The sequence below is a fragment of the uncultured Bacteroides sp. genome, assembly GCF_905207245.1.
Lineage (GTDB): Bacteria > Bacteroidota > Bacteroidia > Bacteroidales > Bacteroidaceae > Bacteroides.
Genome location: NZ_CAJLKP010000001.1, coordinates 115,343 through 230,685, shown reverse-complemented (window position 1 = coordinate 230,685; position 115,343 = coordinate 115,343). Strand labels below are relative to the sequence as shown.

Annotated in this window: 81 protein-coding genes, 1 tRNA gene, 2 pseudogenes and 1 riboswitch (2 of these 85 running past the window's edge); of the genes and pseudogenes, 48 read left to right on the top strand and 36 right to left on the bottom strand. The window is 43.4% G+C overall.

Features of this window, described 5'->3' with window-relative positions:
• Window positions 1–3,178, bottom strand: the 5' portion of a protein-coding gene (locus QZ135_RS00860) for a hybrid sensor histidine kinase/response regulator transcription factor (protein ID WP_294604966.1). Its footprint begins 875 nt before the window's first position; 3,178 of the gene's 4,053 nt are visible here — the first part of the coding sequence; it begins with the start codon at window positions 3,176–3,178; its stop codon lies off the left edge, out of view.
• A 505-nt stretch (window positions 3,179–3,683) separates the two neighbouring features.
• Here QZ135_RS00860 and QZ135_RS00855 point away from each other — a divergent pair.
• Both QZ135_RS00855 and QZ135_RS00850 read left to right on the top strand, forming a co-directional pair.
• Window positions 3,684–5,894, top strand: a complete 2,211-nt coding sequence (locus tag QZ135_RS00855; RefSeq protein ID WP_294604964.1) for a DNA topoisomerase 3 — start codon at window positions 3,684–3,686, stop codon at window positions 5,892–5,894.
• Between the two features lie 73 nt (window positions 5,895–5,967).
• On the top strand, window positions 5,968–7,971 hold the full coding sequence (locus QZ135_RS00850; RefSeq protein WP_294604962.1) for an OmpA family protein: 2,004 nt from the start codon (window positions 5,968–5,970) through the stop codon (window positions 7,969–7,971).
• A gap of 92 nt (window positions 7,972–8,063) precedes the next feature.
• Here QZ135_RS00850 and QZ135_RS00845 read toward each other — a convergent pair whose 3' ends face one another.
• Both QZ135_RS00845 and aroC read right to left on the bottom strand, forming a co-directional pair.
• The gene (locus QZ135_RS00845; RefSeq protein WP_294604961.1) at window positions 8,064–9,422 is read right to left on the bottom strand and encodes a dipeptidase; all 1,359 of its coding nucleotides are present in this window, start codon (window positions 9,420–9,422) and stop codon (window positions 8,064–8,066) included.
• Window positions 9,423–9,539: 117 nt separating this feature from the next.
• Entirely contained in the window at window positions 9,540–10,616 is a 1,077-nt protein-coding gene (gene aroC, locus QZ135_RS00840; protein WP_294604959.1) for a chorismate synthase, read from the bottom strand.
• Between the two features lie 381 nt (window positions 10,617–10,997).
• On the opposite strand from aroC, the gene QZ135_RS00835 reads away from it, so the two are divergent.
• Both QZ135_RS00835 and QZ135_RS00830 read left to right on the top strand, forming a co-directional pair.
• Window positions 10,998–11,960 carry a DUF4925 domain-containing protein gene (locus QZ135_RS00835; protein WP_294604957.1) on the top strand — a complete coding sequence of 321 codons (963 nt, stop codon included), beginning with the start codon at window positions 10,998–11,000 and terminating at the stop codon, window positions 11,958–11,960.
• A gap of 312 nt (window positions 11,961–12,272) precedes the next feature.
• Window positions 12,273–13,796 carry a PCMD domain-containing protein gene (locus tag QZ135_RS00830; protein ID WP_294604956.1) on the top strand — a complete coding sequence of 508 codons (1,524 nt, stop codon included), beginning with the start codon at window positions 12,273–12,275 and terminating at the stop codon, window positions 13,794–13,796.
• 93 nt (window positions 13,797–13,889) lie between these two features.
• Here the strand turns inward: QZ135_RS00830 and QZ135_RS00825 are convergent, their stop codons facing one another.
• The gene (locus QZ135_RS00825; RefSeq protein WP_294604954.1) at window positions 13,890–14,678 is read right to left on the bottom strand and encodes a porin family protein; all 789 of its coding nucleotides are present in this window, start codon (window positions 14,676–14,678) and stop codon (window positions 13,890–13,892) included.
• Window positions 14,679–14,689: 11 nt separating this feature from the next.
• Window positions 14,690–15,823 carry a PCMD domain-containing protein gene (locus QZ135_RS00820; RefSeq protein ID WP_294604952.1) on the bottom strand — a complete coding sequence of 378 codons (1,134 nt, stop codon included), beginning with the start codon at window positions 15,821–15,823 and terminating at the stop codon, window positions 14,690–14,692.
• A gap of 132 nt (window positions 15,824–15,955) precedes the next feature.
• Between QZ135_RS00820 and QZ135_RS00815 the strand changes: the two genes are divergently transcribed.
• A complete protein-coding gene (locus QZ135_RS00815; protein ID WP_294604951.1) occupies window positions 15,956–17,242 on the top strand; it encodes an L-serine ammonia-lyase, iron-sulfur-dependent, subunit alpha in 1,287 nt (428 codons plus the stop codon).
• A 94-nt stretch (window positions 17,243–17,336) separates the two neighbouring features.
• On the opposite strand, the gene QZ135_RS00810 is transcribed toward QZ135_RS00815, so the two are convergent.
• Entirely contained in the window at window positions 17,337–17,915 is a 579-nt protein-coding gene (locus QZ135_RS00810) for an FKBP-type peptidyl-prolyl cis-trans isomerase (protein ID WP_294604949.1), read from the bottom strand.
• Between the two features lie 511 nt (window positions 17,916–18,426).
• Here QZ135_RS00810 and QZ135_RS00805 point away from each other — a divergent pair.
• The 16 genes and pseudogenes from QZ135_RS00805 (at window position 18,427) to QZ135_RS00730 (ending at window position 46,153) form a co-directional block, all read left to right on the top strand.
• Window positions 18,427–21,684: a TonB-dependent receptor gene (locus QZ135_RS00805; RefSeq protein WP_294604948.1), complete on the top strand. Its 3,258-nt coding sequence runs from the start codon at window positions 18,427–18,429 to the stop codon at window positions 21,682–21,684.
• A gap of 21 nt (window positions 21,685–21,705) precedes the next feature.
• A complete protein-coding gene (locus QZ135_RS00800; protein WP_294604946.1) occupies window positions 21,706–23,694 on the top strand; it encodes a RagB/SusD family nutrient uptake outer membrane protein in 1,989 nt (662 codons plus the stop codon).
• 23 nt (window positions 23,695–23,717) lie between these two features.
• Window positions 23,718–24,881, top strand: a complete 1,164-nt coding sequence (locus QZ135_RS00795) for an Ig-like domain-containing protein (RefSeq protein ID WP_294604944.1) — start codon at window positions 23,718–23,720, stop codon at window positions 24,879–24,881.
• Window positions 24,882–24,969: 88 nt separating this feature from the next.
• The gene (locus QZ135_RS00790) at window positions 24,970–26,196 is read left to right on the top strand and encodes a DUF2264 domain-containing protein (RefSeq protein WP_294604942.1); all 1,227 of its coding nucleotides are present in this window, start codon (window positions 24,970–24,972) and stop codon (window positions 26,194–26,196) included.
• Between the two features lie 232 nt (window positions 26,197–26,428).
• Window positions 26,429–26,667 (top strand): annotated as a pseudogene (locus QZ135_RS00785) (alpha-L-fucosidase); the annotation flags it as partial.
• 199 nt (window positions 26,668–26,866) lie between these two features.
• Window positions 26,867–30,895 carry a hybrid sensor histidine kinase/response regulator transcription factor gene (locus tag QZ135_RS00780; RefSeq protein ID WP_294604940.1) on the top strand — a complete coding sequence of 1,343 codons (4,029 nt, stop codon included), beginning with the start codon at window positions 26,867–26,869 and terminating at the stop codon, window positions 30,893–30,895.
• Window positions 30,896–30,989: 94 nt separating this feature from the next.
• Window positions 30,990–32,429, top strand: coding sequence for an alpha-L-fucosidase (locus QZ135_RS00775; protein ID WP_294604938.1), 1,440 nt, complete (start codon window positions 30,990–30,992; stop codon window positions 32,427–32,429).
• A 76-nt stretch (window positions 32,430–32,505) separates the two neighbouring features.
• Complete coding sequence (locus QZ135_RS00770; RefSeq protein ID WP_294604936.1) at window positions 32,506–33,630, top strand: glycoside hydrolase family 88 protein; 1,125 nt, start codon at window positions 32,506–32,508, stop codon at window positions 33,628–33,630.
• On the top strand, window positions 33,620–35,734 hold the full coding sequence (locus QZ135_RS00765; RefSeq protein WP_294604934.1) for a glycoside hydrolase family 2 TIM barrel-domain containing protein: 2,115 nt from the start codon (window positions 33,620–33,622) through the stop codon (window positions 35,732–35,734). The genes QZ135_RS00770 and QZ135_RS00765 overlap by 11 nt, the downstream gene beginning before the upstream one ends.
• 54 nt (window positions 35,735–35,788) lie before the next feature.
• Window positions 35,789–37,333, top strand: a complete 1,545-nt coding sequence (locus QZ135_RS00760) for a Gfo/Idh/MocA family oxidoreductase (protein ID WP_294604933.1) — start codon at window positions 35,789–35,791, stop codon at window positions 37,331–37,333.
• 397 nt (window positions 37,334–37,730) lie between these two features.
• Window positions 37,731–39,530: a dihydroxy-acid dehydratase gene (gene ilvD / locus QZ135_RS00755; RefSeq protein ID WP_294604931.1), complete on the top strand. Its 1,800-nt coding sequence runs from the start codon at window positions 37,731–37,733 to the stop codon at window positions 39,528–39,530.
• Between the two features lie 35 nt (window positions 39,531–39,565).
• The gene (ilvB, locus tag QZ135_RS00750; RefSeq protein ID WP_294604930.1) at window positions 39,566–41,260 is read left to right on the top strand and encodes a biosynthetic-type acetolactate synthase large subunit; all 1,695 of its coding nucleotides are present in this window, start codon (window positions 39,566–39,568) and stop codon (window positions 41,258–41,260) included.
• Window positions 41,261–41,294: 34 nt separating this feature from the next.
• Window positions 41,295–41,864 carry an acetolactate synthase small subunit gene (ilvN, locus tag QZ135_RS00745; RefSeq protein WP_294604927.1) on the top strand — a complete coding sequence of 190 codons (570 nt, stop codon included), beginning with the start codon at window positions 41,295–41,297 and terminating at the stop codon, window positions 41,862–41,864.
• Window positions 41,857–42,606 (top strand): acyl-ACP thioesterase domain-containing protein, encoded by a 750-nt coding sequence (locus QZ135_RS00740; protein WP_294604924.1) that lies wholly within the window; start codon window positions 41,857–41,859, stop codon window positions 42,604–42,606. Before ilvN ends, QZ135_RS00740 begins: the two co-directional genes overlap by 8 nt.
• 52 nt (window positions 42,607–42,658) lie before the next feature.
• Window positions 42,659–43,702, top strand: coding sequence for a ketol-acid reductoisomerase (gene ilvC / locus QZ135_RS00735; RefSeq protein WP_294604921.1), 1,044 nt, complete (start codon window positions 42,659–42,661; stop codon window positions 43,700–43,702).
• A gap of 600 nt (window positions 43,703–44,302) precedes the next feature.
• Window positions 44,303–46,153: an LruC domain-containing protein gene (locus tag QZ135_RS00730; RefSeq protein WP_294605001.1), complete on the top strand. Its 1,851-nt coding sequence runs from the start codon at window positions 44,303–44,305 to the stop codon at window positions 46,151–46,153.
• 89 nt (window positions 46,154–46,242) lie between these two features.
• Here QZ135_RS00730 and QZ135_RS00725 read toward each other — a convergent pair whose 3' ends face one another.
• Entirely contained in the window at window positions 46,243–48,132 is a 1,890-nt protein-coding gene (locus tag QZ135_RS00725) for an AAA domain-containing protein (RefSeq protein ID WP_294604918.1), read from the bottom strand.
• A gap of 307 nt (window positions 48,133–48,439) precedes the next feature.
• On the opposite strand from QZ135_RS00725, the gene QZ135_RS00720 reads away from it, so the two are divergent.
• From QZ135_RS00720 to QZ135_RS00695, 6 genes are all read left to right on the top strand, one after another.
• Window positions 48,440–50,683: an aconitate hydratase gene (locus QZ135_RS00720; RefSeq protein ID WP_294604917.1), complete on the top strand. Its 2,244-nt coding sequence runs from the start codon at window positions 48,440–48,442 to the stop codon at window positions 50,681–50,683.
• A 3-nt stretch (window positions 50,684–50,686) separates the two neighbouring features.
• Window positions 50,687–51,835 (top strand): NADP-dependent isocitrate dehydrogenase, encoded by a 1,149-nt coding sequence (icd, locus tag QZ135_RS00715; RefSeq protein ID WP_294604915.1) that lies wholly within the window; start codon window positions 50,687–50,689, stop codon window positions 51,833–51,835.
• Window positions 51,836–51,860: 25 nt separating this feature from the next.
• Entirely contained in the window at window positions 51,861–53,204 is a 1,344-nt protein-coding gene (locus tag QZ135_RS00710) for a citrate/2-methylcitrate synthase (RefSeq protein ID WP_294604911.1), read from the top strand.
• 82 nt (window positions 53,205–53,286) lie between these two features.
• A complete protein-coding gene (locus QZ135_RS00705; RefSeq protein WP_294604908.1) occupies window positions 53,287–54,048 on the top strand; it encodes a DUF1295 domain-containing protein in 762 nt (253 codons plus the stop codon).
• 31 nt (window positions 54,049–54,079) lie between these two features.
• Window positions 54,080–55,297 (top strand): NADH:flavin oxidoreductase, encoded by a 1,218-nt coding sequence (locus QZ135_RS00700; RefSeq protein WP_294604905.1) that lies wholly within the window; start codon window positions 54,080–54,082, stop codon window positions 55,295–55,297.
• Complete coding sequence (locus QZ135_RS00695; RefSeq protein ID WP_294604903.1) at window positions 55,294–56,139, top strand: SDR family NAD(P)-dependent oxidoreductase; 846 nt, start codon at window positions 55,294–55,296, stop codon at window positions 56,137–56,139. The genes QZ135_RS00700 and QZ135_RS00695 overlap by 4 nt, the downstream gene beginning before the upstream one ends.
• 62 nt (window positions 56,140–56,201) lie before the next feature.
• Here the strand turns inward: QZ135_RS00695 and pfkA are convergent, their stop codons facing one another.
• The 4 genes from pfkA to porQ form a co-directional block, all read right to left on the bottom strand.
• Entirely contained in the window at window positions 56,202–57,182 is a 981-nt protein-coding gene (pfkA, locus tag QZ135_RS00690) for a 6-phosphofructokinase (protein ID WP_294604900.1), read from the bottom strand.
• Window positions 57,183–57,282: 100 nt separating this feature from the next.
• On the bottom strand, window positions 57,283–58,155 hold the full coding sequence (locus QZ135_RS00685) for a 4-hydroxy-3-methylbut-2-enyl diphosphate reductase (protein ID WP_294604896.1): 873 nt from the start codon (window positions 58,153–58,155) through the stop codon (window positions 57,283–57,285).
• A 128-nt stretch (window positions 58,156–58,283) separates the two neighbouring features.
• Window positions 58,284–58,973 carry a (d)CMP kinase gene (gene cmk, locus QZ135_RS00680; protein WP_294604894.1) on the bottom strand — a complete coding sequence of 230 codons (690 nt, stop codon included), beginning with the start codon at window positions 58,971–58,973 and terminating at the stop codon, window positions 58,284–58,286.
• Between the two features lie 21 nt (window positions 58,974–58,994).
• The gene (gene porQ / locus QZ135_RS00675; RefSeq protein WP_294604891.1) at window positions 58,995–59,960 is read right to left on the bottom strand and encodes a type IX secretion system protein PorQ; all 966 of its coding nucleotides are present in this window, start codon (window positions 59,958–59,960) and stop codon (window positions 58,995–58,997) included.
• A gap of 206 nt (window positions 59,961–60,166) precedes the next feature.
• Between porQ and QZ135_RS00670 the strand changes: the two genes are divergently transcribed.
• From QZ135_RS00670 to QZ135_RS00630, 9 genes are all read left to right on the top strand, one after another.
• Window positions 60,167–60,853 carry an energy transducer TonB gene (locus QZ135_RS00670; protein ID WP_007659882.1) on the top strand — a complete coding sequence of 229 codons (687 nt, stop codon included), beginning with the start codon at window positions 60,167–60,169 and terminating at the stop codon, window positions 60,851–60,853.
• A gap of 80 nt (window positions 60,854–60,933) precedes the next feature.
• Window positions 60,934–61,908, top strand: coding sequence for a polyprenyl synthetase family protein (locus tag QZ135_RS00665; RefSeq protein WP_294604887.1), 975 nt, complete (start codon window positions 60,934–60,936; stop codon window positions 61,906–61,908).
• 17 nt (window positions 61,909–61,925) lie between these two features.
• Window positions 61,926–62,639, top strand: coding sequence for a hypothetical protein (locus tag QZ135_RS00660; protein WP_294604885.1), 714 nt, complete (start codon window positions 61,926–61,928; stop codon window positions 62,637–62,639).
• Entirely contained in the window at window positions 62,636–63,415 is a 780-nt protein-coding gene (locus QZ135_RS00655; RefSeq protein WP_294604882.1) for a TatD family hydrolase, read from the top strand. The genes QZ135_RS00660 and QZ135_RS00655 overlap by 4 nt, the downstream gene beginning before the upstream one ends.
• Before the next feature lie 162 nt (window positions 63,416–63,577).
• Window positions 63,578–63,665, top strand: a tRNA-Ser gene (locus QZ135_RS00650).
• A gap of 80 nt (window positions 63,666–63,745) precedes the next feature.
• Window positions 63,746–64,549 (top strand): MotA/TolQ/ExbB proton channel family protein, encoded by an 804-nt coding sequence (locus tag QZ135_RS00645; RefSeq protein WP_007659875.1) that lies wholly within the window; start codon window positions 63,746–63,748, stop codon window positions 64,547–64,549.
• Window positions 64,550–64,554: 5 nt separating this feature from the next.
• The gene (locus QZ135_RS00640) at window positions 64,555–65,040 is read left to right on the top strand and encodes a hypothetical protein (protein ID WP_118463983.1); all 486 of its coding nucleotides are present in this window, start codon (window positions 64,555–64,557) and stop codon (window positions 65,038–65,040) included.
• A 36-nt stretch (window positions 65,041–65,076) separates the two neighbouring features.
• A complete protein-coding gene (locus tag QZ135_RS00635; RefSeq protein WP_294604876.1) occupies window positions 65,077–65,670 on the top strand; it encodes a biopolymer transporter ExbD in 594 nt (197 codons plus the stop codon).
• Entirely contained in the window at window positions 65,670–66,134 is a 465-nt protein-coding gene (locus tag QZ135_RS00630; RefSeq protein WP_007210400.1) for a biopolymer transporter ExbD, read from the top strand. The genes QZ135_RS00635 and QZ135_RS00630 overlap by 1 nt, the downstream gene beginning before the upstream one ends.
• Window positions 66,135–66,193: 59 nt before the next feature.
• On the opposite strand, the gene QZ135_RS00625 is transcribed toward QZ135_RS00630, so the two are convergent.
• Both QZ135_RS00625 and QZ135_RS00620 read right to left on the bottom strand, forming a co-directional pair.
• A complete protein-coding gene (locus QZ135_RS00625) occupies window positions 66,194–66,730 on the bottom strand; it encodes a GNAT family N-acetyltransferase (RefSeq protein ID WP_294604873.1) in 537 nt (178 codons plus the stop codon).
• Window positions 66,731–66,760: 30 nt separating this feature from the next.
• Complete coding sequence (locus QZ135_RS00620; protein WP_294604868.1) at window positions 66,761–68,038, bottom strand: IgA Peptidase M64; 1,278 nt, start codon at window positions 68,036–68,038, stop codon at window positions 66,761–66,763.
• 210 nt (window positions 68,039–68,248) lie between these two features.
• On the opposite strand from QZ135_RS00620, the gene QZ135_RS00615 reads away from it, so the two are divergent.
• Window positions 68,249–68,725, top strand: coding sequence for an Lrp/AsnC ligand binding domain-containing protein (locus QZ135_RS00615; RefSeq protein ID WP_009130727.1), 477 nt, complete (start codon window positions 68,249–68,251; stop codon window positions 68,723–68,725).
• Window positions 68,726–68,728: 3 nt separating this feature from the next.
• Here the strand turns inward: QZ135_RS00615 and QZ135_RS00610 are convergent, their stop codons facing one another.
• The 6 genes from QZ135_RS00610 to QZ135_RS00585 all read right to left on the bottom strand — a co-directional run bounded on the left by QZ135_RS00610 (window position 68,729) and on the right by QZ135_RS00585 (window position 73,073).
• Window positions 68,729–69,217: a dihydrofolate reductase gene (locus QZ135_RS00610; protein WP_294604864.1), complete on the bottom strand. Its 489-nt coding sequence runs from the start codon at window positions 69,215–69,217 to the stop codon at window positions 68,729–68,731.
• A gap of 63 nt (window positions 69,218–69,280) precedes the next feature.
• Window positions 69,281–70,075: a thymidylate synthase gene (locus QZ135_RS00605; protein ID WP_294604861.1), complete on the bottom strand. Its 795-nt coding sequence runs from the start codon at window positions 70,073–70,075 to the stop codon at window positions 69,281–69,283.
• Between the two features lie 99 nt (window positions 70,076–70,174).
• A complete protein-coding gene (cls, locus tag QZ135_RS00600) occupies window positions 70,175–71,359 on the bottom strand; it encodes a cardiolipin synthase (RefSeq protein WP_294604998.1) in 1,185 nt (394 codons plus the stop codon).
• Window positions 71,360–71,582: 223 nt separating this feature from the next.
• Window positions 71,583–71,912 (bottom strand): DUF5056 domain-containing protein, encoded by a 330-nt coding sequence (locus QZ135_RS00595; RefSeq protein ID WP_294604858.1) that lies wholly within the window; start codon window positions 71,910–71,912, stop codon window positions 71,583–71,585.
• Window positions 71,896–72,444 carry a sigma-70 family RNA polymerase sigma factor gene (locus QZ135_RS00590; RefSeq protein ID WP_294604855.1) on the bottom strand — a complete coding sequence of 183 codons (549 nt, stop codon included), beginning with the start codon at window positions 72,442–72,444 and terminating at the stop codon, window positions 71,896–71,898. The genes QZ135_RS00595 and QZ135_RS00590 overlap by 17 nt, the downstream gene beginning before the upstream one ends.
• Complete coding sequence (locus QZ135_RS00585) at window positions 72,441–73,073, bottom strand: DUF6249 domain-containing protein (protein ID WP_294604852.1); 633 nt, start codon at window positions 73,071–73,073, stop codon at window positions 72,441–72,443. Before QZ135_RS00585 ends, QZ135_RS00590 begins: the two co-directional genes overlap by 4 nt.
• An 823-nt stretch (window positions 73,074–73,896) precedes the next feature.
• On the opposite strand from QZ135_RS00585, the gene QZ135_RS00580 reads away from it, so the two are divergent.
• The 3 genes from QZ135_RS00580 (at window position 73,897) to QZ135_RS00570 (ending at window position 78,245) form a co-directional block, all read left to right on the top strand.
• Window positions 73,897–74,229: a hypothetical protein gene (locus QZ135_RS00580; RefSeq protein ID WP_294604849.1), complete on the top strand. Its 333-nt coding sequence runs from the start codon at window positions 73,897–73,899 to the stop codon at window positions 74,227–74,229.
• 74 nt (window positions 74,230–74,303) lie between these two features.
• Window positions 74,304–76,727 (top strand): TonB-dependent receptor, encoded by a 2,424-nt coding sequence (locus tag QZ135_RS00575; RefSeq protein WP_294604847.1) that lies wholly within the window; start codon window positions 74,304–74,306, stop codon window positions 76,725–76,727.
• An 84-nt stretch (window positions 76,728–76,811) separates the two neighbouring features.
• Complete coding sequence (locus QZ135_RS00570) at window positions 76,812–78,245, top strand: rRNA cytosine-C5-methyltransferase (RefSeq protein WP_294604844.1); 1,434 nt, start codon at window positions 76,812–76,814, stop codon at window positions 78,243–78,245.
• A gap of 79 nt (window positions 78,246–78,324) precedes the next feature.
• Here the strand turns inward: QZ135_RS00570 and QZ135_RS00565 are convergent, their stop codons facing one another.
• The 5 genes from QZ135_RS00565 to QZ135_RS00545 are packed head-to-tail and all read right to left on the bottom strand — an operon-like array spanning window position 78,325 to window position 84,714.
• The gene (locus QZ135_RS00565) at window positions 78,325–79,326 is read right to left on the bottom strand and encodes an ABC transporter ATP-binding protein (protein WP_294604841.1); all 1,002 of its coding nucleotides are present in this window, start codon (window positions 79,324–79,326) and stop codon (window positions 78,325–78,327) included.
• Complete coding sequence (locus QZ135_RS00560; protein WP_294604839.1) at window positions 79,326–80,357, bottom strand: iron ABC transporter permease; 1,032 nt, start codon at window positions 80,355–80,357, stop codon at window positions 79,326–79,328. The genes QZ135_RS00565 and QZ135_RS00560 overlap by 1 nt, the downstream gene beginning before the upstream one ends.
• Before the next feature lie 11 nt (window positions 80,358–80,368).
• Window positions 80,369–81,511 carry an ABC transporter substrate-binding protein gene (locus tag QZ135_RS00555; protein WP_294604835.1) on the bottom strand — a complete coding sequence of 381 codons (1,143 nt, stop codon included), beginning with the start codon at window positions 81,509–81,511 and terminating at the stop codon, window positions 80,369–80,371.
• An 8-nt stretch (window positions 81,512–81,519) separates the two neighbouring features.
• Entirely contained in the window at window positions 81,520–82,647 is a 1,128-nt protein-coding gene (locus tag QZ135_RS00550; RefSeq protein WP_294604833.1) for a DUF5074 domain-containing protein, read from the bottom strand.
• Between the two features lie 21 nt (window positions 82,648–82,668).
• Window positions 82,669–84,714, bottom strand: a complete 2,046-nt coding sequence (locus QZ135_RS00545) for a TonB-dependent receptor plug domain-containing protein (protein WP_294604830.1) — start codon at window positions 84,712–84,714, stop codon at window positions 82,669–82,671.
• Between the two features lie 47 nt (window positions 84,715–84,761).
• Window positions 84,762–84,965: riboswitch (cobalamin riboswitch) on the bottom strand.
• Between the two features lie 99 nt (window positions 84,966–85,064).
• Here QZ135_RS00545 and QZ135_RS00540 point away from each other — a divergent pair.
• The gene (locus tag QZ135_RS00540) at window positions 85,065–86,306 is read left to right on the top strand and encodes a serpin family protein (RefSeq protein ID WP_294604827.1); all 1,242 of its coding nucleotides are present in this window, start codon (window positions 85,065–85,067) and stop codon (window positions 86,304–86,306) included.
• A gap of 238 nt (window positions 86,307–86,544) precedes the next feature.
• On the opposite strand, the gene QZ135_RS00535 is transcribed toward QZ135_RS00540, so the two are convergent.
• The 7 genes and pseudogenes from QZ135_RS00535 to QZ135_RS00505 form a co-directional block, all read right to left on the bottom strand.
• Complete coding sequence (locus QZ135_RS00535) at window positions 86,545–87,360, bottom strand: hypothetical protein (protein WP_294604825.1); 816 nt, start codon at window positions 87,358–87,360, stop codon at window positions 86,545–86,547.
• Window positions 87,361–87,575: 215 nt separating this feature from the next.
• Window positions 87,576–88,712, bottom strand: coding sequence for a TolC family protein (locus QZ135_RS00530; RefSeq protein ID WP_294604995.1), 1,137 nt, complete (start codon window positions 88,710–88,712; stop codon window positions 87,576–87,578).
• Window positions 88,713–88,793: 81 nt separating this feature from the next.
• On the bottom strand, window positions 88,794–91,895 hold the full coding sequence (locus tag QZ135_RS00525; protein WP_294604822.1) for an efflux RND transporter permease subunit: 3,102 nt from the start codon (window positions 91,893–91,895) through the stop codon (window positions 88,794–88,796).
• A gap of 122 nt (window positions 91,896–92,017) precedes the next feature.
• Window positions 92,018–93,259, bottom strand: a complete 1,242-nt coding sequence (locus tag QZ135_RS00520) for an efflux RND transporter periplasmic adaptor subunit (protein ID WP_294604819.1) — start codon at window positions 93,257–93,259, stop codon at window positions 92,018–92,020.
• 78 nt (window positions 93,260–93,337) lie between these two features.
• Window positions 93,338–93,745, bottom strand: coding sequence for a DUF6769 family protein (locus tag QZ135_RS00515; RefSeq protein ID WP_294604816.1), 408 nt, complete (start codon window positions 93,743–93,745; stop codon window positions 93,338–93,340).
• A 61-nt stretch (window positions 93,746–93,806) separates the two neighbouring features.
• Window positions 93,807–95,195 (bottom strand): FAD-dependent oxidoreductase, encoded by a 1,389-nt coding sequence (locus tag QZ135_RS00510; protein WP_294604813.1) that lies wholly within the window; start codon window positions 95,193–95,195, stop codon window positions 93,807–93,809.
• Window positions 95,196–95,273: 78 nt separating this feature from the next.
• A pseudogene (locus QZ135_RS00505) lies at window positions 95,274–96,908 on the bottom strand (ABC-F family ATP-binding cassette domain-containing protein).
• 235 nt (window positions 96,909–97,143) lie between these two features.
• Here QZ135_RS00505 and QZ135_RS00500 point away from each other — a divergent pair.
• Window positions 97,144–97,545 carry a response regulator gene (locus tag QZ135_RS00500; protein ID WP_025832131.1) on the top strand — a complete coding sequence of 134 codons (402 nt, stop codon included), beginning with the start codon at window positions 97,144–97,146 and terminating at the stop codon, window positions 97,543–97,545.
• A 475-nt stretch (window positions 97,546–98,020) separates the two neighbouring features.
• Here QZ135_RS00500 and QZ135_RS00495 read toward each other — a convergent pair whose 3' ends face one another.
• Complete coding sequence (locus QZ135_RS00495; protein ID WP_294604809.1) at window positions 98,021–98,848, bottom strand: hypothetical protein; 828 nt, start codon at window positions 98,846–98,848, stop codon at window positions 98,021–98,023.
• Between the two features lie 253 nt (window positions 98,849–99,101).
• Between QZ135_RS00495 and QZ135_RS00490 the strand changes: the two genes are divergently transcribed.
• Window positions 99,102–100,553 carry an HD domain-containing protein gene (locus QZ135_RS00490; protein WP_294604806.1) on the top strand — a complete coding sequence of 484 codons (1,452 nt, stop codon included), beginning with the start codon at window positions 99,102–99,104 and terminating at the stop codon, window positions 100,551–100,553.
• A 60-nt stretch (window positions 100,554–100,613) separates the two neighbouring features.
• On the opposite strand, the gene QZ135_RS00485 is transcribed toward QZ135_RS00490, so the two are convergent.
• Both QZ135_RS00485 and QZ135_RS00480 read right to left on the bottom strand, forming a co-directional pair.
• Window positions 100,614–102,863 carry an inorganic phosphate transporter gene (locus tag QZ135_RS00485; protein ID WP_294604804.1) on the bottom strand — a complete coding sequence of 750 codons (2,250 nt, stop codon included), beginning with the start codon at window positions 102,861–102,863 and terminating at the stop codon, window positions 100,614–100,616.
• A 219-nt stretch (window positions 102,864–103,082) separates the two neighbouring features.
• Complete coding sequence (locus QZ135_RS00480) at window positions 103,083–105,233, bottom strand: RNA degradosome polyphosphate kinase (protein ID WP_294604801.1); 2,151 nt, start codon at window positions 105,231–105,233, stop codon at window positions 103,083–103,085.
• A gap of 57 nt (window positions 105,234–105,290) precedes the next feature.
• Between QZ135_RS00480 and QZ135_RS00475 the strand changes: the two genes are divergently transcribed.
• From QZ135_RS00475 to rfbB, 3 genes are all read left to right on the top strand, one after another.
• A complete protein-coding gene (locus QZ135_RS00475; RefSeq protein WP_294604799.1) occupies window positions 105,291–105,782 on the top strand; it encodes a metallophosphoesterase family protein in 492 nt (163 codons plus the stop codon).
• A gap of 165 nt (window positions 105,783–105,947) precedes the next feature.
• Complete coding sequence (gene rfbA, locus QZ135_RS00470) at window positions 105,948–106,820, top strand: glucose-1-phosphate thymidylyltransferase RfbA (RefSeq protein ID WP_294604797.1); 873 nt, start codon at window positions 105,948–105,950, stop codon at window positions 106,818–106,820.
• A 37-nt stretch (window positions 106,821–106,857) separates the two neighbouring features.
• Complete coding sequence (gene rfbB, locus QZ135_RS00465) at window positions 106,858–107,994, top strand: dTDP-glucose 4,6-dehydratase (RefSeq protein ID WP_294604793.1); 1,137 nt, start codon at window positions 106,858–106,860, stop codon at window positions 107,992–107,994.
• A 47-nt stretch (window positions 107,995–108,041) separates the two neighbouring features.
• Here rfbB and menA read toward each other — a convergent pair whose 3' ends face one another.
• On the bottom strand, window positions 108,042–108,947 hold the full coding sequence (gene menA / locus QZ135_RS00460; RefSeq protein WP_294604790.1) for a 1,4-dihydroxy-2-naphthoate octaprenyltransferase: 906 nt from the start codon (window positions 108,945–108,947) through the stop codon (window positions 108,042–108,044).
• A gap of 213 nt (window positions 108,948–109,160) precedes the next feature.
• Between menA and QZ135_RS00455 the strand changes: the two genes are divergently transcribed.
• Window positions 109,161–110,072, top strand: a complete 912-nt coding sequence (locus tag QZ135_RS00455; protein WP_294604991.1) for a metallophosphoesterase — start codon at window positions 109,161–109,163, stop codon at window positions 110,070–110,072.
• A gap of 14 nt (window positions 110,073–110,086) precedes the next feature.
• Here the strand turns inward: QZ135_RS00455 and QZ135_RS00450 are convergent, their stop codons facing one another.
• Window positions 110,087–113,056, bottom strand: a complete 2,970-nt coding sequence (locus tag QZ135_RS00450) for a PEP/pyruvate-binding domain-containing protein (RefSeq protein ID WP_294604787.1) — start codon at window positions 113,054–113,056, stop codon at window positions 110,087–110,089.
• A 122-nt stretch (window positions 113,057–113,178) separates the two neighbouring features.
• On the opposite strand from QZ135_RS00450, the gene QZ135_RS00445 reads away from it, so the two are divergent.
• A protein-coding gene (locus tag QZ135_RS00445; RefSeq protein WP_294604784.1) for an ATP-binding protein crosses the window boundary here: on the top strand, window positions 113,179–115,343 show its 5' portion. 1,747 nt of this gene lie beyond the right edge of the window; the window shows 2,165 of its 3,912 coding nt (coding positions 1–2,165); it begins with the start codon at window positions 113,179–113,181; the stop codon falls past the right edge of the window.

Below are 115,343 nucleotides of genomic sequence, written 5' to 3'. Positions count from 1 at the left end.
CGTTTTCAGTATCTGCTTCGGTGGCAAACTCTTCAGGTTTATATGCCTCCTCACGGTTGGGCAGGTAAATGGTGAAAGTGCTTCCTATCTCTTCAGAGCTATCCAACTTGATTTCTCCATGATGTAGTTCTACCAAGCGATGCACTAAAGAAAGTCCGATTCCTGTACCGATGTGTTCATTATCCACTTTATAGAAACGCTCGAAAATTTTGCTTTGCTTGCTTAGGGGAATACCTTGACCTGTATCTTTTACTTGCAACATCAATTTGTTGTTTTCTTCTTTTAAGATAATTGTGATGGCTTGCCCCTCATCGGTGTATTTAAAAGCGTTAGAAATCAAATTATTGATGATAAGTTCCAGATAGTTGGGATCGCACAACACTTTCTGGTCTTCTATTTCCGAATGGAAATTGTAAGTGATATTTTTGCGCTGGGCCACTCGTTCATAAAGTAGAAAGTTCTTCTTTATGACCAGATGGATTACGTTACGTCTGACTTTGAGATGGAACACTCCCAGTTCGGCCCGGCGGTAGTCCATCAGTTGATTTACCAGATGCAGTAAGCGGTTGGTATTCTTCTGGACATGTTCCAACTGCTTATGTATCCAGCGGTCGTTTACTTTATCAAGCACATCTTGCAAGGGAGCCAATATCATGGTAAGTGGTGTTCGCAATTCGTGCGATATATTAATGAAAAATTGGAGCTTCATCTCGTTCATCTGCTTTTGCCGTTCTTTGTCGGCAAGTTCCATCTGTATCTGCGCTTTCATGCTTTTGCGCATCCAGAAGTAGTAGAAAATGAAAACGGTGGCGGCAAGAAAGAGTACGATAAATAACAGTACAGCCCACCACGTTTTATACCAGACAGGAAGAACCTTCACTTCCAATTCGGTTGGTTGCTCATTCCACTTCCCGTCGCTGTTAGCGGCTTTCACCAGGAAATGGTAAGTGCCTTGTGGCAGATTTGAATAGGAAACGATACGGGAATTGTGGGTGTAATACCATTCTTTGTCATACCCTTTCAGCATATAAGCAAATGTATTATGATTGCCGGAAATGTAATTGGATACAACAAAATCCAGTGAAAACATAGATTGTTTGGCAGTTAGTGTAATGCTGCTGGTTTCACTGATATTCTTCTCTAATATACCGGTACCATCTCCCGGGCTAACTGTCTTATTGAACAGTTTTAGTCGCGTGATGACAACGGATGGTATATAGGGATTGTCCGGTAATTGTTCCGGTTGGAAAGTAGTAATGCCATTGATTCCTCCAAAGTACATCAATCCATTTTTCGTGTGGCAATATGCGTTGTTAGAGAATTGATTACTTTGCAAACCGTCATTACTTGTATAATTTCTGAATTTCTCTGTTTGCGGCTGGAAGCGGCTCAGTCCTTTGTCCGTACTGAGCCAAAGATAGCCGTAAGAATCTTCCATAATTCCATGTACTACGTTGTTGGGCAATCCGTGAGTAGTGGTATATTGTTTGATTTCTTTTGTCTTTTCGTCGAAGCGATAAATTCCGTTGCGCGTGCCTATCCAGAAAATTCCGTTTAACTTGGATTCGCATATACAATTCGTCATCTTGTAGGTGAAGGGTGATTGTTCCGGCAGTATGGAGCAATATTGCAGTTGTCCATCTTTCTCTGTATATACTCTTAAGCCTTTTTCACTGATTAGCCAAAGCCGGTGTTTACTGTCACGAACAATATCCGTAATCCGGTTATGTAGAAACGGTTTTCCATCTGCTTGCTTGGTTATGACAGTAAATGTCATGTTTGTAGGATTAAAGCGCAGTAATTCGTCGAGCCCACTGATCCAGAATTCTCCATTTTTTGTAGGCTCAAAAGTATAGATGTTGTTTGTCCTGTTATCACAAATCGTTCTGATATGTCCCGATTTACGGTTTAGAATACTGAGTCCACCTGTGTGTGTACCTATATAAACTAAGTCGTTCTTTTCATCTATATAGATAACTTTTACATCGTTCGCACCTAAACCTTCTTTCTGTGTATAGTGTTTAAAAGTGCGTGTATGTGGATTGTAACAGTTTACACCACCACTGTTTGTTCCTATCCAAAGGTTGTTTTGAGAATCTTCCCTAATACATCCCACGATATTGCAGTTTAGTGAATTTTCTTTGTCCGTGGATTGTATATTAGAGAAACGATCTTTGAAAGGATGGTAGTAATTCAATCCTCCGAAATAGGTTCCCAGCCACATTCCACCTTGTGAATCCATAAAGATATCACGAACAGATGTTTGCGAGAGCTTGCCGCTTTCTAATTGATCGCTGGTATAAATATTGAAATTATCATCTTTTTCATTATATATGTTCAGTGAATTAAGAGTTCCTATCCATAGGGTATTTTGTGAGTCGAGGCAAAGTGAACGGATGTAATTGGAACTGATTGAATGTTCTATTTTAGAGTTATGGGTATAATTGGTCACTTCTTTTGTCAGAAGATTAATAGAAAATAATCCTCTTCCTTCGGTTCCTACCCATAGTTGTCTGGGAGATTGCTTCAGTATAGTGTATATTTCTATTTCTTTCAGTATTTCAGGTGCAATGTTTTCCAATGTATTTGTGTGAATGGAATAAACGAATAATCCTTGCATGCTGCCTATGTAAATATGGTCGTCCTGTCGGTAGATAGCAGTCGGTGAAATGGAGGAAAGAGTAGGGATTGGCAGGTCCTTCAGATATTGCTTTGTTTCGATATCGAATAATATTAATTTCTTTTTCCTGGAAAATAGTAAAAGCTTATTGTTAACTTCTACTATTCCGTTAATGGATATTTGTTCTCCATTTTCTTGATAGTTGAAGTTCTCAAACCGATCCATATTGATATCATAGAGAGATAGCCCTTCATCGGTTCCTATCCAAATTCTGCCTTGTTTGTCCGTGATACAGGTGCGGATAATATCGTCGCATATGCTGTGTGGATCTTGTTCATTATGTTGATAAACGGTAAAGTCATAACCGTCGAATTTGTTAAGTCCGTTGTGAGTGGCGAACCACATATTGCCCTTTTGATCCTGGGTGATATCCACTACTGTACTTTGTGAAAGTCCGTCGTTCAGTCCGATATGTACAAAGCCAATAGGTGCTGGCTCTTGTGCAGAGAGTGGGAATATCAGCAGATTAGTCAAGAGGCATAAAAGGTATTTTGTCATTTTCTGTGGTATATAAGGTTATAGTACAAAGGTATAATAAAAATCTTTTTTCGGTGGCTAAATTAGTCTTTTTATACGTAGGCGGCTTTCTTATCTGTCTTTTGAATCTGTAGTTCCGTTTGTGTAGCTTTCGGATTTGTACAATCGACTTTCATTTTTGTTTAAAAATTGAATAGTATTGGCAAATAGCCTACTTTTATCTATAAATCAGGAGTGTAAAATAAAAAAAGGTTGAACTTTTCTTTTTTGGGGGGAGTTCAACCTTATTGGAAAGTGTTAAGCTGAATAATCTTCTTTACCTATTTATTGTTGCTAAATTACTCCTTTTTATATGTTTCAACTGGTAGCAATGTTCTTTTTATGATGTAAAATGTGCTTTTGGCTATCAATATTGTGCAAGAGACCTTCACATCTGTGCTAATACTACTTTGTTGCCATTGATCATCACTTATTCTTTTATCATTCCCCCCTTTTTTGTACCTTTGCTCCGTTAAAAGAATAATGAATGATAGTTTGTATTGCCGAAAAGCCCTCTGTGGCACGTGACATAGCTGATGTATTAGGAGCGAAAGACAGGAGAGATGGATACATTGAAGGGAACGGATACCAAGTGACCTGGACATTCGGCCATCTTTGTACGCTCAAAGAGCCCCATGAATACACTCCGAACTGGAAATCATGGAGCTTGGGAAGCCTCCCTATGATACCGCCCCGTTTCGGGATTAAGCTCATCAGTAATCCAACTTACGAAAAGCAATTCCATACAATAGAATCCCTCATGCAGAAAGCCGATATGATCATCAACTGTGGTGATGCCGGACAGGAGGGAGAATTGATTCAGCGCTGGGTGATGCAGAAAGCTGGGGCACGTTGTCCGGTGAAGCGGTTGTGGATTTCGTCATTGACAGAAGAGGCAATCCGCGAAGGTTTTGCCAAACTGAAGGATGCTTCCGACTTTCAACCTTTGTACGAAGCTGGGTTGTCCCGCGCTATTGGCGACTGGTTGCTGGGTATGAATGCGACGCGCCTCTATACCATGAAGTACGGGCAGAACAAGCAAGTACTTTCTATTGGCCGGGTACAGACACCTACGTTGGCGCTTATTGTAAATCGTCAGTTGGAAATACAGAACTTTGTCCCCAAGCAATATTGGGAATTGAAGACAGTATACCGGGATACTACCTTTGCTGCCATAATCAGGAAGAGTGAGGAAGAACTAATTCTGGAAGCAGAAAAGAATAAGGAGGCTATTGCTGCTGGAAAGAAGCCCAAGAAGGAGGAAGAAAATCGGGGAATAGATCCTATTACCAGTCAAGAGCAAGGTATGGCTCTGTTGGAACAAATCAGGAATTCTCCTTTTACGATTACAGATGTCACCAAGAAGGAAGGAAAGGAAGCTCCGCTTCGATTGTTTGACTTGACCTCTTTACAGGTGGAATGTAATAAGAAGTTTGCTTATTCTGCCGATGAAACGCTGAAAATTATCCAATCATTATATGAAAAGAAAGTTGCCACCTATCCGCGTGTAGATACAACTTTTCTGAGTGATGATATTTATCCGAAGTGTCCGGGTATCTTGAAAGGATTACGTGACTATGAAACTTTCACAAAACCCTTGGAAGGAACCACTTTACTGAAATCGAAGAAAGTGTTCGATAACTCTAAGGTGACGGATCACCATGCTATCATCCCCACCGGACAATATCCGCAGAACCTGACAGATATGGAACGTCGTGTGTTCGATTTGATTGCGAGCCGATTTATTGCAGCGTTCTATCCGGATTGTAAGTTCGCCACTACCACCGTATTGGGGGCAGTGGAGAATATTGAATTTAAGACTACCGGCAAACAGATATTGGAACCGGGATGGCGGGTTATCTTCGGAACTCCGGGAGCACAGTCGCAGGAAGAAAAGGAAATAGGTGAAGAGGAAAACGTGTTGCCTGTATTTGTGAAAGGTGAAAGCGGTCCTCATGTGCCCGATTTATACGAGAAGTGGACGCAACCGCCGCGTCCTTACACCGAGGCCACATTGCTGCGTGCCATGGAAACAGCAGGTAAGCTGGTGGATAATGATGAACTGCGCGATGCATTGAAAGAGAATGGTATCGGTCGCCCGTCTACGCGTGCGGCAATTATTGAGACGCTTTTTAAGCGGAATTATATCCGTAAGGAAAAGAAGAATCTGATTGCTACGCCTACGGGTGTAGAGCTAATTCAGATTATCCATGAGGAACTGTTGAAATCTGCTGAACTGACAGGTATCTGGGAGAAGAAACTACGTGAGATTGAGAAGAAAACCTATAACGCCGCTCAGTTTCTGGAGGAATTGAAGCAGATGGTTTCGGAAGTTGTCATGAGTGTGCTTTCGGATAATAGCAACCGGCATATCACGATTGTGCAGGCCGTTCAGGAAGCATCTGCCGGTGGGCAAAAGCAGGACGGAAAGGCAGCAAAAGAGAAGGGCGTCTCGAAGCCTAAACGACAGAGTAAACCGCGCAAAAAAGCATCTGAAGCAAAGGTGGATGAATCTGAAACAAAAAATAATATGTCTGAGGCAAAATCAGATATATCTCCTGTAAACGCTTCCCAGTCGCAGATTGTTGAGGGACAGATATGCCCGTTGTGTGGCAAAGGAACTATTATTAAAGGTAAGACGGCTTACGGTTGTTCCGAATGGCGGAATGGATGTACGTTTCGTAAACCATTTGAATAGATGATGAATATACAATAAACTGCCGGTTTTTCTGTTTATATAGGTAAATGATGATTTAGTAGACCTATACAGGATGAGTTTATATAAGCTGTTTTTATTTTCTCTTTTTTGCATCACTTTATTTCTCACTTCCTGTGGGGCAGGGCGAAGTCTGCGTCAGGCGGAACAAAGTTATGCCCGTGGAGAATACTTTGATGCTGCCCGTCATTACAAACAGGCCTATACCCGCACTTCTCCCAAAGACCGTCCGCAACGTGGAATCCTTGCTTACAAACAAGGTGATTGTTACCGGCGCATTAACTACACCTTGAAAGCCAAAGCGGCCTATATGAATGCGGTTCGTTACCGTTATCCTGACACTATCTCTCATTTTTACCTGGCGGAGATGCTTCGTAAGAATGGTGAATATGCAGCCGCTATACCTTATTATGAGAATTATCTTACTTACGCGCAGCATCTTTCTGATAAAAAAGAACGCAAAGACTCCCTGGCACATATTGGACTTATTTCCTGCCAACTGGCTCAAGAATGGAAAAAGAATCCTACCCGTCATATTGTAAAGCGCATTCCTATCCTCGTATCCCGCCGTAGCGATTATTCTCCAATGTATGCAGGTGACGATGCCGATATCCTATATTTTACTTCTACCCGCAATGAAGCGAAAGGTTCTGATTTGAACGGTATCACCGGTATGAAGAGCGCCGATATATTTCACTCCAAGCGGAATGAAAAGAAACAATGGCAAAAGCCGGAACCGCTTGCCTCCGAAGTGAACAGTGAATTTGAGGAGGGAGCTTGTTCTTTTTCGGCAGATGGCAAAACTATGTATTTTACTCGTTGCCGGACATTGCCCGATGCGCCTGCCTATGCTGAGATTTACGTCTCTCAACGTGCCGGGGCCGAATGGGGAACTCCTCAGAAATGTGCCATCATGAACGATACCCTTTCTTCCGTTGCCCACCCCGTCCTGTCTCCCGCAGGCGATTATCTTTATTTTGTGTCTGATATGCCCGGCGGACAAGGTGGACTGGACTTGTGGCGTATTAATGTAACCCGCGATGGCTTCGGTTATGTTGATAATTTAGGTCCTGACATAAATACTTCCGGTGATGAGATGTTTCCTACTTTTGCACCGGATGGCACGTTGCACTTCTCTTCCAATGGTCATCCCGGTATGGGTGGATTGGATATCTTCCGTGCCATCCCCGATAGTTTGACGGGACGCTGGCGCATTGAGAATATGCGTTCTCCCATAAATTCGCAGAGCGATGACTTCGGTATGACTTTCGAACCGGGTGCTCCTAATCGTGGTTTTCTTTCTTCCAATCGGGGAGATGCTCGTGGATGGGACCATATATTTAGTTTCGAACTTCCCGAAGTGCACCATATCTTGAAAGGCTTGGTATATGATAAGGAGGGGGATGTGCTGTCTGATGCACTTGTGACTCTGGTTGGTGATGATGGCACTTATCTGAAAATAAACGTGAAGAAGGATGGCACTTTCATGCAGGAATTAAATCCGGGTCGTCGCTATGCTTTGCTTGCTTCCTGTCGTGGTTACCTTAATGATAAGGAAGAACTGCTGACGGAGAATGTGAATGAAGACCGGCGTTATGAACTGGAATTTGCTTTGGCTTCCATCACCCGCCCTGTATTGATAGAGAATATCTTTTATGAGTTTGACTGTGCCGATCTGACACCGGAATCTGCGGTAGCCTTGGATGAACTGATACAATTGTTGAATGACAATCCGAGTGTTACTATTGAATTGGCTGCACATTGCGACTATAAAGGGAATGATGATTACAATCTCCGCCTGTCACAGCGTCGTGCTGAGTCTGTGGTACGTTATCTTATCAAAGGCGGCATTGATCCGGAACGCCTGACACCCCAAGGCTACGGGGAACAACAGCCCAAGACTGTGACTAAATTCACTCTTAAATCTGCTACTTTCCTAAAAGAGGGTGATGTGCTGACGGAAGAGTTCATAAAAAATCTCCCACCGGAACAGCAGGAGATTTGTAATGCAATTAATCGCCGTACGGAATTTAAGGTCTTGCGAACGATGTTTTTTTAATGAAGAATGAAGAATGAGGAATGAAGAATCTCCTTTTTAGTAAGCTTTCACCGCGCAGCTAAATTTTTCATTCTTCATTCCTCATTCTTCATTTAAATGTATTTCAAATGGAATTCCACCACTGCTTCAATTCCTTTCCGGAAGATATCCAATGGGATATTCTCATTCGGTGAGTGGATGGCATTTGATTCCAATCCGAAGCCCATGAGCACCGTCTTTATTCCAAGTACTTGTTCAAAAGTCGAAATAATAGGGATGCTTCCCCCACGGCGTACTGCGAGCGGTTTCTTTCCAAAGGCCTTCTCGAAACCTTTCTCGGCAGCCTGATAAGCTGGGAGGGTGATAGGACACACATATCCTTGTCCACCATGCATGGGTGTTACTTTCACTTGCACTGTATCCGGAGCAATACTCATTATGTAATCGGCAAACATCCGGGAAATTTTATGATGATCCTGATGAGGTACTAAACGACAGGATACTTTAGCGGTAGCTTTGGATGGGAGTACCGTTTTGGAACCTTCACCCGTGTATCCGCCCCAGATTCCACAAACATCGAATGACGGGCGACAACTATTGCGTTCCAGTGTACTGTAGCCTTTTTCTCCAAATAACTCTTTCACGCCAATGGCTGCTTTATACTTTTCCTCATTAAATGGAATATGAGCTATCATATCGCGTTCTGCCTGTGGCACTTCTTCCACATCATCATAGAAGCCGGGTACCGTGATACGTCCGTCGGCATCCACCACTTTGGCAATCATGCCGCATAATACATTGATAGGATTGGCAACTGCACCGCCAAAGTGTCCTGAATGTAGGTCACGATTAGGACCTGTTACTTCTATTTCCCAGTATGCCAGTCCGCGGAGACCGGTAGTTAGTGAAGGCAGGTCAGCTCCCAACATGCTGGTGTCTGATACCAGAATAACATCTGCTTTTAAAAGTTCTTTATGGTCTTCACAGAAAGCTTCCAGGCTGGGCGAACCTATTTCTTCTTCTCCTTCAAAGATGAACTTAACATTGTTTTTCAGCATGCCATGTTTCACCAGATATTCGAATGCTTTCACCTGGATAAATGCTTGTCCCTTGTCATCGTCTGCGCCACGGGCCCAGATATGTTCGTCGCGGATTTCAGGTTCAAAAGGTTCGCTTTTCCACAAGTCCAACGGTTCGGCAGGCATAACATCATAGTGTGCATATACTAATACCGTTTTAGCGGTAGGGTCCACTATCTTTTGTCCGAAAACAATTGGATTACCTTTTGACGGCATTACCAGTGCTTCGTCTGCACCTGCTTCAAGTAATAATTGTGCCCAACGCTCTGCACAAGCCAGCATGTCGTCATGATGTTCCGGTTTCGCGCTGATACTGGGAATACGGATGAGGCTGAACAAATCTTCCAGCATCTTGGGTTCGTTCTCTGAAATGTATTTCTGTATTTCGTTCATAAATAATATATAATGAGGGATTAGAAGGTGAGTAGAGTGATAGGGTGATAAAGTGGTAGGATGACGTCACTCTATTGCTTTATCGTCCTATCGCTTTACCACTTTGTTACCACTTTTTTATAACTGAGTTGTACGATCAATGAGATAGAAGTCCAGTATGGTCATGGCAGCCATTGCTTCTACAATGGGCACTGCGCGTGGCAACACGCATGGATCATGACGGCCACGGGCTTTCAAGGTTGTATCCACACCATCCAGATTGACTGTATGTTGTTCCATTAGCACCGTAGCTACCGGCTTGAAGGCAACCCGGAAGAAGATATCTTGTCCGTTACTGATACCTCCTTGGATACCACCTGAATGGTTGGTCTTCGTTTCAATGCGTCCGCAATTGTTGAAGAATACATCATTTTGCTCCGAACCTTTTTGTTTTAAGCCTTTGAATCCGTCACCGTATTCGAATGCTTTGGCAGCATTGATACTGAGCATGCCGGAAGCAAGTGCAGCCTGTAATTTGCCGAATACCGGTTGGCCTAATCCGATGGGACATCCTTTGATGACGCAAGTCACTACTCCGCCAATGGTATCACCTTGTCCCTTAATTTTGAAAATCAACTCTTCCATTTCCTTTGCCTTTACCGGGTCCGGACAACGTACTGGGTTGGTTTCTATCAAATCGAGATCATAAGCGGTATAGTTTTCTTCCAGACGAATAGGACCTACTTGTGAAGTATATGCCGTAATGCGTACACCCAGTTGGCGGAGTGCTTGTTTGGCAAGCGCGCCTGCCACTACGCGTGAGATGGTTTCGCGCGCTGATGAACGTCCGCCTCCCCGGTAATCGCGGATGCCATATTTCACCTTATAAGTATAGTCTGCATGCGAAGGGCGGTATACCTCTTTCATATTATCATAATCATTGGAATGCTGATTCTCGTTCCATACAATGAATCCGATGGGACATCCCGTTGATTTGCCTTTGAAGATACCAGAAAGGAATTCTACTTTATCACCTTCTTTCCGTGCCGTTGTAATAAGGGATTGCCCGGGACGGCGACGGTTCAGTTCCGCTTGCACGAAATCCATGTCAATGCGGATGCCTGCGGGAAATCCATCTATGACGCCTCCGATGCCTTTACCATGTGACTCCCCAAAGCTGGTAAGGCGGAGGATGTTGCCGAATGAGTTGAACATAATCTTTTGCTTTAATGGTTTATGTATAGGGTTAATTCATGCCAAATCCTTTGAATAAAAGCTTTTGGATGCCTAAAGATAACAAATAGTTATGGATTTTTTCTCATGAAGGGGGAGAAATATTATATTTTTTATGGAATGGGATGTTTTTTATAGCTTCTTGGGAAAATGCTTGTGGCTGCGAGTTTATTCTGTTGACAAATTCTTTTTCATAAAAGGTGATAATTAAAGCTTTGATGCTTAAAAAAAGAACAGCTCATCTTTAGAATAGACCTTGTCTGGTATTATTAAAAGCTGTTATTTTGCAGCCTGAAATCTTATTTTATCAAAAAGCATGATTACCCAGCGATGGGGAGTTAGTATTTATTAAACAAAAAGAATATGAAGAAGAATTTATTGTATTTGTTTGCATTGATTTGTTCAATGAGTTTGTTTACTGCTTGTAGCGATGATGACGATGAAGTAAGCCCATGGGCTGGAACTTATAAAATGGCAGACTACACGGCTACGGATTATAATTGGACGGAAAAAGAGACTATGAAGAATTGGCCTGTGACAAGTGCATTGTATACAGATTGGCAATTTACTGGTGATGATAATTATCCAGAATTCATTTCTGCTTTATTACGGTATTTGGGGGGCTCTATTTTACCTCAAGCTTTGAATTCAATTACTTTAGATAAAAGTGGTAGTATTGTAGCTGACTATGTTGCCAGTCCGGCAATAGCTCTGGATCCTAATTCTATAATGTCTATCTTTTTTACAGGTGCTTTTCCTGCTGCAAGTGAGATAAAAGCTAATTTTGCTACAAGTGGTTTTACTACTTCTCCCAAAGATTTGGCATATTGGAGTGAGAGAAATGGAAAATTTACTGTAAAATTGAATATTCCTGCTATCTTGACTGCAGCTACTGGAGCTGATGCCAGTGGTATGGCCGATGTTATTGATGAAATATTGAGTGGAAATCCGGCTACTGTTAAAGCATTGCTTGGTGGACTTTTGAATGCAGATCTTAGTGGAATACAAGATGCTACTATTAGCCAGATATTGGGTTGGGCTAAAGATGGAATACCTATGAATATTAAGACTGCTGATAATGGTCATACTTATATTTATTTGGATAAGAGTGCTTTTGATAATCTTTTCACTCTTCGTGATACGGGTGAAACGGATAATTGGGGAGATCCTATATTAGTGAGTGATTTGATATTGCTTTGGAATGCATTGGTAGAAGGTGGAATTGTGCCGGAGGAAGCACAAGCTGCTGGAATGTTTATTCAAATGATTGGTGGATATTGGTCAGTGACAACAAGCTTTAATTTAGGTTTGGACTTAGTGAGATAATCATATTTTCATGATAAATTAGAAGGAGCCGACTCAAAAGAATCGGCTCCTTTTTGTTTAATAACTAGCTCTATTGAAATAACAAAACAATTGAATGCCTTTAATTGTTTTTTATAATTAAGAGCCTTTTGTATTATGCTATATATGTATAGCTCTTCTAATTTATATTAAAAATAGAACATTAAAACGTAGAACAGACCTTTTTTATATACTTTAAAAGCTGTTTCTTTGCACACTTAATTTTTATTAAAGTAAAATAGGACATTATAGTCTTCGATGAGAAGACTTGTATTAACTAAACAAGATGATTTTATGAAGAAGAATTTATTTTATTTGTTTGCATTGATTTGTTCAATGAGTTTGTTCACTGCTTGTAGTGATGATGATGACCCTGTTTATCCGATTGAGGAAGAATTGGCAGGTACCTATAAAGGTACTTTAGATATTGAATTAGATGGGACTTCTGTGGCAAATGGGATGCCAAAAAACATTACGATTGCAAAAGCTGGGAATAATATTATTAGTTTGGAATTGAAGGACTTTAGCTTCATGGAAATGAACTTGGGAACTATCAAATTGGAAAAATGCGTTCTGAAACAAAATGGTACTTCTTATACATTTACAGGTAGTCAGGAACTGAATTTAAGTGGCATTGGCAAGTGTAATGTAGATGTAGTTGGTACTATTAATAATGGAAAAGCAGAAGCAAATCTGAATATTGATGTATTACAATTAGGACAGAAAGTTAAGGTGGTGTATAAAGGTACTAAATTAACTGGAGCTGAAAGTTCAGAGGCAAAGATTACAGCATTTACTATTGATAGTGAACTGGTAACAGAACAGCCGGTAATTGATGAAGCTACTGGTATTATTACTTTTAAGGTTCGTGATACGGCTACTGATAATGATTTGAAAGCTTTAAAGCCTATATTCACAATTTCGGAAAAAGCTACTGTAACTCCGGCAAGCGGCGTAGCACAGGATTTTTCTGGTGGTAAAACAGTGGTTTATACAGTAATTTCAGAAAATGGAACAGTTAAGGCTTATAAGGTTTCTATAGCAGGTAGCCAGTCTGAGTTGAAATTCTCTTTCGAGGAATGGGAAACAGTTCCTGGTTCTTTTTTAACTAATGAATATTATTCTCCTCTACCGACGGATTTATTGGCTACGAGTGCGCCGGGAGCTGCTTATCTTAAACTGTTCAAAGTTACGGATTTGCCAGTATTCCAGACAGATGATAAAAAAGCAGGTGAGTCGGCGATTAAGCTAGTAACAATGGACACCAGTGATAAAGTTAATGCATTAGTTCCTGCTATTACATCAGGTTCGGTGTTTACTGGAAAGTTTGTATTGAATACGGGCGATCGTATTGCCAGTTCTAAGTTTGGTATTGCTTATGATAAAAGGCCGGTTTATTTCAGAGGATGGTATAAATATGCTCCGGGTGCGAAATATATTGATGGCTCTAAGGCTACTAAGCCAGAAGAAGTAATCGAAAAAACGGATATAGTTGATGAATGTGCTATTCAGGCAGTATTATATGAAGCTGTAGATGCTGATGGTGAAGAAGTGATTTTGACTGGTCATGATATTAATACTTCTGATTATCGTGTGGCAGTTGCCAGATTAGAAGATGGTACAGCGAAAGCAGAGTATACCTATTTTGATATCCCTTTCACCTTTTTAACTGGTAAGGCATATGAAACAAGCAAAACTTATAAATTGGCTATTGTTTGTTCTTCAAGTAAAGATGGTGATAGTTTCATGGGTGCTGGAGGTAGTACTTTGATTCTTGATGAATTAGAAGTTATTGGAGAATCAGTTGCGGCTGAATAATAAATATCCTCCTAAATATAAAAAAGCTAGAAGTTTACTTCTAGCTTTTTTATATTTAGAATCTATGACAGACTTTATTATTACTATAATATTTTAGAAAGAATATCCAAATCCTATATTAAGATAGATAGGATACATGGCAAATGATATTGTATCAAAATTCTTTTTAAAGATGTCATTTAATCCCCATGTAAGATCAGCATAAACATTCAAATGTTTGAAAGCTCTCCATTCTCCACCAAATTGTATACCCCATTGGAATTTGCGCAAATCGTTAGAAAAATCATATGTGGCAATGCTTTCATCTGTAAAGTCTACGCGTGAGCCTGTTTGGTCCGGAGTACGGAGATGCCCCTCATATACATGACCGGAGAAATCCCCTTCAAGTAAATAGGAGAAATAAGGACCGGCTACAAGTTTCCAGCGTTTGCTTATTTTGTAGTTGGCAAGAACAGGAACAGTAAGATAGGAATTCTTAACTTTAGTCTTTACACCTCCCGTCCACAGGCCTTCCAATTCACCACCGTTAGTATTAATAATTTTCATACCATAATTCTTAACGGTAGCTTCAGTAGTCATATTTTTAGTTTCAAGGCGTAAACCTAAAGTTAACCCCCACATTTTTTTATCATCTAGCCATTTGGTTGCATTACCTTCAATAGAAATTGCCATACTGGGTACATAACTGTCTATCTTACGTATTTCTTCAGGCAGAGGTAGAGGAGCGGTCCCGCCGATACTGAATCCTGCCTTCAATGAATATTCCCAGCCACGAAGGTAAGACTGGCCGAGAATATGAGTTCTATCTTCCTGAGCTTTTATTGACGTAGCTCCAATTACTGTTAACAGTAATGCAACAATAATAATATTATATTTCTTCATAATTATCTTTTTTAATTCTCTTCGCAAATAAGTTCTACTTCATCAATATAGAGCGTGCTACCTACGGCACCTTTGAAATAAGCGCCGTCTACACTTGAAGAGAACACAATGCCGAGTTTATATTTACCTTGCTGAAGTTCAGTTTCGTTGATGTCCTTACCATTTTGAGCTTTGAAAGGCAAATTGAATTCTGTCCATTTATCTGTTTCTAATGCTTCTTCTGCACTAATTCTGGCTAAAGATACTACTTTGTCCGAAGTCAGAGAATTGGTTCCATCTAGCATGAATGAATTATCTTCAGCCTCATACATGACAGCATAGATATCAAATCGATCTTTCTTTCCTGTTTGAGGTGCTCCGCTTTCAGTATAAACTGAACCCGCTTTGAATTTATAATATCCTTTTAATGCTTTCGGCCGTTTGTAGAACTGGAAACCGAAAGTTGTTGCTTTAGGAGCATCTTTAAGTGCATTAGCAAGATCGAAAGCTCCGATAAACAGATTGCCGGCAGCGATATACATCTTCACCATAGCTCCGAAACTTCCGGTGTCTTTAGTTTCTAATTTAGCACATTTACCTATATATCCTGCTGCAACTTGTACGGTAGGATAATCGGTAGGAAGTTTAGACATGCCAGTCAGTTTATATCCAGGATTACCACTGGACCATTGCAATACCTTTGAAACCTCTTGTGAAGTATTGGGCTCAAATTCGTAAAAGATGTGATAAGGAGTATTTTGAGCAACTAATAATTCCTCGAAATGATAGGAAGTAGGTAATTCTGTTGGCCGAACGTTTATTTGATAAACAGGTTTCCAAGCATCGTCTTCGGAGGTCACCGTAAATGACCGCGAATGATCTCCTTCGCTAAAGTTGTATATGTTTCCTATATCACCATCTCTGCGATCATTGGGTTTGATGGATGCACCTTCCGGCAAGGCGAAGTTTAGTTGTTGTTTTGCAAGGTTTGCACCTTTGTGCACATATACATCGACTTTTTTTTCATCTGCGTTTATGTTTGCCAATTGCACATCCGCACCTGTACAGCCATCTATGGCTGCTTCTGAATTTAGCGCTTCGTCTTGTATACAAGAAGATATGGCAAATGCCAAAAAGAAACACGAGGTTAGCGTTTTAATCTTCATTTAATTCAGTTTTTGGTTATTAATAATGTAAAACTCGGACGCAAAGTTAAGTTTCTTTTTTGAAATAGAAGACTTTGCGCCTGTATTAAAAACATTTTTTCTAAATTTGTGTCCATTAAAAACCGTGAAATAATGATAACTGAGTTAGAGAGAAAACGGATAATCGACCTGATACATCAGGAGGTTGTGCCAGCCATTGGGTGCACAGAGCCCATTGCAGTGGCGTTATGCGTGGCTAAAGCGACAGAAACACTGGGAATGAAACCTGAAAACATTAATGTGTTGCTAAGTGCTAATATTTTGAAAAACGCTATGGGAGTGGGGATTCCGGGCACCGGAATGATTGGTTTACCTATCGCAATTGCGCTGGGTGCACTGATTGGAAAATCGGAATATCAACTGGAAGTATTGAAAGACTGTACTCCCGATGCTGTGGAAGAAGGAAAGCGCTTCATTGAAGAAAAACGCATCCATATTTCGTTGAAGGAGAATATAGAAGAGAAACTGTATATTGAAATCTGCTGTGAAGCCGGAGCCAACCGGGCAACCGCTGTGATTGCCGGAGGTCACACCACCTTTATATATATAGAACGTAACGGGGAAGTCTTGTTGCAGAAGCAGCATACCGTAGGAAAGGAAGAGGAAGAAGAAACAGTGGAGCTGACCCTGCGTAAAGTGTATGATTTTGCTTTAAATGCCCCGTTGGATGAAATTCGTTTCATCCTTGAAACTGCCCGTTTGAACAAGGTGGCTGCCGAACGTTCGTTCGAAGGAGAGTATGGGCATTGTCTGGGTAAGATTCTGCGTGGCACTTATGAACACAAAGTGATGGGCGATAGTGTTTTCTCACATATCCTTTCTTATACTTCAGGAGCTTGTGATGCACGTATGGCAGGTGCCATGATTCCGGTGATGAGTAACTCCGGTAGTGGTAACCAGGGTATATCCGCTACTTTGCCTGTATTGGTTTATGCCGAAGAAAATGATAAATCAGAAGAAGAACTGATACGTGCCCTGATGCTAAGCCATCTGACGGTCATTTATATCAAACAAAGCTTGGGACGATTGTCCGCTTTGTGCGGCTGTGTAGTTGCTGCTACCGGTTCCAGTTGTGGCATCACCTGGCTGATGGGAGGAACTTACGAGCAAGTGGCTTATGCTGTTCAGAATATGATAGCCAACCTTACAGGTATGATTTGTGACGGTGCGAAGCCCAGCTGTGCGTTGAAAGTGACTACCGGTGTTTCTACTGCTGTTCTTTCCGCTATCATGGCTATGGAAAACCGTTGCGTAACTTCTGTAGAGGGAATTATTGATGAAGATGTAGATCAAAGCATTCGTAACCTGACAAAGATTGGTTCGCAAGGAATGAATGAGACGGATAAACTTGTATTGGAGATAATGACAGGAAAAAATTAGTAAATTGAAAATTGAGAATTAAAAATTGAAAAATAAGCTATGCAGCATGATAGCGCAGCTAATTCTCAATTTTTAATTCTCAATTTTTAATTTATTAATGGCAGCATCCGCCTTCACATCCATGCTCATGGTCACCGCAACCGTCACCACAATCACCGCAACCACAACTACATCCACCGCCGCTCATCATACGGGCAATTTCTGCTAATTCTTCGTTGGTTGCCGGACGGCTTTCTACGATTTCACCTACAAAGTTCAGATCGCAACCTGCTAACGGATGATTCATATCCATTACAACAACATCTGCCTTAACTTCCTGTACAGTTCCATTGATGCGTTGACCTTCGGCAGTCATCAGAGGAACTACGTTGCCTGCTGTGATACGTTCGCTATCGAACTTGCCATCAACTTCGAAGATTTGTTTCGGAAGGTCGATAACATGTTCTTCATCGTAAGAGCCGTAAGCATCATCACAAGCGATAGTGAAATCAAACTTATCACCGATTTTCAAGTCTTTCACTTGTTCTTCGAAAGAATCTAAAGTCAGACCCAGACCGGAAATGAACTGGAACGGGTGTTCAGCGGTTGCTTCTTCGGTGAAGTCTTTTTCACCATCTTCTATAGCGTATAATTTATAAGCTACGGTAATGTACTTGTTTTCTACTGTTTCCATCTTCTATTTATAAATTGGTATTTTTTTCTTTTTTTGGAGCGTCAAAGGTACGAAATAAAATTGAAAGGGAGCGCAAAGTATAAGAATAAGAATCTTTCTTCTGCTTCCGGACTATACTTACTCCCTACCTACTCCCTACTTACTCCTTACCTCCTCCTTGTCTATAGGTAGGGAGAAGGTAGGTAACAAGTGTGACAGGGTAGTGGTTCAGATAGGGCTAATTGATATTACAGTAAAAACTTAATGCGCAGAGTGCTTTATTCATTTCGCTGGTTAAATTAATCTCTGAATTAGGCTTGCAAAACTTGAATAATAAATAAAAAAATCGGTGCAATCGTTTCATCTGCATGAGCAAAATTATATGTTGTAAGTAAATTATTGTCTCAATTGTTTGTTGATTTACAAGGACTTATACTCTTTGCTTGAATTTGAGTAAAAGAAAAAACTAAAATAGTAAAACTGGATATTTTAATAGGCATAGATTTGCGGCGTTAATTTTAATTTAAACATTATGAAAGATGTAAAATTGCTAATTAGAGATTGGAATGGGCATCAATGCTTGATGCTGTTCTTATGCTTATTCTTTTTGTTTGCAGGAATTTCTCAAGCGGTACACGCTGCTTCGGATGTTGCGATGGGTATTGACCAGAATCTGCAGATTACGGGTGTTGTAAAAGACGCCAGTGGCGAACCCATGATTGGAGTGACGGTAATGGTGAAAGGGGCTGGTACCGGTGCTATCACAGACATTGACGGTAATTATAGTGTGTCTGTGCCCGGAAGCAAGAGTGTACTGACATTCTCTTTCGTAGGATATACTACTAAAGAGGTGACTGTCGGTAATCAGAAGACTATTAATGTTACTTTAGCCGAAGACTCCAAAATGATAGATGAAGTGGTGGTCATCGGTTTTCAGTCCCAAAAGAAAGGAAATCTGACAGCTTCCGTAGCTTCTGTTGGAGCTGAAGCATTGGAAAACAGACCTGTTTCCAATATTGGACAAGCTCTGCAAGGTATGGTGCCAGGATTGAACGTTAGTATCGCTGGCGGTGACCCCAATAAAGTGCCTTCATTGAATATCCGTGGTGCAACGACATTCCGTCAGAGGGGTACATCCAATGATGACAAGAACAAGTTTGATGTAGTTTCAGGCTCTCCACTGATTTTATTGGACGGTGTTGAAATTACTTCTGAAGACTTGAATCAATTGAATCCGAACGATATTGACAATATGTCGTTTTTGAAGGATGCTTCTGCTGCTGCTATCTATGGTACAAGAGCTACCTTCGGTGTAATATTGGTTACCACTAAAGGAGGGACTTTTAAGCAGAAAGCAAAAATAGATTATTCTTATAATCTGGCTTTCGATCAACCTTATGCATTGCCTGATATTCTGGACTCATACTATATCTATAAGGCAGGAGCGGACAAGAATCTTTGGACAGGTGCCATTGCCGAGTATTCACAGCACGACAAGGATATGATGGAGCATATGTTGGCCTACATGAAAGATCCTGTGAATAATAAACCTTATTTCATGGAAGGTGATGCCATTCAATGGGTAGGTAATACGAATCCCTATAAAGAGTTGGTAAAAGACTGGACTCCGACGCAGAAACACAACCTCTCTATCAGCGGTGGTGGTGACAGAATCAGTTACTATATATCTTTGGGTATGCAAGACCAGAAGGGTATGTATGAAATCAGAACCGATGAGCTGAAAAGATACAATGCTATGCTTAGTGTGAATGCCAAAGTGACCAACTGGTTCACAGTGGCAGCCAAGGCTTCGTATAACGTGTTCGATTATGATGCGCCAACACAACAGACAGATGGAATGAACCTCTGGAATTATGCTAAATCTTATTATCCGGAAAACTATATTTATCAGCCGGTATTGACAGGTCCGGATGATCCTCTGCCAAACCATGTGACGGAAAATCCCGTCAGCTATCTTTACGCAGGCGGCCGCAATGTCACTTCCAGACGAAAGACGATTCTTTCTATCAGTCCGGAATTTACAATCATACCTAAAATATTGAAAGTAAAGGCTGACCTTTCTTTTGCTCCTACCACTTATCAGAGAGAAAAGACTCATCCGAAGCAGTCACGTGTCAATAATTCATGGACTGCTCTCGAAAATCGTTGGGCAACGGAAAATACGGGTTATGTCCAACGTACCAATACGGATAGATATTCTATCAACGTATATGCCGACTATAACCAGACTTTCAAGGAAAAACATAATGTGTCCTTGCTGCTGGGTATCAATCAGGAGCAAGAAACTTATGCCGGTTCTTCCATTACACTGACAAAAATGCTCGATCCGTATATCCTGAATCCTACTCTGGTAGAAGATATTACAGCAAACACCTCGGGCAATTCTCATTATGAAATTGCTTCACGCGCCGTATTCGGCCGTATCATGTACAACTACATGAGCAAATATCTGATTGAATTGGATGCCCGTTACGATGGTAGCTCTAAATTCCCGAAAGATTCACGTTTCCAATTCTTCCCGACAGTTTCATTGGGATGGAGGGTTTCGGAAGAAAAATTCATGGATTGGTCAAGAGATTGGTTAGATAATTTCAAGATTAGAGCTTCATGGGGACGATTGGGTAGTCAGCCCAGTTCAAATTATCCGTATCAGTCTGTTTTTGGAACTTCAGAGGGATATTTCCTATTCGATGGAACACGTTATCCCACTGGTATCGTCACTCCTTCGCTGACCAATCCTAACTTGACTTGGGAAAAATCGACGACTAAGAACCTTGGTTTCGACTTCACTTTCCTGAAGAATCGTTTAACGTTCAGTGCTGATGTTTTCGAAAGAAAAGTGACTGACATTTTAATACCGGGTGGAAAGGATTATCCGGCATTGATTGGTGATGATGATTTGCCTTTTGAAAATGCAGGCGTTCTGAAAACAACAGGATTTGAACTCCAGGCTAAATGGTCGGATAAACTGGCTAACGGATTTGGTTATAGCGTAGGTGTTGCACTTTCAGATGATAAGGCTAAAGTACTAAGCTATCCCTCCAACCCAACCAATAAGATTGGCGATGGTGTCTTGTATAAAGGATACACCGTAGGCGACATCTGGGGATACGTAACCGGAGGTATTCTTCAAGAAGGTGACTTTGACGGTGTAGGAGCAAACGGAAAACCGTTGTATCATGGACCCTATTTCAAGGGTGGACAAGCCTATCCGGGATACGTTTGGTATAAAGATTTGGATAATGACGGTGTCATCACAAGTGGTTTAAGTACCATAGACGATCCGGGTGACAGAAAGGTGATTGGTAATAATGCACCACGTTATCGTTACAACATTACGGCTAATTTCCAATATAAAGGCTTCGACTTGGATTTGATGTTCCAAGGCGTGGGTAAGAGAGACTATTGGTTGTCATCCGTATCAAGTTACTGGGGTGGCGGAGCCGGATCATGGGAGACTTATAATCAGTCGTGGACCCCCGAAAGAACGGATGCCAAATTCCCCATGTATGGTTCTGGTCTTGGTAGCTATCCCCAAACCGGCTATCTGCTTGATGCTTCTTACATCAAACTGAAACAAGTAATCTTGGGATATACTTTCCCAAAATCGTTGATTGGTAAAATTGGATTGGAGAAATTAAGACTGAATGTATCTGCTTATAACTTGTTTACCATTTCGGATGTACCTAAGTATTATGATTCGGATTATCTGTCCGATGCATATCCTCCGAAACGGACATTCAGCGTAGGTATTCAAGTAGGTTTTTAATGTTTTAAATCAATAGAGATTATGAAAAAATATTCGATTATAGCTTTGCTCATGACCTTGGTGGCATCTTTGTCGTCTTGTAACGATGACTTCATGCAACGAGATCCGATAGATGATATGGCCGACGGTACTTTCTTTACGAAAGAAGCCGATTTACAATTATATTTAGATGGAATTTACAGATATTACGTGTATGGACATGGCGTTAGCGGAACTAATAATACTTCACATGACAAAGGATTTCTGGCCGTAAAAGCCGGTAGCCAGATTATTTTTGGTGATGCATTCAGTGATAATACGGTCTATGCAGGTGGCATCGATGGCAAATTAGGTGGTACGTATGATACTCCAAACTCAGCTTCCAAGAACTTCGACGCGCCTTGGCAGTGGGAGAAACTTCGTAAAGTAAACTATTTCCTGAACCATTATGCAGAAGTGGGTGATCCTGAAACATTGAAGAAATATGCTGCCCAGGCTTATTTTTTCAAGGCATGGGATTATTACATCAAGCTGGTGGCTCTGGGCGAAGTGCCTTGGTTGGACAAAGAACTGGATACGGCTTCACCTGAACTTTACGGTTCACGTATGCCACGTGTGGAACTGGTTCAAAATATTCTGAAATGTTTTGATTTTGCCATAGAAAATCTGGAGGATAATGATAATTCCTGCGGATACATCAATCAAGATATGGCGTTGTTTCTGAAAGCGCGTTTCTGTCTGTTCGAAGGAACTTTCCGGAAATATCACACCGAATTGAATCTGCAATCTACGGCCAACGACTTATTAAGTCTGAGTCGTGATGCTGCCTGGAAGATTATTGAGAAGAATAGATATTCTCTTTTCAAACATGCCACCGCAAAAGATTCGTATTGGCAATTGTTTATACAAAAGGGCTCTCCCGAGACGGAAGGTAATAATGAGACTATTTTGTCACGTGTTTATGATGGTGTAAAATTGGGACATGACAATCCTCGTTATTGGGGGTTCAATAACCATACACGCTACTGCATGGGTGCTCCTGTGGCCATGCTTGAAGATTATCTGTGTGAAGACGGACGTCCTATTTACTTAGGAGGTACAGACGGCAACTACGTGGTAAATCCTTTGTTCAAAGGGTATGACGGAATGTGGGAGGAGTTGGATAATCGTGATCCCCGCTTGACTCAAACAGTTTGTAAACCGGGTGAATATGCCTCTATTTTTGATGCGGACGATAATACATATAGTCTTGAAGAATCAGGTGTCATTTATCCGATGATTACTTATGATACAGGCGGTGGTTCCCCGATGAAGAAGTATAATTCAACAGTAACCGGTTATCGTTTCATTAAACACTGGATGCCCGATTATGCTGAATGGGAAGCTAATGCCAAAGGTGTGCAGACAGCACATATGTTCCGTTACGGAGAGCTGTTGCTGATTTATGCAGAAGCCAGAGCTGAATTAGGTGAAATTACCAATGAAGATCTGAATATTACTATCAATGCGTTGAGAGAAAGAGCCGGATTCGACTTTGTTAAGTACCCCAATGCTAAACTGACTTTATCCAATATTCCTGCAGACCCGCGTTTAGACGCCATCTATTCACAGAAACTGGATTACTCTGTATCTCCGATAATCCGCGAAATAAGACGTGAACGTCGTGTGGAAATGATGATGGAAGGTATGCGTTATGAAGACCTGATGAGATGGAAAGCCGGCCGGCTGTTTACTGTTCCTGTAAGAGGGATGAAGATGACGCCTGAAAAGATAGAATTGTATAGTAAAAATCGTAATGATGAGAAGTATAAGGATTTTCCATACAAAATAACAGTTCCTATCGGAGAAGTGGGTAATAAAGTAATTGTAGATGATGACGGTTTCATTATCCCTTATCCTACATCTACTACCGTAATCAAAGGTGAGTTACCTTGGGATGATAAACGTTACTATTATCCGATACCTTTGAATGAAATGCTTATGAATCCGCTGTTGATACAGAATCCGGGTTGGAAAGATATTAATAGATAACCGATAAATATAAGAGTAAGATTATGAAAAAAAATATATATTTCTTAGCAGGAATTCTTTCGTTCGGAGCACTGTTCGCCAGTTGCGATGACGATGACTTTGGCAAGGCGGTAAACATTACGGTTGAAAATGCAACGAATCTTGAAAGTGATATTTTCGGTGTCATTGTGACGGAAGGCCAGCCTCTGCAATTGAAACCATTCATTATGCCTGAAAGTGCAAGAGAGAATGCTATAAGCTATCATTTTGCCGGTGAACCTACCGGTGCTATTGATTTGAGTGCAGACGGCTTGATAACTCCTAAGTTGACAACACCTGCTGAAGGTGCTATTCCGTCTCCGCTGGGTACGGATACTATTATCGTGAGAGTTGACGATGGATCGGGTACATTTGTCAGATATCCGGTCAGAGTAGTCAGCAATATAGTACTTGTTTCAAGTATTACTATTCAGTCCGGTGGACAAACTGCAGAAGTGGAAAGCGGTAAGACTTTTGATTTATCTCAATATGTGACTGTCAATCCTGCCAATGCAACCGACAAGAGCGTTACTTATACTACAGAAGATGAAACTGTGGCAACGGTTGACCGGAATGGTCTGATTACTGTTGTTGGTGAGGTCGGACAGACTACTAACATTGTGATAACGGCTAATGATAGAGGTAAACAGTCTGCCACTTGCAGAGTGAAGGTTGCTGCTGAAGCTCCGTTGTATGTAGGTTTCCCATTCTCGGATAACTGGAGTTACTCTTCTAATCTGGCTACCAAGGAAGGTGATATAAAGAATTTATTTGATGATAAGAATTCGACATTCTGGTGTCCCGATATTACAGTTCGCCCTGTTTATGACCCGGTTTGTTATCTAGATATTAATCTGGGAGAGGTTATCAAGTTCGGTCAATTAGGCTACAGGCATCGTAGTTTAAATTATTCTCATCTGCAATGCCATACTTTCAAATTGGAAGCCAAAAAAACAGAAGGTGATGCATGGACTGATTTAGGCGAGTTTGTTACCACGCCCCTGAAGGTGGATGACTACCAATTATTCCCAGTTGAGCCTATTGAAGCCCAATATATCAGAATAACCTTCGTTAAAGGTCATTTGAGAGATGGGAAGACTGATTGGAATTATTCTGAAGCCGGTAATGTTTCCGTAGGAGACTTGCAAGTATTTATTTATAACAGATAATTCTGTTGTTGATATAAATAGTGTTGAAGGGAAATCTAATAACAGGATTTCCCTTCTTAAATCAAAAAATGTTTTTAGAAATAATACTATGACACAGAAAACCAGCTTGATACTTTGTTTATTGGCGTTAGTGGTATCTGTAAAATCTTATGCGGGCGAGATTCATCAGGCAACCGGACCGGAGGAACGTAAGTTGTGGGTTAACACTCTCATAAGAATTTCCGATCCTGTGTTGACTAATCTCGCAAACGGAACTTTACGGACAAATATGCCTCAGGAATCTTTGGATGATAAACGAGCCCGGAAATTTTCCCATTTAGAAGCAGTTGGTAGAACTATCTGTGGAATTGCTCCGTGGCTTGAGCTCGGAATTGATGATACTGAGGAAGGAAGATTAAGAGAGAAATATATTAATTTAATCGCAAAAGGGCTTGCCAATGCTGTCAATCCTTCTTCGCCGGATTACTTGGACTTTAAAACTCCCTACCAGCCTCTGGTAGATGCCGCTTTTTTGTCACTCGGAATATTGCGGGCACCTACTCAAATATGGGGAAAATTAGATAGTCAGACCCAAGAGAATCTGTTAACCGAACTGAAACGTACTCGCTCTATCAAGCCATTCCAGAGTAACTGGTTACTATTTGCCTCGATTATTGAAGCTTCATTGTTGGAACTAACGGGAGAGTGTGACCAAAAGAGGCTACTATATGGAGTGGAAATGTTTCGTGATAAATGGTATATAGGAGATGCAACTTATGGTGATGGTCCTCATTATCATGCCGATTATTATAACAGTTTTGTTATTCATCCTATGTTGACGGAAATATTATGTGTCATGGAAAAGCATGACATACCAGGTGCTGATTTTCTACCTGTTCAAATCAAACGTCTTTCACGTTATGCCGAGCAACAGGAAAGACTGATTTCACCGGAAGGTGCTTATCCTGTCGTTGGTCGTTCTATTGTTTACAGAACGGGTGCATTTCATGCTTTGGGACATGCAGCACTGCTTCATAAGTTACCGTCATCAAGTAAACCTGCCCAAGTACGCTGCGCGTTGACGGCAGTTATTAAACGACAGTTCTCTGCACCCTATACCTATGATGAACAGGGTTGGTTGCATATCGGTTTTGCCGGTAATCAGATTGAAATGTCTGAGTCTTACATAAATACAGGGAGTATCTATCTCTGTACATTGGGCTTTGTAGCATTGGGCTTACCGGATACAGATCCGTTCTGGAGCGAAGGTTTCACTCCATGGACTTCTTTGAAAGCTTGGAGTGGAGAGATGGTAAAGGCTGACCATGCTTTATAAGATGAATCTTGCTTAAGTTATCAGGAACGCCATGTCAGAATTGCAATAGGTAGTAATCATTATATATATAAAATATGAGACATATCATTTTAAAGAGTCTTATCTTGTTGATGTCACTAGGTACTAGCGTATCTGCCCAAAATGTGGCAAAAGTATTGCCTGCAGATTTAGAAATTCCTTTGAAATATGGGTGCTGAACGCTTAGGCAAACGCCAAGATGTAGCGATGCAAAGATGTACATCTATATTATTCAATATTGGATTGGAGCCATCCTGATTACAGATATTCGATAAAGAGCCGGGAAGACAGTGCGGCATTCAGTCGTTTTCTGGAGTTTGCGGAAAATCAGGTAAAGGAGCTTGCGATACGTTATCCCACCGTGAAAGATTTTTGGTTTGACGGCACATGGGATGCGAGTTTCAAAGAGAACGGATGGTGGAGTGCTCAATAGAGAAAATGCTGAAAGAAATGAATACAATGTAAATATGCCGGATAAAACCTTCGGAGAACCCTTTGTTATCAAATTACAAATGCGTGTAGGTCAGGAGAACAGAGAAAAAATATATGGCTGCATTAACTTAGAATATTTCAAAATGTTTTTTGTTTTATTGTATTTTTCATAACTTAGTACCTGTTTCTAAAGTTGAATACTTAACACGATAAAGTCCTTATGAAAAGTAGATACTTATTACTGTTACTAACTGTTTTCTATCTTATATCGGCTACCATCACTGCCGCTGAGAAATACAAGTTCAGGACCATGTCTCCCGAAGGGGGATTTTACTATGATGGAGTAAAAGCGATAGAGCAGGATAAAGAAGGTTTTATATGGATCATGATGGACTATGAACTTTATCGTTTCGATGGCTATCATTATAAAAAATACTATCCTTATTTTGCCTCGATAGCTCCTACCAAAAGATGGATATTTAACAATATGGCATCTGATTCTTCTGGTCGTTTGTATGTAAATACGAACAATGGTCTGTATTGCTACGAGCGAATTTCTGATCGGTTTGAGAAAATCTATGATTCGGTTTCGCACGTTAAGGTAGATAAGTTGGATAATCTTTGGATCAGATATAATAGTAGGTGGAATATACTGGATGCGAGTAAGGGAGAACTCAACGTGCCTGGTTATGATGGAAAAATGCCCACTTATAATAATACCGCTTTTTGTATCTATAACAAGGATTTGTACACGTTCATCCATCGGAAAGTTTATCGATTTAATTATGTGGAGAATAGGTTTGTACTTTGCCTGACATTGCCAAATGCAGGTAACGGATATATTCGTTTTGCTCAGGCGTATATGGGAAAATTATGGCTATTTGTAGATAAGGAAGGTCTCTATAAGATAGATTTGTCCTCTTTCAATATAGAAGACCACTATGAGCCTCTTCCCGAATACAATAGCAATTCATTGCGAGCATTCTATATAGACAAGAAAGGAATGATCTGGTTAGGGACTATAGACGGGCTGTATATACTTGACCCTTCAAACAGGGAACTGACACAATATAAACATTCCGGGACCGACCCTTTTAGTTTGCCAAATAACTCTATTTGGGAGATAAGTGAGGACAGGCAGTCTAATGTCTGGATTGGCACGTATTCGGGAACATTGTGTTATGTCAATATAGATGAGAATGGCGCTTTCAAAACTTATCATACGCAAAACAGCGGGCTGAGTTATGCACCGGTGAGCTCATTTGCCGAAGATCAAGATTATCTTTGGATAGGCACGGAGGGTGGAGGGATTAACCGGATGAATAAAGCTACCGGAAAGTTCAGCTCTTTTACTCATAAAAATGATGTTACCTTCCATAATGTAAAATCGTTGATACTAGATGCCGATGATAATTTATGGATTTCTACGTTTAGAGAAGGTGTGGACCTTTATAATTCTGCGCGGCATAAAGTTGTTAATTACAAGCATTCCAAGAGCGATTCCACTTCTTTACTGGTGGACGATGTGCGGAAAACTATCCTCGAAGGAGATTCCGGTATGTGGGTGGCTTATCAGTATCCGATGCCTGAAGTATCTTATTTTTCTTATCGTAGCAAGTCGTTTACTCATTTTAGTTTGGACAGTACTCGCAATTATGCTTACTTGTTTGATATTTTGCGGCAGGGAGAAAATACGTTATGGGCCATTAGTAATGAAGCACTCTACCGCATGGATACGCATACACGTGCTGTGGAGAAGATAGTTCCCAATGATTCTACATATCTAGGGCTGTTTACTTTTTGTTTGGATGATTCAGGTAATATCTGGATAGGCACTATAGGTAATGGACTTATAAAGTTTGATACTAATACTTCCAGTTTTACTTCTCTGAAAGAAGGGTTACAGCAAAATATCTATTCTATTTATAGTATTTGTTATGATGACGGGAACGTCTGGATGGGGACTGACGAAGGGTTGTTTTGCTATGATATAGCTCGTAATTATCTGATGAATTTTGATAAGAGGGAGAATACGCAGGGACAGGTCTATTATCCGTTGGCATCCATGAAGGGGCAGGACGGGTTATTGTATTTTGGAGGTACAAATGGCTTTACAATTATTGACCCGAAAAAGATTTCACAGAACAACTATAAACCTAAAGCAATCATTTCCGATTTTTTCATTGATCATGAGTCGGTTCACCCTAACTATGTGTTGAATGACTCGCTTAATACTGTTATACTCGATTATGATCAAGTGAACTTTGGTTTTCAGTTTTCCTCTGACAATTATCATATTCCTGAGAAAAATCGCTTTAAGTTTCGGTTGAAAGGGTATAATGATTCCTGGATTACTGCTAATGCGCAGCAACGGATGGTGATGTACTCGAAGGTGCCGGCAGGAACTTATTATTTTGAAGTCTATGCTGCCAATAATGACGGTGTCTGGAGTGATAAACCTACAGTAATTAGAATTATAAGAAAAACTGCTCCGTGGTTCAGCTTGCCTGCCTATTTTCTTTATGTGCTGACAGTATTGGGGATTGCTTATCTGATTTATCGCCACTATGCTGAAAAGAAAAAACTGAAGATGTTGCTTTATCAGGAGAATATAGAAAAAGATAAGAAGGAGCAAATACATCAGGCGCAACTGCGTTTCTTTACTAATATATCACACGACTTCCGGACTCCGTTATCTCTTATCCTCGCGGCTTTGGACAAGTTGAGGCGTGAAGGTTTGAAGGAGTATTATTATCGGATATTAAATGGTAATGTTCAGCGTTTGCTGAATTTGGTAAACGAGTTGATGGATTTCAGGACTGTAGAGAATGGTATGATGCGTCTGGAATTACAGCCACTGAATATCAATCATTTTGTGAAAGAAATAGCCAGTGATTTTATCGATTATGCGAGACAGCGGGATATTGATTTTCAGATAAAGTGTGACGAGACTCTGCCTGCTGATATTTATGTTGATAAAAATATTATTGAGAAGATTATTATGAATCTGCTGAATAATGCTTTTAAATATACACGGGACAAAGGTAAAATCCTTTTGGAAATAAAACGTGGAAAGGACTTTGTATCCCGCTATAAGAACAGCTATACAGTAGGAGAGAGTATGAATAATGTTTTTTCCATAATTGTCAGCGATACAGGGGTGGGAATCTCTCAGGAATCTATCAGTAGTGTTTTTGAACGGTTTTATAAAGTGAATACAGTTAATGCAGATTCGCATCTGGGCACGGGAATCGGGCTGGCACTTGTAAAGAGTTTGGTTTTGCTGCAAAAAGGCAATATTTCCATTTTTTCCGAAAGAGAAATGGGAACAGACATGATTGTTTGTCTGCCTCTTGATAGCAATATCTTTGATGATGCGGATTTCATGAAGCAGAAAGAAATTGTTCAGGAAACGATGGTACAATCGAAAGTTGAGGAAATTCTACCTGCTGATATAAAAGATATAGAGGACGGGCTCTCGCTTTCGAATAAAAAGAAAATATTGGTTGTTGAAGATAACGAAGACTTAAGGGTATTGATTGCTGAATCTTTGTCGGAAGAATTTCAGGTGATGCAGGCATGTGATGGTGTTGCGGCATTGAAACTGATAGAAGAGATGGATTTTGATTTGATTATAAGCGATATCATGATGCCTAATAAAGATGGAGTTTCTTTATGCAATGATATAAAAAATGATATGAATACTTCACATATCCCTGTTATTTTACTGACTGCCAAGACTAGCCTTGAAAGTAAGATTGAGGGGGTTGATTCGGGTGCAGATCTTTATTTTGAGAAACCCGTTGATTTGACATATTTGAAATTGTCCATTCAGAATATATTCAGAAACCAGCAGCAGTTGAAGGAACATTATGCTAAGAATTATTATGCAGACAGTAACGAGTTGTCTTCTAATGAACAAGATAGTAAATTCCTTAAGCAGTTTATTGCTTTTATTGAAGCTAATATGGATCAGTCGCAGATGGATGTGAATTTGATAGCTGAGGAACTATCAATGAGTAGGAGTAAACTTTATACGAAGGTTAAAAGCTTGACTGGAAAATCGGTTGTGGAATTTGTATTGAACTGTCGTTTGCGAAAGGCAGCTAAACTGATTATCGAAGAAAATATGACGATGAGAGAAGTGATGATGGAGATAGGAATAGAGAGCCAGGCATACTTTACCAACTCATTTAAAAAAGTGTTTGGTGAAACGCCTACATCCTTTGCTGCAAAGCATAAAAAGTAGTTCCGGGGATGATTTGGATAAAACAAATGGCAAATTGAGCAAAGCGTTGAGGGAGGAATTGGCTTCCTTTGCAAAAACTTTTAAATTTACTAACATGAAAAACGTTTTGCTATTAACTGTTTTGATTTCATTGTTGACTGTTGGGGCATTTGCTCAAAAGCAACAACGAGTATTGCCTGCCGATCAGGAAATCTCTTTAAAATATGGTGCCGATCGTTTAGGGAAACGCCATGATGCTGCTATGCAGAAATTTCGTGATAATAGGTTGGGCGCATTTATACACTGGGGACTTTATGCCATCCCGGGAGGGGAGTGGAATGGTAAGATATACAATGGAGCTGCCGAATGGCTGAAATCATGGGCGAAAGTGCCGGCAGACGAGTGGCTGAAATTGATGGAACAGTGGAATCCTGAAAAGTTTAATGCCAAGGCTTGGGCGAAGATGGCTAAGAGAATGGGAGTGAAGTATGTGAAAATTACTACGAAACACCACGAAGGTTTCTGTCTGTGGCCAAGTAAGTATAGCCAATATACAGTGGCGCAAACACCTTATAAAAAAGATGTTTTGGGTGAATTGGTAAAAGCCTATAATGATGAAGGCATTGACGTTCATTTTTATTTTTCGGTGATGGACTGGAGCCATCCGGATTACCGGTATGACATTAAGTCGAAAGAAGATGAAGCCGCTTTTAATCGTTTTTTGGAGTTTACGGACAACCAGTTGAAGGAACTTGCTACCCGTTATCCTACCGTAAAGGATTTTTGGTTTGACGGTACATGGGATGCCAGTATTAAGAAGAATGGTTGGTGGACAGCCCATGTAGAACAAATGTTGAAAGATATGTTGCCGGGTGTGACAATCAACAGTCGCTTGCGTGCTGACGATTATGGTAAACGCCATTTCGACAGCAATGGTCATTTGATGGGCGATTATGAATCAGGCTATGAACGCCGCTTGCCCGATCCGGTGAAAGACGTGAAAGTGACTCGTTGGGACTGGGAAGCATGTATGACGGTTCCCGAAAACCAATGGGGATATCACAAAGATTGGTCTATAAGTTATGTAAAAACTCCGTTGGAAGTACTGGAACGCATAGTACATGCTGTTTCTATGGGAGGAAATATGGTCGTGAACTTCGGCCCGCAAGCTAATGGTGATTTCCGTCATGAAGAGAAGGAATTGGCTGATGCCATTGGCAAGTGGATGCAGGAATATGGTGAGTGTATCTATGGCTGTGATTATGCCGGCTGGGACAAACAATCCTGGGGATATTACACCCGTAAAGGAAAAGATGTGTATATGGTTGTTTTCAATCCCCCTTATTCCAAACTTTTAGTAGTAAAGACGCCGAAAGGTACAAAAGTGGCAAAAGCCGTTTTGCTGGATGGAAAAGATGTCGGTGTGAAAGAAACTGCACGTAATGAATATAATGTGAACATGCCGGCAAAGGCACCTGTCGGTCCTTTTGTCATCAAACTACAGATAGAAGAAGATGCAAGTGCAGCAGATAAATATCGTGATGCACTGACCTGATTTCTGTTAGTTTGCGGTTCCGTCAATACTCATTTTAAAAATCTGAATATTCTAACCTTTAATTATATATAATGTTATGAAGAAGCCTTTTCTTCTTATATTTTTCTTTCTGATAACCGTTATGCAGGTCGTTGGACAGCAAAACTTTGACAAGGTTGCCATAAAATCCATCATGAAGCGAGTGGCGGATTGGCAGATAGCCAATCCTAATAAAGGCGCGGAGCATGACGATTTGGATTGGACGCATGCTGCCTTATATATGGGAATGCTGGATTGGGCGGAACTGGCAGAGAAAGAAGATGGTGACGATTCATATTACCAATGGTTGCTCCGTATAGGACGACGTAATCATTTTCAAGTAGGAAAGTGGATGTATCATGCTGATTTTATTGCCGTAGGACAGCCTTTTATCGACCTTTACAATAAATATGGCAATAAGAAGATGATTGCACCCGTCATGGCGAGAGCTAACTGGATAGTAGAAAATCCGGCGGAAACGACTTTGGAACTGGATTATGGTAAATTGGAAACCTTGGATCGCTGGTCTTGGTGTGATGCATTATTTATGGCTCCCCCTGTATATGCCAAACTTTATGCACTAACTAAAGACAAAAAGTATTTGGACTTCTTGAACAAAGAGTACAAAGCCACTTACGATTACCTGTATGATAAGGAAGAACATCTGTTCTACCGCGACCGGCGTTATTTTGCCAAGCGGGAGGCTAATGGTAAGAAAGTGTTTTGGGGACGAGGCAATGGTTGGGTATTGGGAGGACTGGCTGAAATATTGCAGGTGCTTCCCCGGACTGAACCCTCACGTGCCTTTTATCAGGATTTGTTTGTGACTTTGGCTACTCGTGTAGCCGGTTTGCAAAGTCCGGATGGATATTGGCATGCCAGTTTGCTTGACCCTGCGTCCTACCCATCACCTGAAACTAGTGCAACCGGTTTTATCGTTTATGCGCTTGCTTATGGTGTGAACGAGGGATTACTTGATAAAAAAACTTTCATGCCGGTGATAGAGAAAGGGTGGCAGGCGTTGGTGGATGCGGTGGAACCGACAGGTAAACTGGGCTATGTGCAGCCTATCGGCGCCGACCCGCGTAAAGTGACACGAGATATGACTGAGGTTTATGGAGTCGGAGCATTTCTGCTGTCAGGATGTCAAATTTATAATCAATTATCTAACCATGAAAAATAATGTATTGTTTTTACTAATCGTTTTGTTGATGTCAGGCATATCCGGTAAGATGGAGGCCCGTGAAGTGGTATCATTCAATGACGGTTGGGAGTTTAAGAAAGGTCCGTTTTCAAAAGATGCCATGCAGGCAGTACAAAAATGGAATACGGATTGGCAGGAAGTAACTATTCCTCATACTTGGAATGCAGATGATATGCAGAAGAAGGTATCTGCTTTCTATGAAGGTGTAGCCTATTATCGGAAAAAGTGTACTTTCCCCGATAATATGGAAGGTAAACGCATCTTTCTGCGTTTTGAGGGTGTTGGCTCGTGTGCCGAAGTGTATATTAATGGTTACTTGGCAGGCACGCATAAGGGAGCTTATTCAGCTTTTGTATGCGAGATTGGATCGCAAGTGAAGTTCGGTGAAGAAAACGAAATTGTAGTAAAAGCAGATAATGCTTCACGTCCCGATGTCATTCCGACTAACCATATTCTGTTTGGGGTATATGGGGGAATTTACCGTCCTGTGTGGTTGATTGTGACGGAGCCTTGCAACATCGTTGTGAACGATTGCGCTTCTTCCGGTGTGTATATTACTCAGAAAAATGTTTCAAAGAAATCGGCTGAGGTTACTGTAAAGGTGAAAGTGGATAATGCAACCATGGCCCCTGCTTTATTGGAACTGGAGAATACCGTATATGATATGAATGGCAAATTGGTGAAGAAGCATAGTCAGTCTTTTGAACTTACTCCGCAAGGTGTACAAAACTATATTTCCCATTTTAGGCTGAATAATCCTCATTTATGGCAAGGGCGTGAAGACCCTTATCTGCATAAGGTTGTATCACGTCTCATGCAGAATGGGCGGGTGATAGATGAAATAGTTCAACCGTTAGGGCTTCGTAACTATGAAGTTGTCGCTGGTAAAGGTTTCTTCTTGAATGGAAAGCGATATCCCATGTATGGTGTAACCCGCCATCAGGATTGGTGGGGGCTGGGTAGTGCCTTGACTAACAAGGAACATGATTTCGACTTGGCACAGATTATGGATATTGGTGCCACTACTGTGCGTTTTGCACATTATCAGCAATCGGATTACATTTATTCGCGTTGCGATACGCTGGGGCTGGTTATTTGGGCTGAGATTCCTTTCGTGAACCGTGTTACCGGACAAGAGTGGGATAACGCTCACCAACAGATGCGTGAACTGATTCGCCAGAGTTTCAACCATCCTTCTATCTATGTATGGGGAATTCATAATGAAGTGTATCATCCGCATGGTTATACTGCAGCTCTTACACAATCTATTCACGATCTTTGCAAGTTGGAAGACCCGGATCGTTATACAGTGTCTGTCAATGGTTACGGTCATGCCAACCATCCTGTCAATCAGAATGCAGATATACAAGGTATGAACCGTTACTTCGGTTGGTATGAAAGGAAAGTACAAGATATTAAGCCGTGGATAGAAAAGATGGAGCAGGAGTATCCCTGGCAACGCCTGATGTTGACAGAGTATGGTGCAGATGCCAATATCAAGCATCAGACAGAAATTTTGGGTGACGCCCTGAATTGGACAAGCCCTTTCTATCCGGAAACATTCCAGACCAAAACGCATGAATATCAGTGGAGCATTATTGCCCAGCATCCTTATATTATTGCTTCTTACCTGTGGAACATGTTCGATTTTGCAGTACCGACGTCAAAAAGAGGTAGTGTGGATGCTCGCAATATGAAAGGAATGATGACTTTTGACCGCAAAATCAAGAAAGATTCCTACTTCTGGTATAAGGCGAATTGGAGCAAGGAGCCGGTTGTCTATTTGACGCAACGCCGGAATGTGGAGCGTGAAAAGAAAGAGACCACCGTTACGGTGTACTCCAATATGGGTGCTCCCAAGGTGTATCTCAATGGACGGGAATTGACAGGTGTCCGGAAAGGTTATACCGATGTACATTATATATTTGATAATGTAGTCTTGAACGATGGTAAGAATGTGCTGAAAGCGATTGTCTCTCATCAGGGACAAGAGCATACGGATGAAATAGAATGGATGTATAATGGAGAATGCAAACGGACAGCAGACTCTCTTGAATACGAGAAAGAACATGGTAGCTGGTAATGTTCTTAATTATGTATGATTAATTTGTTTGTAATTTTAAATTAGGATTGAAATATGAAGAACTTTAAATTATTGTTGTTAGGGCTTTGCGTTGTGATGTGTGCATGTTCAGCACAAACTCAGACTTCCCAGACCAACGAGTACGGTACGGAATGGCACTGGGAAAATGGAACTATTGTAGTGAAGACTCCCGAACGTCCGGCCGGACAAAAGAGTGTCTTGGGGCTGACTACCCCGAAAATGGAAAGTGTACGTGTTGGCTTTGTAGGTTTGGGCATGCGTGGTCCCGGTGCAGTAGAGCGTTTTACGTATATACCGGGTACGCAGGTTGTGGCATTGTGCGACTATGAACAATCGCGTGCTGAGAAGTGTCAGAAATATCTTAAAAAGGCATCTATGCCGAAAGCGGCTATCTATTCAGGGGAGAAAGGGTATGAAGAACTTTGTAAACGCGATGATATAGACTTGGTTTATATTGCTGCGGACTGGCTGCATCACTTTTCTGTTGCTAAATGCGCTTTGGAGAACGGCAAGCATGTAGCTATAGAAGTACCTTCAGCTATGAATTTGCAGGAATGTTGGGATTTGATTAATCTGAGCGAGACTACTCGTAAGCATTGTTTCATATTGGAGAATTGCTGCTATGACTGGTATGAGATGAATACACTGAATATGGCACAGAATGGTGTGTTTGGTGAGATAATCCGTGCACAAGGCGCTTATATTCATAATCTCGCTCCCTTCTGGGATCACTACTGGAAGGCAGGCGAAAATGATAAATTGGGGTGGCGTTTGGATTATAACATGCGTCATCGTGGTGATGTATACGCTACTCATGGTCTTGGTCCCGTGGCGCAGGTGCTCGATATTCATCGTGGGGACCGCATGAAAACATTGGTGGCTATGGATACCAAATCTGTTATCGGTAAGGCATTGGTAGAAGAAAGAGCAGACTCCGTATGCAATAACTTCCGTAATGGCGACCACACTACGACTATGATTCGCACAGAAAACGGTAAGGTAATTGAGATACAACATAATGTAATGACGCCGCAACCTTACAATCGCCTCTATCAGCTTACAGGTACGAAAGGTTTTGCTAATAAATATCCGGTCAGAGGATATGCTCTTGATGCAGAGCAATTATCAGCTTCGGGAGTTCAGCCTAAGATAGACGACTTGAATTCACACGGATTTCTACCTAAAGCCGAAATGGATGCACTTGTAGAGAAATACCAGCATCCGATATTGAAAAAATACGGTGAACTGGCAAAAGAAGTGGGAGGTCATGGAGGTATGGACTTCATTATGGATTGCCGTTTGGTGTACTGTCTGCAAAATGGTTTGCCGTTGGATATGGATGTATATGACTTGGCGGAATGGTGTTGTCTTGCTGAATTAGGAACACTTTCTATGGACAATAATTGTGCTGCTGTGGCATTCCCTGATTTTACCCGTGGTGAATGGAATGTCGTAAAAGGCTATAAACATGCTTATGCAAGCCCTGAAGCGGAAAAGGCGGCTGAAGAAAAAGCAGAAGCTTTCACAGCCGAATTGAAGCAACGGGGAGCTAAAGAATGGGAGGAAGCTGAAAATTAAATAATAGCTGGTCTTTGGGGATGAGTGGTTAGTAGGAAGGCGTTTGCCAATAATACTAACCACTTATTTTTTATATATATGAAAGTGATAAAATAAGATTTAAAAGCGATGTTTACTTACGATTAATCATATTTATCTCATTTTTTTCTTCAAATTGTTTGGAGATTATAAAAAAGCCCTTACCTTTGCAGCACAATTAACAAGAACAGTAAAGTAAATAAAGTTATGAACCTACATACATCTATTAACCTGGCAGTCCTGCATATTATTCGCGTCGTGGTCTTGGAATCAAGAGCGTGAGAAAGGTTATTGTATGTACTCGTACGTTAAGATATCAATTTAGGAGCCTTTCTCACCATAAGTGAGGGAGGCTTTTTAATTAAAAGGAGATTTGAAAATGAAGCACCAGTTACGCAGTTCGTCCAGCACGCAAGGCCGCCGTATGGCAGGCGCACGTGCGTTGTGGATGGCAAACGGCATGAAGAAAGAACAATTAGGAAAGCCTATTATCGCGATAGTCAACTCATTTACGCAGTTCGTCCCCGGACATGTGCATTTGCACAAAATAGGGCAACAGGTGAAAGCTGAGATTGAGAAGCTGGGATGCTTTGCTGCCGAATTTAATACGATTGCCATTGATGACGGTATTGCGATGGGACACGACGGTATGCTCTATTCGCTTCCTTCACGAGATATCATTGCCGACAGCGTAGAATATATGGTGAATGCGCACAAGGCGGATGCAATGGTTTGCATCAGTAACTGCGACAAGATTACTCCGGGTATGCTGATGGCTGCTATGCGCCTCAATATCCCTACGGTATTCGTTTCCGGCGGACCGATGGAAGCCGGAGAATGGAATGGTCAGCATCTTGACCTGATTGACGCTATGATTAAATCGGCGGATGAAAGCGTAAGCGATGCTGACGTAGCCCAAATTGAGCAACATGCCTGTCCCTCTTGCGGCTGCTGTTCAGGTATGTTTACCGCTAATTCTATGAATTGTCTGAACGAAGCTATCGGTTTGGCATTACCGGGCAATGGAACCATTGTGGCAACTCATGCCAACCGTACACAACTCTTCAAGGATGCCGCCAAACTGATTGTGGAAAACGCTTATAAATATTATAATGAAGGGGATGAAAGTGTACTTCCCCGCAGCATCGCTACCCGTCAGGCTTTCCTGAATGCCATGACGCTGGATATTGCGATGGGTGGTTCAACCAACACCGTGCTACACCTGCTGGCTGTGGCACACGAGGCGGAAGCTGATTTCAAAATGGACGACATCGATATGTTGTCCCGCAAGACTCCTTGTTTGTGTAAGGTTGCTCCAAATACTCAGAAGTATCATATTCAAGACGTAAATCGTGCCGGAGGCATCATCGCTATTATGAGCGAGCTTGCCAAAGGCGGCTTAGTCAATACGGACGTAAAACGTGTAGATGGTATGACGCTGGCAGAAGCTATTGATAAATACAGTGTTACCAGTCCGAATGTTTGCGAGGAAGCCATTAAGAAGTATAAGAGTGCTGCTGCCGGAAAATTCAATCTGGTGCTGGGTTCACAAGAGGTTTATTATAAGGAACTGGACACGGACCGTGCCGAAGGTTGTATCCGCGACTTGGAACATGCTTATAGCACGGACGGCGGACTGGCTGTTCTGAAAGGTAACATTGCTCAGGATGGTTGTGTGGTGAAGACGGCAGGTGTAGATGAAAGCATCTGGAAGTTTACCGGTCCTGCCAAGGTGTTCGACTCGCAGGAAGCTGCTTGTGACGGTATTCTCGGTGGAAAAGTCGTCAGTGGCGATGTTGTTGTCATCACCCACGAAGGTCCGAAGGGAGGTCCGGGTATGCAGGAAATGCTTTATCCGACTTCATACATCAAATCGCGCCATCTGGGCAAGGAGTGTGCGCTGATTACGGACGGTCGTTTCAGTGGCGGTACGTCAGGTCTGAGCATCGGACACGTTTCTCCCGAAGCGGCTGCCGGAGGTAATATCGGTAAAATACAGGATGGTGATGTCATTGAAATCAATATCCCCGAACGTTCCATCAACGTCAAACTGACGGATGAAGAACTGGCTGCCCGTCCGATGACACCCGTCACCCGTCAACGCGAAGTCTCAAAGAGCTTGAAGGCATACGCAAGTATGGTGAGTTCGGCAGATAAAGGAGCTGTGAGACTTATTTAGTGGAGAATTGAGAGTTTAACTTGAAAATAGAAGAAATGAAAGATATAATAACAGGCGCCGAAGCATTGATGCTCTCTCTGGAACATCAGGGAGTAAAGACCATTTTCGGGTATCCGGGTGGTTCTATCATGCCGGTATTTGACGCCTTATACGACCATCGAAAGACATTGAACCACATCTTGGTTAGGCACGAACAAGGTGCTGCTCATGCTGCACAAGGCTTTGCCCGTGTATCGGGTGAAGTAGGGGTTTGTCTTGTGACCAGTGGCCCCGGTGCTACAAACACAATTACTGGTATCGCGGATGCTATGATAGACAGTACTCCTTTGGTAGTTATTGCGGGACAGGTAGGTACAGGCTTTTTGGGTACAGATGCTTTTCAGGAAGTAGACTTGGTGGGCATTACGCAGCCTATCGCCAAATGGAGCTATCAAATACGTAGTGCCGAAGATGTGCCCTGGGCTGTAGCACGTGCTTTCTATATTGCCAAAAGTGGCCGTCCCGGGCCGGTGGTACTGGACTTTGCTAAAAATGCACAGGTGGAAAAGACCGAATATATTCCTACTAAACTGGATTATATCCGCAGTTATCAGCCTGTTCCCGAAATGGACGACTTGGCTATCCGTCAGGCTGCAGAGCTGATTAATAACGCCGAACGTCCGCTTGTATTGGTGGGGCAGGGCGTTGAGTTGGGCGGTGCGCAGCAAGAACTTCGTGCTTTCATTGAGAAAGCCGGAATGCCTGCCGGTTGCACCATGCTGGGACTTTCTGCATTGCCCACCGCACATCCGTTGAATAAAGGTATGTTGGGTATGCATGGTAATCTCGGCCCGAATATCAACACTAATAAGTGCGATGTACTAATCGCTGTAGGAATGCGTTTCGATGACCGCGTGACTGGAAAGTTGGACACGTATGCCAAACAAGCGAAAATCATCCATTTTGATATTGACCCTGCAGAGATAGATAAGAATGTGAAGACAGACATTGCCGTATTGGGCGATTGCAAGGAAACTCTTGCTGCCGTTACGGAGCTTCTGACTCCTGCCGTTCATCAAGAATGGCTGGATAGTTTCCTGCCTTACGAAAAGGTGGAAGATGAAAAAGTAATCCGTCCCGAACTTCATCCGGCAGGCAAATCATTGAGCATGGGCGAGGTGGTGCGTGCCGTAAGTGAAGCGACGAATAATGAATCCATACTGGTTACCGACGTTGGTCAGAATCAGATGATGTCTGCCCGTTACTTCAAATTCAGCAAGGAACGCAGCATTGTTACTTCCGGTGGACTGGGTACGATGGGCTTTGGACTTCCTGCTGCCATCGGTGCAACCTTCGGACGCCCCGACCGTACAGTATGCGTATTTATGGGGGATGGCGGGTTGCAGATGAACATTCAGGAGTTGGGAACCATTATGGAACAAAAAGCCCCTGTGAAGATTATCCTGCTGAATAATAACTTCTTGGGTAATGTACGCCAGTGGCAAGCTATGTTCTTCAACCGTCGCTACTCATTCACTCCGATGTTGAATCCGGATTATATGAAGATAGCTTCTGCTTATGAGATTCCTTCACGCCGTGTGATGAAGCGTGAAGAATTGAAAGGAGCGATAGAAGAAATGCTCGCTACGGATGGTCCGTTCCTGTTGGAAGCTTGTGTGATGGAAGAAGGCAACGTATTGCCGATGACCCCTCCAGGTGGTTCGGTAAACCAGATGTTGTTGGAATGCTAATTCTTCATTCTTCATTTTTAATTCTTCATTTAATATGGACAAGACATTATATACGATAATCGTTCATTCAGAGAACTTCGCTGGTTTGCTGAATCAGGTGACTGCTGTGTTTACCCGTCGCCAGATCAATATCGAGAGCCTGAATGTATCGGCTTCGTCCATCAAAGGCGTACACAAGTACACCATTACCGCATGGACGGACAAAGACACCATTGAGAAAGTAACAAAGCAAATCACCAAGAAAATAGATGTGCTGCAAGCGCACTACTTCACGGATGATGAGATTTACCAACACGAGATTGCGCTCTACAAGATAACTACTCCTATACTGGAAGAAAAGCCGGAAGTATCGAAGGTGATCCGTAAATACAATGCGCGTATCGTAGAAGTGAACGCGGTCTTCGCTATTGTGGAGAAAAACGGCATGGGCGAAGAAATCACCAGTCTTTATGACGAATTGCGTGCCCTCGACTGTGTACTCCAATTCGTGCGTTCGGGACGCGTGGCCATTACCACCAGTTGCTTTGAACGCGTGAACGAATACCTTGCCGACCGTGAAGCCAAATACCGTTTGAAAAAAGAAAAGGAGCAGAATAATGAGTGAGAATGATAAGATAGGAAAATACAAGTTCGTAGCGGAACCCTTTCACGTGGACTTCACCGGACGCCTCACCATGGGGGTGCTGGGCAATCACTTGCTGAACTGTGCCGGCTTCCATGCCAGCGACCGAGGTTTTGGCATTGCTACGCTGAATGAAGATAACTATACATGGGTGCTTTCGCGTCTCGCCATCGAACTGGATGAAATGCCTTACCAATATGAGGACTTCACCATCTGGACGTGGGTAGAGAATGTGTATCGCCTCTTCACCGACCGTAACTTTGCTTTGCTCAATAAGGATGGCAATAAAATAGGGTATGCACGTTCCATATGGGCCATGATTAACCTCAATACCCGCAAACCTGCCGATTTGCTGGCACTACATGGAGGCAGTATCGTAGATTATGTGTGCGATGAACCTTGCCCCATTGAGAAGCCCTCACGCATCAAAGTTACCTCTGCCGAACCGGTAGCCACTGTGAAAGCGAAATATAGTGATATCGACATCAACGGTCATGTCAACAGCATCCGTTATATCGAACACATTATGGACTTGTTCCCGATAGAAATGTATAAGGAAAAGCGTATCCGTCGTTTTGAAATGGCCTATGTGGCCGAAAGCTACTATGGTGATGAACTTACCTTCTATAAAGACGAACTGGACAATGGTGTTTTCGACATTGAAGTGAAAAAGAATGGTAGCGAAGTCGTTTGTCGTTCGAAAGTGATATTTACAGAGAAATAATTTTATTAATCATTAGCTGGCGCAAGCCACAAATAAAAAACTAAAAAAGAAAATGGCACAATTGAATTTTGGCGGTGTTACTGAGAATGTAATGACCCGCGAAGAATTTCCTTTGGAAAAAGCACGTGAAGTTTTGAAAGATGAAACAATTGCAGTGATCGGTTATGGTGTACAGGGACCGGGACAGGCATGCAACCTGCGTGATAACGGTTTCAACGTAATCGTTGGACAACGTCCGGGTAAGACTTATGAGAAAGCAATAGCTGACGGATGGGTACCAGGTGAAACACTGTTTGGCATTGAGGAGGCTTGTGAGAAAGGTACTATCATTATGTGCTTGTTATCTGATGCAGCCGTAATGTCTGTATGGCCTACTATCAAGCCTTATCTGACTCCGGGAAAAGCTCTCTACTTCTCTCATGGTTTTGCTATCACTTGGAGCGACCGTACAGGCGTAGTTCCTCAGAAAGATATCGATGTAATCATGGTAGCTCCTAAAGGTTCGGGTACTTCATTGCGTACTATGTTCCTCGAAGGTCGTGGCTTGAACTCTTCATACGCTATCTATCAGGATGCTACAGGCAAGGCTATGGATCGTACTATCGCATTGGGTATCGGTGTAGGTTCGGGATATTTGTTCGAGACTACTTTCCAACGTGAGGCTACTTCTGACTTGACAGGTGAGCGTGGTTCATTGATGGGAGCTATCCAGGGATTGCTGTTAGCTCAATACGAAGTATTGCGTGAAAACGGTCATACTCCGTCAGAAGCATTCAATGAAACGGTAGAAGAATTGACTCAGTCATTGATGCCCTTATTCGCTAAGAATGGTATGGACTGGATGTATGCTAACTGTTCTACTACTGCACAACGTGGTGCTCTGGACTGGATGACTCCGTTCCACGATGCTATCAAGCCGGTAGTTGAAAAACTGTATGCAAGCGTTAAGTCTGGCAACGAAGCTCAGATTTCTATCGACAGCAACTCCAAACCCGATTATCGTGACAAACTGAACGAAGAACTTCGTCAGTTGCGCGAAAGTGAAATGTGGCAGACTGCTGTTACAGTTCGTAAATTGCGTCCGGAGAATAACTAATCTTTTCGGGGATAGTGATAAAAATGTCCGAATACTTGACTTCGGCGTTTTAATGTAGTATATTTGTAACCGTAATCCTGATTTAGGTTCGGGACATATATAGTGTAGAGGAGGGGCAAAAGCTTCTCCTCTTTTTTGTGACTGTTTATTAACTACACGATTCTGTTGCTGTCAGATGAAGGAATCTGACGGTCTATTCTCACAAAATACATGGTCTGTTGAGGCCAAATGCATCATCTATTTCTCTTTAATAGATGGTCTGTTCACTTTAGAGACACCATCTGTCTTTAGAAAAAGTAAATGATAAATCCAGATTACTCCGATTTTGTTAATCTTCCATAAACTTGCTCTTGACAAATCTTATGCTTATTTTTATAATGTAGTGCCGTAATTAGAAAAAGGAATTTCCTCTTTGACTCTTTTAGGCCAAATATTGTATATTATGATGATTTATTTTTTAAATTTTGCAATAATAGAATATAATTTGCTACTTTTGTGTCGGATTACAACATGAAACATATTGTTATGACGAAAAAAGCAAACTTCTATGCAATACGTAACGCATTCTATTTTTTACTATGCAATGTATTGGCTGTTTTGATGGCATCGGGATGTACCCGTGATGTCTATGACCCTAATAGTGGCGGTGATGAAGATAAACCTAATTCTTTTGATTTTGCTACTACTTCTACTATTCAACTGAATGTGAAGTATGATGTTCCCAAAGGATACAAAGTGCTTTTCAATGTCTATTTTGAATATCCGTTTATGACAGATGAAGATGGACAGACAGTTTTGCGTGCTGATATAAATCCTGCGATTACCCGTATGACTGATGAGAATGGCGAGTATTCCGCCAAGGAAATTGTAGCGGCAGATCATGGTTCGGATGTTTACATTTATACTTCGTATGTCGGAGTTCCGGGATTGGTGCAGACCACTATTACGGACAATGTGATTAATGCTGATATAGAATGGCAATTGACGGATAACGCTCCGGAGACGCGTGCTGCCTCGTTCACGTGGAATGCCCCTAAAGGATTTGGTGTTTTGGGAACGTGGCAGGCTAATGGCCGTCCGAATTATCTGGATATTGAAGGAGAATTGGAACTGTCCAAGACAATGCTGAATACTATTAATAGTGTTATTCCAGAGGGGAAGAAGTGTCCTAAGATATATCGTCAGTCGGCTGATTTTGAGGTGAATGATCCGAAAAATAGGGATGTTGAAGTTTCTGTTCGCTTCATTGGAGGAACCAGCTCTGCTGCAAGTGCTTTTGGCTATTACTGTTATCAGGGTGAGCCTACTCAGCCGAAAATAGCGGCTGCAAAAAAGTATATTGTATTTCCTAATACACATACGCGGGATGCTGCAAAAAAGCCTGTAGGCTTGAAGGGTGGAGAGTGTGTTAAACTGCATTACATTGATGAGGATGGGGTTGACCGAGGGACTATATTCCCCAATGGAGTGAAGATAGGTTGGTTCCTCTTTAATGATTCCTATAAGAAGAACGGTGGTAAAGGAAATGCAACCCTTTATTCAACTCCTAAAGCGAACTCTAACGGACGGACGTACACGGCCGCTTTCCGTATCAATGATTTTGTAGTGCTTTCATTTGAAGATTATACTATTGATGAGGATTATAATGATGTGCAGTTTAATGTCTGGTCTAATCCAATAGAAGCGATAGCTCCTGAGGTGCCGGATGTGAAGCCCGATCCGGGAACGGAAGATGACCGTTCTGTTGCTTATCGCATGACTTACAAGGGTATTCTGGCTTTCGAGGATAACTGGCCCAACAAAGGTGATTATGATTTGAATGATGTGATTGTGAAGTATAATTCGGTTTTAGCGTTTAATACGAAAAACCAGGTGCTTTTTACGGAAGATATGTTTACGGCACTTTGGTCCGGAGCTTCTTATAAGAATGGTTTCGCTTATCAGATGAATACCGATCGCTCGAATGTGACCACTGTGTTTGAGGAGCCTTCTGATGCCAGCTTGGGGTTGGACAGCGAACTTTCCAAGGCTACGGTTAATGTGTTTACGAATGCTCTTTCGGCTACGGGAAACAATCAGAAGACCACCGTTTATAAGATTAAGAATACCTTGACAACTCCTGTTGACCATGAAACTTTCGGAGTAGCTCCTTATAATCCGTTTATCATGGTTCATGAGAATCTGGGCAGCAATCGTAGCGAAGTTCATCTGGTGAACTATAAGCCGACGGAGAAAGCTAATATGGATTTGTTCCATACAGGCAAAGACTTATCCTCACCAAGCAGTGGTGTCTACTATGTAGCGGCGGAGAATTATCCGTTTGCTATTCAGCTGGTTGATGCCGAAGAATTCAGTACGACCGAAAAAGAAAGTGTCGACGTCACTTATCCGGAGTTTATCAAATGGGTGAAATCTAATGGTAGTGAATGTAAGGATTGGTATAAGAAGTAAAAGCGAGAAGCTTTTCTGAAGAAATAAGAAGGCGGAAATTGCGCAACTTCATGCAGGAAATGACTTGTATGAGGTTGCGCAATTCTTTTTTATACCTTTGAAATTTCTTTGATATACTCAATAAGTTTATAATAGAATTTATGCTGTTTTAGTGTGTCGGCATTTCCCAGTATCACCAGTTTCATGCGGGCACGGGTGATGGCTACATTCATTCGTCGTAAGTCATTCAGGAAACCTATCTGTCCATCTTCATTAGCACGTACAAGGCTGATGAAAACGACGTCGCGTTCCTGTCCTTGAAAACCATCTACTGTGTTAACAGTGAGTTGGCTGCGGTAAGGACGCAGGGCGGCACTTGTTTTTATTTTGTTCCGAAGATACTGCACCTGTGCTTTATAAGGTGAAATGATTCCGAAGTCTATCCGTTCGTCAAGGATGCGATGTCCGCCGATACGCTGGATGTATACTTCCAGTTCTTTCAATAACAGATGAGCTTCTTCCCGGTTGATGCGTCCGAAAGTTTCGCCGACAAATTCTTCCTTAAATTCCATTTCCGAAGTATCTATCCATGTGATAGGGGTATCCCAGTCGAGGATACCGCGGTGGCGTATTTCGGGAGCAGCTTCCAGTTGTCCGTCGTAAAACCATTGCGAAGGGAAGTGCATGATAGCTTCATTCATGCGATATTGGATTTTCAACAAAGAGACGACGGAAGGCTTCGTTGTGACAATGCGTTCCATAAGTGTATGTTCCAGCCCGGCTCGCGCAGCTTCATAACATTTTATGGTAGCAGGTAGTTGGCAATGGTCGCCTGCCAATACTACACGGTCGGCCTTGCGGATAGCTATCCAGCAGGCAGCTTCCAGTGCCTGGGCTGCTTCGTCGATGAATAAAGTGCCGAAGCGGCGTCCGTTCAGTATACGGTGATTGCTGCTGACAAGGGTAGATGCTATGACGTGTGCCGAATCAAATAAGTCAGCATTAATTTGTATTTCCAATTGCGTGGCACGGTCGCGTAGACGGCTCAGTCGGTTACGGGCACTTTCACGCTCCTCGTAGCTGCCACGGCGGCGTCCGTTCATTTCGCGTATGGCTTTGCGGATGCCCCACAACTCGGTATAGGAGGGATGGCTTTCGAAACGGCGCTCGTAGGTAAATGAAAGCATCTTGTCATTCACCCTTGTTGGGTTACCGATTCGCAGGACGTTGACGCCACGGTCTACGAGTTTCTCACTAATCCAGTCGACGGCAGTGTTGCTTTGGGCACAGACCAGAACCTGAGGTTCACGATGTAACGTTTCATAGATGGCTTCTACCAGAGTAGTTGTCTTTCCCGTCCCAGGAGGGCCATGTACAATAGAAACATCCCGGGAGCATAGCACTTTGTTCACGGCAGTTTCCTGTGTAGAGTTCAGCCAGGGGAAGCGGACGGGATAAAGTTCACGGAAAGCCGGTTTCAAGGTTCCCAGCATGGTGTCGCGCAATTCTGCCAATCGGTTGCCTTTGGCACGTATTACATCAGAGAGAGCTTCGAACATGGTACGATAGGATGTTTCATCAAAATAAAGCTGTACACCGAGGTTGTCTGTCGATTGTACCTCCAAAATGGCGTCTGCACTGGGCATTGCTACCACCATTCGCGCTTCATCGGCATAACTGACGGTGCCGGTGAAGTTCATATAAGTTATCTTCCCATCCACTGATTGCCGAAAAAAACATATGGGACGCCCGAATTCAAAATTATGTTCTATATCAGTATCTTCGGTATGTGTAATTTCTATTACTAATTGATTCAGTGAATTGTAGTAACTTCGTCCGGGAGTGGCAGGATACCAACAAAGTCCCCGTTTCACCTTGCGGGCGATGCCCATGGTTTCTGTCTGTCGCTTGAATTCTTCTTTTTCATATTCGTATTCCATGCGCAGGAGAAGTTCTTGCTGTTGGAGGTGGTCGGTTGGGGAAAGAAGTTTTTCGTTCATATAAAATAATGATAGATGGTGCTAAATTAAGTTACGAGCTACGAGCTACAAGTTACGAGTTGCTGCGCTGTACTCGTGGGCGAATAATTATTCGCCCGGCTATCATGCCGAAAGGTACTTGTCACTCGTAGCTTATCGCGCTTCGCGTGATAAATTATCATTTATCACATAGATTTCCTGCAAAGGTAATCATTCTTCTCTTTCGCAAGAAGAAATGCTTTAATTTGTTAAACTTTTATTGGTTTTAATTTGTTTATTATATTAATTTGTAATCTTTACAATATTGAAATATTAAAAATTAAGTGGTATGGTGTATGATGTAACAATGTTAAAGGCTTTCTATGGTGCCTATAAGGGGAAAATAGAACACGTGCGGGCTGTGCTGCAACGCCCGCTGACGTTAGCGGAAAAGATTTTGTATACTCATCTGTATGATGAGAAAGGTGTGAAAAACTACAAGCGGGGAGAAGACTATGTAAACTTCCGCCCCGACCGCGTGGCAATGCAGGATGCAACGGCACAAATGGCATTGTTACAATTCATGAATGCAGGTCGTGAACAGGTTGCCGTGCCTTCCACAGTGCACTGCGACCATCTGATACAAGCCTATAAAGGTGCAAGGGAGGACATTGCTACGGCTACCAAAACGAATGAAGAAGTTTATAATTTCCTTCGCGATGTTTCTTCCCGTTACGGCATCGGCTTTTGGCAGCCGGGAGCAGGAATCATTCACCAGGTAGTGTTGGAAAATTATGCTTTTCCCGGTGGGATGATGGTAGGGACAGATTCTCATACACCCAATGCCGGCGGTTTGGGAATGGTTGCTATTGGTGTTGGCGGTGCTGATGCGGTAGATGTGATGACTGGTATGGAATGGGAATTGAAGATGCCCCGCCTGATTGGTGTACATCTGAAAGGTGAATTGAACGGTTGGGCAGCTCCGAAAGATGTCATTCTGAAACTGGCAGGGATTCTGACCGTAAAAGGTGGTACGAATGCCATTATCGAATATTTCGGACCAGGTACGGCTTCTTTATCCGCTACCGGAAAAGCAACGATTTGCAACATGGGTGCCGAAGTTGGTGCAACTACTTCACTCTTCCCTTATGACGCCCGTATGGCTACCTATCTGAAAGCTACCGGAAGGGCTGAAGTTGCCGATATGGCTGGTTCTGTGGCTGAGGACCTTCGTGCAGATACTGATGTCATGCTTGCTCCGGAGAACTATTACGACCGGTTAATTGAGATTGATCTTTCCCGATTGGAGCCATATATCAATGGCCCTTTTACTCCCGATGCCGCTACGCCTATTTCTGAATTTGCCGAAAAAGTATTGGCTAATGGTTATCCTCGCAAGATGGAAGTAGGTTTGATAGGTTCGTGCACTAATTCATCTTATCAGGACTTGAGCCGTGCTGTTTCTCTGGCCCATCAAGTTGAGAAGAAACATCTGAAGGTTGCCGCTCCTTTAATTGTAAATCCCGGATCCGAAAGAATACGGGCTACGGCAGAACGCGACGGGATGATAGAAGCCTTTGAGAAGGTCGGCGCTACCATTATGGCTAATGCCTGCGGTCCTTGCATCGGGCAGTGGAAGCGTGAGACGGATGACCCTACCCGTAAGAATTCCATCGTAACTTCTTTCAACCGTAACTTTGCCAAGCGTGCGGATGGGAACCCGAATACGTATGCTTTTGTCGCTTCCCCTGAACTGACCATGGCACTGACAATTGCCGGAGATCTCTGTTTCAATCCTCTGACAGATGTACTGGTGAACAGCAAGGGTGAAAAAGTGAAGCTTTCCGAACCTGTTGGAGAAGAATTGCCGCCAAAAGGCTTTGCCGAAGGCAGTGAGGGATATATGGCTCCTAATTGCAAAAAGACGGAAATCAAGGTGAATCATCACTCGCAACGGCTTCAACTCCTGAAACCTTTCCCGGCATGGGAAGGTATTGACTTGTTGAATATGCCTCTGTTAATTAAAGCACAGGGTAAATGTACCACCGACCATATATCAATGGCAGGCCCGTGGCTCCGTTTTCGTGGACATCTGGAGAATATTTCGGATAATATGCTGATGGGTGCCGTGAATGCTTTCAATGGAGAGACTAACAGTGTTTGGAACCGCTCTACCAATACTTACGGTCCGGTTTCCGGTACGGCAAAAATGTATAAGTCCGAGGGAGTTTCCTCTATTGTGGTTGCCGAGGAGAACTATGGAGAAGGTTCCAGCCGTGAACATGCTGCTATGGAACCCCGCTTCCTGAATGTTCGTGTGATTCTGGCAAAGAGCTTTGCCCGTATTCATGAAACGAATCTGAAGAAACAAGGTATGCTGGCATTGACTTTCGTGAATAAAGCGGACTATGATAAAATTCAGGAACATGATTTGATTTCAGTAATCGGACTGACGGAGTTTGCTCCCAGTCGTAACCTTAAAGTTGTCCTTCACCACGAAGATGGTACGAAAGAGAATTTTGAAGCTCAACATACGTATAATGAATTGCAGATAAGTTGGTTCCGTGCCGGCTCTGCCCTTAATGCAAGATAAGAAATGGATAAAATTACAGTACCTTTTATTATGGGTGATGGAGTGGGAGTTGAAGTAACCCCCTCTATGCAAACTATTGTGAATGCTGCCGTGCAGAAAGCTTACAGCGGACAACGGCAGATTGAATGGATGGAAGTATGGGCAGGCGAACGGGCTTTTAAGAAGTGTGGCCTGTGGCTGCCCGATGAAACGATGGAAGCCTTCCGCGACTACAAAGTAGGTATCAAAGGTCCGTTGACAACTCCTGTTGGCGGAGGGATTCGTTCTCTGAATGTGGCGTTGCGCCAAACGCTGGATTTGTATGTGTGTCTGCGTCCGGTTCGCTGGTATCAAGGTATTCATTCTCCGGTTCGTCATCCGGAAAAGGTGGATATGTGTGTGTTTCGTGAGAATACGGAAGATATCTATGCAGGTATAGAGTGGGAGGCTGGTACACCGAAAGCTGAAAAGTTCTACCGTTTTCTGCATGATGAAATGGGTGTGACGAAAGTTCGTTTCCCGAATACATCATCGTTTGGCGTGAAACCTGTTTCTAAGGAAGGAACAGAACGTCTGGTGCGTGCTGCCTGCCGTTATGCACTCGAAAACAAGTTACCTTCTGTTACGCTGGTGCATAAAGGAAACATTATGAAGTTCACGGAAGGCGGTTTCAAGAAGTGGGGCTATGAACTGGCAGAACGCGAATTTGGCGAGGCATTAGCCGACGGACGCTTGGTTGTAAAGGATTGCATAGCAGATGCCTTTCTGCAAAACACCTTGTTGATTCCTGAAGAATATTCCGTAATTGCTACTCTCAATCTTAATGGAGATTATGTTTCCGACCAGTTGGCAGCAATGGTAGGCGGTATCGGTATCGCTCCCGGTGCGAATATTAATTACCAGACGGGACACGCTATCTTTGAAGCCACACACGGCACAGCACCGAATATTGCAGGCAAAGATATAGTGAATCCTTGCTCCATCATCCTTTCTGCTGTGATGATGCTCGAATATTTAGGCTGGAAAGAATCGGCCTCTCTGATAGAACATGCTCTGGAACAAAGTTTCCTCGATGCCCGTGCCACTGCCGACCTGGCGCGCTTCATGCCCGGTGGCGTCTCTTTGTCTACTTCTGCCTTTACCCGGGAGATTGTAGAAAGAATAGAAAAATAATACTAACGATTAAAACGATACGAAAATGAAGAAGGAATACATAGTTTATAAGCTCTCCGAGAATATGAAGGAAGCGGTTCGGATTGATACTGAATTGTTCTCCAAGTTTGATGTGAAACGCGGTTTGCGCAATGAAGATGGCACGGGTGTGTTGGTTGGGCTTACCAGAATTGGTAATGTAGTGGGGTACGAACGTATTCCGGGTGGTGGCTTGAAGCCTATTCCGGGTAAATTGTTCTACCGGGGATATGATGTGGAAGATATTGTCCACGCTTTTGTGAAAGAGAAACGTTTTGGATTCGAGGAAGTGGCTTATCTGCTGCTGTCCGGTAATCTGCCCGATAAGGAAGAGTTGGCTTCTTTCCGTGAACTTATTAACGATAATATGCCGTTGGAACAGAAAACCAAGATGAATATCATCGAACTGGAAGGAAATAACATAATGAATATTCTGGCACGTAGCGTACTTGAAATGTATCGTTTCGACCCGGAAGCCGATGACACTTCCCGTGACAATCTCATGCGTCAGAGTATAGACCTCATCTCCAAATTCCCCACTATCATTGCCTACGCATACAATATGCTTCGTCATGCCACTTTCGGCCGTTCCTTGCATATCCGCCATCCGCAAGAGAATCTTTCGATTGCCGAGAATTTCCTTCATATGCTGAAACGTGATTATACGCAACTGGATGCTCGTACCCTTGACCTCTTACTGGTGCTCCAGGCTGAACATGGTGGTGGTAATAATTCTACTTTCACTGTTCGTGTCACTTCCTCTACCGGAACGGATACATATTCGGCTATTGCTGCCGGTATCGGTTCGTTGAAAGGTCCGCTTCACGGTGGTGCAAATATACAGGTAGCCGATATGTTCCATCATTTGCAGGAGAATATCCAGGACTGGACGAATGTGGATGAGATTGATACGTACTTCACCCGTATGCTGAATAAGGAGGTTTATAACAAGACTGGGTTGATTTATGGTATTGGTCATGCGGTCTATACGATTTCCGACCCGCGTGCCATCTTATTGAAGGAATTGGCCCGCGACCTTGCCAAAGAGAAAGGAAAAGAACGTGAATTTGCTTTTCTGGAACTGCTGGAAGAGCGTGCCATCGAAGTATTTGGTCGCGTGAAGAATAACGGAAAGACGGTATCGAGCAATGTTGATTTCTATTCTGGCTTTGTTTATGAGATGATTGGATTGCCGCAGGAAATCTTTACGCCGTTGTTTGCTATGGCCCGTATCGTAGGTTGGTGTGCCCACCGTAACGAAGAATTGAACTTCGAAGGTAAGCGCATCATCCGTCCGGCCTACAAGAATGTACTCGAAGAAACACCTTATGTGCCTATAAAGAAACGATAAGTTCTTGTAAACTATTTAGGGGGAGAAAGTTTTCTTTTTCCCCCTTTTTCTATATCTTTGCCGTACTTAAATCGAAAACAGTATGGAGCAAGATACTTTCCGGATATTTCTTGGTGCGATGAGCATCATTGCACTATTTGTTTTTATCGCACTTTACTTCATCAAAGCGGGGTATGGAATGTTCCGCACTGCATCATGGGGCTTTTCTATTAACAACAAACTGGCTTGGATACTAATGGAAGCACCGGTATTCATTGTAATGGTGATACTTTGGTGGAACTCTGAGTGTTATTATTCGCTTGTCCCGTTGATTTTCTTCCTTTTATTCCAATTACACTATTTTCAGCGTGCATTCATTTTCCCTTTACTGTTAAAAGGAAAGAGCGGGATGCCGATTGCCATTATGCTGATGGGAATGATATTTAACCTGTTGAATGGTTTTATGCAGGGCGAATGGCTCTTTTACCTGGCACCCGCTACTCTCTATACACCTGCTTGGCTGATGACTCCCCAGTTTATTGTCGGGGTATTATTGTTTTTCACCGGTATGGCTATTAACTGGTATTCTGATTACATCATTCGCCATTTGCGCAAACCAGGAGATACACGGCATTATCTGCCTTCAAAAGGTATGTACCGCTATGTCACCTCTGCCAATTACTTCGGTGAGATTGTGGAATGGGCCGGGTGGGCAATACTGACGTGGTCGCTTTCCGGACTTGTCTTTTTATGGTGGACAGTGGCTAATCTGGTGCCACGTGCCAATGCTATCTGGCATCGTTACAAAGAAGAATTTGGTGATGAAGTAGGAAACCGGAAACGTGTATTTCCCTTTCTCTATTGATTCTCTATATATAAATCATAAATTATAACTCATGAGCAAGTTGTTTACTCCTGTAACTTTTGGTCCGCTGACTTTACGGAACCGTACTATCCGTTCAGCAGCATTTGAAAGTATGTGTCCGGGTAATGCTCCTTCGCAAATGTTGCTTGACTATCACCGCTTAGTTGCGGCTGGGGGTATTGGTATGACTACTGTGGCCTATGCAGCTGTCACTCAAAGTGGATTATCCTTTGACCGGCAATTATGGATGCGGCCTGAAATTATCCCCGGATTAAAGGAACTGACTGATGCTGTACATGCCGAAGGTGCTGCAGCAGCTATCCAATTGGGACATTGTGGCAATATGTCGCATAAAAGTATCTGTGGTGTTACTCCTGTCGGAGCTTCCACTGGTTTCAATCTTTATTCACCTACTTTCGTTCGTGGCTTGAAGAAAGAGGAATTGCCGGAGATGGCACGTGCGTATGCCTGTGCTGTGAATCTGGCTCGTGAAGCTGGTTTTGATGCAGTTGAAATACATGCCGGACACGGATATCTGATTTCTCAGTTTCTTTCTCCTTATACCAATCACCGTAAGGATTGCTTTGGTGGTTCGCTGGAAAACCGGATGCGTTTTATGGACATGGTGATGGAAGAAGTGATGAAAGCCGCCGGAACTGATATGGCTGTATTGGTGAAGATGAACATGCGCGACGGTTTTCGTGGCGGTATGGAGATAGATGAAACGATGCAGGTGGCAAAGCGTCTGGAACAATCGGGAGCTCATGCATTGGTGCTGAGCGGAGGTTTTGTTAGTAAGGCTCCTATGTATGTGATGCGGGGGCAGATGCCTATCCGCTCCATGACTCATTATATGAATTGTTGGTGGTTGAAGTATGGTGTGCGGATGGTGGGAAAATGGATGATACCGACTGTTCCTTTCAAAGAGGCCTACTTTCTGGAAGATGCGTTGAAATTCCGGAAAGAAATTAAAATACCATTGGTATATGTAGGTGGTTTGGTATCTCGTGAAAAGATAGATGAAGTGCTGGATGATGGTTTTGAAGCCGTGCAGATGGCGCGTGCATTGCTCAATGAACCAGGCTTTGTCAACCGTATGCGCGAAGAGGAGAAGGCACGTTGTAATTGTAAGCATAGTAATTACTGCATAGCCCGGATGTATTCCATTGAGATGGCATGTCATCAACACTTAGGTGAAGAACTTCCGACCTGTCTGAAACAGGAAATAGCGAAAATAGAATCTGAATGAAACAAGGACTTGCAATCATAACCGGGGCGGATGGTGGCATGGGAATGGAGATAACACGTGCCGTTGCCTTTGCCGGATATAAAATAATCATGGCATGTCGTGATCCGCAAATTGCGGAAATTAAGCGCCAATTATTAATACAGGAAACCGGAAATACGGCACTCGAGATACTATCAATTGATTTGTCTTCCTTATCTTCTGTGGCTTCCTTTGCGAATGAACTACTTCGGCGTGGAGAAACAATCACCTTGTTGATGAATAATGCCGGAACCATGGAAACCTCCCGACGTATCACCGGAGATGGGCTGGAACGCACTGTTAGTGTCAATTATGTAGGTCCTTATCTTTTGACCCGTAAGTTGCTGCCATTGATGGGAGAGGGAAGCCGCATTGTGAATATGGTATCTTGTACGTATGCCATCGGCAAACTGGACTTTCCGGATTTTTTCCTGCGTGGAAAAAAAGGTGTTTTCTGGCGTATTCCGATTTATAGCAATACAAAATTAGCACTGACTCTTTTTACAATAGCTTTGGCAGAGAAGGTAAAAGAGAAAGGAATCGCTGTCAATGCTGCCGATCCGGGTATTGTTTCTACGAAGATTATTACGATGCATATGTGGTTTGATCCGCTGACAGATATATTTTTTCGTCCATTCATCCGCACTCCCCGGCAGGGTGCGGCAACGGCAATTAATTTATTGCTGGATGCGGAAGCGGGACAACGTTCCGGAACACTGAATGTAAGTTGTCATCCTAAGACACTTTCTGAAAAGTATACTCATCATATACAGATGGAAGAACTGTGGAATAAAACGGAAGAAATTGTTGCCAAATGGTTATAAACAAAGAAAGGCGCAGATGTTATTTTAACTGCGCCTTCTTTATCATTTGAAATATCCCTGAATTAAATAGATAATTCTCTCAGGACATTCACCAGTTCTTTCTTAATCGGCTTATCATTCTTGATAGCTTTTGTGAAGGGGACATATACCACCTCATCATGCTCGATACCAATCATTACATTTCGCTGTCCTTCCATGATTGCATCGATAGCTGCTGCACCAAGTCGGCTGGCAAGGATACGGTCGTGAGCCGTAGGACTTCCACCGCGTTGCAAGTGTCCAAGGATAGTGACACGTACATCATATTGAGGATATTCGTTCTTCACGCGTTCCGCAAAATGCATGGCTCCGCCTGTCAGTTCACTTTCGGCTACGAGCACGATGCTACTATTTTTGGATTTGCGAAAACCATTCTTGATAAATTCTTCCAGTTGGTCGACTTCTGTACTAAATTCCGGGATAATGGCTGCCTCTGCACCTGATGCAATGGCACCGTTCAAAGCAAGGAAACCGGCATCACGCCCCATCACTTCCACGAAAAACAAACGCTCGTGAGAAGTTGCAGTATCGCGGATTTTATCTACTGCATCCAGAATCGTATTCAAAGCTGTATCATAACCGATAGTCGTATCTGTTCCGTACAAGTCGTTGTCAATAGTACCTGGCAATCCGATACAAGGTACGTCGAACTCCTGTGCGAAGACACGGGCACCTGTCAATGAGCCGTCACCACCGATGATAACCAAAGCGTCAATGCCTTCTTTTTTCATGTTATCATATGCTATCTGGCGTCCTTCGGGTGTTGTAAATTCTTGGCAGCGGGCTGTTTTCAGGATTGTACCACCTAATTGTATAATATTACTTACGTTCTGGCTCTTGAATTCTTTGATTTCGCCGGTTACCAGACCTCTGTAACCTCTATATATACCTTTTACTTGTAATCCGTTGTAAATAGCAGAGCGTGTTACCGCACGAATAGCGGCGTTCATTCCCGGTGCATCACCACCGGATGTCAAAATACCTATGCACTTAACTGTTCCCATAACAATCTTTTAGTTTGATGTTAATAATCGCCGCAAAGATAGCAAAAAGCTAAGGGCGCTATTCATATTTAATGTTAATTTGTTGTTTCAAAACAGTGACTTATTGTTCCGTAAGGCGTGATTGAATAGCCTTTGAAATCTCTTCCATCAGCCATTTCGGGGTAGAAGTTGCTCCGCATACTCCGATAGAAGAAGCTCCGGTGAGCAGAGAACTGTCTATTTCTTCAGCACTATCTATCAGATGGGAATTAGGATTGACTTTCTGACATTCGCTGAACAACATTTTCCCGTTGGAACTTTTCTTTCCGCTTACGAAGAATACCAAGTCGTGTGATGCTGCGAATTTCCGTATATTCGGTATGCGGTTGGCCACTTGGCGGCAGATGGTATCGTAATATTCAAACGTGACTTCAGGTGAAATGTGTTCCTTAATGTACTCCACTATCTTTTGGAATTCGTCCAGCGACTTCGTGGTTTGCGAATATAAACGGATACTTTTGCTTAAATCCAGCTTTTGGGCTTCTTCCAGCTTTTCAATAACAATTGCTTTCCCAGTGGTTTGTCCCACCAGTCCGAGGACTTCTGCATGACCGGTTTTCCCATAGATAACGATTTGCTTATCTGAATCGTCTTTCTGAACATGCTCTTGCTTTATTTTCTTTTGTAACCGGAGCACTACCGGGCAAGTAGCATCAATGATTTCGATATTGTTGCGGCGGGCGATTTCATACGTTTCGGGTGGTTCACCGTGGGCACGCAGCAACACTTTGGCGTTGTGCAGATGATTGAAATCGTCGTGATTGATAGTGATGAGTCCCATCTCTTTCAGACGCTCCACTTCGCGGCTGTTGTGTACAATGTCTCCCAAGCAATACAGTGTACCGCCTTTCGTTAACTCTTCTTCAGCTTTATTTATCGCGGTGACTACGCCGAAGCAGAAGCCGGAACCTTCGTCTATTTCTACTTTTACCATAATCTAATAACATGAAATACAGATAGTAAGCTATCTTCCCAAAGGGCTACACCCTTTACTACTCAAGGCTACACCCTTTGCCCCGGATGGCTACACCCTTTATAGTTTAGGGCTACACCCTTTTTATTTTATCCCTTAACGATTCTATTGAATTGCTCTTGCAACCATTCCTTTTGTTGAGGAATTGTCATGTCAGTATTGTCTAACAGTAAGGCGTCATCCGCTTTGCGGAGCGGACTTACTTCCCGGTTCTGGTCAATGTAATCCCGTTGCTTCACGTTTTCCAGAATTTCATCGAAACTGGCTTCTTGTCCTTTGGCTTTCAGTTCATCGTAACGGCGTTGTGCTCGGATTTCAGGTGTGGCAGTCACGAAGATTTTCAGTTCGGCATCAGGAAATACGGTGGTTCCGATATCACGTCCGTCCATGACGATACCTTTGGAGTTGCCCATATCCTGTTGTTGGGTTACCATCGCTTTGCGCACGAATCCTAAAGCTGCAATAGGACTAACGCGCGAAGAAACAACTATACCGCGAATTTTATCTTCTACATTTACTCCATTTAAATAAGTGTCCGGGCGTCCGGTTTCCGGGTTCAGTTGGAATGAGATGTGTATATCGTCGATTTCTTTCCGAAGCCTTTCCGTATCAATCTCGTTCCCCTGAAAAATGCCGTTTTCTATACTATATAGAGTGACTGCGCGATACATGGCACCACTGTCGATGTAGATGTAGCCTATTTCACGGGCAAGGTCTTTTGCCATAGTGCTCTTCCCACAAGAAGAAAAGCCGTCGATTGCGATAGTTATCTTTTTCATTTTGAGTTATACTATTATATATTATAAGGTATATGACAGATTAAAGATGAGTGAGGATGAACTCACATGATATTTGGCGTATGCTATTCCGAGCTTCAGCCGTTTCAATTGTATTCCTGCACCGCAGGTGAAACCAGCCCAATGGTTGGAGCCGTTTATCTTCATTTCTTCTCCACGGCGGAAATTGTATCCGGCTGCTAGATAAAAGTTATCGGTCGGAAGAAAATCGATTCCGAGGGCTATGTGATTTAACAATTTCTTTCCGAAATTGTTTGCTGCCGTGGTTGAGGCACTCCAATGCGTCAAATCATGCAAGGTCAGCGAAAGCCGGAATGGGGCATGTGCCAGTCGTTTGCTGAAACCGAGCAGTACATCAATAGGCAACTTTTCATGCCGTTCTTCAAAAGTCTTGAGTTGTCCTCCCAGATTGCGCGCAACGAGTGAGGCAGAAAAATCAGATTCCTGATGATAATAATTCAGTCCCAGATCAACACCGATGGCAAACGAAGAATATTTGTCATAATGGGAATAGATGAAGTTGGTTCGTACACCACCGCTCCAATAATCACTTAAATCATAGGTGTAAATACCCGATATGGAGATATCTTTGGCAGAGAAAGTGCCGATTTCAATATTTTCTTCGGTGGTTTCTTTTAATTCTCCATAATCTGCATATTGGGCGGTTACTGCCCATGTGGAACGTTCGCCTGCAGTTCGTGCAAATGCGGCTCCGGCAACGTTTACCCCGTCCATATAAAGCATATAATTAAGATTGAGAGTCTTATCCGCTACACACGAAAGGAGGGCCGGATTTTGTACAGCCATGGTCAAATCGTCTTCTATAATAGAAATGTTTTCTCCACCCAGTGCCGATGCATGGGCAGAAAAGGGAAGCTTCAGAAATTGGAAGGCGCTGGTTCCGTCTTGTGCATGTAAAACGGAGAAAATCAGGAGTAGTAACGCCGTTATAAAAGACTTTTTCAACATTTCATTTAAAATTATTGCCAAAGATACGGTATTTTTAAAATATCTCGTTACATTTGTGGCACAAAAGCACAGGTGTGCTTTGTGAAGGATAAAAAAAACAAAAATGGGTGCATATTGTCTTAAAAAAGATAGTACGAATGAACGTTTTGCAGAAAAAGTACTATATTTGCCCAAAATGAGAAACACGTTAAAATAATATTATAATTATGGAAATTAAGAAAACACCTAAAGCAGATTTGGAGAACAAAAAATCGACTTGGATGCTTATTGGTTATGTTATTGTGCTTGCCTTTATGTTTATAGCATTTGAATGGACAAAGCGTGATATCAAAATTGATACGAGCCAGGCCCTTACTGATCTCTATTTTGAAGAAGAAATGGTTCCTATTACTGAACAGGAAGAAAAGGTCGCTCCTCCTCCTCCAGAAGTAGCTCCGATTAACGAAACATTAGAAATCGTAGCTGATGATGCTGATGTGGAAGAAACTGTTATCGCTTCTTCTGAAGAAACAGGTCAGGCAGTAGAGGTAAAATACGTGCCTGTAACTGTTGTTGAAGAAGAACCGGAAGAACAAACCATTTTTGAGGTTGTAGAACAAATGCCTGAATTTCCGAATGGTGGTATGGCTGGTTTGATGCAATTTTTGAGCAAGAACATCAAATATCCGACTATTGCACAGGAAAATGGTACTCAAGGTCGTGTAACAGTACAGTTCGTTGTTAACAAGGACGGTAGTATTGTAGATGCTAAAGTCATAAGAGGTGTTGACCCGTATTTGGATAAAGAAGCACTTCGTGTGATTGGTACCATGCCGAAATGGAAACCTGGTATGCAGCGCGGTAAACCGGTACGCGTTAAATATACGGTGCCTGTAATGTTTAGATTGCAGTAATACGTTATCGATATAGAAAAGAGGCTGCCGGAAAAGCAGCCTCTTTTTATTACCTCTATTTCCCTTAATTTACTATCACTATGTTTACAGCTTCCGAGCTACTCGAAAATTTTAATTCTCATATTGCTGGTTTACAGTTTACGCGTACTCCAAAAGGATTGTATGCTCCGATAGAATATGTTTTGTCTATGGGCGGAAAGCGGATTCGCCCGGTATTAATGTTGATGGCATATAATCTATATCAGGAAGACGTGACCCATGTTTATGCTCCAGCCACCGGTATTGAAGTCTATCACAATTACACTCTTCTGCATGATGACTTGATGGATCGGGCTGATCGTCGCAGAGGAAAAGAAACTGTTCACAAAGTTTGGAATGATAATACTGCTATTCTTTCGGGAGATGCAATGTTGGTTCTTGCTTATCAATTTATGGCAGAATGTCCTTCAGCTTTTCTGAAAGAAGTTATGGAACTTTTCAGTCTGACAGCCCTTGAAATATGCGAAGGACAGCAGATGGATATGGAGTTTGAACAAAGGAACGATGTTGCGGCAGAAGAATACCTGGAAATGATTCGCCTTAAAACTGCGGTTTTATTGGCCGCAAGTCTGAAGATAGGTGCTCGCTTGGGCGGTGCTTCAGTGGAAGATGCCGAGCATTTGTATGATTTTGGCATGAACATAGGGGTCGCTTTCCAGTTGAAAGATGATTTTTTGGATGTTTATGGTAACCCCAAGGTGTTTGGGAAAAATATTGGCGGGGACATTCTTTGCAATAAAAAAACGTATATGCTGATTAAGGCATTGGAACATGCCAATGCGGAGCAGCGCAATCAATTGAATCATTGGATAAATGCAGAGACTTTCTTGTCGGTTGAGAAGATTGCGGCTGTTACAGAACTCTATGACCGGATTGGCGTGAAAGAGATTTGCGAGAATAAAATGTCGGAGTATAGTAATCGTGCAATGGAAAGTCTTGCAACTGTCAGCATTGCAGAGGAAAAGAAAGAAGAACTTAGAAAGATTATAGAAAATCTCATGCACAGAGAAGTGTAATTGTACTTTTTGAAAGTATGCCTTATAGAAGATTACCAAATACAGACCAAGCGAGAATACGGGCACTGAAAGCAGTGGTTGCAAAAGCTGATACCTATAATCTTTACGATTTGGCAGTTTCTTTGAAGACATTGACTGAGGCCCGGAATTTTTTGACAAAATTTGAAGCTGCCCAGTCTTATTATTCGCAGTGCTTTGAGCGTCAGTCTCAAGCAGGGCGCAAGCATCAGGCTAATGTGAAGATGGCGCGTCTGTATGTTTCTCATTTTATTCAGGTTTTGAATCTGGCAGTGATTCGTTTGGAGCTGCGTGCAGCGCATAAAGCATATTATGGCTTGCCGGCCGATAGTACGAATGTGCCGGATTTATCGACAGAGACTGCATTGGTGGAGTGGGGGAGAAAAATTATAGATGGAGAGGCTAAGCGAACTTCACAGGGCGGTATTCCTATTTATAATCCTACAATTGCGAAAGTCAGGGTACATTATGATATCTTTACAGATAGCTATGACAGGCAGAAGAATCTGCAAACTTTAACCGCACGTAGCTTAGATGCTCTCTCTGCTATGCGAACTACCGCAGATGAACTGATATTAGATATTTGGAATCAGGTAGAAAAGAAATTTGAAGAGGTTTCTCCTAATGAGAAACGTTTGAATTTGTGTCGTGATTACGGATTGATTTACTATTACCGTACCGGCGAAAAACGAAAAGAAGAAGCGAACGAATGAGATTAATTGATACACATTCCCATCTTTTTTTAGAGGAATTTTCAGAAGATTTACCACAGGTTATTGAACGTGCACGTGCTGTAGGAGTTACTCACATCTTTATGCCTAATATAGACAGTACGACTGCCGGTACAATGCTTTCGGTTTGTAACACTTATAAAGGTTACTGTTTCCCTATGATTGGCTTACACCCAACTTCGGTGAATGCCGATTATGAAAAAGAACTGGAATTTGTAGCGTATGAATTGGAATCTTCCAAAGAGTATGTTGCGATTGGAGAGATTGGTATGGACCTTTACTGGGATAAAACCTTCCTGAAAGAGCAACAAGCTGTATTAGATAGGCAGATTAACTGGGCATTAGAATATGAACTTCCTGTGGTAATCCATTGCCGAGATGCTTTTGATTATATATATAAGGTGCTGGAACCTTACAAGAAAAGTCCTTTAAAAGGAATATTCCATAGTTTTACAGGTGGTGTCGAAGAGGCTTCGAAGATCCTTGAGTTTTCTGATTTCTTCATTGGAATAAATGGTGTGGTCACTTTTAAAAAATCCCATCTTCCGGAAGTTTTGTTAGAAATACCTTTAGAGAGGATTGTCCTCGAAACCGATTCTCCTTACCTGACTCCGGTGCCGAATCGTGGTAAAAGAAATGAGAGTGCTAATGTGAAAGATACTTTGATGAAGGTTTCCGAGATTTACCGGCTGTCTCCTGATGCCGTTGGAAACGTAACTTCTGAAAACGCTTTAAAAGTGTTTGGAATGCTCAAATAACATCGCGAAGATTTTAAAGTTTATTAATTTTGAGATTTTATTAAAGATAAAACAGGGAGAATGGAGGGCAAGAACGAAAAAAAGAATACATTTGTAGCTGAAAACGCTTGTGGTTCGCATTTTTTTTGTAATTTGCAGCCGTTTTAGAAAGAAGCGTCTATTGGAGAGATGCTCGAGTGGTTGAAGAGGCACGCCTGGAAAGCGTGTATACCTCTAAAGGGTATCCGGGGTTCGAATCCCCGTCTCTCCGCAGGATGAAAGAAGGAAACAAAAACAATAAATGAATATAATAAACAATTTAATTAATTAATCTTAAAAATTAGACACACAATGAAAAAGTTATTTGCAATTGTTGCTGTGATGGGAGTCTTAACATTTGGCTCAACTCAACTTGCTCAGGCTCAAGATGCTCCTGCAGCTGAACAAACAGAACAAGCTGCTCCTGCAGCTCAAGCAGCTCCTGCTGGTGATGCTACTGTAGAGGCAGAAGAAGGTGGTATTCACAAGGAAATCAAGACTAAATTTATTGAAGGTACTGCATCTTTCATGAGTTTGGTTGCTATTGCTTTGGTTATCGGTCTTGCATTCTGCATCGAACGTATCATTTATCTGAGCTTGGCTGAAATCAACACAAAGAAATTCTTGGCTGCTATTGAAGCTGCTTTGGAAAAAGGCGACGTAGAAGCTGCTAAAGACATCGCACGTAATACAAGAGGTCCTATCGCTTCTATTTATTACCAAGGCTTATTGAGAATTGATCAAGGTCTTGACGTAGTTGAGAAGTCAGTAGTATCTTATGGTGGTGTACAAGCTGGTTACTTGGAAAAAGGTTGCTCTTGGATCACACTGTTCATCGCAATGGCTCCGTCTTTAGGATTCTTGGGTACTGTAATTGGTATGGTGCAGGCATTTGATAAGATCCAACAAGTAGGTGATATCTCTCCGACGGTTGTAGCAGGTGGTATGAAAGTTGCCTTGATTACAACTATCTTCGGTTTGATCGTTGCCTTGATTCTGCAGGTATTCTACAACTATATCCTGTCTAAGATTGAGGCTTTGACCAGCGAAATGGAAGATTCTTCTATCACTCTGTTGGACATGGTTATCAAATATAACTTGAAATACAAAAAATAAGAGAAATGGCTAAATTATCATATAGAGTATCATATTACGTACTGTATGTTTTATTCGCCGCTATTTTAGTAGTATTGGGCTTATTCTACTTCGGGGGAGACGCTCAGGGCGATGCAGTACTGATGGGTGTTGACCCAGAGATGTGGCAGCCTGCACAGACAGATAGCATGCTGTATTTAATGTATGGTTTGTTTGCTTTGGCTGTTATTGCAATGGTAGGTGGATTTATTCTGCAGTTTGGTACAGCATTAAAAGATAATCCGGTAAAGGCTTTGAAGTCATTGCTTGGTGTTATTTTGTTAGCTGTTGTAATGATCGTTGCTTGGTCTATGGGTAGTGGTGAACAAATGAATATCCCAGGCTATAGTGGAACTGATAATGTTCCGTTCTGGCTGAAGATAACTGATATGTTTTTGTATACTATTTATTTCCTACTGGGGGCAACTGTTCTTGCAATGCTTTTTAGTAGTATTAAAAAGAAATTATCATAATCGATTGAGGCAACTCAATTTAATGGAGTAATTACAATGGCAAAAGGAAAAAGAAAAGTTCCTGATATAAACTCAAGTTCTACAGCGGATATCGCTTTCCTATTGTTGATCTTCTTCTTGATTACGACTTCTATGGATACGGACCGTGGTTTGGCAAGACGTTTACCGCCACCACCCGAGACTGAAGATAGAAAGGATGATTCAGATAAGGTTAAGGAGCGTAACGTTTTGACTGTCTTCTTGAACATGAATGACCAACTCATGGCCAATGGAGAGTACATCAATGTAGATCAATTGAGAGATAAGGCAAAAGAATTTATTGCTAACCCGTATAATGATGAAGCCAAACCGGAAAAGCATGCAAAAGAGATACCTTTCTTTGGCACTATGCAGGTTACGGAAAAGCATGTAGTTTCTTTGCGTTGCGACCGTGGATCTTCCTATAAGGCATATTTGACAGTTCAGAATGAACTGGTGGCTGCTTATAATGAGTTGAGAGAAGAATTGTCTCAGGAAAAGTTTGGCAAGAATTATGCCGCTTTGGATGAAGATCAACAAAAAGCAATTCGTGATGTATATCCTCAGAAGATTTCTGAGGCAGAACCTAAAAAGTACGGAGAAAAGAAGTAATGGGAAAATTTAATAAGACTGGTAAACGCGAAATGCCTGCGTTGAATACTTCTTCTCTGCCTGACCTTATCTTCACCCTGTTGTTCTTCTTTATGATTGTAACAACAATGCGTGAGGTAACACTGAAGGTTGAGTTTAAGGTTCCGCAAGCTACTGAGTTGGAAAAATTGGAAAAGAAATCTTTGGTTACGTTTATCTATGTAGGAAAACCTACAGCCGAGTTCCGTAAGAAACTGGGTAATGAAAGCCGTATCCAATTGAATGACAGCTATGCTGAAGTTGCTGAAATCCAGGACTACATTATTGGTGAACGTGCCAGTATGAAGGAAGAGGATCAGCCGCAGATGACTGTTTCTTTGAAGGTTGACCAAGATACAAAAATGGGTATCGTTACAGATATCAAAGAAGCTCTTCGTAAAGCTTATGCATTGAAACTTAACTATTCTGCGCAACCGCGTCAGTAAGAAGTTAGATCAAACTATATAAATGAAAGGCGCTTGTTCGAGAAACAAGCGCCTTTTATTTATCCTTTTATGTTATATACTTCCCGGTATATATCTTCTTTTACTTTTTCGAAATCCCTCTCACATTCTAAGTCTCCATGAGTCATAAGTAACATGGGTAGATAATCGTCTTCGGGTCTATATGGCGGTTGAAGATATGGTTTCTCCCAAAGTACGAAGCCTTGGCGTTTATAGAAGTTGATGCGTCGTTGTGCCATTTCTTCTTCGGGTGTTTCTACTTCCAGAACAATGGGACGCTGGAGTAGCTGGCATAAGTGGCTTAAGACATTCTTGCCATGTCCGCCATTACGCTGGGCCGGATCGATGGCAAAGTGTTCTACGTAATAGAATTTACCGAAATCCCAATAAGTAATGAAACCTACAGGAGTGTCATGGTGGAAAATAATATTATTGTGGAAATGAGGCTTATTGTCAGTGTACAAACGCAGTTCCTCTAACGGACGGTGCTCTTCCGGCGGGAAGGCGGTGGTTATTAACTGTTCCATGTATTCATACAAGAATTCATCAGCAGTGCTGATGCGCTGGAGTCTAATCATAATGTTGTTTTTTAAAGTTTAGTCTTTTTATTATTTAGTATAGAAATCGATGAGTCGTTGCAGTGCACGCTGGCATACCGGACAGAATGTAGGGTGTTCATTGGTACGCATGCGGCAATTATCAGCAGGACGGAAAATGCCTTTTGAAGAGTATCCTCCTCCTTCATAAACTCCTACAGGATATTTCGTTTGTTCACTGACAGGGGTGGGAATAGGAGTGTCTTTACCAAGCATATCTTCCCATTTGGAGGCGAAGTCTACGCGAGTACTTATATTTTGCTCCCAAGGCTCTACATTTAAGGGATATGTATCAGTCATAACATCGTTATCGTAGAAATATTCGTCTGCCAGGCCGCCGAAACTGTGCCCGAATTCATGCACAACTACAGGACGGAACATAGGGTGGTGCGCAGTGGTCAGGGTATAAGCATTGTATATACCGCCACCACCATACTCCTCTGTATTGGCAAGAATGATGATATGTTCATATGGTATTCCGGCTAGGGCATCGTGTATGGACTTCACCCGGCGCGTAGTCAGGTAGCGGTCGGAATAAAATGTGCTGAAATGTGAGTTGAAAGCAGTGTGTTTCCATTCCCCTAACCGGGGGACACTTACACCACTGTCGTCGGAGGGGCTGGCAACAGCTACGATATTGAAGCGACCTTTCATACTTTTGAACGGTTCGTGAGAGAACAAACTCTCGCAGGCAATTGCCGCATCCTGATAGAATATATCCATTTCATCGGAGGTATAACCTTCTGCAAGGATAGCGACATCGATGCATTTGTCTGTATTACCACTTTCCAGTAAATACTTGTGTGGAGTAATGTGCGTTGTTCCTTTTTGATGGATGAGTACATCATCTGGACGAACAATGTGTTTCAGACGGGTGCGTATCTCTTTTCTTGGGCTTAAAAGAGTGATTTCTATCTCTGCTGGACGTAGCGGGTAAGGCAACAGGAATGTATTCTCAAATCCTTTATTAACCGTTTTTGCTTCGTCTGTTTCCAACCATTCCTGAAAGAGAGAAGAAAAAGAAGTCGTATAGATAATTGTTCCACTCTCCAAATCCTTCATAATGATTTGTCCATTACCTTGCAAGGGCAATTCGGATAGGTGATGACGCCTTCCGGCCCATGAAGGGAGTACGGATAATTCATCCAAACATACACTTTGCCGGGAAGCGTCTCCCGTAAAGATGTAATCGATGCGCAGTGTTTTATCTGCAAAATACTCTGTGTAGTTTTGTGCACGGCTTGCTGCTACCATCAGTAAGCATAGTGCGAGTGCAAGATATTTCTTCATAACAATTTTATTTTTTCCAAAGATACAATCTTTGTCGGTCATCTCCAATTTCTTCCGATTAATGAATAAAAGCGTTGTGCGGGTTTATTCATTTTTTAGCAAGAAAAGTAATAAATCGTATTTTAATTGGGAAAAATTTCGCTAACTTTGCACATTACTGTGTGAGAATACGGTAAAAACAATCGTTATTTATTAATCATAAATTTAGAAATGGGACATCATCAATTGGATACTTTAGACGAGCAAATTCTGAAATTGATTGCAGACAATGCCCGTATTCCCTTCCTTGAAGTGGCAAGAGCCTGTAATGTTTCCGGCGCAGCCATACACCAACGCATACAAAAGCTGACGAATTTAGGTATTTTGAAAGGTTCGGAATATGTCATCGACCCGGAAAAGATAGGTTACGAAACTTGTGCTTACATTGGCATTTACCTGAAAGACCCTGAATCTTTTGATGCTGTGACGAGGGCGCTTGAGGCTATTCCTGAAGTTGTGGAATGTCATTTTACAACAGGAAAATATGATATGTTTATCAAGCTCTATGCACGAAACAACCATCACTTGCTGAGTATCATTCATGATAAATTGCAGCCTCTGGGATTGGCGCGTACCGAGACTTTGATATCTTTCCATGAAGCCATTAAACGGCAAATGCCGATAATGGTGGAAGTGGATGAAGATTAAGGATTACTTGCGAACATAGTCCACAAATGCATAAGGGCAGGGATGTTTCTCATCAACAGGATGAGATTCCCTGCTTTTTTCGTGCCATACCGCAGAGTCTACAATCGGAAAGTAAGCGTCTACCTGAAGTGCTTGTGCGTCAATCTCTGTCAGGCAGAGCATGTCTGCTACCTGCATTGCCTGTTTGTATACGCTTGCACCGCCGATAATATATACCTGTTCTTCGGGTTGACAACTTTGTAAAGCTGCTTCGAGGGTAGGGAATATCTCTGCACCGGGACATTGGGCTTTGGGATTGGAGGAAAGTACCACGTTCCGCCGGTTAGGCAGGGCACCTTTGGGAAGAGACTCGAAAGTTTTTCTTCCCATGATGATAGTATTTCCTGTAGTTAATGCCTTGAAGCGCTTCAAGTCATTAGGAAGCCAGAATAAAAGCTTATTTTGAAAGCCGATGCCTAAGTTACGGTCTACGGCAGCGATGATACTAACCATGGATTTATGATTTATGGTTTATGAATTATGATTCTTGAAAATAAATCATAATTCATAAATCAGTTAAACTGATACTTTTCCTGCTATGTGCGGATGTGGATTATAATTCACCAATTCGAAATCTTCATATTTGAAATCGAAGATACTCTTTACATCCGGATTAATTTTCATCTGTGGCAACGGGTGCGGTTCGCGGGTGAGTTGTAATTTCACCTGTTCCAGATGGTTTAGATAAATATGAGCATCACCGAGGGTGTGAATGAAATCACCAGCTTTCAATCCCGTGACCTGTGCCATCATCTGTAATAGCAGGGCATAAGACGCAATATTGAAAGGTACGCCGAGGAAAATATCAGCGCTGCGTTGATAGAGTTGCAGGCTCAACCGCCCATTTGCAACATAGAACTGGAAAAAGGCATGGCAAGGAGGAAGATTCATGTTATCGAGATCCCCTACATTCCAGGCGCTGACAATGATGCGACGGGAGTCCGGATTATGAAGAATGGTTTCTACCGCTTCACTGATTTGGTCAATGGAGCCACCTTTATAATCAGGCCACGAACGCCATTGATAACCGTATATATGTCCCAATTCACCGTTTTCGTCAGCCCACTCGTTCCAGATGCGGACACCATTATCTTGCAGGTATTTGGCATTTGTATCACCATTCAGGAACCACAACAGTTCGTATATGATGGATTTCAGATGTAATTTCTTAGTGGTGAGGCAAGGAAAACCCTCATCCATATTGAAGCGCATTTGATGACCGAAAATGCTGATTGTACCCGTTCCGGTGCGGTCTTCCTTGTGTATGCCTTCGGCAAGTACCCGGTTGAGTAAGTCTAAATATTGTTTCATGATTGCAGGTTACGAATTATAAACAACAAAATAGGCAATCTTTTTTGCCTCGCCAAAGGTAACTAAACTTCGGCAGATAGAATAATTTCCCATTGAAAATTAGAGGAACGGAGTCATCAGATTGCCCACCCAACCTACGAATTTCTTCCAGCCGGAACGCTTTTTCCAAACTTCGGGGGTGAGCAGAGTACTATTCTTTTTGTCCCGTTCAAACATATTGTTCAACTGGTGTGTAATTGTCGGGTCGAAGATAAAAGCATTCGTCTCATAGTCGTATCTTAAACTGCGGCTGTTCAGATTAGCAGTGCCCACGGTACAAAAGTTCCGGTCCACCATCATGATTTTGGAGTGATGGAAGCCTCCGTTAAAGAGATAGACTTTGGCACCCTTCTTCATCAACTTATGAACGATGTAGAAAGAGGCTTCCGGCGTAAAAGGAATATCCGAAACGGCAGGTATCATAATCTCCACTTCTGTTCCTTTCTTCAAAGCCGATTTGATGGCTTTCCGGATAGATTTTGTCGGGACGAAATAAGGGTTTACAATTTGTATGCTATGCTGTGCTGCTGCAATGGATGCTGCATAAACATGACTGATGGCACGTGGAGTTTCCCGTGGAGTGCGGTCAACGATGGCTATTTCCTCGGCTATACTGTCGGGTAGTTGCGGCAGGTCGGGGAAGTAGACAGGGCCGCCTATGTGTTGTTTGGTTTCCTCATTCCACATGGTGAGGAAGATGCCTTGCAGATAGCGCACTGCATCTCCTTCGATGCGCATGTGCATGTCATGCCATTGGCCTATTTTGGGGAGTCCGGTGATATAATAATCCGCGATGTTCATGCCGCCGGTATACCCTATTTCCCCGTCAATCACTACAATCTTGCGGTGGTCGCGATGCATGGCATGATTAATCCACGGAAAGGTAATGGGATCGAATTTCACTATTTCAATTCCACGGTCACGGATGGCTTTCAGATGCCGTTTTTTTAATGGTTTGTTATTGGACCAGTTGCCGAAAGCATCGAACAATGCCCGGACTTCCACACCTTCCTGAACTTTTTCTGCCAGAAGGTCGAATAGAGCATTGGCAATGGAGTCATTGCGAAAATTGAAGTACTCCAGATGAATATGATGTTTGGCGTGGCGTATTTCTTCGAAAAGGTCAATAAACTTCTCCCGGCCGCTCATCAGAAGTTTCACTTTATTGTTGCCGGTGACAGGGATGCCTTGTTGTTGTAAATAGTGCATCACGAGCGAGTCACTGGTGACGACTTGCGCGTGAATATTCCCTATAAAAAATAATGTAGATAATAATATGATAAATAATGTTCTTTTCAAAACTTCTTACGCTTAGTTAGTTTTCTATTTAGAGCTGGCAAATATACAATATAATGGCGAGAAATGTTTGATTAGTTAAAAAAAATTAGCCCTTGAGCTGCAAAAAGCAGGCAAGGGCTAACTAAATTATTGCAAGGGCAAACGGATTTATTGCAAGGCCTGATGCGCTTTATGCCAAAGAGCAAATCTTGCGGTATCCGAAGTAGAGAAGCACTACTGCCACTATAATCAGTGATTTCGGGTCGATTTCTGCTGCACCGCTTTGCAGAGCGTTGGTGAAAGTCTCCCGCAAAGTACCCAGCACCAGTTGCAGGCCATCAAGGACAAAGAATAGCACCACGGCAAGGGTAAAACAGAATAAGCTCCACAACTGCGAAATCCGGTAATACCGGTCGGGCAGGTGGTGCATCACGCGACGGCTGAAGCCTTTATCTTCTATCTCCTTCCTATTGTCAGAGAAGAATTTCTGCAAGAGTTTATCATCAGTTGTTTCCATCATAACCATTTTGTTTTAAGTAAATAGCCATTTTATCTTTCGCCCGTGCGAGGTGGCTTTTGACTGTTCCCGCCGGACATCCCGTGATACCTGCAATCTTGTCGATGCTTTGATCTTCCATGTAGAAGAGCGTGATGCAGGTTCGTTCCATTTCTTTCAGTGTCGCCAGCGCCCGGTAAATGTCCATCTGTTGTCCCACGTCGTCCTGACTGGTATTCCAGTTGGCATCCACTTCCCGGCTATCGAGTTCGGCTGTTTCCTTTCGACTGCGAAGATAATCATAAAATACATTATATGCAATACGGTAAAGCCAGGTAGAAAAGTTGGACAGGTTCTTGAACGAAGCAAGGTTGGTGTAAGCCTTGATAAACGTATCCTGCGCCAGGTCGTCACTCAATTCGCTGTCGCCGCAAGTCAGGTTGAGGAAGAACCGTCGCACGGGCGACTGGTACTTCTTCACCAACTGGTCGAAGGCCCTGGTGTTGCGAAACACCACGACCTGTGCGACTAGCGATATGTCATTGAGTTGGCTCATCTCTCTTTGTTGTTCTTTTTAGAATCTTGTGTGTAGTAAATAACCAATTGTCCGAAGCCTGTGAACATGATAAGTAGTCCGACGCAGCCCACTCCGAAGTTTCCGGTGATGGCCCAGAGGAAGATGAACAATCCGACGCCGATGAAGATGTTTTTGATGCCTTTGGTGCGGATATCTTCTGTTTTTTCTGCATTCTTGAAGAAGTCTGCGGGCAGTTGTTGCCCACTGGCCAGTGCCTGTTCAGCGAGGCGATATTTAGCTTTCCGGTTTTTGTAGTTGAAGAAGAATACCGTGAAGACGATGAGCAGGGGCAATCCGAAGATGAAGACGATGGCGGTGACGGAGATGATGGTTTCGGAAGTTTTACCTCCTAAGTCTAAGCCCCAGTCCCAGCCGGAATTGTTGTGGTGCTTCCATCCTTTGTCATTTCCGCTGTTTGAGCTGCTGCCTTCGTAGGTCATGATACTGAGCGTATCGGTTACTGTCTTTCCGTCAATGGTGGTATCGCGCAGTTCAATCACGCGTTTTTTGTTCCCCAGACTGTCGTTTTCTGTAACTGTTCTGTTCTTTGCCTGTACCAATGAGCAAAGTGTCATGGCGGCGATGAGTGCTAAAATAATCCGTTTCATAATCATATAATGTTTTACTTTTTATTGTTTCTTTATGTGTTAGACGTATGATGTTAGTTAGAAAGTTGCAAAGAGACGATATTTTTTTTAGAAAATCGATAATATGCGGCATTATTTATTGGAATATTCAGCTTACGGGGGGAGATATTCGTTGCTTAAAGGAGGCTGGTATTTTCGTTGAAACAAACTATTGGCGGAGTTGCAAGAAACTAATATCTTGTGTGCTACCAACTAATATCTTGGATACTAATGAATGTTCTTACCATAGATATATAAGTTTCTTACAACAGTTATAGAAGCTTCTTACATTAGTTATAATAGTATATTACAACAGTTATTGTAAGAAAAATGATTAGGCAACGAGTTATTAGTTGGATGCGGTGCGGAGATTAGTTGTTAGGCGAGCAGATATTAGTTTGTAGGCAGATTCTTTTTCCATTTGCGGGATTCACTTAGAAAATGTTTTAAAATAATAAATAATAATTTAGCGCGGAGCGCTAAATTAAGTTACGAGCTACGAGCTACCAGTAACGAGTTGCTGCGCTGTACTCGTGGGTGAATAATTATTCGCCCGGCTATCACACCGAAAGGCACTTGTCACTCGTAGCTTGTAGCTCGTCACTTATCGCGCGAAGCGCGATAAATTATCATTTATAGCTCCAGAATATTAAATGAAAACAAATTCTTAATCATTATGTAACATCGGGCTTCTTGTACTAATAAGATATAGGTATTTTGGGGGTAAAACCGGTTAAAACAACTAAATGCGGTTGGTTGTTATTGTAATTAGTACTATTTTCGCCAACATATCTTAAAAACGCTTTTGGAGAAGTTACGGAACATATTGAAATGGTTTCTTCCTTTGCTGTTCATTGCATATTTAGGGGGGATTACGCTGTTTACTCACTCGCATGTAGTAAATGGGGTGATTATCGTGCACTCCCATCCCTTCAAAGGTGAACATCAACATACGGAAGCGCAGGTAGAAACGATTTTCTTCCTTTCGTCTTTTGTTACTTCATCTCTTCCTACTGTTCTTTTTGCCGCACCGGCTTTCCTCATTTTATTGTGCGTACTGGCTGTTCCGGGTGTGGAACGCATCAAGTATGTAAAGGGGCGTTGCGGCATCAGTCTTCGGGCTCCACCTGTAGCTTAATCGATTAGTGACGAGCACGAGCTGCGAGTTGCTCTATTATCATTTCCCTAACTCATTAATATAAAAAGAACTACATGAAAAAATATATCATTTTCGTGGTGGGGGTAGTGTGCGCATTGCTCTCCCGGAACACTTATGCAGAAGATTTAAGAGGTACCGATGCCAATATCATCGGCCACGTGATAGAAAAAAATACAGGTGAACACCTTCCTTATATGACGGTAGCCCTGAAGGGAACTACTATCGGCACCATGACCGACAATTCCGGCCATTACTTTCTGAAAAATCTTCCCGAAGGAGAGTTTACGCTGTACGTCAGTGCCGTAGGGTATAAGTCGCAAGAGCGTAAAGTAATGCTGAAACGGGGCAAAACATTAGAAGAAAACTTCGAGTTGGAAGAAGACATGGTTGCCTTGGACGGTGTGGTGGTCACTGCCAACCGTAATGAAACAGCCCGCCGCCTGGCGCCTACACTCGTCAAAGTGGTTACTCCCAAGCTGTTTGATATGACCAATTCACATACACTGTCGCAAGGACTGGTATTCCAGCCGGGTGTACGTGTGGAAAACGACTGCCAGAATTGTGGTTATTCGCAAGTACGCATCAATGGTATGGACGGAAAATATACGCAGATATTGATAGACTCGCGCCCCATCTTCTCCGCTCTGGCAGGTGTTTACGGACTGGAACAGATTCCGGCAAACATGATAGAACGCGTGGAAGTAGTGCGTGGAGGTGGTTCCGCCCTGTTTGGCTCTTCCGCCATCGCCGGGACAGTGAATATCATCACGAAAGAACCTATCCGTAATTCCGGTTCGTTTGCCCATAGCATTTCCAACTTCGACGGCTCCGGCGCTTTCGACAACAACACTACGTTGAATCTTTCTCTTGTTTCTTCGGACAACAAGATGGGGGCTTACGTCTACGGTCAAAACCGGCATCGCTCTGCATGGGACTCCAATGGCGACGGTTTCTCCGAACTGCCTAAACTGAAGAACCAGACAGTAGGTGTCAATGCCTACTACCGTACAAGTCCTTACTCCAAACTGAGCTTGGAATATCATCATATGGAAGAGTTACGTCGTGGTGGTAACCGTTTCGACCTGCCACCCCACATTGCCGAAGATGCCGACCTCAACGGTTCGGGAGAACCCGGACTGGTGGAACAAATCAGGCATTCTATCAATACGGGCGGACTCAAATTCAGTGCTTTCTCCAAAGACCAGAAGCACACATTTAATGTATATGCTTCCGCGCAACACATCGAGCGTGATAGCTATTACAGTGCTTATGGTACCACAACGGACTTTACCGGTGTGCTAGGCGCACAATATATTTATCATTTCGATAAACTCCTGTTCATGCCTTCCGACCTGACGGGAGGGCTGGAGTTTAACCATGACGACCTGTATGACAGAGGAACGGATGTCCAGAAGTATCGTGATAAAGCCTTGGCCGAAGACCCTGCTGCAACGGGCGAGCGCCTGCAACAACTGATTGAAAAATACACCCCCGACCCGCTAAAACAGATTGTGAATATATCGAGCGTTTATCTTCAAAATGAATGGAAGAACGAGCAATGGAGTTTCCTTATCGGCGGACGTGTGGATAAGAACAGTATCATGGATAAAGCTATTTTCAGTCCGCGTGCCAACGTTCGTTACAATCCTACGCAGGATGTGAACATCCGTTTCAGCTATGCCGAAGGATTCCGGGCCCCGCAGGCGTTCGACGAAGACTTGCATATCAGTAACGTAGGTGGTGAACTGATTTCTATTGTCCGTTCCCCAAAACTGAAAGAAGAACGCTCGCGCAGCGTGAACGCCTCAGTGGACTGGTACCATTACTTCGGTGATTTTCAGGCGAACCTGCTGGTAGAAGGCTTCTTCACTAAATTGTCCGACCCTTTTGTCCTGACAGCTCCGGTGGAAGACCCCAATGGCTCCGGCTATCTGATACAAACGCGCATCAACGGTTCCGGTGCCAAAGTATATGGTGGCACGTTGGAAGGAAAGATAGCCTGGCGTAATAAAATCCAGTTGCAGGCTGGTCTGACTGTGCAACGTAGCCTGTACGACACTCCAGAGGAGTGGAGTGCGGACAAGGAACATTTGTCGGATGCAGAACGCCATAGCGACAAGATACTGCGCACGCCGGATTTCTATGGTTATTTCACGGCTACGTATACGCCAACAAAGCCTCTTACAATAGCCCTGAACGGCAATTATACGGGCCGGATGTATGTGCCTCACCTGATGTCCGAAGTGAATGGCACGGCCGACTTGCTGGTGAAGAGTCCGGACTTCTTTGAACTGGGTGCCAAGCTGGCTTATGATGTTGATTTCTCCGGCATCTGCCTGCAAATCAATGTGGGAGTACAGAATATTTTCAACTCTTACCAGAATGATTTCGACAAAGGAGCAAGCCGGGATTCCGGTTACATTTATGGTCCCGGTGCTCCCCGTTCCTACTTTGCAGGGGTGAAGCTTAGCTTTTAGCGTCTCAGCAGAACTTTTTTATGCAAGCATGAAAGTTATGCATTCGATTTGCATTACCTTTGCGGGCATAAAACGACTTGGCACATGGAATTACCCGTATCTTTTGCAGACCGTACCCGTTCCCTTCTGGGAAATGAAGAATATAACAAACTGGCTGACGCCCTGAATGAGGAACAGCCCGTAAGTATCCGACTGAATGAAGCAAAGTTGCCCGATGCTTCATTCGGTCTTTTTCATGGCTATGCCGGACCTGTACTTTGGTCTTCTACAGGCTTTTATCTCGATCGTCGCTTGACATTTACTTTCGACCCTTTGTTTCACGCAGGTTGCTACTATGTGCAGGAGGCATCGTCCATGTTTGTGGAGCAGGCATTGAAGCAATATGTGAGTGAGGCACCCGCGGTGATGCTTGACCTTTGTGCCGCACCCGGTGGAAAATCTACTCATGCCTGCAGTGTATTGCCTGAAGGCAGCCTGTTGGTAGCCAACGAAGTAATCCGTAACCGTTCTCAGATTTTGGCGGAGAATCTGGCTAAGTGGGGGCATCCCGGTGTAGTGGTAACCAACAATGACCCGGCAGACTTCTCCGATTTGGAGGACTTTTTCGATGTGATATTGACTGATGTTCCCTGTTCGGGTGAGGGCATGTTCCGTAAAGATCCCGTTGCAATAAGCGAATGGAGTCCGGAGAATGTGGACATTTGCTGGCAACGGCAAAGACGTATCATTTCCGATATCTGGCCCAGTCTGAAACCGGGCGGACTATTAATTTATAGTACTTGTACGTATAATACGAAGGAGGATGAAGAAAATATTCGCTGGATACATGATGAATTCGGTGCGGAGATACTTCCGGTGAATGTGTCTGACGATTGGAATATCACCGGGAACCTGCTTGCCGGAGAAGATTTTCCTGTCTATCGTTTTCTTCCTCACCGGACGAAAGGTGAAGGCTTTTTCCTTGCTGTGCTTCGGAAACCAGAGGAAAACGCCCCGCAAACCCAGTATAAATCAGTTTCAGCCCAAGGCAAGAGAAAGGTTGCTGCCAGTATATCCAAGGAGCAACTGGCCGTTGCCCGGGGATGGCTCTTTTCTCCGGATGGCTATGAGCTTTCAGTAAACGGAACGAACATAACGGCTTTCCCTAAAGAATATTTGCCGGAACTGTCAGCTTTGCAGCAATCTCTTCGTGTCATTCAGGCGGGCATTGCCCTTGCCGAAGTAAAGGGAAAGGACTTGATACCCAATCATGCTTTTGCCATGAGTCATGTATTGCATGATGATATTTTCTTCCGTGAAGAAGTATCATATGAGCAGGCTATTGCTTATTTACGCAAAGAAGCGATTGTGCTTTCCGGTGGTGCTCCACGCGGTTATGTACTGCTGACTTATATGAATATTCCTTTGGGTTTCGTGAAGAATATAGGTAACCGTGCTAATAATCTTTATCCGCAAGAGTGGAGGATACGGAGCGGATACTTGCCGGAAGAGATATTAATCTTATGTAATCAGAGTTGATATTTGGTGTTTCTTCGATAATCAACGATGAATTGTGGGATGAAATAAGTGAATTTAGATGCAACTATCATTGCCTTTATCATACATTGGCAAGTAGTTGCTCGAAAGAATGGAATTTGTATTCTTTTCCCTTGTATAGCCTGAAATCTTCAGCAGATAGCACCTGTATGCGTGGCAAATCAGTTGTTCCTGCCGTAGAAGCGGAGCAACAAGCATATCCATGACGGTTCAGTGCATTTGTTGTCCAATGCAATAAGACTTCATCGTTCGCTTCTACGATGATATTGCGATGGCTATCCACTTTCGGATAATACACCCCATGGGCATAATCAAACCGGATATCATTGCGGGAAAATAAGCTATCCATCCGGTGACTCAGAATCATATCTTCCGTGACTCCACATTGCAGTCCGTTTTCTTTGGAGAGCAGCCATAGTTTGTCTGCCAACACTAATGCCTGTTCTATATCATGGGTGGAAAGTAAAATCGCTTTATTCTGTTCTACAGCCAGACGGTGAAGTAAAGTCATAATCTCAATGCGGCTCACTACATCCAGGAAGGCGGTAGGCTCATCCAGTAGGATAAGCGGGCATTCCTGCACCAATGCTTTGGCAATCATTACTTTTTGCCGTTCGCCATCCGATAATTCTGCGGTATAGCTTTGGGCTTTATGACTGATACCTACAGCTTCCAATGCTTCTTCAATAATGGCATGGTCTGATTTATTCAACCTGCCGAAGAAACCCGTGTGAGGTTGTCGTCCCAAGGCTACCAATTCATATACAGTCAATCCACCTGCTTGTGTTTTATCCGTCAGTACTACGCCAATGGTACGTGAACGTTCTTTCTCGGAATAGGCAGATAACGGCTTTTCTTGTACAAGTAATTCACCAGAGAGAGCTGGTTGTGAGGCGGCTAAAGTGCGGAGTAGGGTAGACTTACCTGTTCCGTTGGCTCCCAGCAGACAAGTCAGTTCTCCGGGATAGAGTCGGAAAGAGAGATGTTCATGTATCCGTTTCTCTTGTTTTCCCGAACGATAGCCGATACATAAATCGCTTGCAATGATAACAGCTTTCTCCATCAGTTGAAATATTGTATTTTACGTTGGTTTACGATTACATAAATGATAACAGGTGCTCCCAGCACAGGAGTTACCGCATTTAGTGGAATGATACCCGCTTCACCCGGTAAAATGCAAATAAGATTGCAAAGCAGGGCAATGGCTGCACCCGTCAGCAAAGTGACAGGGAGTAGTGAGTTGTGGTTGGACGTACCCAACATTAGGCGAGAGATATGCGGAACGGCCAGACCGATGAAAGCAACAGGTCCGCAGAAAGCAGTGGTGACGGCGGTTAGCAATCCGGTGGCTATCAACAACAGGTTGCGGGTGCGGCGGATGTTTACACCTAAGTTTTCGGCATAACGTGTACCCAGCAACATGGCATTTAGTGGCTTGATAAGCAGGATGGAAAGTAATAATCCTGCCAGACAGAACGCGGAGAAATAAGGCAATTGTTGTAACGATACACCGCCGAAATTGCCCATACCCCAAATCATATAAGAATGTACTCCTTCGGCTGTTGCAAAGAAATTGAGCAATGATATGGCGGAAGAGGTGATATAGCCAATCATGATACCTGTAATCAACAGCATGATATTGCTTTTAATCAGTGTGGAAAAGAAAAGGATAAGTCCCATTACTACCATCGACCCAACGAAAGCTCCAAGTATCACCGAGAAGAAACCGGACAAGGTGAATATACCTGTTGCAATGCTTCCTCCGCCTGCCAGCATCACCAATGCCACGCCAAGACTTGCTCCTGAGTTTATTCCCAGAATAGATGGTCCTGCCAGCGGATTATTGAAAGCTGTTTGTAGCATCAGTCCCGAAGCAGCCAGTGCCGCACCACATAGCAGAGCCGTGACGGCTTGCGGTAGGCGTGACTCCCAGATAATAAAACTCCAACTGGCTTTCTCTGCCTCATTCCCCGATAGGATATTCCATACCGCTCCGGCAGGAATGCTGATTGAACCAAACCAGAGATTAGCGGTCATCAATAAAAGAATGAGGACCGACAATACTATACCATATATATATCCTTTGCCTTTCAAACCATTAAATTTTATTCCGCTAATTTACTATAATATTTCAATTCATATCCTTCTAACATCGAAGGATGGAAGATTTTTATTAAATCTTTCAATAACCAGTCCGGCTGGAAAGGTGTTTCCTCGTAGAAAGGTACCCGGTTGGTGTTGCAGCCGTAGATATTCCGTTCTTTGAAGGCGCGGAAACCGGCGTAAGGGGCAAACTCTTTTTCCAGTTCACTATAGGTTTTATTTGTGGGCTGGTTGTAGCGTATCAGCCAGAAGTCTGCCTGTTGCCCTTTCTCAAAGATAACTTCAAAAGGATAGGGGAGGGAACCGCTGTGTGCATCTTCCCGGAAAATATAACTGGCACCCGCATCGGTATATAGTTTGGCGATGGTACTGTTGCCGCCCGGAGTATACCAAGTAGAACTCGTTTTTAAATCACACATCACCGAGGGGGCAAAAGAAATGGGTGCAACTAAGCTCTTCAGCTCATTATAATTCTGTTCCACTGATGTAAACAGACTATCTGCCACCTGTTTTTTTCCGAACAACAAACCGTAGAAGTGCATCCATTCGGCACGTCCCAATGCGGAGGTTTCCATATATTCGGCACATTCTATGATGGGGACATTCAGCTTTTCTACGCGCCCGTAGCCGCCACTATTTTCAAAAGGGGAGAGGAGTATCGCATCCGGATGGATATCTATGATTTTTTCAATGTTAGGATTCATACCGTCGCCTACGTCGGCTATTGAACCGTTCCGGCATCCTTCTTCAATTTCCGGCATTTTGATATATTTCAGGTCGCATACACCACCAATGCTCTCCAGTGCACCAAGTTTCTTTAACAGGCTGCAATGCACGGAGGAGTAGATGACAGCTTTGCTTAACGGGGTGCGGACGATGGTTCCTGCGGGCAGTGCTTCGGGGAGTTCCTGATTTTTATCTACTAAAATATAGGTATGCAATACTTTGGTTGTATCCCAGGGATTACGTAGTTGTGCAAGGGTATAATCTCCGTAATCAACAATAGAAAGGTTTTCTACATACCGTAAGGTGATGGTGTCACCTTGTATGGACCTGGAAGAAGTGTTACTTCTCCCGCCGCAGGCGGAGAGAAGTAACACTATGATTGCTATTGAAATAAATTGTAATCCTTTGTGCAAATACATTTCAGATATTAATTAAAGAAGATGATTTTCTTGGGGTTCTGTCCTCCGCAGTCAAATTGGCTGATAAAGTTTCCGTTTTGGTCAAATCTGTAGATTTTTCCGTTTCCGGCAGAGTACAAAGTAGTGGCTATATAAATGTCTCCGTTAGCTTCGTTCACACTCATGGAGTAGACACTACTGGAAGCAAGTTCTTCCGGGGCATTTTTCAGGAAACTGGCATCTTTTTTCTCCAGGGTATTTGCATTATAGCTGTAGAAGGTATTTATAGTACTGGTTTCAGGCCAGTTACTATAATCTGTCTCCGAATTAACAAAGTAGACCATTCCTCTTTCATCATCAGCAACCATATCAGTGGCTGTACCGATTACCGTTATTTTGTTGTTGTCTTTCGGGTCTATCATCTGGGCTGTATAACCTATGGGGCCATAATCCCCGTAAGATATCAGAAAGACTTTATCATTAGCCTCCGTCAGTTTGTTCGGATTTACCGTTACGGTTAATGTCTTTTCCAATGTAAATGTTTTGGTGTCGATGACAAATACATCTGATAAGTATACAAATTGGGCATCTTCCTTTTTGTAGGAGTTTGCCACATATAACTTGTCGTTACATTCTACGATACCTTCCAGGTTATTTCCAAGGCTCAGGGATGCTTTCTCTTCCAGCGTTTGCGCATCCAGCTTCACTACTTTGCCACCATACAGGGTTACATAAACATAGCCGTCGTCGGCTGCCATGTAGCGGGGTGTCGCTCCATTTACGGTGAAAGCATGGCGGGCTTGTTCCACTCCGGCTGTATTTAAGCGTGTCATATAGCTTGAACCATTGACTGCAACATAAATACTATTACGATATTCAATCATATCCTGACCGGTATCACCTAATTTGGCTCCGTTTTGTGTATAGAATATATCCTTGACGAAAAAGTTTGCCTGATCCGGGCAATAGAAACTGATACTTGCATTGTTGGCTCCCTGAGAGCCTTCATTTAATATATAGGCACGCTTCTGGGGCAATTCTATGCTGCTTCCGGAGTCATTCCGACCATAATCGTCATCATCATCACTACATGATGTAATGGAAATGTTCAGTGCCAGCAGGCACATTAAACTGAATAATAAACTTCTGATTTTCATTTTACATTGTTTTTTATAGGGTTAAAATTGTATTGTACCGCTAACCTGCCAGTTCCGTCCCGGCATGGGATAATATTTTATAACTTCGTATTGCTTGTTCAACAGGTTGATAACTTCCGCCTGCAGCGTAAGTGTATATTTGCTAAATTTGAAAGTGTGCGAAACGGAGAGGGTATGGTCCGTGTACCCATCTATCTTGTAGTCCGGAATATTTTGTGACAGATAATATCGTTTACCTACTCCGACAACAGAATATCCGACATTTATCCACGGAGTCTCGACAATGACATTGCCGTTTCCACTATGTTCCGGTGTATAGGGCAATTGGTCTTTGTAGTTGCTGGTTGAACTGTCGGTGATATCGATGGCTTTTTGCCATGTATATCCTCCTGCAATGCGTAGGTCTATTTGAGGGATAATAGGAATGAACGTCGAGAAAGTAAAATCAACTCCCGATATGCGTGCTTTCCCATAGTTTGCCATTCTCCATACGTAAGTTGACGGGAATGCTACAATTTTATCTTTTACGTGATTGTAATACCCGTCCAATGTTACGGACATGTTATTTATCCATGAACAAGGAGAACCGCTCCACGTAATGCCTATGTTGTATTCCTGTGCTTTTTCGGGGCGGAGACTGCGATTGCCTAAACGATAATAATATAAATCATTGAAGGTCGGAGTCCGGAAAGTACTTTTGTACATGGCGCGTATGTAGAATAACTGGTCTTTCCAAGGGCGGAAACTGATGGATGCGCTGGGGGAGAGTTTGCTCATATCTTCAGGCCGTTCTCCACTTTCTACATGCTCCGTGAGGTAGGTACCCACCAGAGACGCCATGGCTGTGAGCTGTCCGGTCTGATACTTTGCACTAAATGCTGTGAGTGAAGTGTAGCGTGTAGGGTATGGGCAGAACTGGAGATTATTCCATAAGGTATTGATAGCTCCGTCTTGCGCCAGGGCCAACGAAAATTCTTTAGTGGGTGAGTAGACAATGGTGGCGGACAAATAATATTCGTTCTGCCTGTAATGCTCGGTCGTAATTCCTCCTTCATATTGTGCCCCTTCATCCTGGTACTTATTCTTGGAATAATTGTATTTTCCCTGGGCTTGTAAAACCCATCGGGGGGAGAATTGCTTTTTATATTTCACTTGGGTGAAGAAATTATTATCCCATAAACGCTCATAAGAATTCGGATTATAGAGAAGGACAACACCGGGCAGCCCACGTTCCGAGTCGAAATAGTAGGTCTTTATGCTTAATTCACTGCTGTCCTTGAACGTATGAAAAAGGTTGGCTTCGCCATGCCAGGAGCTTATGTCCGAATTGTATCTTCTTTCTTTGGTTGTGTATTTCCCATTTTCCAAGGTGAAGTCATAGACACCATCTGCTCTCAGGAAGTTGCCGTCTACGGTGAGAGTGGTTTGCTTGCCTAAATGTTGCGCCCAGCGTAGTGAAGGGTTTACCATACCGTAAGAGCCCCCTTTTATGCGGCCTTGAAAAGAATATTTTCCTGTGAATAGGGGAATTTCCGTTTCTATGTTGAGCACACCGGCAGAGGCGTAAAGGCGGGCGGGTTGTAGCAGATTGTCTCCTTGTCCGATGGCTAAGGAGAGCAAAGCAACATTATCGAGTGAGAACCTGCCTATGTCTATTTGTCCGGCCTGGCAATTGCTGACAGCTATTCCATCATAGCTGATAGCTGTATGTGCTGCACCCAGATTTCGTATAGAAACTGTCTTGAGACCGCCTACTCCACCATAATCTTTCACATTGGCACCTGTAAAATGGCGCACTGCATCCGCCATGTTTTGCAGTCCGAGATGCTCAATATTATCTTTAGTGATAATTTGTGTGGGAGTTGCTGCGGATACTTTTTGCGGGGTTCGTCTGGCTTTTATGGTTACTCCGGGAATTGCATGCGTTTTATTGGTAATGGTATCTCCTTTTTGTTGGGCATGTAGATGAAGAGGAGGCAAGAATAAATAGAAGAATAAACATAACCGTAGTATATAGGCATGCTTATCTATTACAATTCTATTGCTTTTAATGCTCTGTATATTCATAAATAAGGGTATAATCCATGTACATCTCATACCCTTTCCTCGAAGGCATAAGAAATGATAGGCTTTGCAGGTCTTCTGACTTACTCCGGATTTGCCGCCTTCCCACCATACGAATATTGGCAGTGGCACAGGTGATTGGCAAATCCTGCAATAGGAGTTCACAGCAGCGGGACTGTTTGGGAGTCACACCCAATTCCCTTTTCATGGAGTATACCGAAAGGCATCCTCCAACAAAACCGGGGGCAAAGATAGGAAAGATTTATGTTTTATTTGTGATGTGGTGCAGTATTTTATTAATTTATGCATTTATTCTAACAGAGTAACTTAATAGAAACTAATACTATATGCTTATGCTAAAGAAAACTATTGCTGCCTTAAGCCTACTCAGTATCCTTGCAGCTTGTCAGAATGATGAGACTCCCTCTCAACCGGAACCTAAACCACGTAAAGACATCAATCTCACCCGTGCGGAACAAAGCCTGATGGAAGCAGGTACTGATTTTGCATTCCACTTCTTCAGTCAGGTGTGCAGTACTGAAACGAAGGAGCCGAATGTATTTGTCTCTCCGTTGAGTGCTTCGCTTTGTTTGTCTATGATTACTAACGGGGCTTTAGGCAATACGCTTACCGAAATGCAGAACGTGTTGGGATTTCCTGCCGCTTCTTTCTCTCTTGATGATTTGAATAGTTATAATCAAAAATTGACGGCGGCTTTATTGGATTTAGATAATACCACTCAATTAGGAATCGCCAATTCTATTTGGGTAAAACAAGGTTTTAAGGTTTACGATTCTTTTGTGGATGTGAATAAGAAGATGTATGATGCAAAGGTACAGGAACTTGATTTTACATCTTCCACAGCGAAAGATGTGATTAACCGGTGGTGCGCTGAGCAAACGAATAATTGTATAAAAGAGGTTATACAGAGAATACCGGAAGATGCGCGTATGTATTTGATTAACGCACTCTATTTCAAAGGTATTTGGAAGAGTCAATTCCAAAAGTCAGATACCCGTCAGGAAAACTTTACCAATTCCGATGGTACTGAGCAGAAAGTAAACATGATGAACCAGACAGAAACATTCAATTATACCCAAAACTCAGCATTCTCCATTGCAGAATTGCCGTATGGTAACGAAGCTTTCAGTATGGTGCTCCTATTGCCTGCCGGAGATAAGACTTTGGATGAGAGTTTATCAGAACTGACTTATGAAAACTGGAAAGAGTGGAATGTGGCTTTATCGGGCAGACAATTACAGGTTAAACTTCCCCGCTTTAAAGTGGAGTATAACAAGATGCTTATAGAGGATATGGTTGCTATGGGGATGAAGGATGCTTTTGATGGTTATAAGGCTGATTTCTCTAAAATGTCGGCAGCCGAGTTATATATTGGTCTTTTGCAGCAATTTACTTATGTAAATGTAGATGAGGAAGGTACTGAAGCTGCGGCTGTTACTGTTGGTGGAATGTTGGAAACTTCCGCTGGACCATCTACTCTTATACCTTTCTATGTAGACCGTCCTTTTGCTTTCGTGATTAAGGAAAAGAGTACGGGAGCGATTCTCTTTATGGGAAAGATTACAGAACTATAAAGAACAGAAGAGATACAGTGACTTTAAACTGTATCTCTTCTGTTCTTATTTTGTTTGTATTACTTTTTGAATAACTCTTTTGATTGCTGTATAGAGGTTTTATTACTAAGATGTTGGCTACTAACAATAATTGCTGTCTTTTACAAACTTGCCGTTGATTCTATCAATGCTAATAATGCCAACCGGAAATTTAGTTTATTTATACAGTAGTAAAGTTTTATGTCTCATAGCAAAAATACTAACTTATTTCTTCGCATGCAAAAGTAGTAGAACTAATCTTGAGAGTAAGATTATACTTTTCATTACTTTTCATGATTACGTTTACATTTACAATAACATCTGTTTCTTGTACTTTTGCATTAGTGATTTCGATTTGGAAGTTGTTTTCATATTTTTGCCTAATAAATTCATGTAAGACATTTGTGTTGTTGCCTTTCTGAAAGTTACAGATCATAAAATCCGTTGAATGAAATGTTACATAGCCAATATCACTAATTGGAATATAGGTATTATAAAAGATTAAGTCATCTTTATGCTCAAATTCAGATTCGTCGCCTGTTGAACTTAACCAATATGTTTTACGTGAGTCTTTGGAAACTAAAACTACATCATTTGTCCATGAGTAAATATTTGCATTTTCGTTGTGTGTTATTTGTTTTACAAGTTTTCCATCTGGAGTGTATATGTAGGTATATGTGTACTTTGTGACATAGCTTGTTGTTATGGTGCTCGAGATAAAGTGTAGAGCATAGTTTTTTCTGAACAATGCTATAGTTGGTTTCCTTTTATATTCTAATTCAGTTTTTTCACCATAACTTTCAGAGATTATGTTTGCAGGGTACTGGATTTTATTTTTCCATATCATAGTCCCATCTTCGGAAAATTTATAGGCATAATCATTAGTAACGTATGGGACATAAAATGTTCCATCGTAATAAACTTTATTCTGTTTTGAATTATCATCTATATCGTCAAAACTAAAATCATTGCTGTCAGAGCAGGCGGAAAATAGTATCATTGGCAGTATTGCCATTAAAAACAAAATCTTTTTCATATGTATTAATTATTTGGTTTGTTATTATAAGTAGTGCCTTTGGGTGTACTGTATATAATTATTTTTATTAAAATAATTATGTATAATAAGTTTTCTGTATATTTCTGAATTCTTTGGGAACAAAGATATAGAGATTAGAATAGATAACAAAATATTTGGGAAAAGAAATGAAAGACCGGAAGTTACTAGATTCCGGTCTTTCGCTTTTATTTTGTTTACAACTTACTCTTATAAATCTGTGCCATCACCTTCTGATACTGGTTTTCCAGTTGCAGCAGATTTTGTTTGCTTTGATAAATCACAGAAACTTCCACAAAGAATTCTATCACACTGATTTGTCCACCTGTAAGGGCTTGTTTCAGTAATGCGAGATCTTGTTGTGAGCTGAAGGCTTCCTGATATTCCTGCATAGAAGCCTGCAAGGATTGAGCTTCGCGATAAAGCTGTGCTAATGAAGACTCTGCCTGCAAAGTCGCATTCTCTTTCTGAAAATCTATATTCATGGATTGTGCCTTGGCTATCTTCACCTTGTTTCGATTCTCGAAGATGGGGAAAGAAAAGCCCACCACAACACCATTGAACGGGGTGCCCGATTCGGTGTTACGACGATAACCTAATTCTAATTTAGGCAGCCAGCCTTGTTTGCTGACAGAAATTTGTTTGCGGGCAGCAGCGCTTTCGTTGCTCAGTGACCATAAGGCAGCATCCGACGCGATAACCTCTTCACGCAGTTGTTCATAATCAGCCGGTAGTGGATGCAACGGATATTCGCTGAGAGAGGAGAGTTGCAATGGTTGGTTACTGTTCAATGCAGTCAGTTCCTGCCATTTGTTTTCCAAGGTGGTGCGGTTGGTTCGTGCTTCTGTGCGAACATTCAGCAATTCCAGATTGATTTTATTGGTTTCCAAAACATTGGCATCTCCTGTTTCCAGACGTCTCTTGTAATAGGCAGAAAGTTCTTCTGCCTGTTTCAGACGTTCGTCCAGCAACCTTTGCTGTTGTTGCAACATGAGGATGTCGAGGCATATCTCCTTGGCTTGAAGCAATAGTTGCTGGCGGAAAGCGGTGGATTGCGCATCGAGTGCACCGGTTTTAAGGCGGTTCACTTGTCCACGCGTGGCGTAGAGGGTAGGGAAATCGAAGCTTTGTGAAACAACGAGTTCGCCGATGGTTTCATCCTTGTCTTTTGCTCCCCACAGGTGGGAATAAGAAAGGGTTGGGTCGGGAAGATTATTCTCCGACTTGTTTTCCAATTTCTGCGAAGTGATGAGCTGGGCATTGGCCTGCAACTCTTTGTTATTCGCTTCGATGCGGCGCAGTACTTCATCTATGTCGACCGATTGGGCGCGCATCCCCGCATATAGGAAAAAGGTGATAATACTAAATATCAGAATTCGTTTCATTATTTGATATTGTTAATAGTTATATGGATGTTAATTCGCTGGTTTTCGGTGCATCATCAGGTAAACAATCGGAATGATGAAACCGTTCAGGAATGTGGAAGTTAAAAGACCTCCAAGGATAACCTTCGCCAATGGGCTTTGGATTTCATTACCCGGCAAATCGCCTCCCAATGCCAGCGGGATAAGTGCCAGTGCTGAAGACAGTGCCGTCATTAAAATCGGATTCAGTCGATCCATTGAACCGCGTATAACGCTGTCGTATACTTCCATTCCTTCTTCCCGTTGCAAGTGGTTGTAGTGGCTGATAAGCAACATACCATTTCGCGTAGCGATACCGAACAGTGAAATGAAACCGATAATAGCCGGAATACTGACTTCGCCTGTTGTTATGAGCAGAGCAAACACACCACCAATCAGCGCTAACGGCAGGTTGATAAGAATAATCGCACTTTCCTTCACGCTACGGAATTCATGATAAAGCAAAAGGAAGATAACTGCGATACTCATCAGTGATGTGAGCAATAACGTGCGGCTTGCTGCCTGTTCGTTTTCAAACTGGCCGCCGTATTCAAGATGATACCCTTCCGGTAATTTAATATCTTTATCTACCCGTGCCTGAATATCGTTCACTACGCTGCGTAAATCACGGTCGGCAACATTGGCAGAGATAACAATTTTCCGTTTCACATTCTCGCGGCTGATGGTATTCGGGCCCATTGCCGAACGTACTTCCGCAATGTAGTTCAGTGGTATTTTCTTTCCGTCGCTGGTGTCTATCATCAGGTTACGAATTTTTTCCATTTCATCGCGCAAGTCGTCACGCACACGTACGGTGAGGTCAAAACTCTTCCCCTTTTCATATACTTGTGAAACAGTTTCTCCTGCCAGACAAACATTGACGAACTCGGAGAACTCCGGTAATGAAATACCAAACTTAGCCAGCATTTCGCGCTTGGGCGAGATGATAAGTTGGGGACGCTCTATCTGTTGTTCCACATTCAGGTCGGCAATACCCGGAATATCCTGAATGGCTCCTTTGATTTCGTTGCCCAGAGTGAACATACGATTCAGATCATCTCCAAACAACTTGATGGCGATATTTGCCTTTGTACCACTGAGCATGGCGTCGATACGGTGACTGATGGGTTGCCCGATTTCGATATTGGCTCCTACAATTGTACCTAACTTCTCACGTACGTCGGCAACCAGTTCACTGCGTGTACGGTCTTTCAGTTCAAACGGCGCTTCTATTTCCGAAACATTCACTCCAAGGGCGTGTTCGTCCAGTTCGGCACGTCCCGTTTTGCGGGCTACGGTTTGTATCTCAGGGATGCTGAGCAACAATTCTTCTGCGCGATGTCCCATTTTGTCACTTTCTTCCAGGGAGATACCTGGCAGAGAAGAGATATTGATGGTGAACGAACCTTCGTTGAAAGGTGGCAGGAATGAGCGTCCTAAGGTAAAGAAGCATATCAGAGCAACCAGAAATAAACCAATGGTGCTACCCAATACTATTTTCTTATGCCCCAGTACGAAAGCTAGTGCTGAGCCGTACCACAACTTCATCTTATGTGCCACGAATGAGTCGCTGCTTTCTTTCTTCTCCTTTTTATCTTTACCTAAAAGATAAGAACAAAGTACTGGTGTAACTGTTAATGCCACTACTGTGGAAGCTGCCAGGGCTACGATGAATGCAATGCCCAGTGGCACCAGCATACGTCCTTCCATACCGGTGAGGAAGAACAACGGTACGAAACTCACTACGATAATCAATGTGGAATTGAGGATAGGCATACGTACTTCCTTGGATGCATGGAACACCACTTCCAATATTGAAAGCCGTTCTTCCACAGGTTTCAGTTTGTTTTCGTGCAGTCGTTTATATACGTTCTCCACGTCCACAATGGCATCATCCACCAGCGAACCGATGGCAATGGCCAAACCGCCGAGGCTCATGGTATTAATCGTAAAGCCCATATAGTGCAACGCCACCAGCGAAGTAATCAATGAAAGCGGTAGCGTTACCAGCGAAATCACCGTTGTACGCACATTCGCAAGGAACAGGAATAATACGATAACTACGAAGATACCACCCTCGAACAATGATTTCTGTACGTTTCCAATAGAACTTTCGATAAAGCGGCTCTGGCGGAAAATGTCTGTGCTGACTTTCACATCAGGCGGCAGGTTCTTTTGTAAATCTTGTAAAGACGCTTCTAGCTTTTCCGTTAAATCCAGTGTACTGGTTGACGGTTGTTTGGTTACTGTTAATAATACAGCAGTTTTGCCCCGTTCCGATGCCGTACCCAGTTTGGGCAATTTGGCACCGATGCGTACGTCTGCAATGTCTTCCAGTAGGATGGGAGCGTTACCGGCAGTAGTTCCGCCACGCACTACGGCGCGTCCCAATTGCTCTACGCGGTCAGTGGAGAGTACTCCACGCACAATATATTCATTGCCATATTCGTACAGTACCCCACCGTTCGCGTTCAGGTTCATTTCACGTGTCACGGTCATAATTTCATTCAGCGTAACACCGTAATGGCGCATCCGTTCCGGGTCCAGTTGTATCTGATACTCTTTAACATCACCGCCCAGAACTGCCACTTGTGCCACACCACCTGTAGAGAGCAACCTTGGACGAATAGTCCAGTCGGCTATTGTACGTAGGTCGAGCATGGAAGTAGAATCGGCAGTCAGACCGATAATCAGCATTTCCCCCAGGATGGACGATTGTGGGCCCAGAGTCGGTTTACCTACTCCGGTAGGCAGGCTTTCATTGACTACTGCCAGTTTTTCGCTGACAATTTGCCGTGCCAGATAAATGTCCGTATCCCAGTCAAATTCCACCCAGACTACAGAGAAGCCATTAGTAGATGAAGAACGTACACGACGTACATCCGTGGCGCCATTCACTGCCGTTTCTACAGGAAATGTAACGAGTTGTTCCACTTCCTCTGCCGCCATACCGTTTGCTTCTGTCATAATGACAACCGTTGGTGCATTGAGGTCCGGAAACACGTCCACTTCCGTGTGCATGGCGGTATAAGTTCCGCCTATCAACAACAGCACCGAGGCTACAAGTACCAGGATGCGGTTGTGGAGTGAGAAATGTATAATCTTGTTTAACATGTAATTTAAATATTAAATATCAAATATTAATTATGAATTGCCTGCGGTGTCCTGTGTAAGTTGTTTGCATCGTCATGCCGCAGGATAATTAATATTTAATAATTTATAATTAATAGCTTTTCTTAATGTTCGTGGCTATGTGCCGGAATTGCATTCGTGGCACTTGCTAATTTCACCTGATAGGCTCCTTCGGTTACCACACGGTCTCCGGCTTTCACGCCTGAAAGGATTTGTACGCTTTCGCCATTATCGGCTCCCAAAGTGACTGGTTGTTTTTTATAGCCTTCTTCATCCAGTTGCAGATAAACAAAGAAACTGCCTTGTTCTTCGGTCAGTGCCGAGTGGGGCAGGGAGATTACGTTTTCCAGGGGTGAAGACAGGAGGAAGATTTCTACAAATGAGCCGGGGATAATATCACCTTTGTTGTCGAACTCGAAAGTTACGGGTACGTAATATCCGCCGTCTCCTCCCGAAGCTTTGCCGTAGGACAGGAGACGACCATCCAAGTCTTTCAGTGCATACACCTTATTATTATAAGGAGTGCAGAAGTTAGCCGAACCGATGGTGCGCAGATATTGGTAATACTTTTCTGAAACATCGGCGCGTAGGAATAATTTGCGGTTCTGCGTGATGCTGACCAACGGCTGTCCTACAGATACGTAGTCGCCTTCTTTCACTAACAGACTTTTGATGTATCCGCCTATGGGGGAAGTAACTGCCTGACCGCTTGCTGAGTTGTTCTTGGCAACAGCTTCGTAACTGATACGTGCATTCTCATACGCTTGCTCAGCTTGTGCAAAATCCTTTTCAGATACAATTTTATTTGCTACAAGAGCTTTCATGCGTTCATATTCTTTCTTGGATACCTCATAGGCGATGCGTACACGTTCCACGGGGTCGCCATCCGCCATATGCTTGGAAGACAAAGTCACCAGCGGTGTACCTTTGCTTACGCTCATACCTTCAATTACTTTTCCACGGAAAGAAACAACGCCCGCTACTGTTGCCACGGCAACGCTTTCGTCTCCCTGTGCAGCCATTACCTGACCGCTGGTTTTTATAACCTGATGGAATATTCCCGGTTCAATGACGTTGGACTTCACGCCGGCAGCTTGTGCTTTGGCAGGGGGCAGGATGATTTCATCACTGTGTCCACCGGCAGCTTCTTCGCCATGATTATGACCTTCATGGTCATGTTTTTCTCCTTCGTGATTATGACCTTCTCCCTCATGGTCATGGTCACAACCTTCGTGGTCGTGTTTTTCCGTTTCATGATTATGACCTTCGTGTCCGTCTCCGGACTTACTGTTGCAGGAGCCCAATAGGAACAGGCCCATGACTCCCATAAAAATAATTTTTTTCATGATGATATAATTTGTTCTTGCTTTTAATTGGGTATAAAAATAGAGAATGGAGTCTGCAATCTTGTTGCAGACTTCAGATTAGGCAAGAACACACGGAGGTGCACGAAGTCCTGTGGCACGTGTGAGATACGTGCCATGAAGTGACTCCTGATATATGCACTCCTGCCTTTGTCCGTTTTCCTCGGGCAGAATAAGTAGTCTCAGGAGTGGTTCGGAGAATAAGGTAATCACTAGCGGGAAATCCGGATGCGACCATCCGTTATCCGAAGTGGGAGTCTGTTGGAAAAAATGCGTGGTAACACATCCCGTATCGCAGCAACAATGCTCATTCTCCGGGCTGTGGTTTTGTCCGCAGCAACTGGGAGTGATGTCATTCTTCATGCATATCAGGCCGTTGCTGTGGTGGTGGTGGGGAATAACAGGTACCACCAGCATGACCATGCTGATGAATATCAAAAAATAGGCAACGTACCGTTTACTCTTCATCCTTTCTTTTTAATTTCGGACAAAGATAGTAGTTAACGGCTTAATTACCAAATACAAGTTCTTAAAAAGCTTTGAATAATCCATTTAAACCTTCACTCATGCTGGGATGTGTGAATATGAAGTTACGCAGAGCAGAGGATTTTTGTCCGGTTTTTATGGCAAATGCCACTAGGTTGATAAGCTCCGGGGCATTGACACAGAAGAGTGTACAACCTATAATCTTTTCCGTATCCGTATTCACAATGGCCTTTAACATTCCATCCATATTTTGTAGAGTTCGCGCGCGGGGAATGGCTGATGCCGGCAGGCGTGATACTTTGATGGGGTATCCCCGTTTCATGGCTTCTTCCTCCGTCAGTCCGATATGCGCCATTGGCGGATCGGTAAAGATGGCATAAGGCACCGGGTTACGGTCTTCTGTGGTGCGTTCCTTCTTTCCAAACAAAGTATCCCGGATGATACGGAAATCATCAATGGAGAGGTAGTCGTACATCTCTCCGCCTTTGACGTCCCCCAAAGCCCAAATGTGCGGCACGGTGGTGTGTAGCTGTTCATCAACCACTATCGCCCCCTGTTCATCGACCTGTATGCCGGCATTCTCTAAGTCGAGACCGGCTATCATCGGTTTGCGTCCTGTAGCCACCAGCAGTGCATCGCCTTCCAGAAAATAGGGAGTACCGTCCGAGGCATTCGTGTAGGCAGCGGTAATGCCGTCCACGGTGTCATGAAGTGACTGTACACGGGCATTCAGGCGTACCTCTATATTTTTTCTTTTGAGGTTTTCCTGCATGTATTCGGCGATTTCCCGATCCGCTTTCGGCAGAAATCGTTTACCGGCTTCCAGAATGGTAACTTTACTGCCGAATCCGGCATACATGGTTGCAAATTCCAGTCCGATGGCTCCGCTTCCTATAATCAACAAGTGGCGGGGAAGAATGTCGGCATGCAACAGTGTTTCACTGGTATGCACATACCGATTGTTCTTCAATCCGTCGATGGCTGGCAGGATGGGCGTAGAGCCGGTATTGATGAATATTTCCTTTCCTATTAGTTCGAAAGGTTTTTTATTCTTTTCGGGTGAGGGAGTCACTTTTATTGTGTTGGGACAGATGAAGGAAGCGGTTCCGTCATATAGCGTGATGTTAGGATTGCCCGCCAGTTTTTCAACGTTCTTTTCCCGCAGGAAAGTAACTAACTTATCCTTACGTTTCAAGGCAAGGGAATACAGTTTGGATTGTTTTTTATAATCGTCCTGATAGAGTCGTTCGGCAAATTCCGATTCGTTTATCATGGTTTTGGTAGGGATACATCCTGCATTGATGCAAGTTCCGCCGTACATTTCCGGAGAACGTTCGATGACCGCCACTTTCCAGTTGCGGTTAGCTAGTTCGGTTGCCAGTAATTTTCCACCTTTACCGAAGCCTATTATTATAGCGTCATATTGTTTCATTTATTCTCGTAGTTAGAGGTTTATAGAAATGAAACAATATGACGGGAGAAAAGTTGCAGGAGCCCTGTTAAGTAATGTTCACCTTTCCAGCTCGCGGAGTGACTCCATTTTCTTCTTTTCCAGGAATTCGTAGATACCGCTCAAGTGTTCTTTTACCTGTTTATTACCGAATTCGTACACCTTGGTAACCAGTCCGTCTAGGAAGTCACGGTCATGGCTTACTACTATCAATGTTCCGTCAAAATCCAGAAGAGCTTGTTTCAGAATGTCCTTCGTCTTCATGTCGAGGTGGTTCGTTGGCTCATCCAGTATCAGCAGGTTCACCGGTTCCAGCAATAGTTTAATCATGGCAAGGCGGGTACGCTCTCCACCGGACAGCACTTTCACTTTCTTCATAGATTCTTCGGGACCGCCGAACATGAATGCACCGAGCAGATCGCGTATCTTATTGCGTATTTCACCTTTTGCCACATCGTCAATCGTTTGGAATACAGTCAGATTTTCATCCAGAAGGGATGCCTGGTTCTGGGCGAAGTAGCCGATTTGCACGTTGTGTCCGAGGGTCAACGTGCCTTCGTGCTCAATCTCTTTCATGATGCACTTCACTAAGGTGGATTTACCTTCACCGTTTTTGCCGACAAAAGCTAATTTGTCACCTCTTTCCACAGTCAGTGTGGCGTTCTTGAATACTACATGGTCACCATATGTTTTGCCTACTCCTTCCATGATGATCGGATAATTGCCGGAACGTGGTGATGGCGGGAATTTCAGGCGCAATGCCGAAGTGTCTTCCTCGTCCACTTCCAGTATTTCCAGTTTCTCCAGCATCTTTACGCGGCTCTGCACTTGCAGGGTCTTGGAGTAAGTGCCTTTGAAGCGTTCGATGAACTCTTTGGTTTCGGCTATAAACTTTTGTTGCTCGTCGTAAGCCTTTTGTTGCTGCTCGCGGCGGTCTTTACGGAGTTCAAGATATTTGGAGTAGTTCACTTTGTAATCGTAGATGCGTCCCATTGTCACCTCGAGGGTGCGGGTGGTGATGTTATCCACGAACTTGCGGTCGTGACTGATAACGATGACGGCTTTGCCATTATTAATGAGGAAATCTTCCAGCCATTGTATACTTTCGATGTCGAGGTGGTTGGTCGGCTCGTCCAGCAATAATACGTCCGGTTTTTGCAGTAAGAGTTTGGCAAGTTCGATGCGCATGCGCCATCCACCACTGAAGTCGCTGGTTTGGCGGTGGAAGTCTTCACGTGCGAAACCGAGTCCGAGGAGGGCTTTTTCCACATCTTCCTCGTAGTTGGTAGAGTCGATAGAGTAGAATTTTTCGCTCAGGGCGGACACTTTTTCAATCAGTTCCATGTAACTGTCGCTTTCGTAGTCGGTGCGCATTTCCATTTCCTTGTTGAGGCGTTCTATTTCCGCTTCCATTTCGTGCAAATGGGCGAAAGCCTGCGCTGTTTCCTGGAATACGGTCCGTCCGTCTTCCGTCATCAAGTGTTGCGGCAGGTAAGCGATGACGCTGTCTTTAGGCGCCGAAATTTAGCCACGGGTGGGCTGGCGTACTCCTGCCAATATCTTCAGCAAGGTGCTTTTTCCCGCTCCGTTCTTTCCCATCAGGGCGATGCGGTCTTTCTCATTAATAACGAAGGAAATGTCACTGAACAAGGTGGTGCCGCCGAATTCTACGGCCAGTCCGTCTATTGAAATCATATTCTATTTTTAAATTGAGGTGCAAAGATAATGTAAACTGATAACAGAATAAAATGAACTCGTTCATTTTTTATGTTGAGGCGCAGCTTATCTTCTCTAAAGATAATGTAAATTGAGTGCATAACTTTTATGCTTGCGTGAAAAAGTTATGCCGAGATGCAGCTTATCTTCTCCAAAGATAATATATTTATATTATTTTTTATATCTTTGCCTCATTAAACAAAATACTTTGGTCATGGAAACAGTGAATTTATCAGAAGATTACCGTCCGCTCATACTTGTAGCGGAAGATGATGATAGTAACTTTAAGTTGATAAAAGCTATTATCGGTAAGAAGTGCGAGATATTATGGGCAAAGAACGGCGAGGAGATGGTTGGTCTGTTCAAAGAAAACCGCGGAAAGACAGCAGCTATCCTTATGGACATCAAAATGCCTATCATGAATGGTCTGGAAGCAACGAAAATCATTCGTGAAGAGGAAACAGAACTTCCCATCATTATGCAGACTGCTTACGCTTTTACAGCCGACCGTGAAAACGCAATGGCTGCCGGAGCTTCGGAAGTATTGGTGAAGCCCATTACACTAAGTGCATTGCGCACTTGCTTGAGCAGATTCCTGCCACAGTTGCAGTGGTAACAGAGCTTTCATAGCATCGAATAATATAACGAACGTGGGGCAACTTCTTAATGTAGTTGTCTCGCGTTCTTTTTGTATCAGGAGGATACCTTTATTCTCTCTTAAAAGGATGCTTCTGAACATACCATTTGATTGATATATGATGAGGAATTTTTGAAGCGTACAGAGAATCGGTCAGAGGGCAAATGCAAGACGTCGGAGCAAACGTTGAAGGAAATAAAAGAGTGGCATCCGATACTGGAATATTAGCTGAAGAGGATATTGAAAGTCCATATAAGGTTTGTGACCTTGCGGAATACATTCCACAAAAATGTTATAAAATTGCGGAATGTATTTTGCAATGCATTTCAGTAGAAAGTTGGGATAAAGATTACACTCTTTGACGTTCTGAGTTTTTATGTAACTACACTTCGGACACTTAAACCATGTGGGGCAGCCTCGTGAGAAGGTGCCCCATACCTTGTTATGCTATCGTTTATTTCTCTTTCGCTTCCCTTTCCTGCATCTTCCGTTTCACGAACTCTATTTTCAAGTTGGCTTCTTCTATCTCTTTCTTTATCTGCGTGATAGATGATAACAACTGTGCCAACTCATATACACTGGCTACTGCTTGGCGATCTGCCGGACTCATAGTAGTGGAGTAGGGGCGTTCGCCCTGATAGTTCACTTTTATATTCTTGTCTTTGTTCAGATAGAGGAATCCGATGACGTTGCCGTCTTCTCCTAACTTATAATCCGCTTTTTCTATCTTTTCTCCCAAGTCAGTCGTTTCATAACTATCTTTAGAAGCGGGAGTTTCGGCGAAGCTCCCGTCGGGAGCAACCACTTTAACACTGAGATGGTGGATGTTATGGGGGCCGCAATAGATGGAAGTCATGCTCATCTGTCCTGTTTCGTTCACCTGGAAGCGAAGGAAGGAGCGATGCAGATTCTTCTCTACCACTTGTGACGGATGCAGGTAATTGCCGATTTTCTGGTATTCGGCGTCTTTCTCGAAGGTGAATTTCCCTTTTATGGCGTCCACTTCCGCTTGTTTCTTTTGAAGCAGACTATCCAGATAAACAAGTGTTTTTTCCTGTTCTTTCAGTTCCACTTGTTGCATCAGACCGATACCTTCGCGACGGGCTTCAAAAGCCTTGGGATAGAGTATCTTGATACTGTCAATCTGTATCTTCGCTTCGCTGTAGTCTCCCCGTTCGAAGGCTTTACGGGCGGTTTGCAATTTTTCACCGGCCTTTTTCTCTACATTTTCACAAGAGAAGAGCGTGCCGCAGAGGCAGGCAAGAAGTATCAGTTTCTTCATAATTGTTGTTCTTATATTAGTGAGGGCAAAATTAGAAATAATATCCGTATCTTTGCAGCCCGAAACAGATAAATGATAATTTAGCGAAGCTTCGCTTCGCAGTTGACAAGGGAAGAAGTTAACAAGTTGACAAGGACCATGCGGCATAATAGCGCAGCCATATTATTGCGCAGCCTCTTGTCAACTTGTTAACTCGTCTCCTTGTCAACTTTTAGCGCTCCGCGCTAAATTACCATTTTTTAAGATATAGTATATGATAGAGTTGACAGCAGAAGAACTGAAACAACATTTTAGTGACGACATATTTAAACAAATATCTGAAACGGCAGATGAACTGGGACTGGAATGTTATGCAGTCGGTGGGTATGTACGTGATATTTTCCTGCAACGCCCTTCTAAGGATATTGATGTTGTAGTAGTTGGCAGCGGCATAGAGATGGCTGAAGCACTGGGCAAGCATCTGGGACGTGGGGCACATGTAGCTGTATTCAAAAACTTTGGTACTGCACAAGTGAAATACCACGGAACAGAAGTGGAATTTGTTGGTGCACGCAAAGAGTCTTATCAGCGTGACTCCCGTAAGCCCATTGTTGAAGACGGCACGTTGGAAGATGACCAGAATCGCCGTGATTTCACTATTAATGCATTGGCTGTCTGCTTGAACCGGAACCGCTTCGGAGAATTAGTAGATCCTTTTGGTGGCATGGAAGATTTGAAAGAAAAGACTATCCGTACCCCGCTCGATCCGGATATTACATTCAGCGACGATCCCTTGCGCATGATGCGTTGCATCCGCTTTGCCACTCAACTGAACTTTTATATTGATGACGACACGTTTGAATCCCTGTGCCGCAACAAGGAAAGGATTTCTATCATTTCCAAGGAGCGCATAGCGGATGAACTTAATAAAATATTGCTTTCACCTGTTCCTTCCAAAGGTTTTATAGAACTGGACCGCTCCGGCCTGTTGGAACTGATTTTTCCGGAACTTGTTGCGTTGCAAGGTGTGGAAACCCGTAACGGACGGGCGCATAAGGATAACTTCTACCATACGTTGGAAGTGCTTGATAATATTAGCCGCAAAACGGACAATCTCTGGTTGCGCTGGGCTGCTTTGCTACACGACATTGCAAAACCTGCCACTAAGCGTTGGGAGCTCCGGGCAGGATGGACCTTCCATAATCATAACTTCATTGGTGAAAAGATGGTGCCTGCTATCTTCAGGAAGATGAAACTGCCAATGAATGAGAAGATGAAATATGTACAGAAGTTAGTGAGTCTGCATATGCGTCCTATTGTAATAGCCGATGACGTGGTGACCGATTCTGCCGTCCGCCGTCTCCTTTTTGAGGCTGGAGATGATATCGATGATCTGATGACGTTGTGTGAGGCTGACATTACTTCCAAGAATATGGAGCGAAAGCAGCGTTTCCTGAATAACTTCCAACTGGTACGCCAGAAGCTGAAAGACCTTGAAGAACGTGACCGCATTCGTAACTTCCAGCCACCTGTCAGTGGGGAAGAGATAATGAAGACTTTCAATCTGGGACCTTGCCAGCAGGTGGGAGCTTTGAAAAGTGCTATCAAAGATGCTATTCTGGATGGGGTGATTCCTAATGAATATGAAGCAGCGCGTGATTTTATGTTGCAGCGCGCTGAGAAGATGGGAATTAGCTACAAGATGCGAGCTAAGAGTGACGAGTAGTTGCGCAGTTACTTGCTTTTCCCCGTTACTGCGCAGCCACTCGTAGCTTGTCACTCGTAGCTACTCCCCGTCTGTCAATTGGAACTTACGGCTCACCTTTATCAGGTTGATAGTGTACGTTACGACGTTTTGCGCTTCCTGTACCATTGTCAGGTACACCATGCTTACCTTAATACTTCCACTTTGGCTCTGGATGCGTTGCAACTCTTCGCGTTTCAGATGAGACAACTGTCCGTTTAGTTCATTTGCTTTGCGGACTTCATTTTCCATTCCTTCATAATCATTGTTCTCTATTTTATGGCGGCAGTTTTGTAGCAAGTAAGTAATACCTTCCGTCACATCGGCAAATTCACCTTTCTGAATAGTATCCAGCGGGCGGAAATTATTATCAATATGCTCCAGACACGGTTCGCAAAGGCGACCGACACTGTATACCAGTTCGCTGGCAAAGTCGTTACCTTGATAATAGTACAACCCTTTTTCCAATACTGTATTATTATCGAGACGGCACATGGCAAGGGTACCTGTACGCTTCATTTGCTTAACCAGTTGTTTCTCAAATTTCACCGATCCCATGGCGCGGCGTAATCCACGCAGGTTTTCGTGCAAGAAGGCGGTGGCGGTGCGCTCAAAGTTCTCTTCGGTGAATGCCAGTACCTTTACCAATTCTTCGCGGGTATGTTTGCGCAACAACTCCAGTATTTCAGCGTTGTCGTTGCTCTGCATCAGTTGCTTGATGGTTTCGTTACCTTTTTCTTTTGCTTTGCGCTTTTTATATGTCACTTGGCTGCGGATTAGTGAGAATATAGCCAGACCAATCAGCGCAATGATGGCGAATGTGCCTCCGAAGTGAATAACCATTGCTACGAAGAAACAGATGGTGAATGCCGCTCCGGCTGTGATGAACCAGCCACCGATGACGCTGAGTACTCCCGTGATGCGGAATACAGCAGAATCACGTCCCCAGGCACGGTCGGCAAGTGAGGTACCCATGGCAACCATGAAGGTTACGTAAGTAGTAGAAAGGGGTAGCTTCAGTGAAGTACCTAAGGCGATGAGCAGACCTGCCAATACCAGATTCACTGAGGCACGGACCAAATCGAATGCAGCACCATCGGCAATGATGGCCTCATCTTTGCGAAAGCGGGTGTCGATCCAACGCTTACTGCTTTCGGGCATCACCCGGGATATTCCGGTGGACAGCGTCCGGCTGAAGCGTACCAGTGTGCGCGCCATAGGTGTACTTCCGAAGTTTTCTTCTCCTTCATCCTGACGGGCAAGATCGACGGAAGTCTTGATTACATTGTGTGCTTTTTTAGAAGTATAAAGAGCATATACCATAATGGCGCCTGCTCCGAAGAGGAAATACCAGGGTGTTTTGGCAGGGCCGAGGAGGGAGGACATTAGGAACCCGTCAGCTCCGGCGCTTACCCCATTGGTAGTGAAATCAACGAAAGAAGAATATCCCGCTAAAGGTATACCGATGAAGTTCACCAAGTCATTTCCGGCAAAGGCGAGGGCCAATGCGAAAGTACCCAGTAGCACCACTACCTTGAATACGTTTACTTTGCACCAATGCAGCACTTGCATCAATATAGTAAAGAACACAAAAAAACAGCAGATAAGCATACCTGTGTTCTCTTGTATCCAGTGCTTGTTGTCTGCTGTCATAAATGAACTATCCTTCAAACCTTTTATCAACATGAAGTAGATGATAGATGTGGCGGCAATACCTCCGAAAAGTCCGATGCTGTATTTCATCCTCTTCTTATAGTTGAAGGTGAACACTATGCGCGCCAGCCATTGCACCAGCATACCAAAGAAGAATGCGATGGCCACGGAGACGAAGATGGCCATGATGACGGATAATGCCTTGTCTGTGTTGATGAGGTCGCCAAGGCCCAGTGTGTCGCTGCCATAAACTTTAATCAGTGCCAATGCGAATGTACCTCCCAGTAACTCGAATACCATCGATACAGTAGTGGAGGTCGGCATACCCATTGTGTTGAAAACATCCAGCAACACGACGTCTGTTAGCATCACGGCAAGCAAAATGCACATGATTTCGGCAAAATAGAAGTGTTGTGGCTGATAAATGCCGTGCCGTGCAATATCCATCATACCGTTGGATAGTGCGGCACCGATAAAAATACCCGTACCTGCAATAAATAGTACGGTTTTGAAAGAAGCAGCTTTGGCTCCTACAGCTGATTGGAGAAAATTGACTGCATCATTACTGACGCCCACCATGAGGTCGAACACCGCAAGGACGAACAGGAAGATGACAATACATAGATAAAGAGTTTCCATAATGATGTATTTTATTTCTGGCTGCAAAGGAACGGAAACTGTGTTGCAGAGAAGTGTCATACATGTTACAGAAGTGTTACAGAATAAATTAAAAATTGAAAATTAAAAATTAAAAAATGGGCTGCGCTGTCCTGCTGCATAATACTAAGTATGTCATTATAATTAGCTTATACTATCTGTCAAAATATAAAGTAATTGTGAGGATATACTTATCATTTTTTAATTCTCAATTTTCAATTTAAGAAGTTCGTAAAAGGTGTATTGCGAGCGTATCTTTTCTTTCTGCGGATGGGCAGACTTCCAGCAGTTGCGCAGGTTCTCGTCCACAAAACAGGCTTTACGTTTATCTGTGAGCTGGATGGAAAGCATATCTATTAATTCTTGTCGCAAATCCGGGTCCAGTATGGGAGTTATGGCTTCGATACGGCGATACAAGTTGCGCCGCATCCAGTCCGGTGAACCGAGAAATAACTTCGGGTTTCCGCCATTGCCGAAATACCAAATGCGGGCATGTTCCAAAAAGGTATCTACAATACGTGTTACACGAATGTTACGACTGTATGACTGTCCCGGTATCAGACAACAGATTCCACGGACAATCAGGTCTATTTCAACTCCGGCTTGCGATGCCTCATATAGGCGGTCTATCATGGTAGGGTCCTGCAATGCATTCATTTTCAAGATGATTCGACCGGATTTTCCTTTGCGTGCCAGTTCCATTTCATGGTCAATGAGGCGGTTTAACTCCGGTATCAGGTTGAAGCGTGCTACCAATAATCGGTGGAACTCCGGGTTCTCTTTACCTTGCAAGGTGCGGAAAAGATTATGCAGGTCATTCACTAATATCCGGTTGCAGGTAAACAATCCGCTGTCGGCATAAAGGGTGGCTGTCTTTTCATTGAAGTTTCCGGTGCTGATGTAGGCATAGCTGGTTAGCTTTTTGCCTTCCTGATCGCGGCGCAATACGAGGGCCACTTTGGCATGCACCTTTAGTTTCGGTATACTATATATAATGTTAATGCCGGAAGCTTTCATCATTTCGGCAGTAGCGAGATTGTTCTCCTCGTCGAAACGGGCCTTCAGTTCCACAAAGACGGTTACTTTTTTGCCATTCTGTGCGGCGGCTATCAGCGTGTTGATAACGGCAGAGTTCTCGGCAACCCGGTATTGAGTTACCATAATTTCGCGTACAGTTGGTTCGTGCACCGCTTCATATAAGAAATGAATGAAATGCTCGAATGAGTGATAAGGATAATGCAACAACAAGTCCTTCTTCTCTACATACTGGAATATGGATTCCCGCTCATTGAGGCAAGTCAGCTTCATGGGCTGTGGCTTCCGTATAGGAGGGATGTTCGGATTGGGGTTAGGCAAATGTCGCAAGTCTTCCAGATTGAGATGTTTGTCTCCCGGAACCAGTTCGCGGCGGTCTATATGGAAAGCATCCACCAGGAAGTCAAGAAAATCCTGTGGCATGGCGCGGTCATATACAAAGCGGCAGACGTCTCCTATCTTGCGCTTTTTGACTTTGGTTTTCACCTGCTCAATGATTTCGGAAGTATTGGCAGCATCGTCTATCAGGATGTCCGCATCGCGCGAAATCTTGATGCAGTAACTGCTGTCCACTTCATAACCGGGGAAGATGACATCCAGATTGGCCTTGATAATGTCTTCGATGAACATCAGGTAATAGTTGTTTCCCACTTTGGGCAATCCGATGAAGCGGGGAACTTTGCTATATGGCTGTTTCATTACGAAGTACTGGGGGGAAAGTTGACGAGGGGACGAGTTGACGAGGGGACAAGGAGATTCTCCCCCGTTTTCTTTTTCCCTTGTCTCCTTGTCAACTTGTCCCCTTGTCAACTCGTCAACTTTCGGAAACAGGCGGACGGCAAGATACAAACGGTTATCCCGCAGAAACGAGATAACCTTATCTTTGGAAACAGGTACGGGTTGAAGATACGGGAAAATCTCTTCCCGGAAGAAACGGCGTACAAAGTCGTGATGGAACGGTTCTACATTGCGGCTCTGATAGAAGATGATATGATTTTTCTTCAGCGCCGGCAATATCTTTTGTTCGTAGATGCGGATACGTTCTTCCAGTTGGCGGTTCACCTCAAGGTTTATGGCGTCCACCAATTCTATGGTCGACTGTACGGTTTCTTCGTCACTTTGTGCTGCACCGGTGGCTATTGCCTTATGGTCGGCTACGCGTATCTTATAGAATTCTTCCAGATTGGACGAATAAATGGAAATAAAGTTAATTCGCTCATACAGAGGCAGAGTATCATCTTCCGCCTCCAATAATACACGGTAGTTGAATGACAGCCAACTGATGTCCCGTTTGAAATATTGATATTGGTTTTCCATGGTTTCATCAAGATTTTCCCAAATATAGTTACCTTTGCACAGATAAACAAAAGAAAAATGACAAAAGTTGGTTTATTATCCGATACGCACGGATATTGGGACGAAAAGTATCTGCAATATTTTGATACGTGCGACGAAATCTGGCATGCCGGTGACATCGGCTCACTGGAGGTGGCTCAGAAGTTGGCGGCTTTCCGCACCTTCCGTGCCGTGTATGGTAATATTGACGGGCAGGAAATCCGTGCCGTCTATCCGCAAATCAACCGTTTCACCGTGGACGGCGCCGAAGTACTGATAAAACATATCGGTGGTTATCCGGGAAATTATGATTCTTCTATCCGGGGAAGCATTCTGGTTCGTCCGCCTAAACTTTTCATCAGCGGACACTCCCATATCCTGAAGGTGAAGTATGACAAAACGTTGGATATGCTTCACATTAATCCCGGTGCTGCTGGTATCTCAGGATTCCACCAGGTGCGCACGATGGTGCGTTTTATTATTGACAATGGAACGTTCAAAGATCTGGAAGTAATAGAGTTGGCTGGCTGATTTCTGCACGGACCGTATCTCAGTATTAAAAATAATTTAATTTATTTTGTACTGCATCCGGTTTGCATTATCTTTGTCCCCCGAATAATCACCGAGAGCCGTGGGGCGTCGTCCTCCTTCTTATTTTATTCTACGATTTGTACCAACTGAAAAAAGAACTGAAATATGAAAGGAATTATTCTTGCCGGTGGTAGCGCCACCCGCCTTTACCCCTTATCTAAGGCTATTTCCAAGCAGATTATGCCGGTTTATGACAAGCCGATGATTTATTATCCGCTTTCCACGCTTATGTTGGCGGGGATACGCGAAGTGCTGATTATCTCCACTCCACGTGACTTACCCATGTTCCGCGAATTACTTGGTACGGGGGAAGAACTCGGAATGTCCTTCTCTTATAAGATACAGGAACAACCCAACGGATTGGCGCAAGCCTTCGTGCTGGGTGCTGAATTCCTGAACGGTGAACCGGGCTGTCTTATCCTGGGTGATAACATGTTCTACGGGCAAGGATTCTCTGCTATGCTGAAACGTGCCGCCTCCATAGAAAAAGGAGCATGCATTTTTGGTTATTATGTAAAAGACCCGCGTGCTTATGGTGTGGTGGAATTTGATTCTGATGGAAAGGCTATCTCTCTGGAAGAAAAACCTTCCCAGCCCAAGAGCAACTATGCCGTTCCCGGTCTTTATTTCTACGACTCCACTGTAACTGCCAAAGCTGCCGCTTTGAAACCTTCTGCCCGTGGCGAATATGAGATTACCGATCTGAACCGTCTTTATCTGGACGAGGGTACGCTGAAAGTGGAAATCTTCGGTCGTGGTTTTGCCTGGCTCGATACGGGTAATTGCGACAGTCTGCTGGAGGCAAGCAATTTTGTTGCTACTATACAAAACCGTCAAGGTTTCCGTGTCAGTTGCATTGAAGAGATTGCTTGGCGCAAAGGCTGGATAGATGCTGAGCAATTGTACCGCCTCGGCGAACAGCTTGGCAAGACGGAATATGGCACATACCTAATGGAACTCGCCAACTCCCACCGCTAATAACGTTTAATTTTTAAATTTTCAATTTTTAATTTATATGAAGACTTATCTCGTAACCGGTGCTGCCGGATTTATCGGTGCCAACTATATCAAGTACATTCTGGCCAAGCATAATGATATTACGGTCGTTATACTTGATTCCCTGACCTATGCCGGAAACCTTGGCACTATTGCTAAAGACATCGACGATGAACGTTGTTTCTTTGTGAAAGGCGACATATGCGACCGGATACTTGCTGACGAACTATTTGCCAGATTCAAGTTTGACTATGTGGTGAACTTTGCTGCCGAGAGTCATGTAGACCGCAGCATTGAGAATCCGCAACTTTTCTTGGTTACTAATATTCTGGGTACGCAGAACTTGTTGGATGCCGCACGCCGCGCCTGGGTTACGGGTAAGGACGAAAACGGTTATCCTACTTGGCGCAAGGGTGTACGCTATCATCAGGTTTCTACAGACGAGGTGTATGGTTCATTGGGTGCCGATGGTTACTTCACGGAGCAAACACCGCTTTGTCCCCACAGCCCTTACAGTGCTTCGAAGACGAGTGCGGACATGGTAGTCATGGCTTATCACGATACATATAAAATGCCGGTAACTATTACCCGTTGCTCCAATAACTACGGTCCGTATCACTTTCCCGAAAAGTTGATTCCACTGATTATCAAGAATATTCTGGAAGGAAAGAAACTCCCCGTGTATGGCGACGGTAGCAATGTGCGCGACTGGCTGTATGTGGAAGACCATTGTAAAGCCATCGACCTGGTGGTTCGCGAAGGTGTTGAAGGTGAAGCTTACAATGTAGGCGGCCACAATGAGAAGACAAATCTCGAAATCGTGAAACTGACTATCTCCACTATCCATCGCCTGATGGCGGAAAAGCCGGAGTATCGTGAGGTCTTGAAGAAAAAGACAAAAGGTGAAGATGGCCAGATTGACATCAGTTGGATTAACGAGGACCTGATTACTTTCGTGAAAGACCGCCTCGGTCACGACCAGCGTTACGCCATCGACCCGACAAAGATAACCAATGCTTTAGGCTGGTATCCCGAAACGAAGTTCGAAGTGGGCATTGTGAAGACTATCGAGTGGTATCTGAATAATCAGGACTGGGTAGAAGAAGTGACCAGCGGTGATTATCAGCACTACTATGAAAAGATGTACGGAAGATGAGTGATAAGTGATTAGTGATTAACAAAGTCACCACATCGCATTAATCACTAACCACTAATCACTATAATACTAATCAACATTCCCATAAGCAGCATATTGCGCGATGTTTCGCCCAGTATGCTGTTTAATTTTTTACCGCTTCGTATCCGTACCATTCGCCTCCAGGTGCGTATATGCATGTAGAGATAGAAGAAAGGCAGAGCTATGCCCACCGGGTTTAATTCTCGTGCAAACCAAAAGCAAAGACAGGTGGCAATGATGCCGAGCCAGAGGTAGAAATATCTTCCGAAACGTTCTCCGAAACGGACGATGAGTGTACGCTTTCCGCTGAGAGCATCCTGTTTCCGGTCCCGGTAATTATTCACAACCAGTAATGTATCTATCACCAGTCCACTGATGAGTGAGGCTACAATGACACTTGGTGTGAATGTATACGCCTGTACGTAATACGTTCCTCCCACGGGTACGAATCCGAAGAAGACAAGTACCAGCAAATCTCCCCAACCCTGATAAGAGAGGATGGTGGTGTACAGAAAGGCGAATATCACACAGAACATACCTAATAAAATCAGTTCCCAGCCACCGTGAGGTAGCAGTCCCCAGCTTTGATATAGAATGCCGAGCCCGATGATGCAGGAGAGGACGACTGTGACGCCGATGCCCCATTTCATGGCTCCCGGCGTAATCCATCCTTGTGCACAGGCGCGTTCGGGGCCGAGGCGGTCTTCGCGGTCGGAGCCTTTCAGGTAATCGAACAGGTCATTGATGAAGTTGGCGGCAATCTGCATGCCGCAGGCAAAGAGGAAGCACAGCAGTGCTGGTATAATCTGGAACTGCCCGTCGGCAAACGCCAGTGAAGTACCTATCAGTACTGGTATGATGGCTCCTGTCAGAGTCTTGGGACGGGCGGCGAGGAGCCAGGCGTAAGGTGAATTCTGTTTAATCTCTTTCATAGACGTACTTCTTTTCTACGGAGAGATAATTGTTTCTTTCAGAAAGCATTGTCATTTCTATTTAGTCCCCATTAAGGAAAACTGTCGTTCCCATTAGAGGAAACCGGCGTCCCCTTCCTGCGAAAACAACAAGAAGCTTAATGCGCTGGTAAACAATCATCTGTCAACCTATCGACAAAGATACGGAAAATGCTTATCTTTGCATCTGTTATGATGAAGAAATTGATTTATTATTCAATCCTTTCGGGCCTGTTTTTTTCTTCATGTAAGTCGAACAGCAGTCTGGTTTCATCCCTGCCCCCTCAAATATCGGCAGAGGATAGCGTTCGGATTGTAAATACAAAGATTAGCTCTTCTAAGAAAGGTTCCGGATATAAGGGTGTCAGCCGGGTGAGAACCTATGAATTCACGCACCCCGATGTGCCGGCTGCTTTCGATGGTTTTCGCATCGCTTTCGTGTCCGACCTGCACTATAAAAGTCTTTTCAAGGAAAAAGGACTGGATAACCTGGTGAAGCTGCTTCGGGAGCAACATGCCGATGTGCTGCTGATAGGCGGTGACTTGCACGAGGGTTGCGAACACGTGCAATCCGTCATTGCCGCCCTTTCTGAAGTGAAGACGCCGATGGGCACATATGCCGTATTGGGCAATAATGATTATGAGGCTTGCTATAGCGAGATTGTGTGTGAAATGGATAAACGTGGTATGCACTTGTTGGAACATAAAGTCGATACATTGAAGCGGGACGGAGAAGAAATCCTGATTGCCGGCGTGCGCAATCCTTTTGACTTGAAAAGGAATGGCACGTCTCCTACGCTCAATCTTTCTCCGGATGATTTCGTTATCCTCTTGACGCACACGCCGGATTATGCCGAAGATGTTCCCATTACAAATACTGACCTGGTACTTGCAGGACATACCCACGGCGGGCAGGTTACTTTATTTGGTCTGTATGCTCCCATACTACCCTCCCATTACGGACAGCGGTTCCGCACCGGGTTGGAATATAATTCATTGCTTACGCCGATGATTATAACCAACGGTATCGGTACATCGAACAAGAACATCCGCCTCTTTGCACCCAGCGAGGTGGTGATGATTATACTACATCGGCAGAAAGACTAATATCTTTTATATACTCACTCGCCGGGTAAAAGTACAATACCCAGCTTCTTTTTACCGTCCATCTTTACCGTGACCGGTTGTTCGAAGCGTACATGACGCAGATATTTGCTTTCATTTACGGCAGGCTGTGCATTCAGGAAGTCCTGATTATACACGCCATCGTTCATAAAGGCATTAATTGTGAAATAGCCTACTCCGAAGGAAGTCAGGTTCTGGAAGAAGTGGGTTCCCTGGCTGGGGTCTACGCGATAATTTGTCAGTCCGGCTTCCACAATGACGCGGGCGGCACTGATGTGCGGCCATTTCACCGGAATACCGAGCCATGTATCGCTGCTTCCCCAACGGCCGGGACCTACCAATACATAATTTTTGCCCTCATTGAGGAATTGTTGGTTCAGTTTCTCTATTTCCCAGGCAATCTCCTGATTGTGCGAAGCGCTGTAATCGTCGGTCTTCACGTAGATAACGTCATAAATATCATTCATAATCCCGTGGCCGAGGGAGTTATTGGAACGAAGCAGAACTTTATCGTCCGGTATGGTGGTGAGGTCTTCATCCAGCATTTCCTTGGTGTCCACAATGGGGCGTACTTGCAGGAGGTAGAAAGTGCCGCTCTTATCTTTTTCACGACTCATGGTAGCGGCAAATTCAATTTCAACGGGACGGCGCATTTCCTGTTCACTGTATTTCAATACTAACTGGAGAATACGTGCAAGAGGGAAGACGTCGTGTTGTAGGATATTGGCAAAGGTGATGACCTTGCGCCCACCGGGATACAGACCGTCGCGGATAATCTGGTCGTAAGGGTCGTAGGTGGAGGCGATATAATTCAGCGCACCGTCTTTCTCCGCTTCCTTTACGTGCAGTTTCAGCAGGTTGAAACCGTCGTCCATGGAGAAGTCATGCCCGGCATTTTTCAGGTCGAGGGCATAGAAACGGGTTTGTGTTTCTTTCAGGGCTATTTCCATTTCGCTGGTTTGTAATACCTGATGGGGATGATAGGGAGAGAAACGAAGTGTCATACCTCCGTCTACAATATATTTTCCCAGACCGAGGGCAAGGTTCACAGTGCCTTCTTCGGCTTTCTCGTCACCGATAGGGTAGTAGTTCAGCGAACGGGCTACGCCGGACATGCTGGGATAATAGCGGTCGCCATACTGGTTGCCGACAACCTCCTGCAAAATGACTGCCATCTTTTCCTGGTCGATAACGTTGCTTGTGGCTTGCATATAAGCCTTGCTGTCGCGGAAATAAACCGAAGCATATACACCCTTGATGGCATCGGAGAGCATGCGGAGCATTTCGTATTTGTCGTCCAGATAAGGAATCATATAGGTATTGTAGATTCCGGCAAAAGGCTGATAGTGCGAGTCTTCCAACAAAGAAGACGAACGGATGGCAAGCGGGGACTTCACCACATCGAAGAAGGTGAAGAAGTCTTCCACCAGGCGGTCGGGCAGTTTGGCTTTCAGGAAGTAGCGCAGAATCAGGTCGTCGTCGGCATCGGAGAGGGCTATCTGATACAGATTGTTTGTCTCCATAAATTCGTCGAAGACATCAGTACAGAGCACTACCGTCTTGGGGATAGCGACGCGGGCATTATCAAACTCTTCAAATTCGGGGTGATGCTTCACCATGTTGTCAATAAAAGCAAGACCACGGCCTTTTCCTCCCAATGAACCGTCACCGATACGGGCGAAGTTGGAATAACGGTCGAAGCGGTCGCGCTTGAACACGGCTACCACACCCTGGTTCTTCATCTTACGATATTTCACGATAGCTTCGAAGATGATTCTGCGGTGGGCATCCACGTCCTGAAGACTGTTCCAAGTGATGGGTTTCAGGAATTCCGCTACCGGGAACATGGCGCGCGAGTAGAGCCAGCGACTGACGTGGTTGCGACTGATATGATAAAGGAACGACTCTGCCGGTACGGCAAAGAGGATGTTCTGTAATTCTTTCAGGTTCTTCACACGGGCAATCTCTTCCAGTGTGTCGGGATTGCGGAAGATGAAGTCACCAAAGCCGAAATTGTCCGATACGATGCGGCGCAAGTCCACATCCATCTTTTTGGAATTCTTGTCGATGAAAGCGGCACCGTATTTGGACGCATAAAGGGCATTTTCCGATTCGGACGATTGGATGATGAGCGGCACGAACGGGTCTTGCTTGCGGATAGCGGCACAGAGTTTGATGCCGGCAAGTCCGTCCTTTTCGCCACGTTCCACACGGGGGAAGCGGACGTCGGTAATCACACCTAATATATTATTCTTGTATTTCTCGTAGATGCTGGTAGCTTCTTCATAAGTACGTGCCAATACGATTTTAGGGCGTCCCCTCATGCGCAGCGTACGCTGGTGGGCATTCAATGCCTCGGTACTGAACTCTTGGCTTTGCTTCAACACGAACTTATAGAGGTTGGGCAGTATGGACGAATAGAACCGGATACCATCTTCCACCAACAGGATGAGCTGCACGCCCACTTCATTGACGTCGTGTTCCAGATTCATCTTGTCTTCTATCAACTTGATGATGGATACCAGTAAATCCGTATTGCCCAGCCAGCAGAATACGTACTCGAAAGCACTCAGGTCCTCATTGGCAATGCGCTTGGTGATGCCGTGGCTGAAAGGCGTCAGTATCACTACGGGAATTTGCTCGTACAGGCTCTTGATGTGGCGCGCTACGTCGAAGCTCTCGTTATCTCCCGTTCCCGGCATACAGATAATGAGGTCGAACGGTACGGTGGAGAGTTGTGCCAATGCCTCCTCGCAGGTGGATACCTGGGTGAAGCGTGGCGGATAGCGCAGGGAAAGCGAAGTATATTCGTTGAAGATCTTTTCGTCGATGCGTCCGTCGTCTTCCAGCATGAAAGCGTCATAGGGATTGGCTATCAGCAGGATGTTGAAAATGCGTCGCGTCATGAGGTTGGCGAACTGTGTATCTTTAAAATAAAGCTGGTTTAATTTAAGCTTGCTGAGCATGGCTTCTCACGGTTTATTGGTTTGGTAGGCAAAAGTAATAGAAATCAAACCTATTTGGATAGTTTTTCAACCACTTTTTTTATATTTGTCTGTATTATTGCAGCAGTTTAAAAGCGAGTACTATGAAAGACTATTATATTATGATAAAGCGCACATGCATTTTATTACTATTTATTTCGTTATATACCAGTTTGTTTGCCGGTTCTTTCCGGCATCTGAACATCCGGGAGGGATTGAGCAGTAGGCAGACATACCAGATATGCAAAGATTCCACAGGCTTTATCTGGGCTTATACCCACATGGGGGTGGACCGTTACGATGGAAATGAAATCAGACACTATACATTAAACGAGACGATAGAGTCCAAAGATCACATCTTGTCATTCACTGTTATGGATGTGGATAAGAAAGGAAATCTCTGGATTGCACTGCGTAATGGTAGGGTATACTGCTATGACAAATTGAAAGATGCTTTCTATTTGCAGGCTGATTTGTCACAGTTCATATCTTCTCCTGTGTTGAACGGTATGGCGTTTGAGGAAGATGAAGGTTTGTGGCTGTCTACATCGGCGGGTGTGTATTATTGGGATAAGGAAAATAATGTTTTGTCTCCGGCAGGCCTTATCGGTGAATGGACCAATTGTATCCTCAAAGCGGAGAATGATGTTTTCTTTGTAGGAACCAATACGGAAGTTTATAGAATGAAGAGAACCGGAACAGCCCGTCAGCTATCCAAGGAAAAGGTGGATATACCGGTGGAGGCTCGTATAGAGACTTTATTCTTATACGGTAGTAAACTATATGTAGGGACATTTTCAAATGGTGCATTCGTGATTGAACTGACTACGAAGCAAGTGAAATCTCTTGATGCTTTCATTCCGGGCATACCTGTACGTGTGTTTGCTTATGATGGAGACCACTCCATCCTGATTGGTACCGATGGTGCCGGTATCTTCAGAATAGATGCTGCCAATGAGACGCTGATAAACCATTATATCACTGATGAAGATGATGAAAGAAGCCTGACCGGAAATACGGTTTCGGATATCTGTGTAGATGAGTATGGAGGTGTCTGGGTGACCACCTGTACAAACGGTATCAGTTATCTGGATCCTAATGTGCCTGATGTTCGCTGGATAAGGCACGAACGGAATAATCCTTCATCGTTGGTATCCGATCATGTGAATGTGATGCTTCAGGATTCGGAAGGTGATTATTGGTATGGTACTAACGACGGAATCAGTGTGTATCGGGCGAAGTCGAAACAATGGATGCATTTCCTGAATGGGAAAGGCTATGCTTATTCGTCTGTAGTACTGTCTCTTTGCGAAGATAATGAAGGCAATGTCTGGGTAGGCGGCTATGGTATTGGCTTGTATCGGATTAACAAGAAGTCCGGTGAAGTCCGGAAAATGCCAAAGCGAAATAAACAATCGGACAAAGGCATATCCACCGACTATATTTATGCGATTTATGCAGAAGGGGATTGCCTGTGGTTCGGAGGGATCGAAGGAGATTTCACACGCTATAACAGACGGACCGATACCTACACTTATTATCCGATAGATTGTGTGGGCGATATCAAGTATGGCGATAAGAATACGTTGCTGATAGCAGGCTGTGATGGATTGGGCTTCTTTGATAAGTCCACCGGAGAAATCAAGTGGCAGCAGAAGTTTGGTGAGGTCATTTTGCATTATCCCGTCCGTTGCTTGTTGCGTTCGTCATCCGGAGAAATCTGGTTGCTTACGGATGGTGAAGGGCTGATTCGTTTTAACCCGGAGAATGGCAAGTCGCGTATCTATACTACCGCAGATGGTTTGGTGTCCAACTCTATCAATAGTATAGCTGAGGACAGCAACGGGCATATCTGGTTCAATACAGAAAAGGAACTGTATTGCTTGGACTTGGCGGAAGACATGGTGATTAATGGAAATGACCTGCTGAATATCGGTTGGGGATATTATAATGCCAATGCTTCCATGAAAACGAAAGACGGGCATCTGGCTTTCGGCACTGCTGAAGGAGTACTTATCTTTGCACCTTTTTTCGACTTTTCCGGTAGTGTGCCGATTGAATTGATATTCACTGACTTTAAACTACCTTATGAGTCACTGAAGGTAGGTGCGCTCGGTTCTCCTTTGCTGGCAGGCATCAACGATACCCGGCGTCTGAAACTTAAATATAACCAGAACTCATTCTCCATATCTTTTTCGGCTATTAATTTTGTTTCTCCTCACAAAGTCAGATATGAGTACAGACTGGACAACCATGAACGTCAGTGGCA

What these genes read in the sequence shown, in the direction of transcription:
- QZ135_RS00450 (WP_294604787.1), bottom strand. Translation starts at nt 113,056, where the DNA reads ATGCTCAGCAAGCTTAAATTAAACCAGCTTTATTTTAAAGATACACAG.
- QZ135_RS00835 (WP_294604957.1), top strand. Translation starts at nt 10,998, where the DNA reads ATGAAGAAGAATTTATTGTATTTGTTTGCATTGATTTGTTCAATGAGT.
- QZ135_RS00845 (WP_294604961.1), bottom strand. Translation starts at nt 9,422, where the DNA reads ATGAACGAAATACAGAAATACATTTCAGAGAACGAACCCAAGATGCTG.
- QZ135_RS00645 (WP_007659875.1), top strand. Translation starts at nt 63,746, where the DNA reads ATGAAAAAGTTATTTGCAATTGTTGCTGTGATGGGAGTCTTAACATTT.
- QZ135_RS00570 (WP_294604844.1), top strand. Translation starts at nt 76,812, where the DNA reads ATGGAATTACCCGTATCTTTTGCAGACCGTACCCGTTCCCTTCTGGGA.
- QZ135_RS00775 (WP_294604938.1), top strand. Translation starts at nt 30,990, where the DNA reads ATGAAAAACGTTTTGCTATTAACTGTTTTGATTTCATTGTTGACTGTT.
- QZ135_RS00480 (WP_294604801.1), bottom strand. Translation starts at nt 105,233, where the DNA reads ATGGAAAACCAATATCAATATTTCAAACGGGACATCAGTTGGCTGTCA.
- QZ135_RS00520 (WP_294604819.1), bottom strand. Translation starts at nt 93,259, where the DNA reads ATGAAAAAAATTATTTTTATGGGAGTCATGGGCCTGTTCCTATTGGGC.
- QZ135_RS00495 (WP_294604809.1), bottom strand. Translation starts at nt 98,848, where the DNA reads ATGAAGAAACTGATACTTCTTGCCTGCCTCTGCGGCACGCTCTTCTCT.
- QZ135_RS00795 (WP_294604944.1), top strand. Translation starts at nt 23,718, where the DNA reads ATGAAAAAAAATATATATTTCTTAGCAGGAATTCTTTCGTTCGGAGCA.
- ilvN (WP_294604927.1), top strand. Translation starts at nt 41,295, where the DNA reads ATGGACAAGACATTATATACGATAATCGTTCATTCAGAGAACTTCGCT.
- QZ135_RS00540 (WP_294604827.1), top strand. Translation starts at nt 85,065, where the DNA reads ATGCTAAAGAAAACTATTGCTGCCTTAAGCCTACTCAGTATCCTTGCA.
- QZ135_RS00820 (WP_294604952.1), bottom strand. Translation starts at nt 15,823, where the DNA reads ATGAAGATTAAAACGCTAACCTCGTGTTTCTTTTTGGCATTTGCCATA.
- ilvC (WP_294604921.1), top strand. Translation starts at nt 42,659, where the DNA reads ATGGCACAATTGAATTTTGGCGGTGTTACTGAGAATGTAATGACCCGC.
- QZ135_RS00620 (WP_294604868.1), bottom strand. Translation starts at nt 68,038, where the DNA reads ATGAAGAAATATCTTGCACTCGCACTATGCTTACTGATGGTAGCAGCA.
- QZ135_RS00730 (WP_294605001.1), top strand. Translation starts at nt 44,303, where the DNA reads ATGGCATCGGGATGTACCCGTGATGTCTATGACCCTAATAGTGGCGGT.
- QZ135_RS00685 (WP_294604896.1), bottom strand. Translation starts at nt 58,155, where the DNA reads ATGGTAAAAGTAGAAATAGACGAAGGTTCCGGCTTCTGCTTCGGCGTA.
- QZ135_RS00760 (WP_294604933.1), top strand. Translation starts at nt 35,789, where the DNA reads ATGAAGAACTTTAAATTATTGTTGTTAGGGCTTTGCGTTGTGATGTGT.
- QZ135_RS00725 (WP_294604918.1), bottom strand. Translation starts at nt 48,132, where the DNA reads ATGAACGAAAAACTTCTTTCCCCAACCGACCACCTCCAACAGCAAGAA.
- QZ135_RS00575 (WP_294604847.1), top strand. Translation starts at nt 74,304, where the DNA reads ATGAAAAAATATATCATTTTCGTGGTGGGGGTAGTGTGCGCATTGCTC.
- QZ135_RS00780 (WP_294604940.1), top strand. Translation starts at nt 26,867, where the DNA reads ATGAAAAGTAGATACTTATTACTGTTACTAACTGTTTTCTATCTTATA.
- QZ135_RS00595 (WP_294604858.1), bottom strand. Translation starts at nt 71,912, where the DNA reads ATGATGGAAACAACTGATGATAAACTCTTGCAGAAATTCTTCTCTGAC.
- QZ135_RS00740 (WP_294604924.1), top strand. Translation starts at nt 41,857, where the DNA reads ATGAGTGAGAATGATAAGATAGGAAAATACAAGTTCGTAGCGGAACCC.
- QZ135_RS00790 (WP_294604942.1), top strand. Translation starts at nt 24,970, where the DNA reads ATGACACAGAAAACCAGCTTGATACTTTGTTTATTGGCGTTAGTGGTA.
- icd (WP_294604915.1), top strand. Translation starts at nt 50,687, where the DNA reads ATGGATAAAATTACAGTACCTTTTATTATGGGTGATGGAGTGGGAGTT.
- QZ135_RS00700 (WP_294604905.1), top strand. Translation starts at nt 54,080, where the DNA reads ATGAGCAAGTTGTTTACTCCTGTAACTTTTGGTCCGCTGACTTTACGG.
- QZ135_RS00485 (WP_294604804.1), bottom strand. Translation starts at nt 102,863, where the DNA reads ATGGAAACTCTTTATCTATGTATTGTCATCTTCCTGTTCGTCCTTGCG.
- QZ135_RS00550 (WP_294604833.1), bottom strand. Translation starts at nt 82,647, where the DNA reads ATGAAAATCAGAAGTTTATTATTCAGTTTAATGTGCCTGCTGGCACTG.
- QZ135_RS00660 (WP_294604885.1), top strand. Translation starts at nt 61,926, where the DNA reads ATGCCTTATAGAAGATTACCAAATACAGACCAAGCGAGAATACGGGCA.
- QZ135_RS00705 (WP_294604908.1), top strand. Translation starts at nt 53,287, where the DNA reads ATGGAGCAAGATACTTTCCGGATATTTCTTGGTGCGATGAGCATCATT.
- QZ135_RS00830 (WP_294604956.1), top strand. Translation starts at nt 12,273, where the DNA reads ATGAAGAAGAATTTATTTTATTTGTTTGCATTGATTTGTTCAATGAGT.
- menA (WP_294604790.1), bottom strand. Translation starts at nt 108,947, where the DNA reads ATGAAAGAGATTAAACAGAATTCACCTTACGCCTGGCTCCTCGCCGCC.
- ilvD (WP_294604931.1), top strand. Translation starts at nt 37,731, where the DNA reads ATGAAGCACCAGTTACGCAGTTCGTCCAGCACGCAAGGCCGCCGTATG.
- QZ135_RS00800 (WP_294604946.1), top strand. Translation starts at nt 21,706, where the DNA reads ATGAAAAAATATTCGATTATAGCTTTGCTCATGACCTTGGTGGCATCT.
- rfbA (WP_294604797.1), top strand. Translation starts at nt 105,948, where the DNA reads ATGAAAGGAATTATTCTTGCCGGTGGTAGCGCCACCCGCCTTTACCCC.
- QZ135_RS00490 (WP_294604806.1), top strand. Translation starts at nt 99,102, where the DNA reads ATGATAGAGTTGACAGCAGAAGAACTGAAACAACATTTTAGTGACGAC.
- QZ135_RS00710 (WP_294604911.1), top strand. Translation starts at nt 51,861, where the DNA reads ATGAAGAAGGAATACATAGTTTATAAGCTCTCCGAGAATATGAAGGAA.
- ilvB (WP_294604930.1), top strand. Translation starts at nt 39,566, where the DNA reads ATGAAAGATATAATAACAGGCGCCGAAGCATTGATGCTCTCTCTGGAA.
- QZ135_RS00770 (WP_294604936.1), top strand. Translation starts at nt 32,506, where the DNA reads ATGAAGAAGCCTTTTCTTCTTATATTTTTCTTTCTGATAACCGTTATG.
- QZ135_RS00635 (WP_294604876.1), top strand. Translation starts at nt 65,077, where the DNA reads ATGGCAAAAGGAAAAAGAAAAGTTCCTGATATAAACTCAAGTTCTACA.
- QZ135_RS00615 (WP_009130727.1), top strand. Translation starts at nt 68,249, where the DNA reads ATGGGACATCATCAATTGGATACTTTAGACGAGCAAATTCTGAAATTG.
- QZ135_RS00665 (WP_294604887.1), top strand. Translation starts at nt 60,934, where the DNA reads ATGTTTACAGCTTCCGAGCTACTCGAAAATTTTAATTCTCATATTGCT.
- QZ135_RS00455 (WP_294604991.1), top strand. Translation starts at nt 109,161, where the DNA reads ATGAAGAAATTGATTTATTATTCAATCCTTTCGGGCCTGTTTTTTTCT.
- QZ135_RS00530 (WP_294604995.1), bottom strand. Translation starts at nt 88,712, where the DNA reads ATGCGCGCCCAATCGGTCGACATAGATGAAGTACTGCGCCGCATCGAA.
- pfkA (WP_294604900.1), bottom strand. Translation starts at nt 57,182, where the DNA reads ATGGGAACAGTTAAGTGCATAGGTATTTTGACATCCGGTGGTGATGCA.
- QZ135_RS00815 (WP_294604951.1), top strand. Translation starts at nt 15,956, where the DNA reads ATGATAACTGAGTTAGAGAGAAAACGGATAATCGACCTGATACATCAG.
- QZ135_RS00855 (WP_294604964.1), top strand. Translation starts at nt 3,684, where the DNA reads ATGATAGTTTGTATTGCCGAAAAGCCCTCTGTGGCACGTGACATAGCT.
- QZ135_RS00670 (WP_007659882.1), top strand. Translation starts at nt 60,167, where the DNA reads ATGGAAATTAAGAAAACACCTAAAGCAGATTTGGAGAACAAAAAATCG.
- QZ135_RS00625 (WP_294604873.1), bottom strand. Translation starts at nt 66,730, where the DNA reads ATGATTAGACTCCAGCGCATCAGCACTGCTGATGAATTCTTGTATGAA.
- QZ135_RS00525 (WP_294604822.1), bottom strand. Translation starts at nt 91,895, where the DNA reads ATGTTAAACAAGATTATACATTTCTCACTCCACAACCGCATCCTGGTA.
- QZ135_RS00565 (WP_294604841.1), bottom strand. Translation starts at nt 79,326, where the DNA reads ATGGAGAAAGCTGTTATCATTGCAAGCGATTTATGTATCGGCTATCGT.
- QZ135_RS00825 (WP_294604954.1), bottom strand. Translation starts at nt 14,678, where the DNA reads ATGAAGAAATATAATATTATTATTGTTGCATTACTGTTAACAGTAATT.
- QZ135_RS00720 (WP_294604917.1), top strand. Translation starts at nt 48,440, where the DNA reads ATGGTGTATGATGTAACAATGTTAAAGGCTTTCTATGGTGCCTATAAG.
- QZ135_RS00475 (WP_294604799.1), top strand. Translation starts at nt 105,291, where the DNA reads ATGACAAAAGTTGGTTTATTATCCGATACGCACGGATATTGGGACGAA.
- QZ135_RS00850 (WP_294604962.1), top strand. Translation starts at nt 5,968, where the DNA reads ATGAGTTTATATAAGCTGTTTTTATTTTCTCTTTTTTGCATCACTTTA.
- porQ (WP_294604891.1), bottom strand. Translation starts at nt 59,960, where the DNA reads ATGTTGAAAAAGTCTTTTATAACGGCGTTACTACTCCTGATTTTCTCC.
- aroC (WP_294604959.1), bottom strand. Translation starts at nt 10,616, where the DNA reads ATGTTCAACTCATTCGGCAACATCCTCCGCCTTACCAGCTTTGGGGAG.
- QZ135_RS00805 (WP_294604948.1), top strand. Translation starts at nt 18,427, where the DNA reads ATGAAAGATGTAAAATTGCTAATTAGAGATTGGAATGGGCATCAATGC.
- QZ135_RS00630 (WP_007210400.1), top strand. Translation starts at nt 65,670, where the DNA reads ATGGGAAAATTTAATAAGACTGGTAAACGCGAAATGCCTGCGTTGAAT.
- QZ135_RS00510 (WP_294604813.1), bottom strand. Translation starts at nt 95,195, where the DNA reads ATGAAACAATATGACGCTATAATAATAGGCTTCGGTAAAGGTGGAAAA.
- rfbB (WP_294604793.1), top strand. Translation starts at nt 106,858, where the DNA reads ATGAAGACTTATCTCGTAACCGGTGCTGCCGGATTTATCGGTGCCAAC.
- QZ135_RS00640 (WP_118463983.1), top strand. Translation starts at nt 64,555, where the DNA reads ATGGCTAAATTATCATATAGAGTATCATATTACGTACTGTATGTTTTA.
- QZ135_RS00535 (WP_294604825.1), bottom strand. Translation starts at nt 87,360, where the DNA reads ATGAAAAAGATTTTGTTTTTAATGGCAATACTGCCAATGATACTATTT.
- QZ135_RS00605 (WP_294604861.1), bottom strand. Translation starts at nt 70,075, where the DNA reads ATGAAACAATATTTAGACTTACTCAACCGGGTACTTGCCGAAGGCATA.
- QZ135_RS00500 (WP_025832131.1), top strand. Translation starts at nt 97,144, where the DNA reads ATGGAAACAGTGAATTTATCAGAAGATTACCGTCCGCTCATACTTGTA.
- QZ135_RS00590 (WP_294604855.1), bottom strand. Translation starts at nt 72,444, where the DNA reads ATGAGCCAACTCAATGACATATCGCTAGTCGCACAGGTCGTGGTGTTT.
- QZ135_RS00655 (WP_294604882.1), top strand. Translation starts at nt 62,636, where the DNA reads ATGAGATTAATTGATACACATTCCCATCTTTTTTTAGAGGAATTTTCA.
- QZ135_RS00555 (WP_294604835.1), bottom strand. Translation starts at nt 81,511, where the DNA reads ATGTATTTGCACAAAGGATTACAATTTATTTCAATAGCAATCATAGTG.
- QZ135_RS00765 (WP_294604934.1), top strand. Translation starts at nt 33,620, where the DNA reads ATGAAAAATAATGTATTGTTTTTACTAATCGTTTTGTTGATGTCAGGC.
- QZ135_RS00585 (WP_294604852.1), bottom strand. Translation starts at nt 73,073, where the DNA reads ATGAAACGGATTATTTTAGCACTCATCGCCGCCATGACACTTTGCTCA.
- QZ135_RS00515 (WP_294604816.1), bottom strand. Translation starts at nt 93,745, where the DNA reads ATGAAGAGTAAACGGTACGTTGCCTATTTTTTGATATTCATCAGCATG.
- QZ135_RS00695 (WP_294604903.1), top strand. Translation starts at nt 55,294, where the DNA reads ATGAAACAAGGACTTGCAATCATAACCGGGGCGGATGGTGGCATGGGA.
- cmk (WP_294604894.1), bottom strand. Translation starts at nt 58,973, where the DNA reads ATGAAAAAGATAACTATCGCAATCGACGGCTTTTCTTCTTGTGGGAAG.
- QZ135_RS00810 (WP_294604949.1), bottom strand. Translation starts at nt 17,915, where the DNA reads ATGGAAACAGTAGAAAACAAGTACATTACCGTAGCTTATAAATTATAC.
- QZ135_RS00545 (WP_294604830.1), bottom strand. Translation starts at nt 84,714, where the DNA reads ATGAATATACAGAGCATTAAAAGCAATAGAATTGTAATAGATAAGCAT.
- QZ135_RS00610 (WP_294604864.1), bottom strand. Translation starts at nt 69,217, where the DNA reads ATGGTTAGTATCATCGCTGCCGTAGACCGTAACTTAGGCATCGGCTTT.